The sequence below is a fragment of the Streptomyces bungoensis genome (genome assembly GCF_001514215.1).
Taxonomy (GTDB): domain Bacteria; phylum Actinomycetota; class Actinomycetes; order Streptomycetales; family Streptomycetaceae; genus Streptomyces; species Streptomyces bungoensis.
Genome location: NZ_KQ948860.1, coordinates 1 through 111839, shown reverse-complemented (window position 1 = coordinate 111839; position 111839 = coordinate 1). Strand labels below are relative to the sequence as shown.

Genomic DNA, 111839 nt, shown 5'->3' with positions numbered 1-111839 from the left:
ATCATCGACATGGGCAGGCTCCTTCGCAGGCGGGCGGCGACAGCGCCGGCGACGGGTGGAACCACCCGGAATGGGGACGTCCTGCGAAATCTTCCCGGCCTCGGGCGGGGAAGGATGTTTGGCACGTCCGCAAAGCGGGGAGCACCGCACCGTCGCGGTGGCTACTTCGCCACTGATACAGAACTGATGAAGATCAGACAGATCAGGCAAAGCGAGACGAAGTGCTCTTCCGAAACGACGAAGCGAACGTGAAGGCGGCGGCCAGCCAGTAACTGCATCAGCAGCCGGAAGAGCGAGTGGTACTACCAGGTCGACTTCGATCCATGACAGCCCCACCTCCTCCGGCCGGTCCCTCGTAAGGGAGTCTCGTCGGCGTCGGGGACGCGCTGCGACGCTCCTGCGTGCTGCCCCGAACCACCGGCTCAGCGTAGCAGCCGCCCCAGCTGTCAAGGTGCCGCTTTGCCCGCTGCTGACGAGTTCTATGCTCACCGCATGGTTGATGTTCTTCCTCTGGTCGAGGCACGGTTGAACTCCGCGCTGGGCGAACCGGACGCGCGCGCCGCGGTCACCTTCCTCGGTACGGACCGCGTCGAGGTGCTCCGTTTCCACGAGGCAGACCTGGTGCGCTACGCCACCCTCGGCATGTCCGCGCACCCCATGGCCGACCCCACGGCCGTGCTCGCCGACCCCGTCAAGGGGCCGCGCGCCGAGCTGGTCCTGTCCGTCCGCGCCGGCCTCGCCGACACCGACAAGGTGCTCCGCCCGCTCGCCGTGCTCGCCGCGTCCCCGCAGGTCGAGGGCGTGGTGGTGGCTCCCGGCGCCTCCCTGGACGTGGGGGAGCCGCTGTGGCCGGGTGCCGCCTTCAGCTCGGTCCTGGTGGGGGAGCCCGGCGGGCTCGTCGAGGACCTGGAGCTGGACGATCCGATGGACCCCGTGCGGTTCCTGCCGCTGCTGCCGATGACCCCGAACGAGGCCGCCTGGAAGCGGGTGCACGGCGCCCAGGCCCTCCAGGAGCGCTGGCTGGCGAACGGGACGGACCTGCGCGACCCCGCGCGCAGGTCCGTCCCGCTGGACTGAGCGGCCGGAGTGAGCGGCCGCAGTGAGCAACCTCACCAAGCGCCGCTCAGGGAAGGTCAGTTGGCGAAGACCGTGACCCCGTCCTCCGTGGCGTGCCGCTGCTCCAGTTCCTCCGCTTCGTGGGTGAGCGCCTTGCGCCGCACCACGACCACGACCGCGCCGAGCACCGCGGTGACCGCCGCGACCACGAACGGGACGTGGATGTCGGTCCACTCCTCGATCTTCGGCGCGAAGTAGGGCGCGGCGGCGGCCGCGAACCAGCGGACGAAGTTGTAGCCCGCGCTCGCCACCGGGCGCGGCGCGTCCGACACGCCGAGGGCCAGCTCGGTGTAGACCGTGTTGTTCACGCCGATGAAGGCGCCGGACAGGATCGTGCAGACGACGGCCGTCGTGTGGTCGCCGTAGCCGAGCACCAGGACGTCCGCCGCGAGGAGCACCAGCGAGCCGCCGAGCACCTTCAGCGAGCCGAACCGCTCCTGCAGGCGCGGGGCCACGACGACCGAGAAGACGGCGAGCAGCACACCCCAGGCGAAGAACACCGCGCCCGAGCGGTACGGCGTCATGTTCAGCACGAACGGCGTGAAGGCCAGCACCGTGAAGAACGTGTAGTTGTAGAAGAACGCCGAGCCGGCCGCCGAGGCCAGGCCGCCGTGGCCGAGCGCCTTGATCGGGTCCAGGATCGAGGTCTTGCGGGCGGGCTTCGGCTGCTCCTTCAGGAACGCCGTGATGCACAGGAAGCCGATCGCCATCAGGGTGGCGGTGCCGAAGAAGGGGTAGCGCCAGCTCAGGTTGCCCAGTACCGCGCCGAGCAGCGGGCCGCAGGCCATGCCGAGGCCGAGCGCCGACTCGTAGAGCAGGATCGCCGCCGCGCTTCCGCCGGCCGCCGCGCCGACGATGACCGCGAGGGCGGTCGAGACGAACAGGGCGTTGCCGAGGCCCCAGCCGGCCCGGAAGCCGACGAGCTGGCCGACGCTGTCCGAGGTGCCGGCGAGGCCGGCGAAGACGACCACGAAGGCGAGGCCGAGCAGCAGGGTCCGGCGGCCGCCGATCCGGCTGGAGACGAAGCCGGTCAGCAGCATCGCCACCGCGGTGATCAGGAAGTACGAGGTGAACAGCAGGGACACCTGGCTGGCGGTGGCGTGCAGGCCCCGCGCGATGGACGGCAGGATCGGGTCGACGAGGCCGATGCCCATGAAGGCGACGACGGAGGCGCCGGCCGTGGCCCAGACCGCCTTGGGCTGTCGCAGGATGCTGCCGGCTCCCGCGTCGAAGGGGTCCATGTGGTTCTCCCATCCCAGCTGATTAGTTGGCTTTTACACATACTAAGTTAGCCGGGCTAATTAATGCAAGGTGCATCTAGTTTTCCCTGGTCAGGTGTTCCCTCCGGACGGGTGATCGTCCTTGACGTGGCGCGGCAGAGCTAGGACCGTGGGGCTCTATGAGGGGCGAACCCAGTTGCCCGAAGTGTGGTGGCCGGGTCAGGGCTCCCGGACTCTTCGCCGATTCCTGGCAGTGCGATGTGCACGGGACGGTGTATCCGCTGCAGCCCGTGATCCCGCCCAGCGTCGAGGCCCTCGGTGTGGTGGTGCACCGCACCCAGGTCCCGGTGTGGATGCCGTGGCCGCTGCCGGTCGGATGGCTGTTCACGGGCGTGGGCTACGCCGGGGACGACCGCAGCGGCGGCCGGGCCACCGCGGTGGCCTGCTCCGGCCCCGGCCCGCTCGGCGGCGTCGGCGAGCTGATCCTCGTCGCCGAGGAACTCGGCGTCGGCCTCGGCGCCTGGTACGCGGGCATCGACGCCCCCGACCCGGGGCCGTACATGGACGTCGAGAAGCCGCCCCAGGCCAAGGTGCTCGCCGCCGGCCGTCCGACCCCCCTCTGGCACGTCTCGGGCAGCCCCACCGACCGCGCCGTCTTCGCCGGCGAGGCCCTGGGGCTGTGGCTGTGGGCGGTGGTCTGGCCCGAGCAGTGCAGCATGCTCATGTACGACGAGCTGGTGCTGACCGACCTGCGGGACGCGGGGGCGGAGCTGGACCTGGTGCCGTGCGGCGCGCTGTCGCCGCGGCTGCTGCACCCCTAGGGTCTCTCGTTCGGATCAGGCCGGGCTCGCGGGCCCCGGCACCGTGCCTCGCCGCGTTGCTGTCGGTTGCCATGGCTCCGCCATGGCGCCCTCCTCCGCCTTGCGATCCACGGCACCGGACCCCGCTCCCTGATCCGGCCTGATCCAAACGAAAGACCCCAGGTGCCCCACCCTGGATCGGCGTAGGGGGTGCTCCAGGGTTTCGGGTGTGACATGAGGGCGCGCGAACACCGCTATCCTTAGGTGTCCCCGTCCGTCATGTCCCCGTCTGGAGTCTCCGTGCGCATCGACCTGCACTGTCACTCCACGGCTTCCGACGGTACGGACACCCCGGCCGAACTGGTGAAGAACGCCGCCGCGGCCGGTCTCGACGTCGTCGCGCTGACCGACCACGACACCACCCGCGGGTACGCCGAGGCGATCGCCGCGCTGCCCGAGGGACTCACCCTGGTCCCCGGCGCCGAGCTGTCCTGCCGGTACGACGGCGTCTCCATGCACCTGCTGGCCTACCTCTTCGACCCCGAGGAGCCCGCCCTGCTCGCCGAGCGCGAGCTGGTCCGGGACGACCGGGTGCCGCGGGCCCAGGGCATGGTCGCCAAGCTGAACGCGCTGGGTGTGCCGGTCACCTGGGAGCAGGTCGAGCGGATCGCCGCCGGCGGCTCCGTGGGGCGCCCGCACGTCGCCACCGCGCTCGTGGAGCTGGGCGTGGTGCCCACGGTGAGCGACGCGTTCACCGAGGAGTGGCTGGCCGACGGCGGCCGGGCGTTCGTGGAGAAGCACGAGACCGACCCCTTCGAGGCGATCCGGCTGGTCAAGGGCGCGGGCGGAGTCTGCGTGTTCGCGCACCCGGCCGCCGCCAAGCGCGGCCGTACCGTGCCCGAGTCGGGCATCGCCGAGATGGCCGCCGCCGGCCTGGACGGCATCGAGGTCGACCACATGGACCACGACGCCGACGCCCGGGCCCGCCTGCGCGGCCTGGCGGGCGAGCTGGGCCTGCTGGTGACGGGGTCCTCGGACTACCACGGCAGCCGCAAGACGGTGTCCCTCGGCGCGTACACGACGGACCCCGAGGTGTACGGGGAGATCACCCGGCGGGCCACCGGGGCGTTCCCGGTGCCGGGGACCGGCGGAGCCTGAGGCCGACCGCCCTCACGAGCCCTCCGTTCCGAGCCGGACCGTCCCCAGCCGGACCGTCGCGGGCCGACCGCCCTCGCGAGCGGACCGGCCGCACCCCCTCATGCCCGTATCACTTCCTCTTCCCGCAAGGCCTGACGCACCACCATGTTCGACATCGCCGTCTTCGGCTCCCTGTTCCTGACCCTCTTCGTCATCATGGATCCCCCCGGGATCACCCCGATCTTCCTCGCGCTGACCGCCGGACGCCCCGCCAAGGTGCAGAAGCGGATGGCCTTCCAGGCCGTGTGCGTGGCGGGCGGGGTCATCGCCGTCTTCGGCGTCCTCGGCCACCAGATCCTGAACTACCTGCACGTCTCCGTCCCCGCGCTGATGATCGCGGGCGGGCTGCTGCTCCTGCTGATCGCGCTGGACCTGCTCACCGGCAAGACCGACGAGCCGAAGCAGACCAAGGACGTGAACGTCGCCCTCGTGCCGCTGGGCATGCCGCTGCTGGCGGGGCCCGGTGCCATCGTGTCGGTGATCCTGGCCGTGCAGAGGGCCGGCAGCGTGGCGACGCAGGTCTCGGTGTGGGCCGCGATCCTCGCGATCCACGTCGTGCTGTGGCTGGTGATGCGTTACTCGCTGCTGATCATCCGCGTCATCAAGGACGGCGGCGTCGTCCTCGTGACGAGGCTCGCGGGCATGATGCTCTCCGCGATCGCGGTGCAGCAGATCATCAACGGTGTCACTCAGGTGATCCGGGGGAGCTGAGGAGCGTGCCCCTGCTCCCCCGGAAAGCTCGAGTGGCGCCGGTGCGTTACGAGGCCGGGGTGTCGGCCGGGCGGATCCAGAGGCGCTGCCCTATGGCGGCGGCCTGCTGAACGATCCGGTTGACGGAGGCGGCGTCCACGACGGTGGTGTCCACGGTGGTGCCGTCGACCTCGTCGAGTCGCATGATTTCGAAGCGCATGGCTTCTCCCTTCGTCTGGTCATCCTCCTGCGGAGAACTACTGGTGTGACGTGCTGTCGTACCTAGACAACGGGCTGCGTGTTACAAACATTCCCTAAACTAAAGAAATTTTTCGAACGGCTAATTACTGACCGGTAAGCGGCGGTCGTGGGACTGACCGGGACCGGTTGTGTTCGCAGCGTGACCGCCGGGACAATGGAGGCGATGAACGACGACCTGGCGGCCCTGGCCGCCCGCATCGACCACACCAACGGGCTGCTGCAGCGCATGCTCGCCGAGGTGGCGAAGACGCCCTCCACCCACGCGATCTTCGTCGACGCGGGCTACCTCTACGCGGCCGCCGGCCGGCTCGTCGCCGGCACCGAGGACCGCCGGGCCTTCGACCTGGACGCCGAGGGCCTGATCGAGGCGCTCATCGACAAGGCCCGCACGATCTTCGCGGACAGCCGGCTGCTGCGCGTCTACTGGTACGACGGCGCCCGCCGCCGCATCCACACCGCCGAGCAGCAGTCCATCGCCGAACTGCCCGACGTCAAGGTCCGCCTCGGCAACCTCAACGCCAACAACCAGCAGAAGGGCGTCGACTCCCTCATCCGCACCGACCTGGAGTCCCTCGCCCGGCACCGCGCCATCAGCGACGCGGCCCTGCTGGGCGGCGACGAGGACCTGGTCTCGGCGGTCGAGGCGGCCCAGGGCTACGGCGCCCGCGTCCACCTGTGGGGCATCGAGGCCCCCGAGGGCCGCAACCAGGCGGAACCCCTGCTCTGGGAGGTCGACAGCCAGCGCACCCTCGACCTGGAGTTCTTCAAGCCGTACGTCTCCCGCCGCACGGCCGCCGCCTACGAGGGCACCGCCGGGACCCGGCCCACCCGCGAGGACGTGCGCTTCGTCGGCGCCCAGATCGCGGCCAAGTGGCTGTCCGCGCGGGGCCGCGAGGCCCTCGTCGAACTCCTCCCCGGCCACCCCTACCTGCCCGGACCGGTCGACCAGGACCTGCTGGTCGAGGCCGAGGCCCTGCTCCAGTACTCCCTGCGCGGCCACGCGGACCTGCGCCGCGCCCTCCGCGACGGCTTCTGGGACCACCTGCAGACGCAGTACTAGCGGGCAGTCACCAGGACGGCCGCCCGGGCCGCCTACAGGGCCAGGAGGTCGTCCCAGAAGTCGGCGATCGCACGGGCCGTGGGGAGCGGCCGGTCGGTGTTCGGCGAGTGCTCGGCGCCCTCGATGACCGTCCGCCGCGCGTTCAGCCGCAGGGCCATCTCGTCCAGCAGCGCCAGCGGCCAGGTGTCGTCCAGCGCACCCGACAGCACGTGGAACGGCAGCGGCACGGCGGCCAGCTGCGCCACCCGGTCCGGCTCGGCGCACAGCTGCCGCCCGGTGGCGAGCAGCTGCGCGGGCTTGTTGCCCAGCCAGCGGCGCCGCAGGTCGTCCCGGTTGTCCAGCCCGCCGTCGAGCCGGACGGCGTCGGTGTCCTCCGGGGCCGCCTCCATCGCCTGGATCGCGTCCCACACCTGCGCCATCGACATCACGGCGAGCGCGTCCCGCAGCAGCTGGACGCGCTGCCGCTGGGAGGCCGAGATCTGGGCGGGCCCCGAGGCCATCAGGGTGAGCGAGCGGAACGGTGAGTGGTCGATCAGCACGGCCGCGCGCGAGATCTGCCCGCCGAGCGAGTGCCCCAGCAGGTGCAGGGGCTCCGTCGCGATCGCCTCGGCCTGCGCGAGCACGTCCTTGGCCAGCTCCTCCTGCGCGTAGGCGGACTCGTCGTCCTCGGGGCCGTCCGTCTCGTGCTGGCCGCGCCCGTCCACGGCCACGGTCCGGTACCCGCGCGCGGCCAGCGGCAGGTGCAGCGGGTTGAAGTCCTCCTTGCTCCCGGTGAACCCCGGCAGCAGCAGCGCGACGCCCCTGGGCTCGACGCCGTCGGCCGCGGGCGTGTCGACGACGGCGAACTCCCCGCGCGCGGTCCGCAGGGAGTACGCGCGGGCACCGGGGGGCGGAACGAAGGTGGCAGGCCTGCTCATGGAAAAAGGCTATCGGCAGCGGCGCCCCGACCCGGTGGGGAGGGCCGGGAACGGCGACGGCCCGGCCCACGTGAGTGGACCGGGCCGTCGGCGACTAGGCGGTGTGCCGGATCAGCCTTCGGCGGCCTCGACGGCCACCGTGGCCTTGCGGGTCCGGCGGCGCGGCTTGACCTCCGGCTCCTCGGTGGCCTGCGCCGGAATCTCCGGAGCGGCCACCTCGGCCACGGCCTTCCGCGTCCGCCGCACCTTGGGCGCGGCCACCTCGGCGGCCTCGGCCGTCTCCGGGGCTGCCACGGCCTTCTTGCGGGTGCGCCGGGGCTTTGCCTCGGCCTCGGGAGCCTCGGCCGTCTCCGGGGCTGCCACGGCCTTCTTACGGGTGCGGCGCGGCTTCGCCTCGGCCTCCGGCGCCTCGGCCGTCTCCGGGGCGGTGGCGGCCGTCTTGCGCGCCCGGCGGGGCTTGGCCTCCGTGCCCTCGGCCGTGTCGACGGCGGCTTCGGCGGCCGCGGTGGCCTTGCGGGTGCGGCGCGGCTTGGCCTCGGTGGCCTCCGCCGTGTCACCGGGCTCGGTGGCGGTGGCGGCGGTCTTCCGGGTGCGGCGCGGCTTGGCCTCGGCTTCGGGGGCCTCGGCCGTCTCCGGCGCGGTGGCCGCCGTCTTGCGGGTGCGGCGCGGCTTCGCCTCGGGCTCCGTCTCCGTCACCGTCGCCTCGGGCGCGGCCACGGCCGTCTTCCGGGTGCGGCGCGGCTTGGCGGCCGGGGCCGCCTCCTCCGTGCCCTCGGCCGTCGCGACCGCCGCTTCGGCGGCCGGCTCGGCCGTCTTGCGGGTGCGGCGGCGCGGCTTGGCCTCGGTGGCCTCGGCCGTGTCGACGACGGCCTCGGCGGCCTCGGGGGTGGCCTTGCGGGCGCGGCGCGGCTTCGCCTCGGGCTCCGCTGCCCCCGCGGGCGCGGTGGCCTCGGCGGCGACGGGCCCGGGCGCCGGCGCGGCGGCCGTCGGCTCGGCCGCCACCGGCTCCGCCGACCGGCGCGTGCGGCGGCGGCGCGGCTTCTCGGCGACGGCCTGCTCGGCGACGGGCTGCGCGGCCGGACCCTCGGCGGAGTCCAGCGCAACCTCGGCGGCCTCCGCGGGTGCGGCGGTCGCGGCCGGGGCAGCGGCCGTCAGCGGCTCCGCCTGGCCTCCGCCGCGGGTGCGACGGCGGCGGCGCGGGGTGCGGGCCGCCGTTGACTCGTCGGCGGTGCCGGTCTCGGCGGCCGGCGCCGTGGTGGCCGTGGAGGCGTCCAGCGGGGTACCGCCGCGCGTGCGGCGGCGACGGCGCGGGGTGCGCTCGGAGCGCTCCCGCTCCCGCTCGCGCTCCGGGGCGCCCGCGTCGCCGCGGCCTCCCCGGCCGCCGCGACCGCGCGCACCGCGTCCACCGGTCTCGCCGAGGTCCTCCAGCACCTCCGCGTCCAGTCCGGCGCGGGTCCGCTCCGAGCGCGGCAGGGTGCCCTTGGTGCCCGCGGGGATGCCGAGGTCCGCGAACAGGTGCGGGGAGCTCGAGTACGTCTCCACCGGGTCGTTGAAGTCCAGCTCCAGCGCCTTGTTGATCAGCTGCCAGCGCGGGATGTCGTCCCAGTCGACGAACGTGATCGCCGTGCCCTTCGCACCCGCGCGGCCCGTACGGCCGACCCGGTGCAGGTACGTCTTCTCGTCCTCGGGCGACTGGTAGTTGATGACGTGGGTGACGCCCTCGACGTCGATGCCGCGCGCGGCGACGTCGGTGCAGACGAGGACGTCGACCTTGCCGTTGCGGAAGGCGCGCAGCGCCTGCTCGCGGGCGCCCTGGCCGAGGTCGCCGTGGACCGCGCCGGAGGCGAAGCCGCGGCGCTCGAGCTGCTCGGCGATGTCGGCCGCCGTGCGCTTGGTCCGGCAGAAGATCATCGCGAGCCCGCGGCCGTCGGCCTGCAGGATGCGCGCGACCATCTCCGGCTTGTCCATGTTGTGCGCGCGGTAGACGAACTGCTTGATGTTCGCGACCGTCACGCCCTCGTCGTCCGGCGCCGTGGCGCGGATGTGCGTGGGTCGGGACATGTAGCGGCGGGCGAGGCCGATGACCGCGCCCGGCATGGTCGCCGAGAACAGCATGGTCTGCCGCTTGGCCGGCAGCATGTTGATGATCTTCTCGACGTCGGGCAGGAAGCCCAGGTCGAGCATCTCGTCGGCCTCGTCGAGCACCAGGGACTTGACGTGCTTCAGGTCCAGCTTCTTCTGGCCGGCCAGGTCCAGCAGGCGGCCCGGGGTGCCGACGACCACGTCGACGCCCTTCTTCAGGGCCTCCACCTGCGGCTCGTAGGCCCGGCCGCCGTAGATCGCGAGGACGCGCACGTTGCGCACCTTGCCCGCGGTCAGCAGGTCGTTCGTGACCTGCGTGCACAGCTCGCGCGTGGGGACGACGACGAGCGCCTGCGGGGCGTCGGTGAGGGCCTCGGGGGCGGCGCGTCCGGCCTCGACGTCGGCGGGGACGGTGACGCGCTCCAGGAGCGGGAGACCGAAGCCCAGCGTCTTGCCGGTGCCGGTCTTGGCCTGGCCGATGACATCCGTGCCGGAGAGGGCGACGGGGAGCGTCATCTCCTGGATGGGGAAGGGGGTGACGATGCCGACGGCCTCCAGGGCCTCGGCCGTCTCGGGAAGGATTCCGAGTTCGCGAAACGTCGTAGTCAGGGTGCTGCCTCTTCTGTGTGGCGCGGTGCGAGGCGAGCGCGGGGGTCTTTGACGGACCGTGCCGGGGACGTCGGCTGCCTTACGGTCGGCCCAACTCGGGCAAGCCGTATGGCACGGGACCTCTGCCGACGCTCTAGCTCTCTCACCGCTGAGGGTGTCCTCCCGTCGTCGTACGCGATGTGCCGTACGGCCGGGGAGGTCTGTCGGGTCGGAGCCGATCGGGCCACCGACCGGGCATCCTCATGCGTGCGGCCTGTCGGGACACGTCGAACATCGTCGACGCACTCAGCAGGCGCATTACCACCATACCCCGGATTCGCGCACATGCGATGGCCGATTCGGTCACGTAGTCGTGGTCACACTGGTTGACCAGGGACTTGTGGGGCACGGCAAGCGGGCTATTGTGCGCCTCATGACTAGCTCTGACAAGCCTGAGAACGCGTCCGCCGCACCCGCCGAGCACACCGGCGTCGCCGCCCAGGACTGGGCGCAGGCCTCCGCCGACCCACAGTACCGGGCCGCGGTCGTGGACCTGCTCGGAGCGCTGGCGTACGGGGAGCTCGCGGCGTTCGAGCGGCTCGCGGAGGACGCCAAGCTGGCGCCGACGCTCTCGGACAAGGCGGAGCTGGCGAAGATGGCGTCGGCGGAGTTCCACCACTTCGAGCGGCTGCGGGAACGCCTCACCGAGATCGGCGGGGAGCCGACGGTGGCCATGGAGCCCTTCGTCGCGGCCCTGGACGGCTTCCACCGGCAGACGGCGCCGTCGGACTGGCTGGAGGGCCTGGTCAAGGCCTACGTCGGTGACTCGATCGCGAGCGACTTCTACCGGGAGGTCGCGGCCCGCCTCGACTCCGACACGCGCGAGCTGGTCCTGGCCGTCCTGGACGACACCGGGCACGCCGGTTTCGCGGTGGAGAAGGTGCGCGCGGCGATCGACGCCGACCCGCGCGTGGGCGGGCGGCTGGCGCTGTGGGCACGGCGGCTGATGGGGGAGGCGCTCTCGCAGTCGCAGCGGGTGGTCGCCGAACGAGACGCGCTGTCCACCATGCTGGTGGGCGGGGTCGCCGACGGGTTCGATCTCGCCGAGGTCGGCAAGATGTTCTCGCGGATCACGGAGGCGCACACCAAGCGCATGGCCGCGCTGGGCCTCGCGGCCTGAGCGGCGGCGTGCTCCGCGGTCGCCGCTGTTGAGGGCGTCCGGGGCCGGTCGCGCAGTTCCCCTCGCCCTTCGCGGCCGCGCCGCGACAGGGGCGGCCCGCCGCTCCTCCGGCTACGCCGGGATCGATCGTCGGCGCAGGCGGCCGGCCGGGCGGAGCAGCAGGGACAGGGACGCGGCGGAGACGACCGCCGCGCCGAGGAGGCTCAGCAGGGCCGAACCGGGGCCCAGGGCGCTGTGGGTGATGAAGTCGCCGAAGAGGGCCCCGATGACGCCGGTCGAGTAGACGAGCGGGCGGGTCGGCAGCCGGCGCGCGAACCGGTGGGTCGCCGCCCAGGCGAGGACCAGACCGAGCACGGCGGATCCGAGCACTTCCAGGGTCATCTCGAGGTCCCTCCCACGGCCGCACCGGGCTTGACGGTCGTAGCCCGTCATACCCCTGACCTGCGGATCGCAATCATCCCCTGTGGGCGACTTGTGCGGCATCCGTGTGCGGGCCCCACGGCAAGAGGCCCGGCGGCACAGTGCCGCCGGGCCTCTTCACCGCTTGGTCCGCGGTTCGGGCCTACAGCGTGCCGAAGCCCACCTTGCGGACGGTCGGCTCGCCGATCTCCACGTACGCCAGGCGGTCCGTCGGGACCAGGACCTTGCGGCCCTTCTCGTCCTGGAGGCTGAGCAGCTGCGTCTTGCCGGTCAGTGCCTCGCTCACCGCGCGCTCGACCTCCTCGACACTCAGACCGCTCTCCAGAACGATCTCGCGGGGCGCGTGCTGCACGCCGATCTTGACCTCCACGGCTATGTCCCTCCGACGGTCAGTGATGTGCGCGATCTTCCGCGCTGTACCCAGCACACATTAGTCCGGCGAGGGGACGTACACGCTGCGGGCCGGAACGCCGTCAGCGAACAGCACGCGGCGACGAGCGGCCGTCAGTGGTGCTCGCTGCCGTGCAGCGGGAAGCCGGCGATGCCCCGCCAGGCCAGCGAGGCCAGCAGCTGCACCGCCTGGTCGCGCGGCACACTGCGGTCGCTGTGCAGCCAGGACCGCGCCACCACCTGGGCGAGGCCGCCGAGGCCGGAGGCGAGCAGCATCGACTCCGCCCGCGAGAGGCCGGTGTCCTCGGCGATGACGTCGCAGATCGCCTCGGCGCACTCGTTGGTCACCTTGTCGACGCGCTCGCGCACCGCGGGCTCGTTCGTCAGGTCCGACTCGAAGACCAGGCGGAAGGCACCGCCGTCGTCCTCCACGTACGCGAAGTAGGCGTCCATGGTCGCCCGTACGCGCTGCTTGTTGTCGGACGTCGAGGCGAGCGCCCCGCGCACGGCCTGGATCAGCGACTCGCAGTGCTGGTCCAGCAGGGCGAGATAGAGATCGAGCTTGCCGGGGAAGTGCTGGTAGAGCACCGGCTTGCTCACTCCGGCCCGCTCGGCGATGTCGTCCATCGCCGCCGCGTGGTACCCCTGCGCGACGAAGACCTCCTGGGCGGCGCCCAGCAACTGGTTCCGCCGGGCTCGGCGCGGCAGACGGGTGCCCCGTGGGCGTGCTGCCTCAGTTTGCTCGATGGCTGTCACGCCGCCTCCCAATGTCGTCCACATGCGGTGTCGGCCGCGCGGCCATCGTACTTTTCGGTAACCGTGGTGTGCGCGGTGCGAGCGCAGAATTTCACGTACCGGACGGCGACGAAAGCCGCGAAGCCCCCCTCGTACGGCCGGCCAGGTGCCGCGAGCGCGGCCGGAGTCAGCGGTAGTCGTCCTCGTCGAGCGAGACCACGCGCGCCTGCTCCACGAGATCGGCCTCGTTCCCCTGGTCCGGGTCCACCTCCGTCAGCGGGTCGTCCTGGTCCTGGGCGAGGTCGGCGTGCTGCTCGACGGCGTCCCCCTCGGGGGCCTCGACGTCGATCTCCGGGGTCTCCTCCTGCACGAGATCCTCGGCCTTGTCGGGCTCGGTGGGGTCGAAGGCCATGGTGGGCTCCCTTCCTACGGACTTCCCTCGATGCAGCAGGGGCCACACGCGGGTGCCCGCGGTACGAGCCTAGGAGACACCTGATCCGGACGCCATGCCGTGTGCGCCCGTTCGCCGCGCGGATCCCGGCCCATCCGCCTGCGCCTCTGCCTGTGCTCGTGGCTGCCCGTGGCTGCCTGTTCGTCCGCCCCCTGTTTCCGGTACCGCGGAGTCCAACCTGTGACGGCGAACACATGAATCATGGCGTGATCGTCTCGTAACATTGCCGCATGTCTTCGACCGAGTCGCCGTCCGTGCCGGCCGCGAGTGTGCTCCCGAGGGTGGCGCCCGTCCGGGTCGGCGAGGGCGAGCGGATCAGGTCGGTGGGACTGCCGGGGGTCACCCTCTCGGTGCGGTCGCGGCCACCCGCGCGCGAGGGTCTGCCGGCCGCGCTGTTCGTCCACGGGCTCGGCGGTTCCTCGCAGAACTGGTCGTCGCTGATGGCCGAACTGGACGGGGTCGTCGACGGCGAGGCGGTCGACCTGCCCGGCTTCGGCGACTCCCCACCCCCGGACGACGGCAACTACTCCGTCACCGGGCACGCGCGCGCGGTCATCCGCTACCTGGATGCCTGCGGGCGCGGACCGGTCCACCTCTTCGGCAACTCCCTCGGCGGAGCGGTCGCCACACGCGTGGCCGCCGTGCGCCCCGACCTCGTCCGCACCCTCACGCTGATCTCCCCCGCCCTGCCGGAGCTGCGCATCCAGCGGACCGCCGTGCCGACGGGCCTGCTGGGGGTGCCCGGCATCGCCGCGCTCTTCACCCGGCTCACCAGGGAGTGGACGGCCGAACAGCGGGTCAGGGGCGTGCTCGGGCTGTGCTACGGCGACCCCGCGCAGGTGTCGCCCGAGGCGTTCCGGCACGCCGTGGACGAGCTGGAGCGGCGGCTGCAACTGCCGTACTTCTGGGACGCGATGGCCCGCTCCGCGCGCGGGATCGTCGACGCCTACACGCTGGGCGGGCAGCACGGGCTGTGGCGCCAGGCCGAACGCGTGCTCGCTCCGACCCTGCTGATCTACGGCGGCCGCGACCAGCTGGTCGGCTGCCGCATGGCCCGCAAGGCCACCCGCGCCTTCCGCGACAACCGTCTGCTGACCCTGCCGGAGGCCGGGCACGTGGCCATGATGGAGTATCCCCAGGTGGTGGCCGCGGCGTTCCGGGACCTTCTCGCGGAATCGCGCGAGCAGGAGGGCGCGCCGGACACCGGGTCCGCCGCGGACGCGGGGAGCTGAGAGCAGGAATGGGACGGCACAGCCGCCGAGGACCGGCCCCCAAGGGCGACTCCGCGGACATAACAGCACAGCGAGGGGAGCGAGGCCCGGCCTCCGCTCCGTCACCCGAGCCCCGGCAGCCCGCCCTGCCCGGCCGGCGACAGGCCCCGGCCGCCGGTCCCCGCACGCCGGGGGCACCGAACACCGGTCCCGGCGCGCCCGGGTTTCCTCCGGCAACCCCCGCCCGGGGCGTGCCCCGGCCCGGTGTGGCCGACGGCACGCCTGAGCAGGGAGTTCCGCGTCTTCCCGGCGACACTCCGGCGCAGGGTCTGCCGAGGTTCGCGGACGGCACGCCGGCGCGCGGTGTTCCGCGCGTTCCCCGTGGTCCGGGCGGGCCCGGTGGTCCGAGCGGCAGTGCCGGTGGCCCGGGTGCGCCCGGCGGACGGCGTGGGCCGGACAGAACCCCGGCACAGGGAGGCCCGCGGCTGCCCGACGGCACGCCGGCGCGCGGTGTTCCGCGCGTTCCCCGAGGCCCGGGTGGCCCGGCCGCAGACGTCCCTTCCCTCCCGGGCGGCAAGGGTGCGCCCGAGGGCCGGCGCGGGCCCGGCGGCACTCCGGCGCAGGGAGGCCCGCGGCTGCCCGACGGCACGCCTGCGCGCGGTGTTCCCCGTGTTTCCGGTGGCACCCCTTCCACGGCCCGGGGTGCGCATCCCGAGCAGCGTGAGTCGGGGGGCGGCTGGGGCGCGTTCCCGGGAGCGCCCGCCGGTGGCGCCGGGGCCGCTCCTCAGGGTCCCGCCAATTCCGGCGCACCCGGAGCTCCCGGGGCCACCGGTCCCTCCGGCTCCCAGCAGGCAGCCGGCGCGTCCGGTGCCCGGATCCCGCGGCAGCGGCGGACGGGTGCGCCGCGGCAGGAGTATCTCGACGCCTTCGACGAGGACCTCGACGTCTTCGCGCCCCGCTCCGGCGGCGGCGCGCAGGAGGAGCCCGACCGCCCCGGTGCCGGCCCGCAGGCCGCGGGGGCGGGAGAGGACGACGGCGGCGACGCCCCGCCCACCGGTGTGCCCGCGCAGCGCGGCGGCAAGGGGCGGGCCTTCACCGGCATCGCCGCCGCCGCGGTGACCACCGTGCTCGCGGTCGTCGTCGCCGGGCAGGTGGCCGACGACCGCGACGGGACGGGCGTCCTGGCGCAGTCGGCGCCCGGCCGGGCGCACGACGCCCGCACCTCCGGACGGACCGCTCCGACGGCCGCGGCGCCGCTGACGTACGAGCAGAAGATGGACCGGACGTACCCGCTCAGCGCCACCTTGAAGGGCCCGGGCAAGTTCGACGCCGTCCCCGGCTTCGACAAGGCCCCCGGCCAGGGGCGGAAGTTCACCTACCGCGTGGACGTCGAGCAGGGGCTCGGCCTGGACGGCGCGCTGTTCGCCGAGGCCGTGCAGAAGACGCTGAACGACGACCGCAGCTGGGCCCACGGCGGCGCCCGCACCTTCGAGCGGATCTCCTCCGGCAAGCCCGACTTCGTGATCACCCTCGCCAGCCCCGGCACCACCGCCAAGTGGTGCGCCAAGTCGGGCCTGGACACGACGGAGGACAACGTCTCCTGCGACTCGGCCGCCACCGAACGCGTCATGATCAACGCCTACCGGTGGGCCCAGGGCAGTAAGACGTACGGGAACGAGATCCACGCGTACCGGCAGATGCTCATCAACCACGAGATCGGTCATCGGCTCGGCCACGGGCACGTGACGTGCCAGAAGGACGGCGAGCTCGCGCCGGTCATGCAGCAGCAGACCAAGTTCCTCGACCACGACGGCATCCACTGCCTTCCCAACCCCTGGCCCTACCCCAAGGGCTGAGGGGGCTCGGCTGTTCCGGACCGGCATGAGTGGCGGGCGGTGCGGCGGGACCCGCCCCTGACGTGACGCGGTGCGCCCGGACGATCACCCGCTGATCTCCTACCGCGCCAAAACGCCGTACGCACGCGAAAGTTACGTCCGTTCACCCCTTTTGGTGGCGCGATGGACAACCGTCCGTCGCGCCACCGCCTCGTCCGCATACGTTCGTCCCGCTGTGAGCCGCCGGGACGCGGCGGCTCCCCACCATCACGGGAGATCGGGGGTGCACGCGTGCGCATCGGACTGGTTACGGAAAGTGGCTATCCGTATGTGAGCGGTGACGCCGGACTCTGGTGCGACCGGCTCGTGCGCGGGCTCCCTCAGCACGAGTTCGACCTCTACGCACTCGGCGGCGGCCGCCCGCAGGAGGACGGGGGCCGGGTCCCGCTCCCCGAGCAGGTCGGCCGCGTGCGGACGGCCCCGCTGTGGACCGCGCCGCAACGGGCGGCGGAGGACGACGGGGTCGCCTACGGCCGGCGCGCGCGCCGGCGCTTCGCCGAGCACTACGGGGAACTGGCCGGCGCGCTGTGCGCCGGGACCACGACCGGGGCCGGGGCCGCAGATGGCTCCGGAAACGCCTTCCGAGGCGCCTTCGGTGACGACCCTCGCGACGACCTCGGTGACCGCTCCGCTGCCGGCTCGTGGACCGATGCTCTGGCGGACCGTTTCGCCAGTGCGCTGTACGGCCTCGCCGAACTCGCCCGCGACGAGGGCGGGCTGACCGGCGCACTCCGCTCCGAGGCCGCCGTACGCCTCCTGGAGCGCGCCTGCCGCGCCCCCGGTGCGCCGTCCACGGCGCGCGAGGCGCGCGTGCCCGATCTGCTGACCGTCGCCGCGCACCTCGAACGCGCCCTGCGCCCCCTGTCCCTCGACTGGTACGGCGACGACGACCTGGGCGCGGCGGACCTCTGCCACGCCACCGCCGGCGGTCCCACCGCCCTGCCCGGACTCCTCGCCCGGCACTTCTGCGACGTACCGCTGCTGGTCACCGAGTACGGCGTACAGCTGCGCGCGCACTACCTGACCCTCGGCCCCGACGCCGCCGCGCCCGCCGTCCGTGCCCTGCTCGCCGCCTTCCACGGCCGGCTGGCCACCGAGGTGTACCGCCGCGCCGCCCTCCTCACGCCCGGCAACGCGCACACCCGCCGCTGGCAGGAACGGTGCGGCGCCGACCGCGACAGGATCCGCACGGTCCACCCGGGCCTGGAGGCCGCCCGCTTCGCGGAGGTCGGCGAGGCCCCGGACCGCGCCGACCCGCACACCCTGGCCTGGGTGGGGTGCGTCGAACCCGCCAAGGACCTGGTGTCGCTGCTGCACGCCTTCGCCGAGGTCCGCAAGGAGGTCCCGAAGGCGCGGCTGCGCATCGTCGGCGCGCCCACGGGCCCCGAGGGCGAGGCCTATCTCGGCCACTGCCGGGTGCTCGCCGCGCAGCTCTTCCCGGACGAGGCGGAGGGCGTGCACGCGGTCGGCGAGAACCCGGTCTCCTTCGAGCGGATCGGCGGCCCCGAAGCCCCGACCCTGCCCGAGGCGTACGCCGCCGGCGCCGTCGTCGTCCTGTCCAGCGTCGTCGAGGGCTTCCCGCTCACCCTGGTGGAGGCCATGCTCTGCGGCCGCGCCACGGTGTCCACGGACGTCGGCGCGGTGGTCGAGGTCATCGGCGGCACGGGTCTGGTCGTACCCCCGCGCAATCCGCGGGCGCTCGCCGAGGCGTGCGTGGCGCTGCTGTGCGACCCCGAGCGCCGTGAGCGCCTCGGCGCGGCCGCGCGCGCCCGGGCGCTCGAACTGTTCACCGTGGAGCAGAACATCGCGGCGTTCCACGGCATCTACCTGGAGATCGTCTCGCACTGCCCGGTCCGCCGGTTCGTCCTCGACGAGGCGGGTGCGCCCCTCCCGTTCGCCGCTCCGGCCGAGACCCATGTCCCCCTGCACTGGGCCGGCCCCGGCTCCCGCGTGCTGCCCCGGAACCCCCCCGGCCGGCCGACGGCCCACGCGGCGGCCCACCCGGCACCGCACCAGGCCTCCGAGGGGGCACGGTGAGCGGCTTCGGACAGGACGCCCCGAGAGGGGCCGGGGGAGCGGAAGGCATCCGCGACGAGGGTGCCGTGCCCCCCTCCGGAGGCCCGGACGGCCCGGGCATGCCGGCCGGCGCGGAGGCCTGGGACGCGCGGTCGGCGGAGTGGGCGGCCGGTACGGGGGAGGCCGGCGCGCCCTCGGCGCCGGCCTCACAGGCCCCGGTGGCCTCAGTGGTCACGGGAGCGCCCCGAGAGCCGGTGGCCCCGGTGTCCCCCGCCTCCGGACCGCTCGCAGTGGACCCCCAGCCCCGCAGCGGCCGCTCGGCCGGCCCCCGGCGCGGAGCCGCCGACCCGGTGAAAGCCCTGCTGCACCGGCACCGCGAGCTCTGCGAGCGAGCCGTCGATCCGCTCGAGATCGCCGCCGGTCTCGAGGCGCACGGCGTCACCGACCGGACCGCCGCCCGCTTCCGCCACCGCGACGTCTTCTCGCTCGCCGAGGAGCTCTACGCGCGCGTGCCGCGCGACGGCGCACCGGTCCCGCAGCCCCACCCCGTGTCCGCCCCGCGTCCGCGTTCCGGCTGGATCCCGCTCACCCTCCTGCCCGGCGCACTCGGTGCGGCCGTCGTGACCGGGCTGCGCCTCACCCACGGCCGGCCCCGCCAACTGGTGGTCCTCGGCGGCCTCCTCGCCGTCGCGTTCGCGGTCCGCGCCGCCCTGCGCCGCGGCCCCCTGGCCCCACGGCACGGCACGGTGCCGTGGCGGACCGCGTCCGGCACCCGCGCCGCCACTCTCTGGCTGCTCGGATACGCCGCCCTCGGCGACGGACTCGTGCGCGCCGTCGTGGCCGGTGGCCCCGATGCCCTGCCCGACGGCACACACGACGGTTCCTGGCCCGTGACCGCCGCACTTGCCCTGGCGCTGCTCCTCGCCTGCGCCCCGGCCGCCTGGTGCGCACACCTCCTTACCGCGGGCGCCCGCCGCAGACTCGCCGGCAGCCGCGGCCTGCGGGACTTCACCGCCGCCGCCCGGCCCCTGCTGCTCGGCACCGTCGCCCTGTTCCTGGCCGCCCTCACCGCCCTGCTCGCGCTGTGCGGCGCCGTCCTGCACGAGAACGCGGCCTTCCCCCAGGGCCTCACCCTGGGCGCCCTGCTCCTGCTCGCCCGCCTCCTCGCCGCGCACCAGCACCGGCACGCCCCCGCCGTCGCCCTCGGTGCCGCGGCGGCCGCCGAGGCGATGGGCCCGGCCCTGCTGCTGGCCGGCCGGCTGCCGGGCTGCGCCGTCCTGGCGAGCCCCGTCCAGGCCCTGCTGGACGCCTGGAGCCCGGCCGCCCTCCCGGCGCTCGCCTGCGGCACCGCGGCCCTGGCCCTGCTGGTCCACACCCTGCGCACGCTCACCCGGGCCTCGGCCCACGCGCCACCCGGAACACCCGAGTGAACCGGCCGCCACCGGCCCGGACCCGGCCCACCGTCACCCGCCCCGAGTGCGTGGCGGCACCCGGCCGCGCCGGAGACGCCCGGCCCACCCCCGCGAGGCAACCGCACCACCCCTGCGAAGGAGAAACCCAGATGACCACCTCCCGACACGGAGCACCCGGAGCTCCCGGAGCGTCCGGAGCCTTGGGAGCAGCCGGAACCCACACCCCGGGAGCCGCGCGATGAGGGTCCTGCTGATCGGAGCCAACGGGTACATCGGCCGCTTCGTCGCCGACCGCCTGCTCGCCGACCCGGCCGTCCAGCTCACCGCGCTCGGCCGCGGCGACGACGCCGACGTCCGCTTCGACCTCGCCACCGGCAGCCCCGGAGCGCTCACCCGCTTCCTGGACGCGGTCCACCCCGGCGTCGTCATCAACTGCGCCGGCGCCACCCGGGGCGGCGCCCGGGACCTCACCCGGCACAACACCGTCGCCGTCGCCACCGTCTGCGAGGCGCTGCGCCGCAGCGGCTGCGGCGCCCGCCTCGTGCAGATCGGCTGCGGCTCCGAGTACGGCCCCAGCCAGCCCGGCTCCTCCACCGCCGAGGACGCCGTACCGCGCCCCGGCGGTCCGTACGGGGTCAGCAAGCTCGCCGCCACCGAACTGGTCCTCGGCTCGGGCCTCGACGCCGTCGTGCTCCGGGTCTTCTCGCCCGCCGGGCCCGGCACGCCGGCCGGTTCCCCGCTCGGCCGGCTCGCCGAGGCCATGCGCCGCGCCATGCAGTCCGGCGACGGCGAACTCAAGCTCGGCGGCCTCGGCGTCCAGCGCGACTTCATCGACGTGCGCGACGTCGCCCGCGCCGTGCACGCCGCCTCGCTGTCCGCCGCCCAGGGCGTCATCAACATCGGCTCCGGCCGCGCCGTCCGCCTCCGGGACGCCGCCGCCGTGCTCGCCCGGGTCGCCGGATACGGCGGCGCCCTCCACGAACTCGACGCCCCGCCCGGGCCGCTGCGCGCCGCCATCGGCCACCCCCGCGCCGAGTCCGACCACGCGGCCCCGGTCGCGTACCCGTACCCCGACGGCTGCGGCAGCTGGCAGCAGGCCGACGTGCGCACCGCCCGCGACCGGCTCGGCTGGCGGCCGCGGATCAACCTCGAAGAATCCCTCGCCGACATCTGGATGGAGGCGGCATGCCGCATCTGACCAGCACCACAGCGGGCACCACCGGCACCGGCGTCCGCACCGCCCTCGGCATCCCGGGCTACGCCCACCCGCTGGTCGCACCGGCCCAGTGGGCCGAGCTCGCCCGCCCCGGCACCCCCCTGGACTGGGTCGTCCTGGACGTGGCCGACGGCCCCGGCACCCGGGCCGACCCGCACTGCCTGGAAGCCGCGGGCCGGCTGCGCAACGCGGGCGTGCGCGTGCTCGGCCACCTGGACCTCGCCCACGGCGCCCGCGTCCACGCCGACCTGCTCTCCGACGCGCACCGCCACCTCGACTGGTACCGCGTCGACGGCTTCCTGCTGGACCGCTGCCCCACGGAGCGCTCCGCGCTGCCCGGGGTCCGCCGGGCCGTCACCGCCCTCCGGGCGATCAGTGGCACCGCCCACATCGTGCTCGGCCACGGCCGTCACCCGCACCCCGGGTACGCGGAGAACGCCGACCAGCTGGTGACGTTCGCCGGCCCCTGGTCCGACTACCGCTTCTCGCAGGTCGCCGAGTGGACCGCGGACTACCCGCCCGACCGCTTCTGCCACTTCGTGCACGGCGTGCCCCACGGTCACCTGGAGGAGGCGCTGCGCATCGCGCGCTGGCAGGGCGCGGCCACGATCTACTTCACCGACCGCACCGATCGCGGCGGCCGCGTCGACCCCTGGGAGACCATGCCCGGCTACTGGGACGACATCGTCTCGCGGATCGGAACAGGTGTCTCGGAATGAAAAAGCGCATGGCACTGTTACAGGGAGAACAACCGTAGTGATTGACCGACCAACGGAGTCCCCGTGTCGTTGCCACCCCTGGTCGAGCCGGCTGCCGAGCTCACCGTAGACGAGGTCCGCCGGTACTCCCGCCACCTGATCATCCCCGACGTGGGCATGGACGGGCAGAAGCGGCTGAAGAACGCCAAGGTGCTGTGTGTGGGCGCCGGCGGCCTGGGCTCGCCGGCGCTGATGTACCTGGCCGCCGCGGGCGTGGGCACCCTCGGCATCGTGGAGTTCGACGAGGTCGACGAGTCGAACCTGCAGCGCCAGATCATCCACAGCCAGTCCGACATCGGCCGTTCCAAGGCGGAGTCCGCACGTGACTCGGTCCTCGGCATCAACCCGTACGTGAACGTGGTCCTGCACGAGGAGCGGCTCGAGGCCGACAACGTGATGGACATCTTCAGCCAGTACGACCTGATCGTCGACGGCACGGACAACTTCGCGACCCGCTACCTGGTCAACGACGCGTGCGTGCTGCTGAACAAGCCGTACGTCTGGGGTTCGATCTACCGGTTCGACGGCCAGGCGTCCGTCTTCTGGTCCGAGCACGGCCCCTGCTACCGCTGCCTCTACCCGGAGCCCCCGCCCCCCGGCATGGTCCCCTCCTGCGCCGAGGGCGGCGTCCTGGGCGTGCTGTGCGCGTCCATCGGCTCCATCCAGGTCAACGAGGCGATCAAGCTGCTGGCGGGCATCGGCGAGCCGCTGGTCGGCCGTCTGATGATCTACGACGCCCTGGAGATGACGTACCGCCAGGTCAAGGTCCGCAAGGACCCGAACTGCGCGGTCTGCGGCGAGAACCCGACCGTCACCGAGCTCATCGACTACGAGGCCTTCTGCGGCGTCGTCTCCGAGGAGGCCCAGGCGGCGGCCGCCGACTCCACGATCACTCCCAAGCAGCTCAAGGAGTGGATCGACGACGGCGAGAGCATCGAGATCATCGACGTCCGCGAGCCGAACGAGTACGAGATCGTCTCCATCCCGGGCGCCCGGCTGATCCCGAAGAACGAGTTCCTCATGGGCACCGCCCTGGAGGGCCTGCCCCAGGACAAGAAGATCGTCCTGCATTGCAAGACGGGTGTCCGCAGTGCGGAAGTCCTCGCCGTCCTGAAGTCCGCGGGCTTCGCCGACGCCGTCCATGTCGGCGGCGGAGTCATCGGCTGGGTCAACCAGATCGAACCGCACAAGCCGGTCTACTAGACCACCGGTCCCGCCGGCCGGCGGGACTGACGAAGCCCGCGGCTCCGACCCCGGTCGGAGCCGCGGGCTTCGTCGTACGGGATCGAGCCAGTGATCGACAACTGACGACGGCTCACGGGGCCCGCCGTCATGAGCAGACCGTCCCGTCCTTCGGTACCGTCCCGTTCAGCAGGTAGGCGTCCACCGCGGAGTCGACGCAGTCGCTGCCGTTGCCGTACGCGCCGTGGCCCTCGCCCTTCCAGGTGAGTTCGACCCCCACGCCCCTGCCCAGCTCGTCGGCCATCCTGCGGGCGCCCTCGTACGGGGTCGCCGGGTCGACCAGCAGAGCCGCAGCCGCGGCGGCCGTCCAGCGCAGAAGACGAAGCATGCGTACCCCCCTCGCAGGCCCCCCGCGTCGAGCCGCGGCGGGTGTTCACGTCATGGTAGGCGGAGCGGGGGCCGCCCGTTCCGGCCTGTGGATAACCCTCTGACCTGCGGTTCCATAGGCGTTCGGGGGCTTTACGAGCAGACCGTGCCGGTCTTCGGCACCTTCCCGTCCAGCAGGTAGCTGTTCACCGCTCCCTGCACGCACTTGTTCTTGCTGTCGTACGCCCCGTGCCCCTGGCCCTTGTACGTCAGCTCGACGGCGACGCCCTTGCCGAGCGCGTCCACCATCTTCCTCGCGCCCTCGTACGGCGTCGCCGGGTCCCCGGTGTTGCCCACGACCAGGATGGGTGCCGCACCCGGTGCGCTGACGTCGGGGTGGTCGGCTGCGCCCGGCACGGCCCAGCCGGTGCAGCTGACCATGCCCCAGGCCAGGTAGTCCCCGAACAGCGGGGAGGCGGCGCGGAACTCGGGCAGTCTCTGCTCGACGTCGGCCGTGGTGTACCGGGGTTTCTCGTCGGCGCAGTTGATGGCCACGTTCGCCGCGGTGATGTTGCTGTACTCGCCGTTCTCGCTGCGGCCGTTCATGGAGTCGGACAGCAGCATGAGGATCCTGCCGTCGCCGTCGTACGCCTGCTGGAGGCCCTCGGTGAGGTACTCCCAGAAGTCCTTGGAGTACAGGGACTGGGCGATGCCGTTGGTCGCCGCGGTCTGGGTCAGCTGCCGCGGGAGGATGCCGGGGATCGGCTTCTTCTCCAGGTCGTCCAGCAGGGTGGCGATGCGGTTCTTGACGTCCTGCGGGGTGTCGCCGATCGGGCAGTCGGTCGTCTTCGACGTGCAGTCCCGGGCGAAGTTGTCGAGGGCGAGCTGGAAGCCGCGGGCCTGCCCGAGCGCGCTCTGCTCCGGGTCCTGCGTGGGGTCGACGACCCCGTCGAACACGGCACGGCCGACGTTCTTCGGGAACAGGTGGGCGTAGACCCCGCCGAGTTCGGTGCCGTAGGAGATGCCGAAGTAGTGCAGCTTGTCGTCGCCGAGGACCTGGCGCATGAGGTCCATGTCGCGGGCCGCGTCGGTGGTGCGGACATGCGGCAGGACCGTCTCCGAGTGCTTGTCGCAGGCCGCGTTGAACTGCTTGGTGCGGTCGATCAGCTGGGTGCGCTCGGTGCTGTCGTCGGGGGTGGCGTCCTGCTGGAAGTACGCGTCCAGCTGGGCGTCGCTCTCGCACGTCACCGGCTTGCTGCGGCCGACACCGCGCGGGTCGAAGCTCACCAGGTCGTACCGGGTGCGCAGGGCGGCGTAGTCCTCGCCGAAGGCGGGCAGCGTGGTGACGCCGCTGCCGCCGGGGCCGCCGAAGTTGAACACGAGGGAGCCGATCCGCCGGCTGGGGTCCCCGCTGGCCTTGGCGCGGATCAGGGCGATGCCGATCGTGTCGCCCTTCGGCCTGCTCCAGTCCAGGGGCGCCTGCATGGTGGCGCACTGCCACGTGCCGCCGCCCGGCAGCGGGGACGGTGGGCTGCCGCCGCCCTCCGCCTGGGAGGGGGTCGGGCAGTCCTCCCAGTCCAGCTTCTGCGTCCGCAGGTCCCCGTGGCCGCCGCCGCCGCATCCGGCCAGCAGGACGGCCAGCAGCGCCCAGCTGGTGGTCAGTGCGGCGGCACGCAGCCGGGAGGGGTTCGCCATGCTCCCATCGTGCGCGCGCGCACGCCGGGGCGCGCGGGGCACGGGCCGTTGGGGGTACGTCCCGCCGCCGCCGGAGCGGCGGGACGGTTACAGGGCGTCCTTGCGGGTGAGCTGGTTGAAGACGAGCCAGCCCGGCAGGACCGGCAGCCACAGCGTCAGCAGCCGGTACAGCAGGACGGCCGGGGCGGCGACCTCCTTCGGCAGGCCGACGGCGATCAGACCGAGGGTGAGGCTGGCCTCGACCGCGCCGACACCGCCCGGCGTGGGCGCGGCGGAGCCGAGCGCGTTGCCGGCGAGGAAGACGACCGCGACGCTCGCGATGCTCAGCGAGGTCGAGCCGTCGCCGAACGCCCGGATGGAGGCGTCCAGGCACATCACGAAGCAGGCGGTCAGCAGCAGCATGCCGCCGATGCCGGTGACGAGTTTCTGCGGCCGCTGCAGCACGTCGAGCATGCGCGGCACGACACCGGCGAACAGGGACCTCACACGCGTGACGACGAACTTCCTCAGGAACGGCACCGAGGTCACCACCAGCACCAGCACCGCCACGGTCAGCAGGCCGGCGATCACCGTCCGGGACGGCGACAGGGACGGCGTCTTCTCGGTCCCGGTCAGGTAGCCGAAGGACAGCAGCATCAGGATGTGGCAGCCGAGCCCGAACAACTGAGACGCGCCGACGCTCGCCACCGCGAGCCCCGGGCGCACGCCCTGGCGCTGCAGGAAGCGCGTGTTCAGGGCGACACCGCCGACGGCCGCCGGTGCCACGATCTTCACGAAGGAGCCGGCCACCTGCGCCCCCACGGTCCTCAGGAAGGGCACCCGCTCCGGTACGAAGCCGAGCAGCGCCATAGCGGCGGCCACGTAGCTGAGGGCGGAGAACAGCACGGCGGCGATCACCCAGCCCCACTGGGCCTGCGCGAACAGCGTGCCGAACTGGATGTGGGTGAGCTGCGTCAGCAGGTAGTACGCGCCGATCGCCCCGGCGATGAAGCTGATCAGCGTGCGCGGCCGCACCCGCTCCAGACGGGCCGGTTCCACGGGGGCCTGGGGCCTGATCCGCAGCACCTGGTGCCGGATCTGGGTGAGCAGGTCCTCCTCACGGGCCTCTTCGAGGGCTTCGTCGATGGCCCTCTTCTCCGCCCGCTGCTCGGCGCGGACCGTCTTCTTGTCGGGCTTGCCGGGTACGGGTCCGGCTGTCCCGGCGGCTTCCTCCAGCCGGTCCTGCTTGGCCTGCCGCGAGCCCTCCAGCACCGCCTCGCGTTCGCGCTCGGCCCGCTCCCGGCCCAGCCGGCGCAGCGTCGCGCGCGTGGAGCGCGTCAGCGCGATGGGCTGCAGCATGGGCAGGCAGTCCGCGACCGCGTCCGGTCCCAGCACCCCGACCGCCGAGGCCACCGCCCGCTCGGCGCCGACCCGGAGACCGAGCGTCGTGACCAGCTGGGCGACATCCATCCGCAGCAGCAGGTCCCCGGCCGCGATCTCGCCGCCGCGCAGCTCGGTCAGGATCACCCTGCCGGAACGATCCACCCGGATCGCGTCGCCGGCCAGCCTGCGGTGGGCGATGCGCCGGGACTGAAGGGCCCGCACCTGCTCCCAGGTGTTGCGCAGCAGCTCGTCGGTGATCTCCTCGTCGTCCAGCGAGTCCAGCGAGCGCCCGCCGGTGTGCTCGTAGACGAGCATCACCGCGTCCGGGCCGAGTTCGGAGGTGGCGATCAGCTTGGGCGCGTTGGCGCCCGCCGCGATCGCCGCGTACGCCAGCAGCGCCTCCTGCTCCAGAGCCTGGCGCAGCGACTGCAGGCTGGAGCGGGTGGCGAAGCCGCGCAGGGTCAGGTTCCGCCAGGCGCGGTAGAAGAAGCCCTGGGCCTGCTGCTCCCGGTCGACGACCGTGACGTCCAGCGGCGGGCCGTCCTCCAGTGTGACGAAGTAGCGCCGGCCGCGGTCGCCGTTCTCCGTCTCCACGGCCTCCTCACGGGCCGCGCCGACGGGGTGGAAGCCGACGCGCCGCAGACCGGCCAGCAGGGTCCGGCCGGTGGGGCGGACGTTGGGCGAGCCGACGGCGTACAGGGTGCCGTAGGCGATGGTCCAGCCGATCAGGATGGTCAGCAGGATCGAGAACGGGGTCGTGTAGCCGGTGACCAGCATCGAGAAGGCGTCGAGCATCAGCACGATCCACAGGACCGCGCGCCAGCGGGGTCTGCGGGACATGCCGACGGCCGTCATGTACGCGATGACCGGCGCGAGGTAGCCGTGCACCGGGTCGGTCAGGGCGTGGACGTCGCCCGGTGAGGGCTGGGTGAGCGCCTCCTGGATGGAGCCGGGGGCTCCGCGGGCGACCCACAGGTCGGTGGCGAGGGTCACTCCGTGGGCGAGGACGGCCGCGAGGACGCCGTCGGCGATCCGCAGGCCGTCCCGTTTGATCAGCCGTTCGATCGCGAAGGCGACCGGCACGAGCAGGATCGCGATGCTGGAGGCCAGCCCCGCGATCTTGATCAGCAGGTCGGGGGCCTGCCCGGTGCCCTTGTTGATGTCCTGTTCGAGACCCGACGTGGTGCCGTGCGCGAACGCGGCGACGGCGAGCACCACGACGATGGCGAACACACCGACGAGCAGCCGCATGAGGTCGGAGGGGCGGTGCACGCGCGCGGGGAGCAGCGGTTCGTCACCCTCGACCTCGTCCGGGTGCGGCTCGCCCTCCTCGGCGTCCGTGCGCTCGCCGGCTCGCGGGTCACCGGGCGCGCCCAATGCGGTGTCGTGTTCGTCACCACGCGCGCGTGAGGACTCCTCGGCCGCGGCGTCGTCCATGGCGCCCACTTCGCCGTCGACGCCCTGGGCGGGGCCGTCGGGGCCGGAGCGAGGGGCGCCTGGACGTGCGGCGGCGTCAGGGGTGCCCGCCGCGCTCTCGGGGTGCACACCCTGCTGCTTCATGGTCTCTTCTTGGTCTCGTATCAACGGTCACCGCCCGCACGATGGTGGCATGCCCCGCCGACACTCGCGGGCATCAGGGTGCGGATGCGCGGGCGGACAGTCTGCCCGAAGCGCCGCCCGCAAGCGAGGGGGCGCCGTCCCCCGCCGTCCGCGCCGCGTTGTCGGTGGGGTGCGGCAGGATGGGGCGAATGAGCGAGCAGAGCCCTGCCCGGGAGGCCCACGAGGGGGACCCGGGCGCGCTGCCCGAGTACGCCGAGCGGGTCCTCGAGGTCGCCGAGCGGATCCCGCCCGGGCGCGTCATGACCTACGGCGACGTCGCCGAGTGGCTGGAGGAAGGGGGACCGCGCCAGGTGGGCCGGGTCATGTCCCTGTACGGAGGCGCCGTCCCCTGGTGGCGGGTGGTGCGCGCCGACGGGGCGCTGCTGCCCGGGCACGAGCTGCGCGCGCTCGGTCACTACCGGGCGGAGGGCACGCCGCTTAAAGAGGCGAGCAGGAGCAGCGAGGGGCATCTGCCGCGGCTCGACATGCGGCGGGCGCGCTGGGACGGCGCGAACGCGGGGGGTCACACCTGACAGCTTCCGCCATCGGACGCCGCCCGCGTCAAGCCGTGCTCCGTACGGGGGACGGCGGGGACGTCCGCGGCATGACGTACGTTCTTGAGTAGAGGTACCCGCGTGACACCCGGGCCGGGGGAGACCGGAGAGCCTGGAGAGCCCAGAGCGCCGGGAGAGCCACACGGGAAAGAGCGGAAGCTCTGCTTTCGTACGATGCGGCGGCGTAGCGTCGGCTGCACGTGTCCTCATCCCGCGGCCACCGCCTCGCACGTGTGACCGCCCGCCCACCAGCACAACCACCAGGACCGGCGAACCACGTGAGCTCCTCTTCCTCCACCAGGCGCCTGCCGCACCCCCCGGTGCGGCAGGGGAGCCGCGGCGCTTACCGACTGGTCCGTACCCCGCCGGCCGACATGGATCCCCCTCGTCTGGACGCCGCACAGCGCGCCGTGGTTGACCACCGGGCGGGACCCCTGCTCGTCCTGGCGGGTCCGGGCACCGGCAAGACGACGACCCTGGTGGAGTCCGTGGCCGCGCGGATCGCCCGCGGCGGTGACCCGGAACGCATCCTGGTGCTGACGTTCAGCCGCAAGGCCGCCGTCGAGCTGCGCGACCGCATGGCCCTGCGCATCGGCGCGGCCCGCGCGCCCCGGGCGACCACCTTCCACTCGTACTGCTACGCCTTGGTCCGCGCCCACCAGGACAGCAGTCTGTTCGCCGACCCGCTGCGCCTGCTCTCCGGCCCCGAGCAGGACGTCGCCGTCCGCGAACTGCTCGCCGGGCAGCCCGAGCTGCAGCGACTCGGCCTGCACCACGTGCGCTGGCCCGACGAACTGCGCGCCTGCCTGACGACACGGGGCTTCGCCGACGAGGTCCGCGCCGTCCTCGCCCGCAGCCGCGAGCTGGGCCTCGGCCCGGACGCGCTGGACGCCTTCGCCCGCCGCATCGGCCGCCCGGACTGGAAGGCGGCCGCCGCCTTCCTCGCCGAGTACCTCGACGTCCTCGACCTCCAGGGCGTCATCGACTACGCCGAACTGGTCCACCGCGCGGTGCTGCTCGCCCGCCGCCCCGAGGTCGCGGCCCGGCTCGCCGCCCGGTACGACGCCGTGTACGTCGACGAGTACCAGGACACCGACCCCGCCCAGGTGAGGCTCCTGCACGCCCTGGCCGGCGGCGGGCACACCCTGCTGGCTTTCGGCGACCCCGACCAGTCGATCTACACCTTCCGTGGTGCCGACGTGAACGGCATCCTGGACTTCCCGTCGGCCTTCCCGCGCGCGGACGGCCGTCCCGCCCCGGTCGCGGTGCTGCGCACCTCCCGCCGCTCCGGCGCCGCCCTGCTGGCCGCGACCCGCCTGATCACCCAGCGGATGCCGCTGCCCAGGCTGCCCGGCGAGAAGGTCCGCGCCCACCGGGAGCCGCAGGCCGTGCGGGACGGCGGCCGCGTGGAGGTCTACACGTACCCGACGCCCGGCACGGAGCTGGACAACATCGCCGACATCCTGCGCCGCGCGCACCTGGAGGACGGCGTCCCCTGGAGCGACATGGCCGTCCTGGTGCGCGCCGGCTCCCGCACCATCCCCACCGTGCGCCGCGCCCTCACCGCGGCGGGCGTCCCGCTGGACATCGACGGCGACGACCTGCCCCTGCGCCACGAGCCCGCGGTCGCCCCGCTGCTGACGGCGCTCAAAGCGGTGGCCACGGCCGAAGCGGGCCACGTCCCGAACCGGGTCCCCGCCGAGGCGGGGGCCTCCGGCGCGGGCTCCCAGCCGACCGGGGCGGGGGCTTCTGCCACGGACGCCCGCCCCACCGGGGCGGGGGTCTCCGCCATGGATGCCCGCCCCGCCGAGGCGGGGGCCTCCGGCGCGGACTCGCAGCCGCACGAGGCGGGGGTCTCCGGCGCGGACTCGCAGCCGACCGGGGCGGGGGTCTCCGCCATGGACGCCTGGTCCAGCGAGGCGGAGGCATCCGGCGCGGAATCCCAGCCGATTGAGGTGGGGACCTACGGCCCGGAGGCACGCTCCGCCGAGGCGGGGGTCTCCGGCGCGGACTCGCAGCCGACCGGGGCGGCGGCCTCCGCCAGGGACGCCCGCCCCACCGAGGCGGAGGCCTCCAGCGCCGACGCCCAGCCCCCCGAGGCGGACGGCAGCGCCGCTCCGCACGTCACTGCCTGGCTCGACGCCGAGACCGCGCTGACCCTGCTCACCTCCCCCCTCGCCGGCATGGACGCCGCCGACCTGCGCCGCCTCGGGCGCGCCCTGAGGGAGGAGGAGCGGGCCGCCGGGAACCCGGTGCCGCCGCCCTCCGACGAACTGCTCGCGCGGGCGCTCGCCGAGCCCGAGCGCCTGGTCGTCCACGACCCGGCCTACGCGCGCGGGGCGCAGCGCCTCGGCGCGCTGCTGCGCAAGGCCCGCGAGCGCCTCGCCGGCGGCGGTACGGCCGAGGAGGCCCTGTGGGACCTGTGGGAGGGCACGCCGTGGCCCTCCCGCCTGGAGCGGTCCGCCCGGCGCGGGGGCGCCGCCGGCCGCAACGCCGACCGCGACCTGGACGCGGTGTGCGCGCTGTTCGCGACCGCCGCGCGCGCGGAGGAGCGCACCGGGGGCAGGGGCGCCCTGAACTTCCTGGAGGAGATCGAGGCGGAGGACATCGCGGCCGACACCCTTACCCGCCGCGCCGTCCGCCCCGACGCCGTCCGCCTGATGACCGCCCACCGCGCCAAGGGCCTGGAGTGGCGGCTGGTCGTCGTCGCCGGCGTCCAGGAGGGCCTGTGGCCCGATCTGCGCCGCCGCGGCTCCCTCCTGGAGGCCGACCGCATCGGCCGCGACGGACTCGCCGAACCGCTGACCCCCGGCGCGCTGCTCGCCGAGGAACGCCGTCTGTTCTACGTGGCCGCCACGCGCGCGCGGGAACGTCTCGTCGTCACCGCGGTGAAGGCACCGGCCGACGACGGCGACCAGCCCTCCCGCTTCCTGACCGAACTCGGCGTCGAACCCCAGGACGTCACCGGCCGCCCGCGCCGCCCGCTGTCCGTGGCCGCGCTGGTCGCCGAGCTGCGCGCCACCACCGTCGACCCGCGCGCGTCCGCCGTCCTGCGCGAGGCCGCCGCGCGCCGCCTCGCCAGGCTCGCCGCGCTCGCCGACGAGGACGGCCGCCCGCTGGTGCCGTCCGCGCACCCCTACCGCTGGTGGGGCATGTTCGAGCCGACCGAGAGCAAGGTGCCGCTGCGCCACCGCGACCAGCCGGTCGTCCTGTCCGGAAGCGCCCTCGACCAGCTCGCCAACACCTGTTCCCTGCAGTGGTTCCTGGGCCGCGAGGTGAAGGCCGACGCACCCGCGACCACCGCCCAGGGCTTCGGCAACGTCGTCCACGTCCTCGCCGACGAGGTCGCCTCCGGCCGCACCCCCGCCGACCTCGACGTGCTGATGGAACGCCTGGAGTCGGTGTGGAACGCGCTCGCCTTCGACGCGCCCTGGAAGTCGGCGCAGGAGAAGGACAACGCGCGTGTGGCGCTCGAACGCTTCCTGAACTGGCACGTCCTGGACCGCACCGACCGCACCGCGGTGGCCAGCGAGCAGGACTTCGACGTCACCCTGGAGGCGGGCGACTACCAAGTCCGCGTCCGGGGGCAGATGGACCGCGTCGAGGCGGACGCCGAGGGCCGCGCCTACGTCGTGGACTTCAAGACCGGCAAGCAGGCCCCCAGCGCCGCCGAGGTGGCCCGCCACCCCCAGCTCGCCGTCTACCAGCTCGCCGTCCGCGAGGGCGCCGTCGACACCGCGTTCGACGGTGTGCGGCCCGAGCCCGGCGGCGCCGAGCTGGTGCACCTCAGGCAGGGCGCGGCCAAACGGGACGGCGGCGAGACGCTGCCGAAGGTGCAGGCCCAGGAGTCACTGGCGGGGGAGTGGGTCGGCGAGCTGCTGGCCACGGCCGCCGGCAAGGTCCTCGACGAGCGGTTCACACCGACCACCGGCCAGCACTGCACGCACTGCGCGTTCCGCGCGTCCTGCAGCGCCCGGCCCGAGGGCCGGCACGTGGTCGAGTGACGCACGGCACCCACGGCGCTGACCTGCGCTTTCCCGGTGCCGGGCGGCTGACCCGCACAGGACTGTCAGTGGCCGCCGCTAGCCTCTGACGACATGCCCGCCCGTATCACCGACCCCGAGCAGCTCAAAGAGCTCCTCGGCATCCCCTTCACCCCGGAGCAGACGGCCTGCATCACCGCGCCGCCCGCCCCGCAGGTGATCGTGGCCGGAGCCGGGTCGGGCAAGACCACGGTGATGGCGGCCCGCGTGGTCTGGCTGGTGGGCACCGGCCAGGTCGCCCCCGAACAGGTGCTCGGCCTGACCTTCACCAACAAGGCGGCGGGCGAGCTCGCCGAGAGGGTCCGCAAGGCGCTCGTCAGGGCCGGCGTCACCGATCCCGACGTGATCGACCCGGACAACCCGCCCGGCGAACCGGTCATCTCCACCTACCACGCCTTCGCCGGCCGCCTGCTGACCGACCACGGCCTGCGGCTCGGGCTCGAACCCACCTCCCGGCTGCTGGCCGACGCGACCCGGTTCCAGCTCGCCGCGCGCGTGCTGCGCGAGGCCCCGGGCCCCTACCCGGCGCTGACCCGCTCCTTCGCCGACCTCGTCAGCGACCTGCTCGCCCTCGACTCCGAGCTCGCCGAGCACCTCGTCGCCCCCGAGGAACTGCGCACCTGGGACGCCGCCCTGCTGCGCAGCCTGGAGGGCGCCAAGCTCACCAACGCCGACCTGCGCAAGGTCCCCGAGACCGCCGCCGCCCGCCGGGAACTCGCCGACCTCGTCGTGCGCTACCGGGCCGCCAAGCGCGAACGCGACCTGCTCGACTTCGGCGACCAGATCGCCCTGTCCGCCCGTCTCGCCGGCATCCCCGAGGTGGGCCGCCTGCTGCGCGACGAGTTCCGGGTCGTCCTCCTGGACGAGTACCAGGACACCTCCGTGGCCCAGCGCGTCCTGCTGTCCGGTCTGTTCGGCGGCGGCACCGGCCACCCGGTCACCGCCGTCGGCGACCCCTGCCAGGCCATCTACGGCTGGCGCGGCGCCTCCGTCGCCAACCTCGACGACTTCCCCGAGCACTTCCGCCATGCCGACGGCCGCCCCGCCACCCGCCAGGCGCTCAGCGAGAACCGCCGCAGCGGCGGCCGCCTCCTCGACCTCGCCAACGGCCTCGCCGAGCCGCTGCGCGCCATGCACGCGGGCGTGGAGGCCCTTCGCCCCGCCCCCGGCGCCGAACGCGACGGCACGGTGCGCTGCGCCCTGCTGCGCACCCACGCCGAGGAGATCGACTGGCTCGCCGACTCCCTCGCCCACCTCGTGCGCACCGGCACGGCACCCGGTGAGATCGCGGTGCTGTGCCGCACGGCGACCGACTTCGCCGAGATCCAGGCCGCCCTCGTCGCCCGGGACCTCCCCGTCGAGGTGGTCGGCCTCTCCGGGCTGCTGCACCTGCCCGAGATCGCCGACCTCGTCGCCGTCTGCGAAGTGCTCCAGGACCCCGGCGCCAACGCCTCCCTGGTGCGCCTGCTGACCGGCCCCCGCTGGCGCATCGGCCCCCGCGACCTCGCCCTCCTGGGCCGGCGCGCCCGCCTGCTGGTCGCCCACGCGCGCGCGGACGGCGGCGACGACCCCGACCGCAGGCTCGCCGAGGCCGTCGAAGGGGTCGACCCCTCCGAGATCACCTCGCTCGCGGACGCCCTCGACACGTTCCTGGACTCCCCCCTGAACGAGGGCGAGGGGGACGACGACGGCCTGCCGTTCTCGCCGGACGCGCGCGTGCGCTTCGCCCGCCTCGCCGCCGAGCTGCGCGACCTGCGCCGCTCCCTGTCCGACCCGCTGATGGACGTCCTGCACCGGGTCCTCGCCGTCACCGGCCTGGAGGTCGAGCTGTCGGCGTCCCCGCACGCGCTGGCCGCCCGCCGCCGCGAGACCCTGTCCAACTTCCTGGACGTCGCCGCCTCCTTCGCCGCGAGTGACGGCGCCGCCACCCTGCTGGCCTTCCTCGGCTTCCTGCGCACCGCGGCCCAGTACGAGAAGGGCCTCGACAACGCCCTGCCCGGCGGGGAGAACACCGTCAAGGTGCTCACCGCGCACAAGTCCAAGGGCCTGGAGTGGGACGTCGTCGCCGTCCCCGGACTGGTCCGGGGCACCTTCCCCAGCGCCCAGGGCCGCGAGAAGTGGACCGCACAGGCCAGGGTGCTGCCGCACGCCCTGCGCGGCGACACCGCCACCCTGCCCGACGTCGACTCCTGGGACTCCCGCGGCCTGAAGGCCTTCCACGAGGCCATGAAGGACCACCAGCACACCGAGGAACTCCGGCTCGGCTACGTCACCTTCACCCGCCCCCGCTCCCTGCTCCTCGGCTCCGGCCACTGGTGGGGCCCCAGCCAGAAGAAGCCGCGCGGTCCCTCCGACTTCCTCCAGGCCCTCCACGACCACTGCGCCGCCGGACACGGGGAGATCGAGGCCTGGGCCGACGAGCCCGCCGAGGACGAGGAGAACCCCGCCCTGCACACGGCCGCCGCCGACCAGGTGTGGCCGCTGCCGCTGGACGACGCGGCCCTCGCCCGCCGCCGCGCCGCCGCCGAGACCGTCCTGACCCACCTGGACACCCTGGCCGCCGGGCAGGACGGCCACCCGCCCGCCGGCCACGACCCCGCCGCCTTCGACGACCCGGACTGGCCCGCGCCACCGGACGACGAGGAGTTCCCCTACGACGCGGGGCTCGCTCACGGCGAGGAGTCACCGTACGACGACGAAGCCGCCCCGCCGGACGAGCCCGGCGACTGGGACTCCTGGACCGCCGAGCGCCCCACCGTCCCCCGCCAGGCCGCCGCCCCGGCCGGCCGGAGCCACCGAGGCGAACGCCCCGCCGCGCCCGCGCACTCGGCGTCCCTCACCCCGGAGGAAGCCCGCACCCTCGCCTCCTGGGACCGCGACCTCGACGCACTCGCCGGCGAGCTGCTGCGCGCCCGGCAGGCTGTCACCGACGTCCCCCTGCCCGCCACGCTGACCGCGTCGCAACTGCTGCGTCTCGCCGAGGACCCCGACGGGCTCGCGCAGGAACTCGCCCGCCCCATGCCGCGCCCCCCGCAACCCGCCGCACGCCGGGGCACCCGGTTCCACGCCTGGGTGGAGGCCCGCTTCGAGGAACTGACGCTTCCCATGCTGGAGCCCGACGAACTGCCCGGCGGCGACGCCGAGATCGCCGACGAACGCGACCTCGAAGCACTCAAGGAGGCCTTCGAACGCACCGAGTACGCCCGGCGCACTCCGTACCGGATCGAGGCACCCTTCCAGCTCACCCTCGCCGGCCGGGCCGTACGCGGCCGCATCGACGCCGTCTACCGCCACGGCGAGGGTGACGACGCGACCTACGAGATCGTCGACTGGAAGACCGGCCGCGCCCACACCGCCGACCCGCTGCAGCTCGCCGTGTACCGGCTGGCCTGGGCCGAGCAGCAGGGTGTACCGCCCGAGTCGGTCACGGCCGCCTTCCTGTACGTGCGCACCGGCGAGGTCGTACGCCCCGGGAACCTGCCGGACCGGGCGGCACTGGAGCGGCTGCTCACCGGCGACCCGCCGGACACGGAGGACGCGGCACGCGAGGGAAGCCAAGTGTGACGAACCGCCCGCCGAGGAAGCCGGTGCGGGCCGATAGGCTCGTGAGCATGAGCCAGACCCCGGACAGCGCCGTCCGTACGTACATCGAGCAGCACCGTGCCGCCTTCCTCGACGACCTCGCCGCGTGGCTGCGCATCCCGTCCGTCTCGGCGCAGCCCGAGCACGCGCCCGACGTGCGGCGCAGCGCCGACTGGCTCGCCGCGAAACTCGAGGAGACCGGCTTCCCGACGGCCGAGGTCTGGCCCACCCCCGGTGCCCCGGCGGTCTTCGCCGAGTGGCCCTCGGACGACCCCGGGGCGCCCACCGTCCTCGTCTACGGCCACCACGACGTGCAGCCCGCCGCCCGCGAGGACGGCTGGGACAGCGAACCCTTCGAGCCCGTCGTCCGGGACGACCGCCTCTACGCGCGCGGGGCCGCCGACGACAAGGGTCAGGTGTTCTTCCACACACTCGGCGTCCGCGCCCACCTCGCCGCCACCGGCCGCACCAGCCCGGCCGTCCACCTCAAGCTGCTGATCGAGGGCGAGGAGGAGTCCGGCTCCCCGCACTTCAGGGCCCTCGTCGAGGAGCGCGCCGACCGGCTCACCGCCGACGCCGTGATCGTCTCCGACACCGGCATGTGGTCGGCGGACACGCCGACCGTGTGCACCGGCATGCGCGGCCTCGCCGAGTGCGAGATCCGGCTGCACGGCCCCGACCAGGACATCCACTCGGGTTCCTTCGGCGGTGCCGTGCCCAACCCGGCCACCGCCACCGCCCGCCTGGTGGCCGCCCTGCACGACGAACACGCGCGCGTGGCGATCCCCGGCTTCTACGACGGCGTCGTGGAGCTGACCGACCGCGAGCGCGAGCTCTTCGCCGAGCTGCCCTTCGACGAGGAGCAGTGGCTGCGCACCGCCAGGTCCCACGCCACCCACGGCGAGGCGGGGCACACCACGCTCGAGCGCATCTGGGCCCGCCCGACCGCCGAGGTCAACGGCATCGGCGGCGGCTACCAGGGCGCGGGCAGCAAGACGGTCATCCCGTCCTCCGCGATGGTGAAGCTGTCCTTCCGGCTGGTCGCCGGCCAGGACCCCGACCACATCGAGAAGGCCGTCCGCGCCTGGGCCGCCGAGCAGGTGCCCGCCGGGATCCGGCAGGAGATCACCTTCAGCTCGGCCACGCGCCCGTGCCTGACCCCACTCGACCACCCCGCGCTGCAGTCCGTGGTCCGCGCCATGGGCCGCGCCTTCGGCAGCCCGGTCCGCTTCACCCGCGAGGGCGGCTCCGGGCCCGCCGCCGACCTGCAGGAGGTGCTCGGCGCCCCCGTCCTCTTCCTGGGCATCTCCGTCCCCTCCGACGGCTGGCACGCCCCGAACGAGAAGGTCGAGCTCGATCTCCTCCTCAAAGGCGTCGAGACCAGCGCCCACCTGTGGGCCGACCTCGCCGAGCACTGGCGCCCCGCACCCTGACCGGCCGGCGCCGAACGGCACGGCAGCGCGCGCGGGCACACTGGAAGCACCGCCCGCACGCCCACCCCCGCCCCGTCGGTGCCCTCACGCCCCACGTCCCGCCGAACCGCCCGCCGAACCGAACCGTTCCACTGGGGGAGTTGGAAGCACCCGTGACCACCTGGACCGACCACACAGCCGACCGACCCATCTCGCTGACCGCTCCGAGCGGCATCGACCGCGCCGCCCACCACCGGCTCGACGAGGCCTGGCTCGCGGCGGCATGGAGCCACCCCACGACCCGCTGCTTCGTGGTCTCCGGCGGCCAGGTGCTGATCGACGAGACGCCCGACGGCAGCACCGAACTCGTCATGACCCCCTCCTTCGAGGCGCCGCTCACCGAGGCGCACCGCTACTTCCTGGGCATCGACGAGGAGGGAGTCAGCTACTTCGCCCTCCAGAAGGACTCCCTGCCCGGACGCATCGACCAGTCCGCGCGCCCGGCGGGCCTGCGCGAGGCCGGACTGCTCCTGTCGGCCCGGGACGCGGGCCTCATGGTGCACGCGGTCGGCCTGGAGAACTGGCAGCGCACCCACCGCTTCTGCTCCCGATGCGGCGAGCGCACCGTCATCGCCGCCGCCGGCCACATCCGCCGCTGCCCGGCCTGCGGCGCCGAGCACTACCCGCGCACCGACCCGGCCGTGATCATGGCCGTCACCGACGAGGAGGACCGGATCCTGCTCGGCCGCCAGGTCCACTGGCCCGAGGGTCGTTTCTCCACCCTCGCGGGCTTCGTCGAGCCCGGCGAGGCCATCGAGCAGGCCGTGCGCCGCGAGGTGTTCGAGGAGGCCGGTGTCACCGTCGGCCCGGTCGAGTACGTGGCCAGCCAGCCCTGGCCGTTCCCGTCCAGCCTCATGCTCGGCTTCATGGCCCGCGCCACCTCCACCGAGATCAACGTCGACGGTGACGAGATCCACGAAGCGCGCTGGTTCTCCCGCGAGGACCTGCACGCGGCGTTCGAATCCGGCGAGGTCCTGCCGCCGTACGGCATCTCCATCGCCGCCCGGCTGATCGAGAAGTGGTACGGCAAGCCGCTGCCGACCCGCAGCTCGTTCTGACGCGGCAGGGCGGCCCCTGACGTGTCAGGGGCCGCCCTGCCGTGGTCGGCTGTGGTCAGCGCGGAAACCCGCGGAGCGTCACGCGGCGAGCTTCTGCTTCACCTGGGCCAGCGACGGGTTCGTCAGCGTGGAGCCGTCGGCGAACCGCACGGTGGGGACCGTCTGGTTTCCGCCGTTCGCCTTCTCCACGAAGGCGGCGGACTCAGGGTCCTGCTCGATGTTGATCTCGGTGTAGGCGATGCCCTCGCGGTCCAGCTGGCTCTTCAGCCGCCGGCAGTAGCCGCACCAGGTCGTGCTGTACATCGTCACCGTGCCCTGCATGTCTCTCGCGCTCCTCAGGAAACTCGGGGAAGGTCGTCCGGACGAGAGAACGCGGGGCCCCGGGCCGGCATTCCCACTCCGCGCGGGGCGGGCGGGGCGGCCGTGACGTCCGCCGCATCGGTGCGATTATCGGTGCTCGCCTGTGGACAACCGGCACAGCGGTCTCCGGCCACCTGGCAGCATGGCCATGTGACAGCAGCAACGCATTCCACCCTCTTCCCGCAGGTACCGGACTCGGCCGACGCGGTGCTCGAAGGGCTCGACCCCGAGCAGCGCGAGGTCGCCACCGCCCTGCACGGTCCGGTGTGCGTCCTGGCCGGAGCGGGCACGGGCAAGACCCGGGCGATCACCCACCGCATCGCGTACGGGGTGCGTGCGGGCATACTCCAGCCGTCCAGCGTGCTCGCCGTCACCTTCACCAACCGTGCCGCCGGGGAGATGCGCGGCCGCCTCCGCCAGCTCGGCGCCCACGGCGTCCAGGCCCGGACCTTCCACTCCGCGGCGCTCCGGCAGCTCCAGTACTTCTGGCCGAAAGCGATCGGCGGCTCCGTGCCCCGGCTCGTCGACCGCAAGATCCAGCTCGTCGCCGACGCGGCAGCCGCCTGCCGCCTGCGCCTCGACCGGGGCGAGCTGCGGGACGTCACCGCCGAGATCGAGTGGTCCAAGGTCACCCAGACCGTCCCGGCCGACTACCCGTACGCGGCTGCTAAGGCCGGCCGCGAGGCCCCGCGCGACCCGGCCGAGATCGCCCACGTCTACGCCGCCTACGAGGACCTCAAGCGCGACCGCGCGGTCATCGACTTCGAGGACGTCCTGCTGCTGACCGTCGCGATCCTCCAGGACCGGCACGATGTCGCCGAACAGATCCGCGCCCAGTACCAGCACTTCGTCGTGGACGAGTACCAGGACGTCAGCCCCCTGCAGCAGCGGCTGCTGGAGCTGTGGCTCGGCGACCGCGACAGCCTGTGCGTCGTCGGAGACGCCAGCCAGACGATCTACTCGTTCACGGGAGCAACGCCCGACCACCTCCTCGACTTCCGGGGCCGCCACCCCGGGGCCACCGTCGTCAAGCTGGTGCGCGACTACCGCTCCACCCCCCAGGTGGTCCATCTCGCCAACGGCCTGCTCGCCCAGGCCCGTGGCCGCGCCGCCGACCACCGGCTGGAACTGGTCTCCCAGCGTCCCCCGGGCCCCGAGCCCGTCTACAGCGAGTACACCGACGAGCCCGCCGAGGCCGAAGGCGCCGCCCGCCGCATCCGCGAGCTGATCGACGCCGGAGTCCCGGCGGCCGAGATCGCCGTGCTGTTCCGTACGAACGCCCAGTCGGAGACCTACGAACAGGCCCTCGCCGACGCCGGGGTCCCCTACCAGCTGCGCGGCGCCGAACGCTTCTTCGACCGGCCGGAGGTCCGCAAGGCGGGCATCGCCCTGCGCGGCGCGGCCCGCTTCGGCGGCAACGACTCCCTCCTGGACGACGCCGTGGACCTGCCCTCGCAGGTGCGTGCCGTGCTCTCCGGCGAGGGCTGGACCGACCGGCCCCCGGCCGGCTCGGGCGCCGTCAGAGAGCGCTGGGAGTCACTGGCCGCCCTGGCCAACCTCGCCCACGACTTCGCCGCCGCCCGCCCGGGAGCCACGCTCGCCGACTTCGTGGCCGAACTCGACGAGCGCGCGGGCGCCCAGCACGCCCCGACCGTCCAGGGCGTCACCCTCGCCTCCCTGCACGCGGCCAAGGGCCTGGAGTGGGACGTCGTCTTCCTCGTCGGCATCGCCGAGGGCATGGTGCCGATCACCTACGCGAAGACGGACGAGCAGATCGAGGAGGAGCGCCGCCTGCTGTACGTCGGCGTCACCCGCGCGCGCGAGCGGCTGCACCTTTCCTGGGCGTTGTCGCGCGCACCCGGCGGCCGACCCAGCCGCAGGCCCAGCCGCTTCCTCGACGGTCTGCGCCCCGGTTCCGCCGCCGTCGCGGGCCGTACCGGCGCGGGTGCCGCCGGAGGCATCGAACGCGGCAGCACCGCCGGGGCCCGACCGGCCGTCCCCCGGCGTGCCCAGCGCTCCCCGGCCCGCTGCCGTGTCTGCGGCCGCACGCTCACCGACGCCGGCGAGATGAAGCTGATGCGCTGCGAGGACTGCCCGTCCGACATGGACGAGGGCCTCTACGAGCGGCTGCGGGAGTGGCGGGCGGTCCAGGCCGCGCGCAGCGGCCAGCCGGACTTCTGCGTCTTCACCGACCGCACCCTGATGGCCATCGCCGAGGCGCAGCCCGCGAGCCCGGCCGAACTGTCCCGCATCCCCGGCGTCCTGAACCGCAAGCTGCAGCGCTACGGCGCCGATGTTCTGGCCATCTGTGCGGGCCTGGAGGCCGGGGAAGACGGGGGTCGGGACTGATGCCAACTCGTCGAAAAAATAGTTTGCGCATGCCCCGGCAATCCCCATAGGTTCTAGGCACGGAAGCGGCGGCCTTCTCCAAGGCCCTGACTCCGTGTTGTACTTGCATATCCGAAGGGGCCGGTTCACACCGGTCCATGAGACGCCGAGAGGAGGCGAGTCCAGTGATCAGCATCAACAGCAGCAGCATCAGCGCGGCCAAACTGACCGATCGCTCGACCGTCTCCACGTGCATGCTCGGCGCCTCGATCCAGGGCACCGGTCTGTCCGGCATCCGTGCCGTCCGTCCGGCGTCCTCCCCTGCTCTCGCGGTCCTTCCCGTCCGTGAGCGCAATGAGCGACCGACCAAGGCACTGGAAGCGGTAGCGGCACAGGCACATGCCTATGCCTTTGCGGCGGCCGGTGCCGGATTCCGGAAGCAGACGACGCAGCACCACCTGATGTGGGCCTTCCGTGGGCCAGAACCCTGGAGTGATCCAGCCTGACAGCCGTTCAGGCCGGCGCCTTCAGGGCCGCGGAACCCCACCCGGGATCCGCGGCCCTTCTGTTTTCCCCGAACGGGGAGGACGGAGCGAAGGGGCTTCGGGACAAAAAAGAACCCGGTACCAGCCGACACCCGGTCAACCGGCCGGAACGACCAGACGAGGAAGACCAATCGTGCAACTCGAAGCGCACGCCCCGTCCGTACCGCCTTCACGCTCGATCCCCCCGCCCGGCCTCACGGAGGACCCCACCTTGATCCCCCTCACCGCGCTCACCGCGCTCGACGACGCCATCGAGAACCTCGGCGTACCCGTCCCCTGCCGCTCCTACGACCCGGAGGTCTTCTTCGCCGAGTCGCCGGCCGACGTCGAGTACGCCAAGTCCCTCTGCCGCACCTGCCCGCTGATCGAGGCCTGCCTCGCCGGCGCCAAGGAGCGGCGTGAGCCCTGGGGCGTCTGGGGTGGCGAGCTGTTCGTCCAGGGCGTCGTCGTCGCCCGGAAGCGGCCGCGTGGCCGCCCGCGGAAGAACCCGGTCACGGCATGAACACCCTCGGAACGATCGACCGTCCCCTCACGCACGACCCCAAGAAGCAGGCCCCGATGAAGCCGTCCACCAGCGAGCCCGCCGGCTCCGCGATCCCAGACTTCACCACGACCGGCGCGACCGAGTCGCGTCAGAACAGGACCCGAGAGATGCAACTCATGCAAGAAGCACTGGCTCGTGCGCATATGCACGAGCGCATGCACGAGGCGGAGCGGGAACGCCGGGCCGTGCGCCTGGCGACCGCCCGCCGGATGCAGCGCCGGGCCGAGCGCGCCTCGATGCGCGCCCGCCGCGCGCTGGCCATGGCCGTCATGCAGTAGCTCACCCGAACAGCCCACCCGAAGCGGTGGCCTCCCGGACCCGGGAGGCGAAGCCTTCCCGCGGGGGCCGGTCCGACTCGAACGGACCGGCCCCCGCGGCGCGTCGTGCCCGGGCGGTGGGCCGGTCCCGGACGGCTCACGCCTCCGCTGCCGGGTCCTCCCCCAAGAGGTCCTCTTCCGACAGGTCCTCCTCCAGCACGTCCTCCTCGATGACGAAGCCGGGGAGCCACTCCTGGAGTTCGTCGCGCAGCCGTACCGTGGCGCCCAGCTGGCACAGGACACCGATCGTGCTCAGGGTGACCCGGTGTATCAGCAGGTAGGCCGGCGGCAGGTTGAGCTGCTTGCCCAGCTGGTACGCGGGGGAGCGGGGGTCGGCGATGCGCGCGGCCTGGCTCCGTATCCAGGAGCGGGTGAAGGTGAACGCGTCGGCCCGGGCCGGCTCGATGATCGGCAGGAGGTAGTCGAGGACCGCGTCGGGGTCCAGCTCGATGGACTCCTTGACGAACCCTTCCGCGCACAGCAGCTCGTAGACCGTCTCGGCGTCACCGTCCAGGGTCATCCGCAGGGAGACACCGATCGGTGTCGGCAGGCCACCGGGGAGCCGGTCGACCGTGCCGAAGTCCAGGACTCCCAGGCGCCAGTCGCCCTCGCCGTCCGGGCCGCCGGGCAGCAGGCGGAAATTGCCCGGATGGGGGTCCGCGTGCAGCAGGCCGGTGCGGGCCGGTCCCGAGAAGAGGAAGCGGGCCAGGAGCTGGCCGGCGCGGTCGCGCTGGTCCGGGGTGCCGTCCGCGATGACCTCCGACAGCGGGACCCCGTCGATCCACTCCGTGACCAGGACCTGCTCGCACTGGTGCACCACCGCCGGAACCACCACGTCCGGGTCGTCCGCGAACACGTCCGCGTGCGCCTGCTGGGCCTGGGCCTCGAGCGCGTAGTCCAGCTCCTCGGAGACGCGGTCCCGCATCTCGGCGATCAGCGGCTTGATGTCCATCCCCGGGATGAGCGGACCCAGCAGGCGGGCGAAACGGCTCAATTGGGTCAGGTCGGACAGCAGGGCCTCGCCGGCTCCCGGGTACTGCACCTTGACCGCGACCTCACGGCCGTCGTGCCACACCGCCCGGTGGACCTGCCCGATGGAGGCCGCGGCCGCCGGCTTGTCCTCGAACTCCAGGAACAACTCGCGCCAGTCCACCCCGAGCCGCTCGTCGAGCACCGCGTGCACCGTACGGGTCGGCATCGGCGGCGCCGCGTCCTGGAGCTTGGTCAGCGCCGCGCGATAGGGCCCGGCCACCTCCTCGGGCAGCGCGGACTCGAAGACGGACAGTGCCTGCCCGAACTTCATCGCCCCGCCCTTCAGTTCCCCGAGGACCTTGAAGAGCTGCTCGGCCGTGCGCTGCTGCAGCTCTCTGCCGACGATCTCCGCGGACTCGCCCACGATGCGCTTGCCCAGCCCCCAGGTCGCCCGGCCGGCGAAGCCGAGCGGGAGCGCGGCGAGCTTGGCGGTACGGGTGACCGCCTTCCGGGGAAGATCAGACATGCGCCCTCCAGGTCCCAGTCGGCCGCGCCGCCCCTGCCTTGCGTCGTCGCTCCGGCGACGGCCGTTGCACCGCCATTGTCGCGCGTCGCTCGCCGTTGCTTGAGGAGTGCTCCCCCTTACCTCTCTCCGCCGAACGGCAGCCACATGCGGGATGCGGCCACACCGGCCGGGAATGCCAGGTCAGGCCGGGCAGGGCCGCCTCCCATCGGACTCCCGCACTGGACGGCGCCTCCCCGTCGAGGAAGGCCAGGGCGTGGGCGGCGGCCAGTCCCGCGACGGCCGTGGCGAGAGCGAGATCACACGCTGCCACGCGGCGGGCCCGGCCGGAGCGCCACTGGGCGACCAGGCGGGGCCATGCCGGGTCCCGGTCCGCGCGGTCCCGGTGCAGGCAGCCGGCGCAGCCCGTCTCCCCGGGCAGCACCAGCGGGCCGACGACACCCGTTCCCTCCACCACCCCCGCGTACAGGTGAGGGGTCCCGGAGGCAATGAGCGGCTCGGCGCCGAAGGGGTCCGGCGCGTGCACGGCGACGTCGTCCCGGGGGGTGAGGACCACCAGGGAGAGCCCGGGCTCCTCGGTCCCGCAGCGGGCGGAGCGGGTGCGGCGCGGCCGGCTGTCCGGGGCCGCGCGGCGGACGGCCGCCCGGGCCGCCTCGTCCCGGCGCTCGCGGACCGACTCGGCGGGCAGTCCGCCCGGGGCCACGTCCCACGGCTCCACCCGCCCCCCGTCCCGCACGTCGACCTCGCCGACGCCCGCCCCGGACAGCACCGAGGCCAGCACGGCTCCCACCCGCCCCGCGCCGCGCACCTGCACCCGCAGCGAGCGGCGGGCCGCGAGCCGGCCGAGCGCGCCGCCCGGCTCGGGAGTGGTCAGGGACAGCGAGGCCAGATCGGCGCGGAGCCGCTCCAGGGCCTGGGTCCGCTCCCGCAGCGCGTCGGCGGCCGGCCCGCCGCCGCGGGTGTCGTCCAGCAGGCCGGCGCGGGCCAGCCGCTCCAGCAGTGCGTCGACACGGCCCTCCGGCAGGTTCATCCGGCGCCCCTCCTCACGCAGCAGAGGCAGCCCCCGGGAGCCGTTGAGCAGTTCCAGGAAGCTGCCCGTCGCCCGGTCCACCGGCCCGAGGGTCATGGCGTGCGCCGGGGTCATCCCGAACTGCACCGTGTCGAGGTCGCGCCAGCCGCGCCGCAGCGCGGGCTTCACCGTCGGATGCATGACAGGCCCCCGTATCCGCCGAAAGTGCCCGAAGGGTGTGATCATGCGGCGGAACCGGTCACGTTCCGCCGACGCCTGCCAGCATGCCCGGCCCGGCCGGCGTGTGCCGAAAGTTGTCCACAGGCTGGGGGTGTTGTTCGTACTAACCTTCCGGCTGATCGTCCGGCCGGTCGACGCCCGATCCTCCAGCCGATTCCTCCGGGCCAGTCGGGCATATCGGTCGTACTAATCAAGCGCATGGTGGGGCACCGGCATCCGAGCGTCCCGCAGCCGGGACTTCGGCCCTGCCCAGCGGGTAACGTCGGGGCGTGCCCGCCGAACCCCTGCACCGCGCCGCAAAGCCACAGCGCAGCACGACGAGCCAGCCGCCGAGCGGCTCGGGGGCGAGCGCGATCGAGGTCCGCAGGAGTACCCGGCGCCGCCGGACGGTCTCCGCGTACCGCGAGGGCGATCGCACCGTCGTGCTGATCCCCGCCCGGATGTCCGCGGCGGAGGAGCAGCGCTGGGTGACCGTCATGCTCGACAAACTCGCCGCCCAGGAAAGCAAACGGGTGCTGGGTGACGCCCAGCTGACCGAGCGCGCCGAGCGGCTGTCCGCCCAGTACTTCGGCGGGCGGGCGCGCCCCCTCTCCGTGCGCTGGGTCACCAACCAGAACACCCGCTGGGGTTCGTGCACCCCGGCCGAGGGCAGCATCCGCCTGTCGCACCGGCTGCAGGGGATGCCGGAGTACGTCGTCGACTACGTGCTCTGCCACGAGCTGGCCCATCTCCTGGTGCCCGGGCACGGGCCGGACTTCTGGCGGCTGCTGGAGTCCTATCCGCGCACCGAGCGGGCCCGCGGCTATCTCGAAGGGGTCGTGGCCGCCGAGCGGCTGCCCCACGGGCCGGATGCGCGCGGGGACTGAGGGCTCCGTGCGAGCAGCGGTGCGCGGTTGTGTACCGGGTCTGTACCGACTGGGACCGGCTGCGTGCGTTGTCGGTATTTGCCGTTAGCCTGACGCGACGCACTCACATTCGGGATGGGGGACGGTCGTAACGCATGGCCAGGGAATTCCAACGCGGCCACAAGGCCAGGATCAGTGACCTCACGGCGGGCACGGATCTGTACGTAGGCGTGCAGATCTCCGCTCCCGGACTGACCTTCGACATCAGCTGCTTCGGTCTGGACGCCGACGAGCGCCTCTCGGACGACCGGTACTTCATCTTCTTCAACCAGCCGAAGTCCCCCGAGGAGTCCATCCAGCTGCTGGGGGCCCAGGCGGGTGACACCGAGTCGTTCCGGGTCACGCTGGACCGGATCCCGTCGGGCATCCGCAAGCTGTCGTTCACGGCGACCATCGACGGCGCCGGACAGATGTCGCAGGTCAACCCCGGATACCTGCGCATCGTGGCCGGTGGCGAGGAGGTCGCGCGGTACTCCTTCAGCGGCGCGGAGTTCTCCACCGAGCGCGCCGTCATGCTCGGTGACCTGTACTTCAAGGACGTGTGGCGGTTCGCCGCGGTCGGACAGGGCTTCGACGGCGGCCTGGAGGCGCTGCTGAAGAACTTCGGCGGCGAGGTGCTCGAAGAGGAGGCGCCCGCCGCCCCCCAGCAGCAGCCGCAGACCGGCGCCGCGCCCGGCTTCGCCCCGCCCGCCTTCGCCGCCCCGGCCGCCCCCGTTCCGGCACCCGCGCCCGCTCCGGCGCCCATGCCCGCGCCGCAGGGCTTCGCGCCGCCCCCCGGCGTCACCCCTCCCGGCACCACCCCGCCGCCCGCACCGAACGTGCACGCCGCGCCCACCGTCATCGCCCCCCTGGCCCCGCCCACCGGCGGCACCGTGCCGCCGCCCGCCCCGGCGCCGGCGCCCTACGGCCAGCCGCCGCAGCCTCCGTACGGCGGGCAGCCGAGCGCACCCATGCCGCCCGGCTACGGCCAGCAGCCCTCCTACGGCGGCGGACCGGGCGCGCCCATGCCGCCGGGCTACGGGCAGGTCCCCGGCCAGCACGCCGCTCCGTACGGAGCGCCCCAGGGTGCCCCGCAGGGCGGCGCCGGGGTGACGGCCGCGCTCCAGATGTTCAAGGAGACGCCGACCGGTCAGCGCTGGACGCAGCAGAACGGCAAACTCGTCCGCGTCGACCTCGGCATCGGCGGCCAGCCCGTGCTGGCCCGGCAGGGCAGCATGGTGCTCTACCAGGGCAAGGTCGACTTCGGCTACAAGGGCGCCGGGTTCGCCGGGCGGCTCGTCGGCAACGCCACCGGCCAGGAGATGCAGCTGATGCGCTGCACCGGGCAGGGGCAGGTCTTCCTCGCCGAGAACTCCACCCACCTGCACCCCGTCGAACTGCAGGGCGACGCGATCTGCGTCTCCGCGGAGAACGTCCTCGCGTTCGACGAGAGCCTGCAGTACGAGGTCCGACGCATCGAAGGCCACGGCATCCCGGGCGGCGCGCTGTTCACCATGCAGTTCCAGGGCACCGGCACCATCGTCGTCAAGACGCACGGCACGCCCGTGGTGCTGCCGGTGACGCCGACGACGTTCGTCGACTCCAACGCCGTGGTCGCCTGGTCGGCCGCCGCGCAGGTGATCGTCTCCAGCCAGGTGCGGATGCGCCGCAACGCCTACCCGGGTCACACCGGAGAGGGCGTCAACCTGCAGTTCCGGGCCGCGCCCGGCAACTTCGTCGTCGTCCAGCCCTACGAGGTCTAGAGGGAGCCCGTCATGAACCAGCCGCTCGCGGGCTACGCCCCCGCACCCGTCACCGCCCGCATGGAGAACCACGGCGGCCACATGCTGAAGGTCGCCATGCAGACCGGCAACGACCTCCTCGCGCGCGTGGGCTCGATGGTCGCCTACGAAGGCTTCATCCAGTACGAGCCCAACCCGCCGGCCGTCCGCCAGATCGCCCGCGACTGGATCACCGGCGAGGGCGCGCCCCTCATGAAGTGCTCCGGGGACGGCCTGCTCTACCTCGCCGACTACGGCGCCGACGTCGTCGTGATCAATCTCAACGGCGACGGCATCTCCGTCAACGCCACCAACCTGCTCGCCTTCGACGCGCACCTGACCTGGGGTGTGGAGCGCGTGAAGGGGCTCGCCAAGTTCGCCGGGCAGGGCCTGTGGAACACGAAGATCTCCGGTCAGGGCTGGGTGGCCCTCACCTCCCGGGGCACGCCCATCGTCGTGGACTGCGGCGGCGGCGAGGACGAGACCTACGTCGATCCCGACGCGCTCGTCGCCTGGTCGCCGAACCTGAAGGTGAAGGGCAAGCGCAGCTTCAAGGCGCAGTCACTGATCGGCCGGGGCAGCGGCGAGGCCTACCAGATGGCCTTCTCGGGTCAGGGAATCGTCGTCGTCCAGCCCAGCGAGGACAGCACCGACCGACTCCGGTTCCGGGGCTGAGGGGGAGTCAGAACACCATGCAGAGCCCGCTTTTCGCGCACAACGACTCCCAGACGCAGGAGCGCTGGAGCCTGCAGAACAAGCAGATGCTCCGCGTCACCCTGGAGGGCCACGACGACATCCTCGCCCGCAAGGGCACGATGGTCGCCTACCAGGGACTCGTCGAGTTCGACGCCGAGTACCGCAGCAACGGACAGGCACGCGCGCGTGCCCGCACCGGGGAGGGCCTGGACCTGATGCGCTGCCACGGGCAGGGCACGGTCTTCCTCGCCAACCTCGCCCAGTACGTGCACGTCATGGACGTCGAGCAGGACGGGCTGACGGTCGACAGCTCCTACGTCCTCGCCATGGACTCCTCGCTGCACCACGAGGTCATCGCCGTCGACAGCCTCTACGGCATCTCCGGCTCCGGGAAGTACCAGCTGAACATCACCGGGCGCGGCAAGGTCGCCCTGATGACCTCGGGCGCGCCGCTGCTGATGCAGGTCACGCCCGACAAGTACGTCAACTGCGACGCCGACGCGATCGTCGCCTGGTCCACCGGGCTGCGGGTGCAGATGCAGGCCCAGACGCACTCCTCCGGGGTGTGGCGGCGGCGCGGCAACACCGGCGAGGGCTGGGAGCTGAGCTTCATGGGCAGCGGGTTCGCGCTCGTGCAGCCCAGCGAGCTGCTGCCGCCGCAGAACGCCCAGATCGGCCAGGGGCTCGCCGCCCAGTTCGGCGTGGGGCAGCACGGGGCGCACGCGCAGAACCAGGGCAACGTCTGGAGCTGAGGCCCCGGGAGAGGGGGCGACCGCCGCGGCGGTCACCCCCTCATCCGTTCAGAGCCGGGCGCGCGTCGCCGCCAGCAGGCGTACGACCGACTCGTCCGCCACGTCCGCCACCTCGTCGTAGCCGAACCAGCGCACGTCCAGCGACTCGTCGCTGATCGCGTGCTCGGCGCCTCGTGGGGCCAGCACCGCGTACTGGACGTCGAAGTGGCAGTGGCACGGCGCCGGGATCGGATGCCGGTCCAGCCGCACCGGGCCCCCGGGCACCAGCGCCAGCCCGGTGATGCCGGACTCCTCGGTCGCCTCCCGCAGGGCGGCGGCCTCCAGGGTGGGATCGCCCGGCTCGCAGTGACCGCCCATCTGCAGCCACATCCGCAGCTTCCGGTGCAGGGTGAGCAGCACCCGGCCGTTCTCCGGGTCGATCACCAGGGCGCTCGCCGTGACGTGCCCGGCCGTGCAGGCCTTCCACATGCCGTCCGGGTGCGTCTGCAGGTGGTCCAGGTAGGCCTGGCGCAGCTCCTCCTGGCCCTCGTACTCCTTCAGCACGAGGACCGCGTCGTCGTGGAGGCTCACTCGGTGTCGTCGCCCTCCGCCTCGCCGTCGTCCTTCTTGCGCAGGTCGGGCTTGTCCGCGGCCTCGCCGAGCATCTTGTCCAGCTCGGAGAAGTCCAGCTGCTCGCGGTGCACGAACCCGTCCGGGTCGTCCAGGTCGGTGGCCGTCGGCAGCATGTCCGGGTGGTGCCACAGGGCGTCCCGGCCGTCGACCCCGCGCGCGTCCGTGAGCGAGGCCCACAGGCGGGAGGCGTCGCGCAGCCGGCGCGGGCGCAGCTCCAGGCCGATCAGCGTGGCGAACGTCTGCTCCGCGGGACCGCCGGTGGCGCGGCGCCGCCGCAGGGTCTCCCGCAGGGCGTCGGCGGACGACAGGCGCGGCTTCGCGGCCGCGTGGACCACTGCGTCCACCCAGCCCTCGACGAGCGCCAGAGCGGTCTCCAGGCGAGCCAGGGCGGCCTTCTGCTCGGGCGTGTCCTCGGGCTGGAACATGCCCTGCTGGAGCGCGTCCTGCAGCTGCTCGGGGTTCTGCGGGTCGAACTGGCCGACCACGTCCTCCAGCTTGGCGGTGTCGACCTTGATGCCGCGCGCGTAGCCGTCGACCGCGCCGAACAGGTGCGAGCGCAGCCACGGCACGTGCGCGAACAGGCGCTGGTGGGCCGCCTCGCGCAGGGCCAGGTAGAGCCGGACCTCGTCCTTGGGCACGCCGAGGTCCTTGCCGAACGCCTCGACGTTGGCCGGGAGCAGCGCGGCCTTGCCGGCCGGGCCGAGCGGCAGGCCGATGTCGGTGGAGCCGACGACCTCGCCCGCGAGCACGCCGACGGCCTGCCCGATCTGCGTGCCGAACATGGCACCGCCCATCGAGCGCATCATGCCGATCAGCGGGCCCGCCATGGCCTGCATCTCCTCCGGCAGGACGTCGCCCATCGCCGCGCCGACCCGCTCGGCGACCGGGTCGACCAGCTCCTGCCAGGCGGGCAGGGTCGCCTCGACCCACTCCGCGCGCGACCAGGCCACGGCCGTGCCGGAGCCGGACGGCAGGGACGTCGCGTCGTCCAGCCACAGGTCGGCCAGGCGGACGGCCTCCTGGACAGCGGAGCGCTCGACCGGGCCGACGCTGGTGTCCTTGACCCCGTCCGGGGTGCCCTGCGCGACCGTCTGGCGGGCGATCTGCTTGGCCATGTCCCAGTTCACCGGGCCGCCCTCGTAGGAGAGCATCTGGCCCAGCTGCTGGAAGGCGGCGCCCAGGTCGGTGGGGTTGAGCGAACCGAACATGGCTGCGAGCGGGTTGTCGGCGCCGGGGCCGCCAAAGCCTCCGGCTCCGGGCAGACCGCCGAAACCGAACGGGTTGGCCGGTCCCTGCCCACCGCCGCTCTGCTGGTCCTTCTTCTTGCCCTCGTCGCCGTCTTCCGGCTCCTCCGGCGGAAGGCCGAAACCGAATGGGGTGTCACTCACGGGATTCCTCGGCTGGTAAGGCCACCGGTTGTCTCCGGCGGCGCGGCTGCTGCCCGACGTCACCACCCAGCGTAGACACCCGGACCCGATCGGGGCTCGGTGCTTCGCCCACGGACGGGCTGCGGCAGGATGGACGCACCTGGTGCGGACGCGTCCGTCGCGCCCGTACTGAAGACAACCTCTGGAGACGCCCGGTGAGTTCCCCAGATCCACAGGTTCGCGCAGCGCGAAACCCGTCAACCCCTCCCGCCGTGCGCGGGCCCGTCGTCGCGGTCACCGGTGCCGCCACCGGGGTGGGCGCCCTGCTCACCGAGCGGCTGGCCGCCTCCGACGAGATCAAGCAGGTCATCGCCATCGACGAGCGGCGCGGGGAGTGCACGGCCGCGCAGTGGCACATCCTCGACGTGCGCGACCCCGCCATCGCGGACAAGCTGCGCGGCGCGGACGTGGTCGTGCACCTGGCGCTCGACCTGGACCTCGGCAGCGACGCGGCCGCCCGGACGGCCTACAACGTCCGGGGGACCCAGACCGTGCTCACCGCCGCCGCGGCGGCCGGGGTGCACCGGGTCGTGCTGTGCACGTCCGCGATGGTGTACGGGGCGCTGCCCGACAACGAGCTGCCCCTGTCGGAGGACGCCGAGCTGCGCGCCACCGCGGAGGCCACCGGGGTCGGGGACCTGCTGGAGATCGAGCGGCTGGGCCGGCGCGCCCCGCGCGCGCACCCGGGGCTGAACGTGACCGTGGTGCGGCCCGCCGTGCTGGTGGGCGGCACCGACACCGCGCTGACCCGGTACTTCGAGTCGCCCCGGCTGCTGGTGGTGGCCGGGTCGCGGCCGGCCTGGCAGTTCTGCCACGTCGAGGACCTGTGCGGGGCGCTGGAGTACGCCGTGCTGGAGAAGGTCGACGGGGAACTGGCCGTCGGCTGCGACGGGTGGCTGGAGCAGGAGGAGGTCGAGGAGCTCAGCGGGATCCGGCGGATGGAGCTGCCGTCGGCGGTCGCGCTGGGCGCGGCGGCCCGCCTGCACCGGATCGGCCTCACCCCGTCCCCGGCGGGGGACCTGGCGTACACGATGTACCCGTGGGTGGTCAGCGGGAGCCGGCTGCACGACGCCGGGTGGCGGCCCCGGTGGACCAACGAGGAGGTGCTCGCGGAGCTGCTGGAGGAGGTCGCGGGACGGCACACGGTGGCCGGGCGCCGGCTCGGGCGCAAGGACGCCACGGCGGCCGGTGCGGCGGGCGCGACGGTGGCCCTGCTGGGCGCAGCCGCCGTCGTACGGCGGGCCCGCAAGGCCCGCCGGCGCCTGTGACTGTAGGAGACTCCAAACGCCCCCGCGCGCGTGCCTGGTGAACGTCGTATTACGGAGCACCCGGCCCGTGCGGCACGATGGAGGCATGGCACCCACGAACGATCACCCCGATCACCCCGGTGAGCAGGCCGCGCAGGATCCCGTCAAGCTGATCGGCATCCGGGACACCCCGCTCTCCGTGGACGAGGTCCTCCGGGCCGTCGGGGACGACGCCGCGGGCGGGATCGCGCTGTTCGCCGGCACCGTGCGGAACCACGACGGGGGCGCCGACGTCGACGCGCTCGGCTACTCGTGCCACCCCAGCGCCGAGGCCGAGATGCGGCGGATCGCGGAGAAGGTCGTCGCCGAGTACCCGGTGCGGGCGCTGGCCGCCGTCCACCGGGTGGGTGACCTGGCAGTCGGGGACCTCGCCGTCGTCGTCGGCGTCTCCTGCCCGCACCGGGGCGAGGCCTTCGAGGCCTGCCGGAAGCTGATCGACGACATCAAGCACGTGGTGCCGATCTGGAAGCACCAGAAGTTCTCCGACGGCACGGACGAGTGGGTCGGCGCGTAGCGCCGTCGTCGAGGGGCGGCGGTCGGGCGACGGGAGGGCGGGTCGGAGCCTGCTGAGACACGGTTCTGATGGCCCCGGCGTGTCCGGTTGCGTAACCGCCACCCTCGCGTGAGCGTTGTCCGTGCGGATGATTAATCTGCTGATCAGTCATTCTCGGATGCTCATGGGGTTGGGAGGTCGGCATGGGGGCGCTCGTCTGGTTGCTGATTCCGCTGGTGGCTGCGGTCGGTGCCGGTCTGTGGGGCAGCTGGGCCAACAGGACGCGGAAGGTACGCAGCGACGGCCCCGAACTGGACGGCTACGCACGGTTCCGCGAGGCGATGGAGAAGTCCCACTCGGGTGCGCGCGGCGCCTGACGGAGGCGGCCGGACGGGGGTGCCCTGACGGTGCGCCGACAGAGGCGTCCCGTACTGTCGTGACATGCCACGCCGCACCGCGACGATGCTCGCCTCCACCCTGATGCTGATCGCGCTCCTGTGCGCGGGAGTGCTCATTCCCGTGCCGTACGCGGAGATGTCCCCCGGGCCGACCGTGAACACGCTCGGGGAGCACGGCGGCGAGCCGGTGCTGCAGGTCGCGGGCCACAGGACCTATCCCACGGACGGGCACCTGAACATGACCACCGTCCGGGTCACCAGCGCCGACTTCCGGATGAACCTGGTGGAGGCGGTCTACGGCTGGCTGGCGCACGACAGCAAGATCGTGCCCCACGACACCCTCTACCCGGACGGCAAGACCGAGGAGCAGTCCAGTCAGGAGAACGCGGAGGAGTTCAGCCAGTCCCAGGAGAGCGCCAAGGTCGCCGCCCTGAAGGAGCTGGGCATCCCGGTGAAGTCCTGGGTGATCGTCTCCACCGTCATCAAGGGCTCCCCGGCCGAGGGCCGGCTGCACGCCGGTGACGTGATCAAGGCCGTCGACGGCACGGCGGTCAGGCAGCCGTCCGACGTCGCCAAGCTGGTGACGAAGCACACGCCGGGCCAGAAGGTCGTCTTCACCGTGGTCCCGGCCAAAGAGCAGGCCGCCGCCGAGAAGGAGAACCGGACCGCGAGCCGGACGCGGGACGTCACGATGACGACGGCGACCTCGCAGGACTCCGGCCCCCGGCGGGCCGTCGTCGGCATCTCCGCCGGGACCGACCACACCTTCCCGTTCAGCATCGACATCAAGCTGGCCGACGTCGGCGGGCCCAGTGCCGGACTGATGTTCGCGCTCGGCATCTACGACAAGCTCACCCCGGGCAGCCTGACCGGGGGCAAGTTCGTCGCGGGCACGGGCACCATCGACGACAACGGCACGGTCGGGCCGATCGGCGGCATCGAGATGAAGACCGTCGGCGCGCGCGACAAGGGCGCGCAGTACTTCCTCACGCCCGCCGAGAACTGCGCGGCCGCCGCCAAGGACACCCCCGGCGGACTCACGCTCGTCAAGGTCAAGACCATGGACGACGCCCTGGCCGCGCTCAAGGACATCAGTGGCGGGAACACCGCGGCCCTGCCGAAGTGCACTTCCAAGGGCTGACCGGGCCGGTACGGCGAAGGGGAGCCCCCGCGCCCCCTCGCCGCACCCGCGGGGATCAGTCCGCGAAGGTCGCCGCCAGGGCGTCCGCCAGGCCGGGTACGAGATCGGGGCCGGTCAGGACCTCCGTCGCGGAGTCCTTCTCGCGCAGGCGCAGCGCCGACTCGCGGTTGCCGTCGCGCAGCACCGCGACCGTCATCCGGACCTCCTGGCGCTCGGGGTGCTCCGCCACCCACTTGGCCAGCCTGGCCTCGCTGAGGTCCTGCGGGACCTGGGCCTCGGCCGACGGGGGCAGCATCAGGCGCTCCACCGTGAGCGCGCAGCCGGCCACCGCGTCGGGCCAGGCGATGGTGGCGAGGAACTCGTCGAGCGGCTTGTCCGTTGAGATCTCGTCCTGCTCGATCGGGGTGAGACCGGTGGTCTCGGGCTCGTCCTCCAGGCCGAGCTGGGCGGCGAGCGAGGGTTCCTGAGCCCGCAGCCGTGCGGTGTCTACGAGGGCGAAGAGGCGGGCGGGCTGGTCCCAGCCGAGGCCGGAGGCGTACTCGTCGATCTCGAGTACGGCCCGGGTGAGCGGGCTCGCTGCCATGGGAGTGTTGGACATGGTCACAATCCTGCCTCGTTCCCGGCCGGAACCGGGAACCGAGTAAACCGTGAGTAAGTTGCATAAGCGTGGGCCCGCGAACACGGGGGGCCACTCAGGGCCCGCGAACACGGGGGCCTGACGGATCGACAGCGAACTTCGAGGTGCGCACCTTGGCTTTCCAGATGCCGGACCGCGGCGGAGGCCCGACAGGGCCGCGGATCAGAGCGGGCCGCCCGTCGCGGCGCGCCCGGACCCTGCTCACGACGCTGGGCGTGCTGGCCGTCCTCGGCATGGTGTTCACCATGTTCGCGGGGTTCTGGACGGACTGGCTGTGGTACCGGTCGGTGCACTACTCGTCCGTGTTCAGCACCATGCTGTGGACCAAGATCGGGCTGTTCTTCGTCTTCGGCGTGCTGATGGCGGTCGCGGTGGGCGTCAACATCTGGCTCGCGCACCGGCTGCGGCCCCCGCTGAGCGCCATGTCCATGGAGCAGCAGAGCCTGGACCGCTACCGGATGGGCATCGCGCCCTACAAGGCGTGGCTGCTGATCGCCGTCACCTCCCTGGTCGGCCTGATCGCCGGCGCCTCGGCGGCCGGCCAGTGGCGCACCTGGCTGATGTGGGTCAACGGCGTGCCCTTCCACCAGAAGGACCCGCAGTTCCACCTCGACGTCTCCTTCTACGCCTTCGACCTGCCCTGGTACCGGTTCCTGCTGGGCTTCGGCTTCGCCGCCACGATCCTGTGCCTGATCGCGGCCGCGCTCACCCACTACCTGTACGGCGGGCTGCGGATCACCAGCCCGGGCGCGCGGGCCACCGCCGCCGCGACCAGCCATCTGTCGGTGCTGCTCGGCGTCTTCGTGGCCCTGAAGGCGGTCGCGTACTGGCTCGACCGGTACGGCCTCGCCGTGAAGTCCAGCGACTTCAAGGCGACCGACAACTGGACCGGGCTGCGCTACGTCGACGCCAACGCCTACCTGCCGGCCAAGACGATCCTGTTCTGCATCGCCGTCATCTGCGCGCTGCTGTTCTTCGCCGCCCTGTGGCGGCGCACCTGGCAGCTGCCGGTCATCGGCTTCGGCCTGATGGTGCTGTCGGCGATCCTGATCGGCGGCCTGTACCCGGCCATCGTCCAGAAGTTCCAGGTCCAGCCCAACGAGCAGGCCAAGGAAGCCCCGTACGTCCAGAAGAACCTCACGGCGACCCGTGAGGCGTACGGCATCGACGACACCAAGGTCACCGAGTACTCCGGCAGGTCCGCGACCACGGACAAGACGAAGCTGCGCGACCAGGTCGCCGACACCGCCGGCATCCGCATCATGGACCCGAACATCGTCTCGCCGACGTTCCAGCAGCTCCAGCAGATCCGCAACTACTACGGGTTCCCGACCAACCTCGACGTCGACCGGTACACCGGCAGGGACGGCAAGGACCAGGACACCGTCATCGGTCTGCGCGAGCTGAACCTCGACGGCATCCCGAAGAACAACTGGATCAACGACCACTTCCGCTACACGCACGGCTACGGCGCGGTCGCCGCCAAGGGCACCGAGGCAGTCGACGGCCAGCCGGTGTTCACCGAGAAGAACCTGCCGTCCAAGGGCGACCTGCCCCGGTACCAGCAGCAGATCTACTACGGCGAGAAGACCACCACCTACTCGATCGTCGGCGGCCCCCAGAAAGAGGTCGACTACTCGGACGACGCGGGCGAGAAGACCACCAGCTACCGGGGCAGGAGCGGGGTCGATCTCGACAACCCGCTCAACCGGGCGGCGTACGCGGTGGCGTTCAACGAGCCGCAGATCCTCTACTCCGGCGCGATCGGCAAGGGCTCGCGGATCCTGTACAACCGCACGCCCAAGGACCGCGTCGAGGCGGTGGCCCCCTGGCTGACCATCGACGGCGACGCCTACCCGGCGGTGGTGAACGGCCGCATCCAGTGGATAGTCGACGCCTACACGACGTCGAACGGGTACCCCTACGCCTCCCGCACGACCCTCGGTGACACGACGGCCGACTCACTGACCGCCACCAACAACTCGCGCGCGGTGGTGGCCCAGCAGAACCAGGTCAACTACATCCGCAACTCGGTGAAGGCGACCGTCGACGCGTACACCGGCGAGGTCAAGCTCTACCAGTGGGACACCAAGGACCCGGTGCTGAAGACCTGGATGAAGGCCTTCCCCGGCACGGTGCAGCCCCGCAGCGCGGTCTCCCCGTCCCTGCTGGCCCATCTGCGCTACCCGCAGGACCTGTTCAAGGTCCAGCGCGAACTGCTCACCCGCTACCACGTGACGGACGCGCAGACCTTCCTCAGCGGCAGCGAGGTGTGGGAGGTGCCGCACGACCCGACCAACGACTCGGGCAGCGCGGTGCCGCCGTACTACCTGAGCATGAAGATGCCGGACCAGAGTGCGCAGGCGTTCTCGCTGACGACGACGTTCACGCCCAACGGGCGGGACAACCTCAGCGCGTTCATGGCGGTCGACTCCGACCCGCGTGCCGCGGACTACGGCAGGATCAGGATCCTGAAGCTGCCGACGAGCACGACGGTCGACGGACCCAAGCAGGTTCAGAGCCAGTTCAACTCCGAGTCGGCCATCGCCGAGACCATCAGCCTGCTCAGCCGCGGGCATTCGAAGGTCGAGTACGGCAACCTGCTGACCGTGCCGCTCGACGGGGGACTGCTGTACGTCGAGCCGGTCTACGTCCGCGGCGGCTCGCTGAAGTTCCCGTTGCTGCGGAAGGTCCTGGTCACCTACGAGGGCAAGACCGCGTTCAAGGACACCCTGGGCGAGGCCCTCGACGAGGTGTTCGGGGTGCAGGGCTCGACCACCCCGCCGGACACGGGCACCACCCCGCCGAGCGCCGGCAATCCCACGGTCAGGCAGGCCCTGGAGGACGCCCAGAAGGCCGTCGACGCCGGCAAGGACGCCCTCAAGCAGCCCGGCGGCCCTGACTGGGACGCGTACGCCAAGGCCCAGAAGGACCTGGAGGCCGCGCTGAAGCGGGCCGCTCAGGCGCAGGCCGAGGCCGACAAGGCCGGTGGGGGCAGCAAGACCGCAGGGGGCGGCAAGAGTTGATCAAGGCCACCGCGCGCCGTGGTAGGGTTTGTACAGCAACGGCGCGGGGTGGAGCAGCTCGGTAGCTCGCTGGGCTCATAACCCAGAGGTCGCAGGTTCAAATCCTGTCCCCGCTACTGCGGTCGAAGGCCCGGATCCACACAGGATCCGGGCCTTCGTGGTGTGTGCGAACTCATGTACAGGCCGACGGTACGGCCGCGCCGCCGTGGGTAGTTGGGGGGTCTGTGTTTGACTTGTCTCTCTGTGGGCATGTCGACAAAACGCTGAAGTGACCTCACGGGGTGCGGTATACCGGGTGTACCCAGGTTGCAGGTGGTGCGACGATGGACGTTATGGGGGACAAGGCAACTCTGTACGGGACAGGGCGATTTGTGCGGCCTTCGGATGAGGGGCCGGCCCGGGACGAACTGGGCGACATGGGGGAAGCCGCCGAGGAGGTGCGCCTGCGGCTCGCCGCCGAGAGCGGCGACACCGAGGCGATGAGCGTCCTCGGGGCCATGCTGCTGCGCCGCGGCGAGCTCGACGGCGCCGAACCGCACCTGCGTGCCGCCACCGCCGCGGGGGACCGGGCCGCGGCCAACAACCTGGGTGTCCTGCTGCACCAGCGCGGCTACGCGGACGAGGCCGCCGGCTGGTGGCGGATCGCCGCCGTCGCCGGTTCGGCCGCCGCCGCGCACGCGCTGGGCCGCCACCACCGCGAGCGCGGGGACGAGCCGGCCGCCGAGTACTGGCTGCGCCAGTCCGCCGAGCAGGGCCACGCCCTAGGCGCCTACGCGCTCGCCGACCTGCTGGAGCACCGCGGGGACGCCGCCGCCGGGCACTGGATGCGGGCCGCCGCCGAGCGGGGCCACCGGGAGGCCGCCTACCGGCTGGCGCGCGCGCTCGACCGCAGGACCGCCGGCGAGGAGGAGTCCGCAACCGACGCCGCCGCCGTCGGGGAGATCGAGCAGTGGTACCGGCAGGCCGCCGCACGCGGCCACCGGCGGGCCGCACTGCACCTCGGCGCGATCCTGGAGAAGCGCGGTGAGCTGAAGGAGGCCGGCCGCTGGTACCTGACCAGCGCCAAGGACGGCGAGCCCCGCGCGGCCTGCGCGCTCGGGTTCCTGCTGCGCGACGCAGGTGACACCGAGAGCGCGGCCGTGTGGTGGCTGCGCGCCGCCCAGGACGGGGACGGGAACGCGGCCAACGCGCTGGGCGCCCTGCACGCCGAGCGCGGCGAGACCCAGACCGCCGAGCGCTGGTACCGGGCGGCGCTGGACGCCGGGGACGACAACGGGGCGTACAACCTCGGGCTGCTCTGCGCCGAACAGGGCCGGACCGCGCAGGCCGAGCAGTGGTACCGGCGCGCCGCCTACGCCGGGCACCGGGAGGCCGCGAACGCGCTGGCCATCCTGCTGCTGCAGGGCGGCGACACCACCGGGGCCGAGCCGTGGTTCTCCAAGGCGGCCGAGGCCGGCAGCGTGGACGCCGCGTTCAACCTCGGCATCCTGCACGCCGGCCGCGGCGAGGAGGTGGCCGCGCTGCGCTGGTACGAGCGGGCGGCCGCCGCCGGGCACACCGAGGCCGCGCTGCAGGTCGGCATCGCGCGGCTGCGCGAGGGGGACGAGCAGGAGGCCGAGCGGCACCTGCGGTGCGCGGCCGGCGGAGGCAGCCCCGAGGGGGCGTACCGGCTGGCCACCCTGCTGGACTCGCGGCGGCCGCCGGAGCCCGAGCACGAGCTCGGCGAGACCGTGCACGAGAAGACCGAGTGCGAGGAGTGGTACGAGCGCGCGGCCACCCAGGGGCACCGCCGGGCCCAGGTGCGGGTGGGCATGCTGGCCGCCGCGCGGGGCGACGTCGTCGAGGCCGCGCGGTGGTACCGGACGGCCGCGGAGGCCGGGTCGCGCAACGGCGCCTTCAACCTCGGGCTGCTGCTGGCGCGGGAGGGCAGCGAGCCGGAGGCGGCGGTGTGGTGGACCCGGGCCGCCGACGCGGGGCACGGGCGGGCGGCTCTCCGGCTGGCCCTCGTCTACGCGCGTCGCGGGGAGCTGGCGGAGGGCCAGCGGTGGGCCGACCGGGCGGTCGCGCTGGGCCCGGCGGAGGTCGCGGAGCGGGCCGGGCGGCTGCGGGACGCGCTGCGGCAGGAGCTGACGGCGTGACGCCGGCCACGCGCCCCCGCAATGGATTTGCCTCGCGGCGCCCGCCTCACGTAGTGTCTTATTCATCGACGCGGGGTGGAGCAGCTCGGTAGCTCGCTGGGCTCATAACCCAGAGGTCGCAGGTTCAAATCCTGTCCCCGCTACTGAAGGCCGAGGGCCGGAATCCAGAGATGGATTCCGGCCCTCGGTCGTTCTCGCGGTCGCTCTGCCGACTGTTCTCCCGGCCGTGGTGCGCATACGAGAAGAGGGGGCTCGCGCCCCCTCCATCCACACCTTCTCCGGTCAGGCCTTCGCGCAGTCCGGGCACAGCCCCCGGTACGTGACCTCGACGTCCGACACCGTGAACCCGAAGCGCTCCGTGTCGGGGAGGTCCGCGAGCGGGTTGCCCGTGGGGTGCACGTCCCGGATCGCACCGCACCCGGCGCAGACCAGGTGGTGGTGCGGCTGGTGCGCGTTCGGGTCGTACCGCTTGGCGCGCCGGTCCGTGGTGACCTCGAGGACCTCGCCGAGGGAGACCAGCTCTCCCAGCGTGTTGTAGACCGTCGCCCGGGAGATCTCCGGCAGCTTGGCGACAGCCCGCGCGTGGACCTCGTCGGCCGTCAGATGGACGTGCTCACCGTCGAGAACCTCGGCCACGACGCGACGCTGCGAGGTCATCCGCCATCCGCGGCCGCGCAGCCGTTCCAGAAGGTCGCTCATGGAGCCCAGCGTAACAGCAGGCTGACCAGGTTCCGAACAGGTGTGACTTTGGATCGCCCATCGACTTGGACGAAGTCCAAGACTGGCGGAGGGCCGCCCGGACCGCTCAGGACACCAGGGCGGGGACCCAGCAGCGGATGATGTCACGCACCGAGACGATGCCGGCCGGCTCGCCGTGGTCGAGGACGATCAGGTGCCGGAAGCCGCCGTGCGCCATGGCGCGGGCCGCCTCCTCCAGGGTCCAGGTCGGTGCGGCGAAGACGACGTTGTTGGTGGTGTGGGCGTGGGTGCGCTCGGTGTCGGGGTCCTGGCCGAGCCCGACGGAGTTGAGGATGTCGCGTTCGGTCAGGATGCCGACGCCGCCGGCGTCCGGGTCGTGGACCACCGCGGCGCCCACGCGGCGGGCGGACATCAGCGCGGCTGCCTGGCGGAGGGTGTGGGCGGGGCCGATGGTGAGGACCACCGTACTCATGGCGTCTCGGACGAGCATGGAAAGGGCCACCTCCTTGGTCCCCCCGGGGAACGGCAGGCCCGGCGCCGGAGGCGCCCGTAACGGCACTGCACAAGTTCACAAGTGGGGGGTGACCTCAGAGTGCCAGGTAAAGCAGGGGTCAACAAGAGGGCGCGCGCGGCCAGTTGAGGGCGTGCGCGGGCGTCCCACGAAGCTCAGTAGCGCTGGTTGAGATACCCCAGCAACTCGTCGTGCAGCAGGCCGTTGGAGGCGGCCGCGTTGCCGCTGTGCGGGCCCGGGCGGCCGTCGAGGCCGGTGAAGGTGCCGCCCGCCTCGGTGACGATGATCGCGTTGGCGGCCATGTCCCACAGGGACAGCTCGGGCTCCGCGCACAGGTCCACCGATCCCTCGGCGACCATCATGTACGGCCAGAAGTCGCCGTACGCGCGCGTGCGCCACACCTCGCGGGTGAGGTCGAGGAAGCCGTTCAGGCGGCCCTGCTCCTCCCAGCCGGAGAGGGAGGAGTAGGCGAAGGAGGCGTCCGCCAGTTCGGCGACGCGGGAGACGTGGATCCGGGTGGCGGTGGTCAGGCCGCGGCCGGTGAAGGCGCCGTGCCCCTTCGCCGCCCACCAGCGGCGGCCCAGCGCCGGCGCGGAGACGACGCCGACGACCGGCTGGTAGCCGCCCTCTCCCGCCTCCATCAGGGAGATGAGGGTGGCCCAGACGGGGACGCCGCGGACGTAGTTCTTGGTGCCGTCGATCGGGTCGATCACCCAGCGGCGGGGACCGGTGCCCTCGACGCCGTACTCCTCGCCGAGGACCGCGTCCCTGGGGCGGGCGCGCTGGAGCTGGCCGCGGATGATCTCCTCGGCGGCCTTGTCCGCCTCGCTCACCGGGGTCATGTCCGGCTTCGTCTCGACCTTGAGGTCGAGGGCCTTGAAGCGGGCCGTCGTGGCGGCGTCGGCCGCGTCCGCGAGGACGTGGGCGAGGCGGAGGTCGTCGAGGTAGTCCGGCATGTGGGGAACGGTATCCGCCGCGGTCGCCGCGGGGCCACCGGGGTCCGGGCGCGACGGGCCCGTCCGCGGACCCTTGACAGGGCATCAAAGCGCGTCAAACCTGGGCGCAGAGCCGCTCGCCCCAGGGAGGCGATGATGCCCGCAGCCCGCGAATCGCTCCTGGACGCCGCCTGGACGGCGCTCGCCCGCCGGCCGTGGCCGGCGGTCCGGATGGTCGACGTGGCCGCGTCCGCCGGGGTGTCCCGGCAGACGCTGTACAACGAGTTCGGCAGCAAGGAAGGGCTGGCCAGGGCGCTGGTGCGGCGGGAGGCCGACGCGTATCTCGCCGGGGTCGAGCGGGCGCTCGCCGCGTCCGCCGACCCGTGCGACCGGCTCACCGCCACCGCCGAGTGGACGGCGGCGGCCGCCCGGGACAACGCGCTGGTGCGCGCCCTGCTCACCGGCTGCTGGAGCGAGCGGCTGCCCGCGCCGGCGCTGTCCGCCGCGCCGTCCTCCTCCACCGTGCCCGCGCAGCGCCGGGCGGACGGGCCGCTGCCCACGCCGGGCGACCTCGTGCGGCTCGTGCGGGACCGGGCGGCGACGGTGCTGGGCGGCCCCGCGGCCGGGCAGGACGACGGCTCCGCGCTCACGCGTTCCTGCGAGCTGGTGGTGCGGCTGGCGCTGTCCTGCGTGACCGCGCCACCGGACGAGGGCGGCATCGCCGAGCTGGTGCGCGACGCGCTGCACCGGCAGCCGGCCTGAGACCGGCACCGGCCGGTCCGGGGCGCGCCCTCAGTGCGCCGAGCCCGACAGCTGCAGGCCGATCACGCCGACGATCACGAAACTGATCGAGACGATCTTCAGGGTGGAGACCAGGTCCCCGAGGAAGACCATGCCGTAGATCGCGGTCCCCGCCGCGCCGATGCCCGTCCACACCGCGTACGCCGGACCCACGTCGAGCTTCTTCAGGGACAGGGTCAGCAGGCCGAAGCTCCCCAGGGCGAAGGAGGCGAAGGCGATCGTCGGCCAGAGGCGGGTGAACCCGTGGGAGAGCTTCAGGCACACGGCGAAACCGGTCTCCAGCATCCCGGCCACTATGACGAGCAGCCACGCCATGTGCGGTCCTCCCATAGGTCCGGATCTCCGGCTCGGTGCGATTATGCACTTACCGGGCTCGGACCCCCGCAAACAACGCGGTGCTCAGTCGCCCTCCGTGCGCTCCCGCGTGGCCAGCAGCCGGCGCAGCGAGTACAGCCGGGCCGGGTCGGCGTGCCCCTCCTCGACCCACGCGTCCAGCCCGCAGTCCGGCTCGTCGTGACTGCACGCGCGCGGGCAGTTCTCCGTGCCGCGTTCGAGGTCCGGGAAGGCGTGGATCACCCGGGACGGGTCGACGTGCGCGAGACCGAAGGAGCGCACGCCCGGGGTGTCGACGACCCAGCCGCCCGCCGCGCCGGCGAGGGGCAGCGCCAGCGCCGAGGTGGTGGTGTGCCGGCCGCGGCCCGTCACCGCGTTCACGTGCCCGGTCAGCCGGCGCCGCTCCACCGGCACCAGCGCGTTGACCAGGGTCGTCTTGCCGACGCCCGAGTGACCCACGAACGCGGTGATCCTGCCGTCCAGGTGCTCGCGCACCCGGTCCGCGGCGCCGCCGTCCTCCAGCTCGTCGCGGCTGGTGACGACGTAGGGGATGTCGAGGGCGCCGTACAGCTCGAGCAGCTTGTCCGGCGGGGCCAGGTCCGACTTGGTCATCACCAGCAGCGGCTCCAGGCCGCCGTCGTAGGCCGCGACCAGGCAGCGGTCGATCAGGCGCGGACGCGGCTCGGGGTCGGCCAGCGCCGTGACGATCGCGAGCTGGTCCGCGTTGGCGACGACCACCCGCTCGTAGGGGTCGTCGTCGTCGGCGGTGCGGCGCAGCACCGAGGAGCGCTCCTCGATGCGCACGATCCGCGCGAGGGTGTCCTTGCGGCCCGACAGGTCGCCGACGAGGGCGACCCGGTCGCCCACCACCGCCGCCTTGCGGCCCAGTTCCCGGGCCTTCATCGCCAGCACGGTCCGGTCCTCGACCAGGCAGGTCAGCCGGCCCCGGTCGACCGTGAGGACCATGCCCCCGGCCGCGTCCTCGTGCTTGGGCCGGATGTGCGTCCGCGGCCGGTTGCCCTTGCGGTTGGGCCGGCTGCGGATGTTGTCCTCGTCGGTGTGCTTGCCGTAGTGGCGCATGGCGTACGTCCCTACTGCCCGAGCATCCCGGTCCACAGCTCGGGGAAGTCGGGGAGCGTCTTCGCCGTCGTCGCCACGTTCTCGATCCGCACCCCCTCGACCGCCAGGCCGATGACCGCTCCGGCGGTGGCCATGCGGTGGTCCTCGTAGGTGTGGAAGGTCCCGCCGTGCAGCGGGCGCGGGCGGATGTGCAGGCCGTCGGCCGTCTCGGTGACGTCGCCGCCGAGCTCGTTGATCTCCTTGGTGAGCGCGGCCAGCCGGTCCGTCTCGTGCAGCCGCAGGTGGGCCACGCCCCGCAGGGTGGAGGGGGAGTCGGCGAGCGCGGCGACCGCCGCGATGCCCGGGGTCAGCTCGCCCACGTCGCCCAGGTCCACGTCGACGCCGTGAACGGCGCCCGAGCCGGTGAACACCAGCCCGAACTCGGTCAGCTCGCAGGAGCCGCCCATTTCGGTGAAGATCTCCCGCAGCCGGTCACCCGGCTGGGTGGTGCGGGCCGGCCAGTCCGGGATCAGCACCTTGCCACCGGTGATCAGGGCCGCCGCCAGGAAGGGCTGCGCGTTGGACAGGTCCGGCTCGATCGTCAGGTCACGGCCGAGCAGCGCGCCCGGCGTCACCCGCCACACGTTCGGCTCGCCGCCCGACTCGGGGGTGTCCACCTGGGCGCCGACCGCGCGCAGCATGTCCACCGTCATCCGGATGTGCGGCAGGGAGGGCAGCGTCGCGCCGGTGTGGCGGACCTCGACGCCCTGGTTGAAGCGCGGGCCGGACAGCAGCAGCGCCGAGACGAACTGCGACGACGAGGAGGCGTCGATCGACACCGGGCCGCCGTCCAGCGCCCCGCCGCCGTGCACGGTCAGCGGCAGCGCGCCGCGGCCGTCGTCGTCGATCCGGGCGCCGAGCACCCGCAGCGCGTCGATCACGCCGTTCAGGGGGCGCTCGTAGGACCGGGGGTCCCCGTCGAACCGGATCGGACCGTCGGCCAGCGCGGCCACCGGCGGCAGGAAGCGCATCACCGTGCCGGCGTTGCCGACGTCCACGGTGGCCGGGCCGTGCAGGCCGGTCGGCAGCACCCGCCAGGCCTCACCGGAGCCGTCCGGTCCCACCCCCTCCTCGATCTCCACGCCCATCGCGCGCAGCGCGCCGGCCATCAGCAGCGTGTCGCGGGAGCGCAGCGGGCGGCGCAGCCAGCCCGGCTCGGAGGCCAGCGCGGCCAGCACCAGGGCACGGTTGGTGACCGACTTGGACCCGGGCACGTGGACCGTCGCGTCGACGGCTCCGCTCGCGTGCGGGGCGGGCCAGAGGGCGGTGGGGGCGGTGTTCGGGGCCATGGGCTCCACTTTATAGACCCTCGAGCAGCCAGCGGCCCCCGCCGATCAGCGAGCACAGCGAGACCGCGTGGAAGAGGAACAGCCACAGACCGGCCGGCACGTGCGTCAGCCGGGACAGCTGGTCCGCGTCCGAGTCCCCGGCGCCTCCCCGCGACCGCTTGGCCTGCAGTTCGAAGGGCGGCCGCACCCCGCCGAACAGCAGGAACCAGACCACCGCGTACGCGAAGGCGGCCTGCACCTGCGGCTGCGCCAGCCACGACACCAGCAGGAAGGCCCCGCCGGCCAGGAGCACGGTCAGCACGCCGTACGCGTTGCGGATCATCACCAGCATGGCCACCAGCAGGGCGGTCGCCACCCACAGCAGCAGGGTGATGCGGCCCGCGGCGAGCAGGGCGGCGCCGCCGAGGCCCAGCAGCGAGGGGGCCGTGTAGCCGGCCGCCGCGGTCAGGATCATGCCGAGGCCGTACGGCTTGCCGCGGCTGACGGTGAGGCCGCTGGTGTCGGAGTGCAGGCGTATGCCCGTCAGCTGCCGCCCGGTGAGCAGGGCCACCAGGCCGTGACCGCCCTCGTGGGCGATGGTGATGGCGTTGCGGGCCAGCCGCCACACGGTGTGCGGGACGACGACGGCGAGCGCGGCGACCAGGGTGGCGAGCACCACCCACAGGCCGGGGTCGGGCTGGGTGCCGGTGAGCCGGTCCCAGAGGCCGGGCAGCGCGGTGACGGCGGGGCTGTCCATGTTCTCTCGGTGGCTCCCTCTTCTTCCCGTGGAGTCTGGCAGTGTGGCACGTATGTGCGGACGGTATGCATCCAGTCGTGGGCCCGAGGATCTCGCGGGCGTCTTCGAGATCGAGAAGTGGGAGCCCGAGGAGACCCTGGAGCCGGACTACAACGTGGCTCCGACCAAGGAGGTCCACGCCGTTCTCGACCGCCCCCTGAAAGACGCGGACTCCCCGCGTCCGGTTCGCCAGCTGCGCAGGCTGAAGTGGGGACTGGTGCCCTCCTGGGCCAAGACGCCCGAGGGCGGCGCCCGGATGATCAACGCGCGCGCGGAGACCGTGCACGAGAAGCCCGCCTACCGTCGCGCCTTCGCCACCCGGCGCTGCGTCCTGCCCGCCGACGGCTACTACGAGTGGGTCACCGGCGAGCAGGAGCGCGAACTGGAGGTCGAGGGCCGCAGGAAGCGGCCGCGCAAGCAGCCGTACTTCGTGCTGCCCGCCGACGGCTCGGTGTTCGCGATGGCCGGGCTGTACGAGTTCTGGCGCGACCGGACCCTGCCCGACGACCACCCGCGGGCCTGGTGGGCCACCTGCACGGTGCTCACCACGGAGGCGGAGCACACGCCGCTGGCCGTCGCCCCCGCCGAGGGCCCGCGCTCCCTCGCCGAGATCCACCCCCGGATGCCGCTGATGCTCACCCCGGACCGCTGGGACGCCTGGCTGGACCCGGGCCGCACCGACCCGGACGAGCTGCGCGAGCTGCTCGCACCGCCGTCGGCCGGCCTGATGCGCGCCTACCCCGTCTCCACAGCCGTCAGCAACGTCCGCAACAACGGCCCGGAGCTGCTGAAGGAGCTGGCGGCACCGGAGGAGGGCACACTCTTCTGACGTGATGACCGAGACAGACGTGACCACCCGGACCGTAGGCACGGACGCCGGGGACGCCCGGATCACCTGGCATCCGGCCAGGCGGGCGCGGCTGGTGCTGGCCGTCGGCCACGGCGCCGGCGGCGGCATCGAGGCCCGCGATCTCCGGGCGCTCGCCCGCACGCTCCCCGCGCACGGCGTGAGCGTCGCCCTCGTCGAGCAGCCCTGGCGGGTCGCCGGAAAGAAGGTCGCGCCCGCGCCGAAGACCCTGGACACCGGATGGCGCGGGGTGTGGCCGGCGCTCGCGGAGCCCGGCCTGCCGGTGGTCTCCGGCGGCCGCAGCGCGGGCGCCCGGGTCGCCTGCCGCACGGCGGCCGAGCTGGGCGCGCACGCCGTGCTCGCCCTGAGCTTCCCGCTGCACCCGCCGGGCAGGCCGGAGAAGTCCCGGGCGGACGAGCTGCTGGGCGCCGGCGTGCCCACGCTGGTCGTGCAGGGCGGCAACGACCCCTTCGGCAGGCCGGCCGAGTTCCCCGACGGCGACTTCCGGCTCGTCGAGGTACCGCACGCCGACCACGGTCTCGCCGTGCCGAAGCGTGCGGAGACGACCCAGGAGCGGGCGCTGGAGATCGTCACGGGCACCGTCGGGGAGTGGGTCGCCTCACTCGGGTGACCGGGGAATGTTGCGCGGCGGCCCGCTGTTGTGGGCGACAGAAGTGCTGAAAGACCTCGGCACCGACGTCTACGAGAGGAAGCCGCCGCATGGGTTCGACCATCTGCCCGAGCCGCAGCAGCCGCGCCGAGCTGGACTGGACGGTGCTGCACGCGGCGAGGACCGCTCCTTTTCGAGCGGCGGCAGGCACGGGTGGTGTTCTATCCTCCGAAACGAGTGGGACCGGTCCGGGTCCTGCCCGGGATCTTGAGGAGGTGGGTCCGGTCACCGGTACCGACGCAGGGACCGACAACGGCCACGCGGAGCAGCCCGAGGGTGAGGGCGTGAGCGCGCAGACGGGTGCCGCGGCGAGCCCGGAGTCGACCACGGAGCGCAGCGCGCGCTTCGAGCGGGACGCGCTCGAGTTCCTCGACCAGATGTACTCGGCCGCGCTGCGCATGACGCGCAACCCGGCCGACGCCGAGGACCTGGTGCAGGAGACCTACGCCAAGGCGTACGCGTCCTTCCACCAGTTCCGCGAGGGCACCAACCTCAAGGCGTGGCTGTACCGGATCCTCACCAACACCTTCATCAACTCCTACCGCAAGAAGCAGCGTGAGCCGCAGCGCTCCGCCGCGGAGGAGATCGAGGACTGGCAGCTCGCCCGCGCCGAGTCGCACATGTCGACGGGTCTGCGCTCCGCCGAGTCGCAGGCGCTCGACCACCTGCCCGACTCGGACGTGAAGGAAGCCCTGCAGGCGATCCCCGAGGAGTTCCGCATCGCCGTCTACCTCGCGGACGTAGAAGGCTTTGCCTACAAGGAGATCGCGGACATCATGGGGACACCCATCGGTACGGTGATGTCCCGGCTGCACCGGGGCCGTCGCCAGCTGCGCGGCATGCTGGAGGACTACGCCCGTGAGCGCGGACTGGTCCCGGCCGGCGCCGGGGAGTCGGACGAAGCGAAAGGCTCGGGCTCATGAGCTGCGGAGAGCCGCACGAGACGGACTGCAGTGAGGTCCTGGACCACCTGTACGAGTTCCTCGACAGCGAGATGCCGGACGTCGACCGCGACAAGTTCCAGCACCACTTCGAGGAATGCTCGCCGTGCCTGGAGAAGTACGGCCTGGAGCAGGCCGTGAAGAAGCTGGTCAAGCGGTGCTGCGGCCATGACGACGTACCCGCCGACCTGCGCGCCAAGGTGATGGGGCGGATCGAGCTGATCCGCGGCGGCCAGACCGTCCCCGAGCACGACGTGACCGCCACGGCCCAGGAGAGCTGACCGCGACACCCTCCCCGGTGGTTCGTCACCCGAACGTGCTAATCCTCGGGCCATGAGCCCGCGCACCCCCCGACACCCGGCCTAGGCTCCGAGCCTGGACCGGCGAGGTCGGGGAAGGGGCGCGATGGAGGCGGTTCCGGCGCGAGCACGAGGCTGTGTGGCCTCGGTCGCCCTGCTCGCCGTGCTCTGTGTCCTGCCGTTGCGGGCCGCGCACCCGTCCTGGTCCGAGCTCGGCCTGCTCGCCGCGCTGTACGCGCTCTGCCAGCACACGGTGCGCCGCCGGCTGGGCGGAACGTTCTACCCCGTCCTGCTGGCCGGCGCCTTCCTGCTCCCCCCGGCGGCCGCCGCGCTGGTCCCGGTGCCCGCCGCCCTGCTGCTGAGCGTCCAGGAGCGGCCCGTGCTGCTGCGGCGCGTGTGGCGGGCCGCGCGGCCCTCGCTCGCCGTGTGGGGCGCCGCCCAGGTCCACGTGGCGCTCGGCGGCCGGGACGCCGTCGGCCCCCCCGACTTCCCCTACGCCCTGGCGCCCGCCGGGGCCGCCGTCCTCGCCTTCTGCCTGGTGCTCACCGTGCTCGACGGCGGCATCCTCGCCGCCGCCGAGCACGTGCCGCCGCGCCGGGCCTGGCGCGGGCTGCTGTCCCGCTCGCTCGCGCCGGTCGCGGTGCACGGACTCGCCGGGCTGATGATGGCCGTGCTGTGGCGCAGCCCGTACGGGCCCGTCGCCGCGCTGCTGGTGCTGCTGCCCATGGGCGTGTCCTGGTGGGTCTTCGCCCAGTACCACCGGGAACGCGCCGCCCACCAGGCCACCATCCGCGCCCTCGTCCAGGCCGTCGACATCAAGGACGGGTACACCCGCGGCCACAGCGAGCGGGTCGGCCACGCCTCCGTGCTGATCGCCCGCGAGCTCGGCATGGACGACGACCGCGTGGAGGTCCTGCGCTTCGCCGGCATCCTGCACGACGTCGGCAAGCTGGGCGTGCCGACCCGGCTGCTGCGCAAGGACGGCCCGCTCACCCCCGAGGAGCGGCGGATCATCGAGCTGCATCCCGAGTACGGCCACGAGATGGTCCGCGGGATCTCCTTCCTCGGCGAGGCCCGCGCGGCGATCCTGCACCACCACGAACGCCTCGACGGCAGCGGCTACCCCTACGGGCTGGCGGGCGACCGGATCCCCGAGTGCGCCCGCGTGGTGGCCGTCGCGGACGCCTTCGACGCGATGACCTCCACCCGCTCCTACAGCAGGGCCCGCCCCGTCGAGGCGGCGGTCGCCGAGCTGGAGCGGTGCGCCGGCACCCACTTCGACCCCCGCATGGTCACGGCACTCGCCCGCGCCCTGCGCCGGGGCGGCTGGCACCCGGCGGTCACCGCCGACGAGACGCCGCACGGCGTCCCGGCCCAGCAGCCCGGCACCGGCAGCCGCAGCGGGGCAGCCCGGTGACGGCCCTCAGACCCATCCACGCCTGTGCCGCCCTCACCGCCGCCGCCTGCCTGGCGGTCACCCTGTGGACCGGCCTGCGCGACGCGCGGGTCGCGCTGGCCTTCGGGGTGCTCATCGCCGTCGGCGAGCTGACGCGGTGGAGCGGGCCCCGGGTGCGCCAGGCCGCGCCGCTGGGCACCGCCGGATCGCTGTCGTACGCCCTGCTCGGGGCCGACGCCGGGCGGCCGGCCGGGCACGGCGCCGCGCAGGTCGTCACGGTCGTGCTCGCCGCCTCCCTGCTCGGCGGCGTCCCGCACATCTGGTGCGGCCGCACCCCCACCCTCGACCACCTGGCCCGCCGCGTCCTCACCGTCGGCTTCGCCGCCGTCTGCTTCCAGCCCCTGCGCCACCAGCACGCCTTCGCCGACGGCAGCGGCCCGGCCCACGCGCTGCTGCTCGTCGTCCTGCTCCTGCTCACCGCCCTGTGCGACGCCCTGCTCGCCGCCGCCCTCGGCCACGCCCGCACCGGCTGGCCCTTCGGCGCGCTGCTCCGCGACGAGCTGCGCGGCCTGCGCGGCATCGGCTCCGCCGTGTGCGCGACCGGCGCGGTGATGGCGCTCGGGGTCGCCGTGGCCGGACTGTGGGCGCTGCCGGTGTTCTGCCTGCCCCTGCTGCTCGCCCAGCTCTCCGTCCGCCGCTACGCCGCCGTCCGCGCCACCTACCGGCAGACCATCGCCTCCCTCGCCCGCGCCACCGAGATCGCCGGGTACACCCCCGCCGGACACGCCCGCCGGGTCGCCGCCCTCAGCCTCGCCGTCGGCCGGGACCTGGGCCTGACCCGGCCCGAGCTGGCCGTGCTGGAGTACGCGGCCCTCATGCACGACATCGGCCAGCTCAGCCTTCTCGACCCGGTACCGGCCGGCGCCACCGCCGCCCTGCCCGTGCCGGAACAGCGGCGCATCGCACTGCTCGGCGGGGCCGTCGTGCGGCAGACCGGCGTGGCCGCGGCGGTCGCCGTGGTCGTCGAGCGGCAGGCCGACCCGTGCGCGGAGCAGCCGCTCGCCGCCCGGATCGTCCGCGCCGTCAACGCCTTCGAGGAGAAGTCCCGCGACGCCGGGCCCGACGGGCCGCTGCGCGCGCTGGAGGAGCTGCGCCTGGCCACCGCCGGCGACTACGCTCCGGAAGTCGTGGAGTCGCTGGCCCGGGTTCTCGCCCGGGGCAGTCTGACCCTGCCCACAGCTGGGTAACCCATGGGTAATGAGCGCCCGTCCCCGCGTACATGGTTGGATGCGAGGAAGAGGGTGTCCGGGGGCACAAGCCAGCCCACTGAGCGGAACTGGAACTGGCAGGCGGGAATCGTGAGGATCTTCGGCAAGGGACGGCACCGGCCCTCCGCCTCCTGGCGGCAGGCCACCGACCGGGCGTTCACGCTCATCGGCGACGGCCGGTACGAGGACGCGGGCGAGCTGCTGACGCGGGCCGCCGACCTGGAACCGTGGCTGTCGGAGTCCTGGTTCAACCTCGCGCTGCTGCACAAGTTCCGGCACGACTGGGAGCAGGCGCGCGCCGCCGGGCTGCGCGCCGTGGCGCTGCTGGACCGGGAGTCCGGGGCCCCGGACTGGTGGAACGTCGGCATCGCCGCGACCGCCCTGCAGGACTGGCCGCTGGCCCGCCGTGCCTGGCAGGCCTACGGGCTGAAGGTGCCCGGCGGCGCCACCGCGGCCGGCGAGCCGCTCGGCATGGAGCTGGGCAGCGCGGCCGTGCGGCTGTCCCCGGAGGGCGAGGCCGAGGTGGTGTGGGGCCGCCGGCTGGACCCCGCGCGGATGGAGGTGCTGTCCATCCCGCTGCCCTCCTCCGGGCGGCGCTGGGGTGAGGTCGTGCTGCACGACGGCGTCCCGCACGGCGAGCGCACGACGTCCGACGGGCACAGCTTCCCGGTCTTCGACGAGATCGAGCTGTGGGCTCCCTCACCGGTCCCCACCTGGGTGGTCCTCCTGGAGGCGGCCACGGAGGCCGACCGGGACGCGCTGGAGCAGCTCGCGGCCGACGCCGGGTTCGCCGCGGAGGACTGGTCGTCGTCGGTGCGGCTGCTGTGCCGGATGTGCAGCGAGTCCCGGATGCCCTCCGACGAGGGCGACGGGGTGCACCTGGACCCGCACGACCACAGCGAGCCCGGGCACCCCGGACCGCTGGGCCACCGGACGGACGGGCAGCTGTGGGTGCCCGAGCGGGAGTGCGGCGTGGCGGCGCCGGCCTCACTGGTCCGCGGGCTGCTGGACGGGTGGGTCGCGGACAGCCCGGACTCCCGGGACTGGCGGGATCTGGAAGAGGTTTGCTGAGCCACCGGTGACCGGCCGCCTTTAGGCTGTACTCGCAGAAAACTCCAGGCTTGCAGGAAGGCGTACGTCGGTCATGGCGCAGCAGGACACCGATCAGCAGCACGCGGGCGTGCTCCCCGTCGACGACGAGGGCTGGGTCGTCGACACGGAGGACTGCGAGGAGCGCGAGACCGCCTGGCGCGAGCGCGGGACCTCGCGGCCCATCACGGTCGTCGGCAATCCGGTGCTGCACAAGGAGTGCAGGGACGTCACCGAGTTCGGCGAGGAGCTCCAGGGGCTCGTCGCCGACATGTTCGCCAGCCAGCGCACCGCCGAGGGCGTGGGCCTGGCGGCCAACCAGATCGGCGTCGACCTGAAGGTCTTCGTCTACGACTGCCCGGACGACGAGGGCGTCCGGCACGTGGGCGTGGTCTGCAACCCGAAGCTGGTCGAGCTGCCCGCCGACCGGCGCCGGCTGGACGACAGCAACGAGGGCTGCCTGTCGGTGCCCACGGCGTACGCGCCGCTCGCCCGGCCCGACTACGCCGAGGTGACCGGCCAGGACGAGAAGGGCAACCCGATCAAGGTCCGCGGCACCGGCTACTTCGCACGCTGTTTGCAGCACGAGACCGACCACCTGTACGGGTACCTGTACATCGACCGGCTGTCCAAGCGGGACCGCAAGGACGCGCTGCGGCAGATGGCCGAGAACGAGCCACGCTACCCCGTGGTCGCCAACGACTGAGCTGTCAGGACATCCTCGACGACGCCCGGCCGGGATCTCTCCCGGCCGGGCGTCGTTCGTCTGTTCGTTTGTTCGTCTGCTCGTCGCAAGTTTCGGCATCTTGGGGGCGTGAATGAAGCAAATCCGTTCCCACGGCGCTCAGTTGTGGTGCTGAATGGAAGTGCGGGGATACGCAACGGCGCACGCCCGGCACGGCATGGAGGGGTGTGCGCTCCTGTGCGGCTGAGAGGGGACCGTTCGTGCACGCTTTCTCACACGGCACCACATCGTCGACCGCGGTGGCAGTGCCACCGGCTCTCGCCCTCCCGGTGATCGAGGACGCCTTTCCCCGGCAACTCCACCCGTATTGGCCGAAGCTACAGGAGAACACCCGGGACTGGCTGCTGGAAAAACGGCTCATGCCCGCGGACAAGGTGCGGGAATATGCCGACGGACTGTGCTACACCGACCTCATGGCGGGGTACTACCTGGGTGCCCCCGACGACGTCCTGCAGGCCATAGCGGACTACAGCGCCTGGTTCTTCGTCTGGGACGACCGCCACGACCGCGACATCGTCCACGGCCGGCCGGCCGACTGGCGGCTCCTCAGGAACCGCCTGCACGCGGCTCTGGACGCACCCCTGCACCACCTGCACCACCCGGACCCCCTGGTGGAGGGATTCGCGGACAGCGTGTCGCGGCTGTACTCGTTCCTGCCGCGTACCTGGAACCGGCGGTTCGCCCGGCACTTCCACGCGGTGATCGAGGCCTACGACCGCGAGTTCCGCAACCGCACCGAGGGCTACGTCCCGAAGGTCGAGGAATACCTCGCCCTGCGGCGGCTCACCTTCGCCCACCGGATATGGACGGACCTGCTCGAGCCGAGCGCCGGATGCGAACTCCCCGACTCCGTGCGCGGGCACCCCGCCTATCGCCGTGCCGCGCTGCTGAGCCAGGAATTCGCCGCCTGGTACAACGACCTCTGTTCCCTTCCCAAGGAAATAGCGGGCGACGAGGTGCACAATCTCGGAATCAGTCTCGTCACCCATGAAGGACTGACTCTCGAAGAAGCGGTGGACGAGGTGAGGCGGCGCATCGAGGAATGCATCGCGGAATTCCTCGAAGCCGAGCGCGGCGCCCTGGCCCTCGCCGCCGAGATGACCGGGGAAACCGCCCACGGAGAGGAGTTGGGCCCCGCCGTGCGCGCCTGTGTCGGCAACATGCGGAACTGGTTCAGCTCCGTCTACTGGTTCCACCACGAGTCCGGCCGGTACATGGTCGACAGCTGGGACGACCGGTCCACGCCCCCGTACGTCAACAACGAAGCGGCAGGTGAGAAATGACCGTCGAGTCCGTACGGCCCGTGACCCACGGGACGGAGGAACCGCGCGAGGCGCCCCTCGCCGGCGGCGCCGTCCCGGTCCTCGGCCACGGCCTGAAACTGGTCCGGGACCCGCTCGCCTTCATGTCCGGGCTGCGTGCGCACGGCGACGTCGTGCGCCTGAGGCTCGGCCCCAAGACGGTGTACGCCGTCACCACGCCCGAGCTCACCGGCGCGCTCGCGCTCAGCCCCGGCTACCGGATCGACGGGCCGCTGTGGGAGTCCCTCGAGGGCCTGCTCGGCAAGGAGGGCGTGGCCACCGCCAACGGCCCCCGGCACCGCCGCCAGCGGCGCACCATCCAGCCCGCGTTCCGGCTCGACGCGATCCCCGCGTACGGTCCCGTGATGGAGGAGGAGGCGCACGCGCTCACCGGGCGCTGGCGGCCCGGCGAGACCGTCGACTGCACCTCGGAGTCCTTCCGGGTCGCCGTCCGCATCGCCGCCCGCTGCCTGCTGCGCGGCGACTACATGGACGAGCGCGCGGAACGGCTGAGCGTGGACCTCGCCACCGTCTTCCGCGGGATGTACCGCCGGATGGTCGTCCCGCTCGGGCCGCTGTACCGGCTGCCGTTTCCGGCCAACCGCGAATTCAACCGGGCGCTGGCCGATTTGCATCTCCTCGTCGACGAGATCGTCGCCGAACGCCGGACGTCTGGTCAAAAGCCGGACGATTTGCTGACGGCATTGCTGGAGGCGACGGACGACAATGGCGAGCCCATCGGGGAACAGGAGATCCACGACCAGGTGGTCGCGATCCTCACCCCCGGCAGCGAAACAGTGGCCTCCACGATCATGTGGCTGCTGCAGGTCCTCGCGGAACACCCGGAACACGCCGAGAAGGTGCGCGCGGAGGTCGAATCCGTGACCGGCGGCCGGCCGGTCGGATTCGCCGACGTCCGGGCACTGCGGCACACCAACAATGTCGTCGTCGAGGCGATGCGCCTGCGCCCCGCCGTATGGATATTGACCCGGCGCGCGGTGAACGAGACCGTGCTCGGCGGCTATCGCATTCCGGCGGGCGCCGACATCGTCTACAGCCCGTACGCCGTCCAGCGCGACGCCCTCTCCTACGACCGCCACCTCGACTTCGACCCCGACCGCTGGCTGCCGGAGCGGGCCAAGGAGGTGCCGAAGCACGCGATGAGCCCGTTCAGCGTCGGCAACCGCAAGTGCCCCAGCGACCACTTCTCCATGGCGCAGCTGACCCTGATCACCGCGGCCGTGTCGGCGAAGTACCGCTTCGAGCAGGCGGACGGATCCGACGACACCACCCGGGTGGGCATCACGCTCCGCCCGCAGCGGCTGCTGCTGAAGCCGGTGCCCTGGTAGGGCGCGGGCGGCCGGCGCGCGCTCAGGCGGCCGCGGGGCCCCGGAACGCGCGCCGGTAGGCGTGCGGGGTCGTGCCGAGGGCGCGGAGGAACTGGTGGCGCAGCGCGGCCGCCGTACCGAATCCGGCGCGTGCGGCGATCGCGTCCACCGTCTCGTCCGTGCCCTCCAGCAACTCCTGTGCCAGCAGCACCCGCTGGCGCAGGATCCAGCGGTACGGGGTGGTCCCGGTCTCCTGCTGGAAGCGGCGGGCGAAGGTGCGCGGCGCCATGTGGGCGCGGGCGGCGAGCTGCTCGACGGTCACCTCGCGGTCGAGGTGCTCCTCCATCCACACCAGGACCTCGCCGACCGTGTCGCACGGGGCCTTGGGAAGCGGCCGCTCGATGTACTGGGCCTGCCCGCCGTCCCGGTGCGGCGGCACCACCATCCGGCGGGCGATCTTGTTGGCGACCTCGGGGCCCTGCTCCTTGCGCACCAGGTGCAGACAGGCGTCGATCCCGGCGGCGGTGCCGGCGGAGGTGATCACCGGGTCCTCGTCGACGTAGAGGACGTCCGGCTCGACCGTGAGGCGGGGGTAGCGCCGGGCGAGCCGATCGGCGTGGTGCCAGTGCACCGCGCACCGCCGCCCGTCCAGCAGCCCCGCGGCCGCCAGCACGAACACCCCGGAGCACACACTGAGCACGCGGGCACCCCGGTCGACGGCCCGGCGCAGCGCGTCCAGCAGCTCGGGCGGATACTCCCGCTCGGCGTAGGTCTCACCCGCGGGCACCGCGATCAGGTCGGCCTCCTCCAGCCGGTCCAGGCCGTACGGCGTCGACACCGTGAACCCGCAGTGGGTGCCGAGGGTGGGGCCCTCGGCGGAGACCACGGCGAAGTCGTACACCGGCAGTCCGTCGTCGCTGCGGTCGATCCCGAAGACCTCGCAGACCACCCCCAGCTCGAAGGGGTGCACCCCGTCCAGCAGCACGGCCGCCACGTTGCTCAGCATGCTGCCAGTGTGCCTGAGAGGTGGCAGTAATTCGAGCGTGTACGGCAGTCCTGCCACTGCCGGTAAGGAGCGTCCGGCGCGACAGTAGTGGCATGACCGGAAACCAGATCCAAGGCCTGATCGGAATGCTCGCCACCCTCGGCATCCTGGTCCTCCTGATCCTCCCGTCCGTGCTCGGCGTCCTGCGCGACAGGCGCGTCGACCGGCAGCTCCGGGAGGCCCAGGAGGACCAGCGGGCCGGGGCCCACGGGGAGACTCCCCCGCGGAAGGAGGCTCAGAAGTCCTCGTCCAGGTCCACCGTGCCCTCCACCGCGACCTGGTACGCCGACGGGCGCCGCTCGAAGAAGTTCGTCAGCTCCTGAACGCCCTGCAGCTCCATGAAGGAGAAGGGGTTCTCCGAGCCGTACACCGGAGGGAAGCCGAGCCGGCCCAGGCGCTGGTCGGCGACGCACTCCAGGTACTGCCGCATCGAGTCGGTGTTCATGCCCGGGAGGCCGTCCCCGCACAGGTCGCGCGCGAACTGCAGCTCGGCCTCGACGGCCTCCCGCAGCATGTCGGTGACCTGCCGGCCGAGCTCGTCGTCGAACAGGTCCGGCTCCTCCTTGCGGACGGTGTCGACCACGTCGAAGGCGAACGACATGTGCATCGTCTCGTCGCGGAACACCCAGTTGGTGCCGGTGGCCAGGCCGTGCAGCAGACCCCGGCTGCGGAACCAGTAGACGTACGCGAAGGCGCCGTAGAAGAACAGGCCCTCGATGCACGCGGCGAAGCAGATGAGGTTCAGCAGGAAGCGGCGGCGGTCGGCCCGGGACTCCAGCCGGTCCAGCTTCTCGACCGAGTCCATCCACCGGAAGCAGAACTCCGCCTTCTCCCGGATGGACGGGATGTTCTCCACGGCCGCGAAGGCGGCGGAGCGGTCGTCCGGGTCGGGCAGGTAGGTGTCCAGCAGGGTCAGGTAGAACTGGACGTGCACGGCCTCCTCGAACAGCTGGCGCGACAGGTACAGGCGCGCCTCCGGGGAGTTGATGTGCTTGTACAGCGTCAGCACCAGGTTGTTCGCCACGATCGAGTCGCCCGTCGCGAAGAAGGCGACCAGCCGGCCGATGAGGTGGTGCTCCTCGGGCGTCAGCTTCGCGAGGTCGGCCACGTCCGAGTGGAGGTCGACCTCCTCCACGGTCCAGGTGTTCTTGATGGCGTCCCGGTAGCGCTCGTAGAAGTCCGGGTAGCGCATGGGGCGCAGGGTCAGCTCGAAGCCCGGGTCGAGGAGACGGGCGTCACGGTTCGTCATCACTGGCAGGCCTCGCAGGACTCGGGGTTTTCCAGGGAGCAGGCGACGGCGTCCTCCGCGGCCGTCTGCTGGGCGGGCACGGCGGCCCGGGCCGCCCGGGCGATCCGGGTCGCCGGGCGGGAGCGCAGGTAGTACGTCGTCTTCAGGCCCGACTTCCAGGCGTACGCGTACATCGAGGAGAGCTTGCCGATGGTCGGCGTCTCCAGGAACAGGTTCAGGGACTGGGCCTGGTCCAGGAACGGGGTGCGGGCCGCGGCCATGTCGATCAGGCCGCGCTGCGGGATCTCCCACGCCGTGCGGTACAGCGCGCGCACCTCCTCGGGGATCCAGGCGAACCCCTGCACCGAGCCGCCCGAGTCGCGCAGCGCCTCCCGGGTCCGCGCGTCCCACACGCCCAGTTCCTTCAGGTCCCGCACCAGGTAGGAGTTGACCTGCAGGAACTCGCCGGACAGCGTCTCGCGCTTGAACAGGTTGGACACCTGCGGCTCGATGCACTCGTACACGCCCGCGATGGAGGCGATCGTGGCGGTCGGGGCGATCGCCAGGAGCAGCGAGTTGCGCATGCCGACGGAGGCGATCCGCTCGCGCAGGGCGGCCCAGCGCTCCGGCCAGGTCGGTTCGACGTCGTAGTGGTCGGGGTGCAGCACGCCCCGGGCGGTGCGGGTCTGCTCCCAGGCCGGCAGCGGGCCGCTGCGCTCGGCGAGGTCGGCGGAGGCCTCGTAGGCGGCGAGCATGATGCGCTCGGCGATCCTGGTGGACAGCTCCTTGGCCCCGGGCGAGTCGAAGGGCAGCCGCAGCTTGAAGAAGACGTCCTGCAGACCCATCGCGCCGAGGCCGACCGGGCGCCACTTGGCGTTGGAGCGGCCGGCCTGCTCGGTCGGGTAGAAGTTGATGTCCACGACGCGGTCGAGGAAGGTGACGGCGGTGCGGACGGTCTCGTCCAGCCGCTCCCAGTCGATGCCGCCGTCCGCCACGAAGGCGCCGAGGTTGACCGAGCCCAGGTTGCAGACCGCCGTCTCGCCGTCGTCCGTGACCTCCAGGATCTCCGTGCACAGGTTGGAGGAGTGGATGACCCGGCCGGGCAGCGCCGTCTGGTTGGCGGTGCGGTTGGCGGCGTCCTTGAAGGTCATCCAGCCGTTGCCGGTCTGCGCGAGGGTGCGCATCATGCGGCCGTACAGCTCGCGGGCCGGCAGGGTCTTGCGTGCCAGGCCCGCCTGCTCGGCCCTGCGGTAGGCGGCGTCGAACTCCTCGCCCCACAGGTCCACCAGCTCCGGCACGTCCGACGGCGAGAACAGCGACCACGTTCCGTCGGCGTTCACCCGGCGCATGAACTCGTCCGGGATCCAGTGCGCGAGGTTCAGGTTGTGGGTGCGGCGGGCGTCCTCGCCGGTGTTGTCCCGCAGCTCCAGGAACTCCTCGATGTCGGAGTGCCAGGTCTCCAGGTAGACGGCGGCGGCGCCCTTGCGCCGGCCGCCCTGGTTCACGGCGGCCACCGACGCGTCCAGCGTCTTCAGGAACGGCACGATGCCGTTGGAGTGCCCGTTGGTGCCGCGGATCAGCGAACCGCGGCCGCGGACGCGGGAGTACGACAGCCCGATCCCGCCGGCGTGCTTGGAGAGCCGGGCGACCTGGTGGTAGCGGTCGTAGAGGGAGTCCAGCTCGTCCTTGGGGGAGTCCAGCAGGTAGCAGGACGACATCTGCGGGTGCCGGGTGCCGGAGTTGAACAGGGTGGGGGAGGAGGGCAGGTAGTCGAGGCGGCTCATCAGGCCGTACAGCGCGGCGACTTCGTCCACCGACCGGGCCGTGTCGTCCTCGGCGAGCCCGCTCGCCACCCGCAGCAGGAAGTGCTGGGGCGTCTCGATCACCTTGCGGGTCAGCGGGTGGCGCAGCAGGTAGCGGCTGTGCAGGGTGCGCAGCCCGAAGTAGCCGAAGCGGTCGTCGGCGCCCGGGTCGACGAGGCCGTCGAGCCGCTCGGCGTGCCGCCGCACGAACGCGGCGGTCCGGTCGGCGATCAGCCCCTCGCGGTGGCCCACCGCGACCGACCCGGTGAAGGACCCGACGCCCTGCGAGGCGGCCTCCGCCCGGATGGCGAGGGTCAGCAGCCGCGCCGCCAGCCGGGAGTAGGCGGGGTCCTCGGAGATGAGGCCGGCGGCCGCCTCCGTGGCCAGCTCCCGCAGCTCCGCCTCGTCCGCGTGCGCGGACCTGCCGCGCAGGGCGGCCGCGGCGACCCGGCCGGGGTCTGCGTCGGGGAGGTCGGCGGTCAGCTCGGTCAGGGTCCGCAGCAGCGCGGCGCCGGGACCGTCGGTCTCCAGGCCGCTGACCGAAGCCGGATCGGCTGGCGCGATGGTCACGTGGGGCTCTCCCTCGCTCGGCACGGGGGCCTGGCGGAGGGAGGCGGGCAGCACGAGCGCGCACGGCGTCGCGTCCACCGGCCCACTCCACGAGGCCCGGACGTATCAGGGCACCCGGACCGGACGGCCGGGTGCGCTGCCGGCAGGTCCTCGGACTGGACGGGCGTGCGGACGCACGCCGGTACACCGTTGCGGGACAGTTCCGGATTCGCACCGGATTCCCCTGCGGCGACAGCGAGCATGAGCATACATCTGGTGCCGGGCTGCCGTGTCACCCCCAGATGTTGTGTTGCCGGGCAGGAGCGGACACGGCGACGGGCCGCCGGATTCCTCCGGCGGCCCGTCGTCCGTGCGTGGCTTCTAGTGACCGGCGCCCGCGGTCGCCGGCGGCAGTTCCACCTGCACGCCCGGGTCGCCCGCGTCCGCGCTGTAGTCGGCCGGGCTGGTCTCGTCCACGCCCTCGGGGGCCTTGGCGGCCCGCAGGACGAGGGTGAGGACCACCGTCACGGCCAGGTTCAGCACGAACGCCGTGAGGCCGATGTAGCCGATCTCGCCGAGGCCCGGGATCTCCTTGGCGGAGCCGCCGAAGTGCGCCTGCGTCGGCGAGGCCACCCCGTACGCGGCGACCGTGCCGTACACCATGCCGACCGCCCAGCCGCCCAGCAGCGCCCACCGGTGGAACCAGCGGGTGAACAGGCCGCCCACCAGCGCCGGGAAGGTCTGCAGGATCCAGATGCCGCCCAGCAGCTGGAAGTTGATGGCGACCGTCTTGTCCATCGTCAGGACGAAGACCAGCGCGCCCACCTTCACCAGCAGCGACACGATCTTGGAGACCTGCGCCTCCTGCTTCGGCGTGGCGTCCGGCTTGATGAAGTCCTTGTAGATGTTGCGGGTGAACAGGTTCGCGGCCGCGATCGACATGATCGCCGCCGGCACCAGGGCGCCGATGCCGATCGCCGCGAAGGCCACGCCGGCGAACCAGTCCGGGAACATGTCCTCGAACAGCTGCGGGATCGCCAGCTGCCCGTTGGTGACCTTCACCCCGGCCGCGATCGCCATGAAGCCCAGCAGGGCCAGCAGGCCGAGCATCAGGGAGTACAGCGGCAGGATCGTGGTGTTGCGCCGGATCACCTCACGGCTGCGCGAGGACAGGGTCGCGGTGATCGAGTGCGGGTACATGAACAGGGCCAGGGCCGAGCCCAGGGCCAGGGTCGCGTACGTCCACTGGCCCGCCTCCGGCGGGACGAGCGCACCGCGCGGCTTGCCCGTCGCCGGGTTGGTCTGGGCGAAGGCGTGGCCCGCCTTGGCGAAGACGTCGTCGAAGCCGCCCAGCTTGATCGGGATGTAGATGATCGCCACCGCGATGACGATGTAGATCAGCGCGTCCTTCACGAACGCGATCAGCGCGGGCGCGCGCAGACCCGACGAGTACGTGTACGCCGCCAGCACGCCGAAGGCGATCAGCAGCGGCAGGTCCTTCACGAACCAGTTGGTGTTGTCCCCGCCGCCGACGCCCATCACGTCCAGCACCGCCTGGATGCCGACGAGCTGGAGCGCGATGTACGGCATCGTCGCGAGGATGCCGGTGAGCGCCACGGCCAGCGACAGCCCCTTGGAGCCGAAGCGTCCGCGGACGAAGTCGGAGGTCGTCACGTAGCCGTGCCGGTGCGAGACCGACCACAGGCGGGGCAGGAAGGTGAAGATCAGCGGGTAGACCAGGATCGTGTACGGCACCGCGAAGAAGCCGGCCGCGCCCGCCGCGTAGATCGCCGCCGGCACGGCGACGAAGGTGTACGCCGTGTACAGGTCGCCGCCGAGCAGGAACCAGGTGACCCAGGTGCCGAACGACCGGCCGCCCAGACCCCATTCGTCCAGGGAGTGCTCGTTGTCGGCCTTGCGCCAGCGTGCGGCGAGGAAGCCCATGACCGTGACGGCCAGGAAGAAGAAGACGAAGACGCCGAGCGCGACGCCGTTCACACCGTCCTTCACTTCGCCGCACCCCCCTGCCGTGCCCGTGCGCGCTGGTCGCGCTGCCACAGCTGGTACGCGGTGACGGTGAGCGCGGTGGAGATCAGCACCCACAGCATCTGGTACCAGTAGAAGAACGGGATCCCGATGAAGGCGGGGTCCGTCTTGGCGTACGAGCCGACCCACAGCATCGCCACGAACGGGGCGACGAGACACAGGCCGATGATCACGCGGACCGGTGTCACCACCGGTGGTCTCACTTCAGGCGTATCGGACATGGCGTGGCTCCGTCCCCTAGCTGATCACCTGTGTAATGCGCAGGCAATCTAGGTGACGGTGTCGCGGGAGCGGAAGACCCCGCCGCTACATCGGTATGTCGATTTCGTGGGTGAGGCGTGCGCGGAGCGTGAAGGAACGGACTCGGCTACTCCTGCGGCCGCTTGAGCCTGGCCACGAACTTGTACCGGTCGCCCCGGTACACCGACCGCACCCACTCCACCGGCAGGCCCTCGTGGTCCAGGGAGTGGCGGGAGAGCATCAGCATCGGCAGGCCCACGTCGGTGCCGAGCAGCCCCGCCTCGCGCGGGGTGGCCAGCGAGGTCTCGATGGTCTCCTCGGCCTCGGCGAGGTGCACGTCGTAGACCTCGGCGAGGGCGGTGTACAGGGACGTGTACTTCACGAGCGACCGGCGCAGCGCCGGGAAGCGCTTGGCCGACAGGTGCGTCGTCTCGATCGCCATCGGCTCGCCGTTGGCCATGCGCAGCCGCTCGATGCGCAGCACCCGGCCGCCGGCGGTGATGTCGAGCAGTTCGGCGAGCCGGTCGTCGGCGGTGATGTAGCCGATGTCCAGCAGCTGCGAGGTGGGCTCCAGGCCCTGGGCGCGCATGTCCTCCGTGTAGGAGGTGAGCTGCAGGGCCTGGGAGACCTTCGGTTTGGCGACGAAGGTGCCCTTGCCCTGGATCCGCTCCAGCCGGCCCTCGACCACCAGTTCCTGCAGCGCCTGGCGGACGGTGGTGCGGGAGGTGTCGAACTCCGCGGCCAGCGTGCGCTCGGGCGGCACCGGTGTCCCGGGCGCCTGCGTCTCCGTCATGTCGAGCAGGTGCTTCTTCAAGCGGTAGTACTTGGGCACGCGCGCGGTACGGACGGTCGTCCCTGCCTCGTTCTCCGCACTGCCGACGTCGGTGCTCATGCTCTGCCTTCCCGGCTCCTGATGCCGAAAGCGACCGACATCCCATCGGCCACGGCTCACATCGTGGCACGGCTTCATGTGTCACGGGGTCCACCCGGACGCTCCGTGATCTCCTCTATATACCCGTGGACCCGGGGTTGGTCTAGTCCATAGCCCGAGGCTAGACGCCCTGCCAGTCCGGCTTGTTCGCGTAGGTGTGGCGGAAGTAGTCGGCCAGCTTCAGCTTGGACGCGGCGGCCTCGTCGACGACCACGGTGGCGTGCGGGTGCAGCTGGAGCGCGGAGGCCGGGCAGACGGCCGCGACCGGTCCCTCGACGGTCGCCGCGACCGCGTCCGCCTTGCCCTCGCCGGTCGCGAGCAGCACCAGGTGCCGGGCCTCCAGGATGGTGCCGATGCCCTGGGTGATCACGTGGTGCGGCACCTGCTCGATGTCGCCGCCGAAGAAGCGGGCGTTGTCGATCCGGGTCTGCTCGGTCAGCGTCTTGATCCGGGTGCGGGAGGCGAGCGAGGAGCACGGCTCGTTGAAACCGATGTGCCCGTCCGTCCCGATGCCGAGCAGCTGCAGGTCCACGCCGCCGGCCCCGGCGAGCGCGCGGTCGTACGCCTCGCACGCGGCCTGGACGTCCGCCGCCGTGCCGTCCGGGCCCATGAAGGCGTCCATGCCGATCCCGAGCGGCTCCAGCACCTCCCGGCGCAGCACCGAGCGGTAGGACTCCGGGTGTTCGGCGGGCAGGCCCACGTACTCGTCGAGCTGGGCTATGCGGGCCCGGGAGGTGTCCACGGCACCGGAGCGCACCCTGGCGGCCAGTGCCTGGTAGACGGGCAGCGGAGTGGAACCCGTGGCCACCCCGAGCAGTGCGTCGGGCTTGCGCCGCAGCAGCCGGGTCATGGCATCGGCGATCAGCTCGCCGCCCGCCGCGGCATCCTGAACGATGACAACTTCCACGCTGGGCCTGCCGTTCTGACGTCGCTATGTGGTTTAGACCAATCTAACAGAGCCGGGCCCGGAAGCGCGGGGGAGTGAGCGCCTTCACGGCGCCGCCGCAGGGGTCGCGGCGCACGGAACCGGGGGCGCCCGCGGAAATTGCCCCGTCCATCCGGCCCCACGGCCGAGCCGGGCGGGCTAGGCTGCGTGGCATCGCGTGCCATCCACTGTCGGCGCCCCTGCCGTCGCACCCATGGACACGTCTTCGTGGTCTAGTCCACAATCAACTGAACAAGCCTCCGCCTTCCCCGCACAGGAAGGCGGACGAGGAACCGGAGCTCTCTGCCCTGACTGCCCCGGCTCCTCGACCTTCGGCCGACCGGGACCGCACACCCCACGGCCGATGAGCTCCGGGCTGCGGTGCCGGGAGGGTTGAGGGTCCCTTCCAGGCGCCGCGGCCCGCGGGTGTTTTTCGGCCACCCGCGAGGCCCCGGGTACGCTCGCACACGTGCCCTCCATGAACGAACTCGTACGCCAGCACACCGCCCTCGACGACTCCGACCTCGAGTGGCTGCACCTGCTGGTGTCGGAGTGGCAGCTGCTCTCCGACCTCTCCTTCGCCGACCTGGTCCTGTGGGTCCCCACCCGGGACGGCACCCGGTACGTCTCGGTCGCCCAGATGCGGCCCAACACCGGTCCGACCTCGTACCAGGACGACATGGTCGGCCACCTGGTCCCGCGCGGCCGGCGGCCCATGCTGGACGCGGCGCTGGACGAGGGCCGGATCGTGCGCGAGGGCGATCCGGAGTGGCGCGAGGAGGTCCCGGTCCGGGTCGAGTCGATCCCGGTACGGCGGGAGGGCCGCGTCCTCGGTGTCATCGCCCGCAACACCAACCTGCTGACCGTGCGCACCCCGAGCCGTCTGGAGCTCACCTACCTCCAGAGCGCCTCGGACCTGGCGCAGATGATCGCGGCCGGTTCCTTCCCCTTCCCGAACCAGCAGGTCGACATGGACGCCTCGCCGCGCGTCGGCGACGGCCTGATCCGGCTGGACGCCGACGGCACCGTCCAGTACGCCTCCCCGAACGCCCTGTCCGCCTACCACCGCCTCGGGCTCGCCGCCGACCTGGTCGGCCACCACCTGGGCCGGACCACCGCCGAACTGGCCCCGACCCGTGGCCCGGTGGACGAGGCACTGGCCAAGGTGGCGAGCGGCTGGGCGCCGCGCGAGTTCGAGATCGAGGCGCACGACGGGGTCATCCAGTTCCGGGCCATCCCGCTCAAACCCAAGGGCACGCGCATCGGTTCGCTGGTGCTGTGCCGGGACGTCACCGAACTGCGGCGCCGCGAACGCGAGTTGATCACCAAGGACGCGACCATCCGGGAGATCCACCACCGGGTGAAGAACAACCTGCAGACGGTCGCGGCCCTCTTGCGGCTGCAGGCCCGGCGCATCGACTCCGAGCGCGGCCGGGAGGCACTGGAGGAGGCCGTCCGGCGGGTCGGCTCGATCGCCATCGTGCACGAGACGCTGTCCCAGAACCTGGACGAGCGCGTGGAGTTCGACGACATCGCCGACCGGGTGCTGGCGATGGTCGCCGAGATCTCGCCGGGCAAGGTGACCGGCCGGCGCACCGGCCGGTTCGGGATACTCGACGCCGAGGTGGCCACCCCGCTGTCGATGGTCCTCACCGAGATCCTGCAGAACGCCCTGGAACACGGCTTCCGCGAGGGGGACACGGGCACGGTCGAGGTCACCGCGGTCCGCGGCGGCACCGCCAAGGAGGCCCGCCTCCTCGTCACCGTCCAGGACGACGGCGTCGGCCTGCCCGAGGGCTTCGACCCGCACCGCTCGGGCAACCTGGGGCTGCAGATCGTGCGGACGCTGGTGGAGGGGGAGTTGGGCGGCACCTTCGACATGGTCCCGGCGCCGGAGCGGGGGACGCGGGTGATCCTGGACCTCCCGGTCCGGGCGCAGAAGTGAACCGGCGCCCCTCCGCCGGCACCCGGCAGCATGGAGCCCGGAGCAACTCTGAGCCCGGACAGCATTGAGCCCCGGACCACGGGGTGGTCCGGGGCTTCAGCTCGAAGCTATGCGCATCGGGGGTACTGCGCGCTGCGGCTCGGGGGCGGGAGATGCGTACTCGCTGCACGCGCCGCCAAGCTCAGGCTGTCAGCAGGGGTGGGAGTGTCAGGCGGAGGCCTGACGAGCCCGGTTGCGGGCGGCGCGGCGCTTCATCGCGCGGCGCTCGTCCTCGCTGAGACCACCCCAGACGCCGGAGTCCTGGCCGGACTCGAGCGCCCACTGCAGACACTGCTCGATCACCGGGCAGCGACGGCAGACGGCCTTGGCTTCCTCGATCTGCAGCAGCGCAGGACCGGTGTTGCCGATGGGGAAGAAGAGCTCGGGGTCTTCCTCGCGGCAAACGGCGTTGTGACGCCAGTCCATGGCTGCTACCTCTCCTTGGTATTACGTGCAAGTTGCTTGTGAATGTGAACGCTTTCACGAATCCCTCAACAAGTGAAGGGCCGATCGCCGAGTCTTCCCCGGCGTGGTCCTTGGTTTGTAGAGGGGTTCCGGTGATCAGTGGAGGCCGGTCTTGCGGGCCGTCCCGATCGCCACGTAGAGACTCGCAAACCTCAGCGGCGGATACAACCCCTTCCGGAAAGTTTTTTTTGATTCCTCGGTGTCGACTGGGTCACAGCCGTACTTCCATGGGGTGGATCCTGGCCTAAACGTTCGAGTGAAAGGACTTTGGCCCGTTCCGCTCACACAATCACACGCAGTGCGCGGCGTACGCCTGTGAACGTCACGCTCGTACGCAGCCCCAGGTGGTCACCGTCCATCTGCAGGGGCAGAGGCGCCTTCGAATGCAAGGTGAACCGGTCCAGATCGTGCAGGGAGACCGCATGCCTGCCATGGGGTCCGCGCTCGGGGGACGAAGTGAGCAACTGCGTGCCATACCGGGCAACCGCGGCCGAGGACAGGCGGCTGAGACCGAGCACGTCGATACCGGTATCGAACGAGGCCTTAGGTGACGTGTACATCGGGCGATTGCCGAGATACGTCCAAGGGGACGTGTTCGAGACTATGGCGACGACGAGGTCGGTGACGGGATCGGCACCGGGCCGCTCCAGGGTGATCGCGCCGTGCCGGCGGTTCTGCTCGCCGAGGAACTGCCGTATGACCTGGCGCACGTACAGCGCGTGCGTCGACTTCCTGCCCCGCTCGCGCTGCTGCTCGACCCGGCCGACGACGCCCGCGTCGAACCCCAGCCCGGCGTTGAAGGTGAACCAGCGCGCCGGCACCGCCTCGTCCTCGGTGCCGGGCGTGCCCGAGGCCAGGCCCAGGCCGACCACCCGCTCGCCGCCCTCGCGCAGGGCGTCCAGCAGGGCACCGGTGGCCTCCACCGGATCGTTGGGCAGACCCAGGGCGCGGGCGAAGACGTTGGTGGAGCCGCCGGGGACCACGGCCAGGCCGGGCAGGCGGTCCGGGTCGGGGCCGGCGTGCAGCAGGCCGTTGACCACCTCGTTGACGGTGCCGTCTCCGCCGAGGGCCACGACGAGGTCGATGTCGTCGCTCTGCGCCGCCTGCCGGCCGAGGTCGCGCGCGTGGCCGCGGTACTCGGTGGTGACCGCCTCCAGCTTCATCTCGCTCGCCAGCGCGTGGATCAGCACATCGCGCCTGCGCGCGCTCGTGGTGGTTGCCGCCGGATTGACCACGAGAAGTGCACGCATGAGGGGCAGCGTACCTACTGGGGGGTATCGGGCCCATACCGAGGTAGGGATCCGGTAAGAGGGGAGGGCGTGAGTCTGGACACCCGGGCGCCGCGGGGCGTGGGCCGGCCGGCGGCTACCCTGCTGGTGTGAGCAGTGACCAGAAGCCCGCGCCCGAGACCTCCGAAGCCGCCGTGGCGGCGGGTCCGCGCCCCCGCCGGCTGACGTACGCCGCCGCCCTGACCGGGCTGGAGGGCGTCGCGCTGGTCGCGGGGGGCCTGTGGGTGTGCGTCCGGGCGCTCACCGGCTCTCCCGACAGCCGGCAGCAGGCCGTCGCCCTGGGGATCACCCTGGTCGTGCTCGCGCTGCTGCCGCTGCTCGCCGCGCGCGGACTGCTGCTGCGGCGCGGCTGGAGCCGGGGGCCCGCCGTCATCACGCAGATCATGGCGCTGTTCTGCGCCTACTACCTGCTGCAGGCCGACAGCCTGGCCATCCCGGCCGGTATCGTCACCGCGGTCGTCTCCCTGGCCGCGCTGGTCCTGCTGGTGAGTCCGGCCACGGCCCAGGCCCTCGGGATCAAGGGACCGGGCCGGGGCGAGTAGCGCTCACTCCTCGACGAGGAGCTTCTCCCGCAGCTGGGCCAGGGTCCGGGCCAGCAGCCGGGAGACGTGCATCTGGGAGATGCCGACCTCCTGCGCGATCTGCGACTGGGTCATGTTCCCGAAGAAGCGCAGCAGCAGGATCCGCTTCTCGCGCGGCGGCAGGTCCTCCAGCAGGGGCTTGAGGGACTCCCGGTACTCCACGCCCTCCAGCGCCTCGTCCTCGGCGCCGAGGGTGTCGGCCACCGCGGGCGACTCGTCGTCGGTGTCGGGCACGTCCAGGGACAGCGTGGAGTAGGCGTTGGCGGACTCCAGGCCCTCCAGCACCTCCTCCTCGGAGATGGCCAGCTTCTCGGCCAGCTCGTGCACCGTGGGGGAGCGGCCGTGCAGCTGGGACAGCTCGGCCGTCGCCGTCGTCAGCGCCAGCCGCAGTTCCTGCAGCCGGCGCGGCACGCGGACCGCCCAGCCCTTGTCGCGGAAGTGCCGCTTGATCTCGCCGACGACGGTCGGGGTGGCGTACGTGGAGAACTCCACGCCGCGCTCCGGGTCGAACCGGTCGACGGACTTGATCAGGCCGATGGTGGCGACCTGGGTGAGGTCGTCCAGCGGCTCGCCGCGGTTGCGGAAGCGGCGGGCCAGGTGCTCCACGAGCGGCAGGTGCATCCGGACCAGCTGGTTGCGCAGCTCCGCGTACTGCGCGCTGCTCGCGTCCAGCTTGCGCAGCTCGACGAACATCGCCCGCGCCCCGCTGCGGTCGTGGGGCTCGTGCGGGGTTCCCTGCACGGCCTCCGCGCCCAGCGCGTCGTCCCCGGCGTATCGCTCGTGCTCGCTCATCGTCCCGCCCGTAGCCCTTCCCCGAGCCGCCGCCTCCGCGTGCGCGGCGGACCCGGCCCCGCCGCGCCCCCGCGCAGGGGGGCTCTGCACGGCACCGTCCCCGCCGGCCGCGGCGGAGGTGTCCTCCGGATGCGGCCTGGCCTGCTCGGGGATGCCGTCGATGCCGTCCGCCATGCGTCGGGAACCGTCCGCGGGGTTCGTGCCCCCCGTCGGCAGCTCCCGTGTGCCGCGCTCTTCGTCCCGCACCGGACCGTCCCCGTTCCTCACGCCGGGCCGGGGCCCGCGCCGCGCTGTTTGTAGAGGCTGATCGACACGGTCCTGTCCTCGTCGACGGCGGACGAGACCTTGCCCGCGAGGGCGGAGAGCACCGTCCACGCGAACGTGTCACGCGAGGGGGCGTGACCGTCGGTGGTCGGCGCCGACACCGTGACCTCCAGCGAGTCGTCGACGAGGCGGAAGACACAGCTCAGCACCGAGCCGGGCACGGCCTGCTGCAGCAGGATCGCGCAGGCCTCGTCCACGGCGATGCGCAGGTCCTCGATCTCGTCCAGGGTGAAGTCCAAGCGGGCGGCGAGACCGGCCGTGGCCGTCCGCAGCACCGACAGGTAGGCACCCGCAGCCGGCAGCCGGACTTCCACGAAGTCCTGGGTCGCGGGCTCGCCTGCGATCTGGGACACCCTCACCTCCATGGTGGTACAAGCTTCAGCGGGGCCGAGGGTCGCCCCCCGGGGTAACGCGTACGTGGTTCCGCGGTGACGCTATCGCGCTCCGAACGTTTCTGTCCCCGGGACCCCAACCCCCTGGCGTCACTCACAGTAAAGCTGTGGATACGCTCCGTGTCTAGGGGGTGAGCGAATCCAAAAGGGGAAGAGCGCGCGCCGGATTGACGTACCCCGGCGTCAGACGCCCGAACCGTCGGCGGCAGCCGCCCCTTGCAGTGTCACACGAGAACGCCGTCGCACGGGAACACCGATGGCGAGAACGTGCCCAGGAGCGCCTGCGGGACGAAACGCGGTCAGACCAGCACGTGGTCGACGAAGCACCACCGCCAGTCCTCACCCGGCTCGAAGGTCCGCATCACCGGATGGCCGGTCCGCGCGTGGTGCTCGGTCGCGTGCCGGCCCTGCGAGGAGTCGCAGCAGCCGACGTGCCCGCAGGTGAGGCACAACCGCAGCTGCACCGGGTGCGTCCCGTCCCGCAGGCACTCCGGGCAGGTCTTGTCGAGCGGTTCGGGTTCGGGGTGCGGCAGCGCGGCGGCGTGCGTGCACTGTTTCATGATTGCCAGATTACGACGGTTGTGCGGGTGGCCGCGCGGAAAAAGAGGGTGGGCGAGGATCATGGACGTGATGCCGCTGCTGTTGCTGGTGGCGGGCAGCGCCGCGGTCGCCGGCGCGGCCCGGCGGGGCCCGGTGCCGGCACCCCTGCTGCTGGTCGCGGTGGGCCTGGCGATCTCCTACGTGCCCGGCGTGCCGGACTACACTCTGGACCCCGAGGTCGTGCTGCCGCTGCTGCTGCCCCCGCTGCTGTACACCTCGGCCGTCGACAGCTCCTACCTCGACCTGCGGGCGCAACTGCGGCCCGTGGCGCTGCTGTCGGTGGGCTACGTCCTGTTCGCGACCGTCGTCGTCGGCTACGCCGCCCACCTGATCGTCCCCGGACTGCCGCTGACCGCCGCGCTGGTGCTGGGCGCGGTGGTGGCGCCGCCGGACGCAGTGGCCGCCACGGCGGTCGCGCGCCGGGTCGGCCTGCCGTCCAGGATCACCACGATCCTGCAGGGCGAGTCCCTGCTGAACGACGCGACCGCGATCACCGCGTACAAGGTGGCCCTGGCCGCCGCCATCGGCGAGGGCGCGACCTGGGCGGGCGGCATCCGCGAGTTCCTGCTCGCCGCCGTCGGCGGCGTCGGCGTCGGCCTGGTGCTGATGGCGCCGCTGCACTGGCTGCGCACCCACCTCAGGGAACCGCTGCTGCAGAACACCCTGTCCCTGCTGATCCCGTTCGTCGCCTACAGCGTCGCCGAGCAGGTGCACGCCTCCGGTGTCCTCGCGGTCGTGGTCGTCGCCCTCTACCTCGGCCACCGCGCGTGGGAGGTCGACTTCGCCACCCGGCTCCAGGAGGAGGCGGTGTGGAAGATGGTCGCCTTCATCCTGGAGTCGGCGGTGTTCGCCCTGATCGGCCTGCAGCTCCCGGTCGTGCTCAAGGGCCTCGGGATGTACGAGGGCGCCGCGGCCGCCTGGTACGCGGTCGCCCTGTTCCTCGTGGTCGTCGCGGCCCGCTTCGTGTGGGTGTACCCGGGGACCTTCCTGCCCCGCCTGTCGGCCCGCGTGCGCGAACGCGAGGAGAACCCCACCTGGCGCGGGGCGATGGTCACCGGCTGGGCCGGCATGCGGGGCGTGGTCTCCCTCGCCATCGCCTTCTCCATCCCGCTGACCGTGCACGGCGGACACCCCTTCCCGCAGCGCAACCTGATCCTGTTCCTGACCTTCACCACCGTCATCGGCACGCTGGTCGTCCAGGGCCTGACCCTGCCCCCGCTGATCCGGCTGCTGAAGTTCCCCGGCCGCGACCGGCAGGCCGAGACGCTCGCCGAGGCCAACGCCCAGGCACAGGCCTCCCGGACCGCCGAGAACCGCCTGGACGAACTCCTCGCCGACGAGCGCAACGCCCTGCCGCCGCCGCTCGCCGACCGCCTGCGCGCGGTCCTGGAGCGCCGCCGCAACGCCGTCTGGGAGCGGCTCGGGCAGGTCAACCCGGTCTCCGGCGAGTCCGTCGACGACACCTACCGCCGGCTGTCCCGCGAGATGATCAGCGCGGAACGCGAGGTCTTCGTCAAGCTGCGCGACCACCGCTACATCGACGACGAGATGCTGCGCGCCCTGCTGCGCCGGCTGGACCTGGAGGAGGCGGCCGCCTACCGCGAGGCCGGTTAGGCCTCGGGGAGCGGCGGCCCGGCGGGCTCGGGGAAGGGCCGGCCGGTGACGACCGCCGCGATCGTCGTCCCGCGCGCGAAGGCGCCCTCCCCGGCCAGGGTGACGAGCCCGAGGAGCAACTTGGCGACATACAGCCGCTCCACGGGCACTGCGTGCCGCTGCTCGAAGTCCTCGGCGAAGGCCTCGAGTTCCGGGGTCGTACGGGCGTAGCCGCCGCAGTGGAAGCGGTCGTCGAGGGACCAGGTGCCGGTGCGCGCGCCGAAGGCCCGCTCCTGCAGGCGCTGGACGTCGGCGGCCAGGAAGCCGCCCCGCAGGACGGGTATGCCGAGGGCCCGCTGGCCGTCGGCCAGCCCGGCGGCGAGTCCGGCTAGGGTGCCGCCGGTGCCGCAGGCCACCGCGACGGTGCCGGCCCGGCCGCGCAGTTCCTCGCCGAGGGCCACGCAGCCGCGTACCGCCTCGGTGTTGCTCCCGCCCTCGGGCACCACGTACGCGTCCTCGGCGCCGCACGCGCGCAGGAGGGCGGCCAGCGTCGCCGGCTCGGCCTTGCGCCGGTACGTCGCCCGGTCCACGAAGTGCAGCCGCATGCCGTCGGCCGCGCACCGGGCCAGGGACGGGTTGAGCGGGCGGTCCGCCAGCTCCTGGCCGCGGACCACGCCGACCGTGGGCAGCCCGAGGAGGCGCCCCGCGGCGGCGGTGGCCCGCAGGTGGTTGGAGTAGGCCCCGCCGAAGGTGACCAGTTCCCGGCCGCGCGCCGCCGCGAGGTTCGGCACCAGCTTGCGCCACTTGTTGCCGATCAGTTCGGGGTGGATCAGGTCGTCCCGCTTGAGCAGCAGCCGCAGCCCGCGGCGGGCGAACCGGCCGTCCCGCACCTCCTGGAGGGGCGAGGGAAGCCGCGGGGCGAGCGGGCCGGTGCTGGTCACGCCCCCATTGTCGCCCGGGCCCGACGACACGGCTCAGGACTTCAGGCGCTCCCCGATCCGCTCGCGCAGCCAGGCCATCGAGAAGCCGCGGGGGTCCACCTTGCCCGGCTGCCACTCCAGGTGGCCGATGACCGACCGCTGCGTCCAGCCGTGGTGCCGGCACACGGCCGCGGCGACCCGCCCGACCGCGTCCAGCTGGGCCTCGGGCCAGGGGTCCTCGCCGTCGCCCAGGTTCTCGCACTCGAAGCCGTAGAAGTGCCGGTTGCCGTCGGTGTTCGCCTGATTGTCCGGCGGCAGCCCCTTCTCGGCGATGACCGCGCGCAGCACGTCGTCGTCGCCGAGGCCCGCGTGGTTGGCGCGGCCGTGGCCGACCAGGTGGACGGTGCCGTCCTTGGTGATCACGCCGTGGCACAGCGGGCCCGGGAGGTCCGGGTGGCCGTCGCGGCACAGCTCGACGGTGCGGGCGGCGCCGCCGGTCGCCGAGTGGTGGATCATCACGCCGTGCACGGGGCCCCACGGCCCCTTGTGGTTGCGGTTGTGGTGCCGCCAGTCGCCGACCTCGACGACCCGCACGCCCTCGGCCCGCAGCGCGGCCAGAAACCCGCTCGCGGACATGGGTGGGGCCATGACCGACTCCTTCGTGCTGAGCCCGGTGGCCGCCGGTCGCGGCCCTTGCGTACCGGAGCTTCTACCGAAACCGGACGTCGCGGACCGCATCGTTCGGACGCCGTGCGAGCAGATCCGGACAGGTCGCTCATCACGGGCGATGCCGGACGAGATCCCTCTTTCTGCCCTGTAGTGCGATGATCCATTCCCGCTCTTTCGGGTAATGGCGCGGCCACTGACCGTGATGCGAACCTCGATCGCGAGAACCGGTGTGCGATGCGGCACCGGGCATACAGGAGAGGGCACTTCCATATGTCGGTAGGCGAAGAGGTCCGCACGGATCAGGGCAAGCCGCAGCAGTCTCTCGGCACGGCGGCAGCGCGGAACCTGGCCACCACCACCAAGTCCGTCCCCCAGATGCAGGAGATCAGCTCCCGCTGGCTGCTGCGCACACTGCCGTGGGTCGACCTGCAGGGCGGCACGTACCGGGTGAACCGGCGGCTGACCTACACCGTCGGCGACGGGCGCATCACCTTCGTCAAGACCGGGGACCAGGTCGAGGTGATCCCCGCCGAACTCGGCGAGCTGCCGGCGCTGCGCTCCTACGAGGACGACGAGGTGCTCGCCGAACTGGCCCGGCGCTGCCGCCAGCGGGACTTCGCGCCCGGTGAGGTCATCACCTCCTTCGGCAGCCGCACCGAAGGGGTCTACCTGCTGGCCCACGGCAGGGTGGAGAAGGTCGGCACGGGCCCCTACGGCGACGACGCGGTCCTCGGGGTCCTCGCCGACGGCGCCTACTTCGGCGAGGACGCCCTGCTGGACCCGGAGGCCATCTGGGAGTACACCGCCCGCGCGGACACCGCGGCCACCGTGCTGATCCTCAGCCGCCAGGACTTCGAGCAGGTCGCGGGGCGCTCCGACTCGCTGCGCGCCCACCTGGAGCGGCTGCGCTCGATCCCCGCGCAGCGGACCAACAAGTACGGCGAGAAGGAGGTCGAGCTGGCGGCCGGCCACTCCGGCGAGCCGGACATCCCGCACACCTTCGTCGACTACGAGCCCCGGCCGCGCGAGTACGAGCTGAGCATCGCCCAGACCGTGCTGCGCATCCACTCGCGCGTGGCCGACCTGTACAACCAGCCGATGAACCAGACCGAGCAGCAGCTGCGGCTCACCGTCGAGGCGTTGAAGGAGCGCCAGGAGCACGAGCTGGTCAACAACCGGGAGTTCGGGCTGCTGCACAACTGCGAGTACGACCAGCGGCTCCAGCCCCACGACGGCGTGCCCGGTCCGGACGACATGGACGAGCTGCTCAGCCGCCGGCGCGGCACCAAGCTGTTCCTCGCCCACCCGCGCGCGATCGCCGCGTTCGGGCGCGAGCTGAACAAGCGCGGACTGGTCCCGGAGACCATCGACATCGCCGGCAACCGCATCCCCACCTGGCGGGGCGTGCCCATCTACCCGTGCAACAAGATCCCGGTCAGTGAGGCCCGGACGACCTCGATCATCGCCATGCGCACCGGCGAGGCCGAGCAGGGCGTCGTCGGCCTCAGGCAGTCCGGCATCCCGGACGAGATCGAGCCGAGCCTGTCCGTCCGCTTCATGGGCATCAACGAACAGGCCGTCATCAAGTACCTGGTGACGGCGTACTACTCGGCCGCCGTCCTGGTGCCCGACGCGCTCGGCGTGCTGGAGAACGTCGAGATCGGCCGGTGGAGGTGACGCCCGCGCCCCGCGCGGCCGTGTCCCCGCCCCGCGGAGCGGGTAGGCCCTCGGGGTGTGCGTCCGGCAGTGGCGGGGACGCCACCGTCCACGGACTGTGCGAGGGGGAGCCATGACCGAGTTCATGACGGGCACAGCACGGCGTGCGCCCGGGGCGGCACCGCCCGGCGGGGCGGCGGAGAAGCCCGCGGTCCCCGGACCGCGTGATCGCCGGAGCCCGGCCACCGGCACCGGGGACGGCCCGCCCGACGGACAGGAGGCGGCGGCGCTGCTGGAGCGCACCCGGGCCCTCGTCGACCCCCGGCTGCGCGCCGCCGTCGAGTCGCTGCCCGGGCCGATGCGGCGGATCGCGCTCTACCACTTCGGCTGGCAGAGCGCGGACGGCACACCGGCGGCCGGCAACGCGGGCAAGGCGATAAGGCCCGCGCTCGTCCTCGCGGCCGCGTCGGCGCTCGGCGGACCGGCGGCCGCGGCGTCGGCCGTGCGGGCGGCCGCCGCGGTCGAACTGGTCCACAACTTCACGCTGTTGCACGACGACGTGATGGACCGCGACACCACCCGCCGACACCGGCCCACGGCCTGGACCGTCTTCGGTGACGCCGACGCGATCCTCGCCGGGGACGCCCTCCAGGCGCTGGCCCTGCGGCTGCTCGCCGAGGACGAGCACCCGGCCTCCGGTCCGGCCGCGGCCCGGCTCGCCGACTGCGTCGTCGAGCTGTGCGCCGGGCAGCACGCCGACACGGCCCTGGAACGGCGCGCCCCCGACGAGGTCACCCTCGACGAGGTGCTCGCCATGGCCGAGGCGAAGACCGGCGCCCTGCTGGGCTGCGCCTGCGCCCTCGGCGCGCTGTACGCGGGCGCCGGGGAGGAGGACGTGGCCGCGCTGGACGGCTTCGGCCGACAGGCCGGGCTCGCCTTCCAGCTGATCGACGACGTGATCGGCATATGGGGCGACCCGCAGCGCACCGGCAAGCCGGCCGGCGCCGATCTCGCGGCGCGCAAGAAGTCCCTGCCGGTGGTGGCGGCTCTCGCCTCCGGCACCCCGGCGGCCACGGAGCTGGCCGAGCTGTACGGCAAGCCGTACGTCGCCGGGGACACCGAGGGCATCGCGCGCACGGCCCTGGCCGTCGAGCGGGCCGGCGGCCGGGAATGGGCGCAGGCCGAGGCGGCGGACCGGATGGCCCGGGCGATGCAGGAACTGGCCCGTGCCGTGCCCGCGCCGGAGGCGGCCGGAGACCTGCTGGCACTGGCCGAGTTCGTGACCCGGCGCCGCAGCTGAGACGGGCCGCGGCGGGAGAGACCCCGGAGCCACCGGGGCCGGGCGGTCCCTGACCCCGCTCGGCCACCGGCGGCTCCGGCCAGGGCGGGCCCCGCACATCCCCACGGCGTGCGGGGCCCGCCGCCACGGATCAGGCGGACGTACGGACAGCGCGGAACCCGTGGCCGCCCTACGCTGGAGGACATGGACAGCGAGGACCACGTCTGTCCCGTCTGCGGACAGCGCGTCGACACGGTGGTCGGGCGGCACAAGACGCTGGGGGCATGGGTGCCGACGTGGGGCGCCGGCCCGTGCCGCAACCCGGATTGCCCGGCCCGGGCGGAGCAGGCCGGCCCCGTGACCCCCGCCGCTGGCGGCGAGCGGCCGAGACGCTCCGGCGGATCCGCCACCGAGCACTCCTGAGCCCGGCGCACCGGGGGTGCGGGCGGTCGCGCCGAGGCCGTAGCGTCGCCGCATGCCGAAGCTTCCGCGCATCCTGCACATCACCGAACGCTCCCTCTGGGAGGCCGCGCGCGTGTCCGGCACCTACGAGGTGTCCACCCGCGGCCGCACCCTCCAGGAGGAGGGCTTCATCCACTTCTCCACCCGGGAGCAGCTCCCGCGTATCGCGGCCCTGCTGTACGGCGACTACGACGGACCCGACGAACTGGTCGTGCTCGTCGTGGACCCGGTCCGGCTCGGGGTACCGGTGAGGTGGGAGGGCATGCCGCCCGACGGCGAGGAGTTCCCGCACGTCTACGGGCCCGTGCCGGTCGGCGCCGTGGTGGAGGTCGAACCCTGGGGGTGACAGCCCCGGGACCTCACCTCCGGGCGGCCGGCAGACCGCCCGTCTCCGGGTCCCGGCTGGTCAGGCAGTACGTGCCGCCGGCCGGGTCGCGCATCACCGTCCAGTGCGTGCCCCGCCGGACGAAGACCGCGCCCAGCCGCTCGTGCCGGGCACGGGCCGCCTCGACGTCCGCGCAGGCCAGGTCCAGGTGGGCGGAGGCCGGGCCCTCGGCGCCGAGCCGCTGGAGCAGCACCCGCACCGGCTGACCGGCCGGCGGCCTGAGCACGCGGAACTCCGGCAGGGACCCGGACAGCAGGTCCCAGCCGGTCAGCGCGGCCCAGAAGGCGGTCTCCGCGTCGTACACCGAGGGCGGGACGTCCAGACACACCTGGTCCGGACGGCAGCCGTCGACCACGGGCGGGCGCACGGCCTCGCCCTGCCAGGCCCCGACGCAGAACGCCTGTCCACCGGGCGAGCGCAGCACGGCCCACGCCCGGTGGTCGGCCGCCAGCCCGGCGCCGAGGCCGCGGGCCGTCCGCACGAACGCCGCCACCTCCTCGACGTGGAAGTCGAGATGGGCGCCGCCGGACCCGTCGAGGACCCCCTGCATCTTCACGCACGGGTCCGCCCCGGCCGGCAGCAGCGTCGCGAACTCCCGCCGCTCGCCGCGCGCCGGGGACGGCGCCGTACCCGTGACGGCCGTCCAGAAGGCCTGGGCCTCGGCCAGGCGGGCGGCGGGGCGGTCGACGAAGGCGTAGGTCCAGCGGATCGGTGTCACGACGTGGATCGTAGGCGGCGCGGGCGCGCGAGGCCCGCGGAATCATCGGTCCCGGGGCCGCTCCATGAACCGCAGCATGTTCCCGGCCGGGTCCCGGAAGGCGCAGTCGCGCACGCCGTACGGCTGGTCCGTGGGCTCCTGGAGCACGTCGCCGCCGGCCTCCCGCACCCGCTCGTACAGCGCGTCGCAGTCGTCGGTGGTGAAGTTGACCCCGCGCAGCATGCCCTTGGCGAGCAGCTCGGCGAGCGCCTGCCGGTCGGCGGGGGAGGCGTCCGGGTTCGCGCCGGGCGGCTCCAGCACGATCTCCACGTCCGGCTGCCGCGGCGAACCCACGGTGACCCACCGCATGCCCTCGAACCCCACGTCGTTGCGGATCTCGAGACCGAGCACGTCGCAGTAGAAGGCCAGCGCCTTGTCGTGGTCGTCCACGGCGATGAAGCACTGCTTGAGTTGCACGTCCATGGGGTCACGCTAGGCCGCCGGGCGCCGCCGCGCACGGGTGGCGCTCACCAGGGCCGGCGGCGCGGCCGGGTGAAGGTGCGGACCACGCAGGACGGGATCACCGCACTCGCCTCGTGCGAGCGGGCGCGGTAGGCGCTCGGCGTCTCCCCGACCAGTTCGGTGAAACGGGAGCTGAAGGAGCCGAGGGAGGTGCAGCCGACGGCGAGGCACACCTCGGTCACCGTGAGATCGCCCCGGCGCAGCAGGGCCTTGGCCCGCTCCACGCGCCGGGTCATCAGATAGCTGTAGGGGGTCTCCCCGAACGCCTTGCGGAAGCTGCGCTGGAAGTGCCCGGGCGACATGTGCGCGCCCCGGGCCAGCTCGGCCATGTCGAGCGGCTCGGCGTACTCGCGGTCCATGCGGTCGCGCACCCGCCGCAGCCGTCTGAGGTCCTCCAGGGTCACGCCCCCAGCTTGGCACGCGCCGCGGACAACGGGGGCGGCCGCCGGAAACCCGGTGGAGACAGGCCCGCCGCGCTGTCTAGGGTCGCGCCATGAGTACGCGTACCTTCCGTGTCACCGTGCGCGGTGTCTTCGACGGTCTCGACGCAGGGCAGCGGGCCGAGTTGCTGGCCCGCGCCGCGGACCACGACGTGCTGCGCGCGGCGTTCACCCCCGAGGGGCACCTCAGCTACGACCTCGCCGCCCGGTCCGCCTTCACCTTCCGCTTCCTGGACTCCGGGGAGGCCGAGGAGGACATCCTCGAGGCCACCGGACGGGCGGAGGAGGCGGCGAAGGCGTGGCTGGACGGGCACGGCTACGGCTACAAGAACCTCAGGTCGCAGGCCGAGGACCTCTCCCAGGCACCCCTGGGCAAGCGGCAGCGCCGCGAAGCGGCCCGGAAGGCGACCTGACCGGCCCGCGCCCCGGCCGGTGCCGTCACACGGCACCGCACCCGGTCCCTCGGGGCGCCGTGGGCGGCGGCCCGGGAAACCGGGTGCGGAAGGGAGACGCTGCGATCAGGAAGATCACAGGTCGAAGGGCGCAGTGGTCCCAGGGGGATCAGGCCTTCTTGGTCTCCCAGAAGATCTTGTCGATCTGGGCGATGTGGTCCAGCGCCTTCTGGCCCGTCGCCGGGTCGGTGGACGCCTTGGCGGCCGACAGGGCCTTCAGGGTGTCGTTCACCAGCTGGTGCAGCTCCGGGTACTTCTCGAAGTGCGGGGGCTTGAAGTAGTCGCTCCAGAGCACGGAGACGTGGTGCTTGGCGAGCTCCGCGCGCTGCTCCTTGATGACGGTGGCACGCGCCTGGTAGTGGGGGTCGTCGTTGCCGGCCATCTTCTCCTGGATGGCCTTGACCGACTCCGCCTCGATGCGGGCCTGGGCCGGGTCGTACACGCCGCAGGGCAGGTCGCAGTGGGCGCTGACCTTGACCTTGGGGGCAAACAGGCGGGAAAGCATGGAGCATTCCTTCCTCGTGATCGTCTTCTCAGGTGCGACATTACTCCCTGAGAGAGGCGATTTCTCGAGTGCCCCCTAGGGCTTAGGACAAAAGTCCAGGGTGAGACTGAGACTGGTGGAGGAACGGACCGGGGAGGTGCCGGGGATGCCGGAGCTGTCGCAGGACACCGAGCGGGGGAGGGCCGCGGCGCCTTTCGGGCTGGCGGAGGTGACGGGGCCGTCGATGGTTCCCACCCTGCACCACGGGGACCGGCTGCTGGTGCGGTACGGGGGTGTCGTCCGGCCCGGTGACGTCGTCGTCCTGCGCCACCCCTTCCAGCAGGACCTGCTGGTCGTCAAGCGGGCCGCGGAGCGGCGCGAGGGCGGCTGGTGGGTGCTCGGGGACAACGCGTACGCGGGCGGCGACAGCACCGACTACGGGGTCGTGCCCGACGAGCTGATCCTCGGCAGGGCGCTGGCGCGGTACCGGCCGCTCAAGGCCGGTCAGCGTTCGCCGCTGGCGCTCGCGCGCTGGGCGTTCTCCGCCGCCAGGCCGCTGCTCACCGACCGGTCGGCCTCCAGGCGCTTGCGGGCCCGGTAGGCGGCCACGTTGGCGCGGGTGGCGCAGCGGTCGGAGCAGTAGCGCCGGGAGCGGTTGGTGGAGGTGTCCAGGTAGGCGTTGCGGCAGGGGGCCGCCTGGCACAGGCCGAGGCGGTCGACGCCGTACTCGGTGAGGTGGAAGGCCAGGCCCATCGCCGCGATGGCCGCGTAGCCCGCGGTGGCGTTGGACGGGTGGTCGGCCAGGTGCATGTGCCACAGGGGGCGGCCGTCCTCGTCGCGGAAGTCGTGCCCGGAGATCTGCGGGCTGACCGGGAACTCCAGCAGGAGCGAGTTCAGCAGGTCGACGGCCAGGGTCTCGTCGCCCAGGTCGGCCGCCTCGAAGACCGCGCGCAGCCGGGCCCGGACCGAGCGGAAGCGCGTGACGTCGGCGTCGGTGGCGCGGCGGGCCGCCGACGCGTTGGCGCCGAAGAGGTCGCGGACGGCCTCGACCGAGGTCAGGTTGTCCTTGCCCCGGGCCGGCTCCTCGCTGTTGACGAGACGGACGGCGTAATCCGAGTAATAGGCCAGTTCCACTTGTAGTCCTTACCGAGGCGCTCTATGGTCGTGTCTGCGGTCGGGTAACAGCCGGTCGTGCTTCCAGGGTATTACGCGGGCGAGGGGAGACGGGGTTTCCATGACCACCGGTACCGGAACCGACTGGGCTGCCTGGCAGGAGAGCTGGGACCGGCAGCAGGAGTGGTACATGCCGGACCGCGAGGAGCGGTTCCGGATCATGCTCGACATGGTCGAGGCGTTCGCCGGCCCGGCACCGCGCGTGCTCGACCTCGCCTGCGGCACCGGCAGCATCACGGCCCGGCTGCTGCGGCGGTTCCCCGGGGCCACCAGCACCGGCGTCGACCTCGACCCGGCCCTGCTCGCCATCGCCGGCGGCACCTTCGCGGGCGACGACCGCGTCACCCTCGTCACCGCCGACCTCCGGGACCCGGACTGGCCGGCGGCGCTGCCGTACGACTCCTACGACGCGGTCCTGACCGCCACGGCCCTGCACTGGCTGCACAGCGAACCCCTCGCGGCCCTCTACGGTCGGATCGCGGAGCTGGTCCGCGACGGCGGCGTCTTCCTGAACGCGGACCACATGATCGACGACAGCACGCCCCGGATCAACGCGGCCGAGCGGGCCCAGCGGCACGCGCGCATGGATCAGGCCGGCCGGGACGGCGCCCCGGACTGGTCCGCCTGGTGGCAGCTGGCGGCACAGGACCCCGCCCTCGCCGGGCCCACCGCCCGCCGCTTCGAGATCTACGGCGAGCACGCCGACGGCGACATGCCCTCCCCGGCGTGGCACGCGGCCACCCTGCGCGCGCACGGGTTCGGGGAGGCGCGGCCCGTGTGGTGCTCGCCGTCGGACACCCTGCTGCTCGCCGTGAAGTGAGCCGGCCGGCACGCGAAGGGGCGGCACGGGCACTCCCGTACCGCCCCTCGGCGTGTCAGAGGTCCTGCCGGACCCGTCAGAGGACCTTCGACAGGAACGACTGCGTCCGCTCGTGCTGCGGGTTCGTCAGGACGTCGCGCGGATGGCCGGATTCGACCACGACACCGCCGTCCATGAACACCAGGCTGTCGCCCACCTCGCGGGCGAAGCCCATCTCGTGGGTGACCACCACCATCGTCATGCCCGACTCGGCGAGGTCGCGCATGACGTCGAGGACGTCACCCACCAGCTCCGGGTCGAGGGCCGAGGTCGGCTCGTCGAACAGCATCAGCTTCGGGTCCATGGCCAGGGCCCGGGCGATCGCCACGCGCTGCTGCTGGCCGCCGGAGAGCTGGGAGGGGTAGTTCCCGGCCTTGTCGGCGAGGCCCACCCGCTCCAGCAGCTGCATCGCCCGCTCCCGGGCCTGGCTCTTGCCGACGCCCTTGACCTGGACCGGCGCCTCGATGACGTTCTCCGCGGCCGTCATGTGCGGGAACAGGTTGAAGCGCTGGAAGACCATGCCGATGTCCCGGCGCTTCAGGGCGACCTCGCTGTCCTTCAGCTCGTACAGCTTCTCGCCCTTCTGGCGGTAGCCGACCAGCTCGCCGTCGACGTACAGCCGCCCGGCGTTGATCTTCTCGAGGTGGTTGATGCACCGCAGGAAGGTCGACTTGCCGGAGCCGGAGGGGCCGATGAGGCAGAACACCTCGCCCGGCTTCACCTCCAGGTCGATGCCCTTGAGGACCTGCACGTGACCGAAGGACTTGTGGACGCCCTCGGCCTTGACCATCGGGACGTTCCCCGTCGGCATGGAGTCCTGCACCTTGCTCGGCTTGTCCGTCATGCCATGCCTCCCTTCGGCCGGCCCAGGGAGAGCATGTTGGCCCTGACCTTCTGCCAGGGGGTGGCCGGCAGCTGACGGCTGGAGCCGCGGGCGTAGTACCGCTCGATGTAGAACTGGCCCACGCTCAGCACCGAGGTCATGATCAGGTACCAGGCCGCGGCGAGGAAGTACATCTCCACCGGGGCACCGGAGTTCTGGCCGATGTCCTGGGCGAAGCGGAACAGCTCGGGATACTGGACGGCCGCCACGAGCGAGGTCGTCTTCAGCATGTTGATCACTTCGTTGCCCGTCGGCGGCACGATGACGCGCATCGCCTGCGGGATGACGATCCGGCGCAGGGTCTTGCCGTGGCTCATGCCCAGGGCGTGCGCGGCCTCGGTCTGGCCCTCGTCCACCGCGAGCAGGCCGGCGCGGCAGATCTCGGCCATGTACGCGGCCTCGTTCAGGCCCAGGCCGAGCAGCGCAGTCAGCAGCGGCGTCATGAAGTCGGACCAGTAGTTCTTGTAGATCGGGCCGAGGTTGATGTACTCGAAGACCAGGCCCAGGTTGAACCACAGGAACAGCTGCACCAGCACCGGGGTGCCGCGGAAGAACCAGATGTAGAACCACGCGATCGACGAGGTCACCGGGTTCTTCGACAGGCGCATCACCGCGAGGACGATGCCGCCGACGATGCCGATCACCATCGACAGGACCGTCAGCAGCAGCGTCTTGCCGACGCCCTGCATGATCCGGTGGTCGAAGAAGTAGTCCGGGATCGCGTGCCAGTTGATCTTGCCCTGGCCGAACGCGTAGATGATCGCGAACAGGATCGCGATGGCGATGACGGCGGAGACGTAGCGTCCGTAGTGCCGGACCGGGATGGCCCTGAGGCCCTCCGGGCCGGCCGCCGGAGTGCCCTGCGCCCCGGCCGCCGTCTTGTCGATGTCTGTCACGGGTGTTGCCTCTCAGTGCCCGCTCGGGTCCGCGGTCACTTGCCGCCGTTGATCACGGACTCCTTGACGGCGCCGTCCTGGGCGCCCCACTTCTGCAGGATCTTCTGGTACTCGCCGTTCTTGATGATCGCGTTCATGGCGGCCTGCAGGGCGTCCCGCAGCTGGGTGGCGCTCTTGGCCACGGCGATCCCGTACGGCGCCGCCTCCACCTGGTCGCCGACGATCTGGAAGTCCTTGCCGCCGCCGGAGGTCTTCACCGCGTACGCGGCGACCGGGAAGTCGGAGGAGGCCGCGTCCACGCCGCCCGAGCGCAGGCGGGTCTGGGACTGCTGGTCGTCGTCGAACGGCTCGATGGACAGCTTCTTGCCGGCCGGGCACTTCTTGGCCTCCTGCTTGGCCAGGTCCTCCGACACGGTGCCGCGCTCGACGGCGATCTTCTTGCCGCACAGGTCCGACCAGGAGGTGATGCCCTTGGTGTCGCCGTTGCGGGTGTAGATGGAGACGCCGGCGGTCAGGTAGTCGACGAAGTCGACGCCCTCGCCGACCTTCTTGCCGGTGTCCGGGTCGACACCCTCCTGGCGGTTCTTGTTGTCGGTCATCGCCGACATCGCGATGTCGTAGCGGCCCGAGCGCAGACCCGTGAGCAGCGCGTCGAAGGTGCCGTTCTCGAACTCGAGCTTCACACCGAGCTGCTTGCCCATGGCGGCGGCGAGGTCCGGGTCCAGGCCGGCGACCTTGCCGGAGGAGTCCTTGAACTCCACCGGGGCGTACGCGATGTCCGATCCGACCCGGATGACACCCTTGCTGCGGATGTCCTTGGGAAGCTTGTCGGCCAGCGGGGCGTTGCCGACGGACGCGCTGCCGGAGTCCTTGTTCTTGGTCTGGTCACCGCAGCCGGTGAGCAGCAGGGCGCCTGCGACCGCGATCGCACCGACCGCCGCCAGGCGGGTGTGCGCGGTGGTACGACGGGTGGAGCTTGCGGTCATCGTGGTTCCTCCGGCGGGAGAGTTGCCGATGGGTCGACGGAAACACACACCTTCGGGTGTCGCGACCTCGTGGGTTTACGGCATCTTGCCATTCGGGCTACGCCATTCAGGGGCGTGCCAATGTCAAAATCGGATAACGGGATGACGCCGACCGCGTCAGGACCCGCCGGGTCGGGACATCGGGGCCGCACCATCTGCGGAGAACCGGCATTCCCGCCGGAAAATCTTCCGGACGTCTCAGGATGTGATCAAGGCTTGCGGGTGGACACACCACCAGGTCCGGCCGCCGTCGAGTCACACCCGTGTCGCTCTCGTGTCAGCCCCGTGTCATTCACGTGTGGCGTTCTGGTCCTCAGATGTGACCTTGCACCTAATGGACTCGTCGTGAGCGCCGTCCGTCCGGTAAGAAGGTTCTTTACACCCCTCATCCGGGGCTCAGGGCGCGTGTGCGGCGCGCCCGTCGCGCAGCTGCCCGTACGTATCAGCAACCGGGCCTGCGCGGTGCCCGCCCACCCCTCACCAGGAGTGGTCGACCCTCAAACCATGCATACCTAAGGGGTAAGACAAAGTGGCAGCGGAGATCGTCAATCCTCGCAGCGACAGCAGCACGGATCAGGAGGGGGCCGAGCCCCTCGATTCCTTCGATCCGGCGTTCGCGCTCCACCGCGGCGGAAAGATGGCCGTGCAGGCCACCGTTCCGATCCGCGACAAGGAAGACCTTTCCCTCGCGTACACGCCCGGCGTCGCGCGCGTGTGCACCGCGATCGCGGAGCAGCCGGAGCTGGTCAACGACTACACATGGAAGTCCTCTGTGGTCGCCGTCGTCACCGACGGCACGGCCGTGCTCGGACTCGGGGACATCGGTCCCCAGGCCTCCCTCCCCGTGATGGAGGGCAAGGCGATCCTGTTCAAGCAGTTCGGCGGCGTCGACGCGGTGCCCATCGCGCTCGACTGCACGGACGTCGACGACATCGTCGAGACCGTCGTCCGGCTCGCTCCCTCGTTCGGCGGAGTGAACCTGGAGGACATCTCGGCGCCCCGGTGCTTCGAGATCGAGCGCCGGCTCCAGGAGCGGCTGGACATCCCGGTCTTCCACGACGACCAGCACGGCACGGCCGTCGTGACGCTCGCGGCGCTGCGCAACGCGGCGCGGCTGAGCGGGCGGGAGATCGGGCAGTTGCGGGCCGTCATCTCGGGCGCCGGCGCGGCCGGTGTCGCCATCGCCAGGATGCTGGTCGAGGCCGGCATCGGGGACGTGGCCGTGGCGGACCGCAAGGGTGTCGTCTCGGGCGACCGCCAGGACCTGACGCCGGTCAAGCGGGAGGTCGCCTCCTTCACCAACAAGGCGGGCATCAGCGGTTCGCTGGAGGACGCCCTCGCGGGTGCGGACGTGTTCATCGGCGTCTCCGGCGGCACCGTCTCCGAGTCCGCGGTCGCCTCCATGGCGGAGGGCGCCTTCGTCTTCGCGATGGCCAACCCGAACCCCGAGGTGCACCCGGAGGTGGCGCACAAGTACGCCGCCGTCGTCGCCACCGGCCGTTCGGACTTCCCGAACCAGATCAACAACGTGCTGGCCTTCCCCGGGATCTTCGCGGGAGCGCTGCAGGTGCGGGCCACACGGATCACCGAGGGCATGAAGATCGCCGCCGCCGAGGCCCTGGCCGCGGTGGTCGGTGACGATCTCGCCGCCGACTACGTCATCCCCTCCCCGTTCGACGAGCGGGTCGCTCCGGCCGTGACCGCGGCGGTGGCCGCCGCCGCCCGGGCCGAGGGCGTCGCCCGTCGCTGAGGTCGCGTGGAACGGCCCCGCCCGCCCGGGCGGGGCCGTTCCCGTGCCGCCCCCTCCGCGCGCCCGGCGGGTGCGCGGGCACCGGCCCGGTGCGTGGGCGCGGTGCCGCGCCGGCTGCGCCGCACGGGTGCCGTCACGCAAGAGGGCATGTGTCACAGGGCTTCCTGGTTCCGTCCGCTGCACGGCGCACCTATCGTCGAGGCCATGTTCGCTGCCTACGCCGCCCGAATCGACCGCGACCAGCCGCTGACCGGCCTGGAGTTGGGGGAGCGTCCGGCTCCCGAGGCCCGGCCCGGCTGGAGCACCGTCACCGTGCGGGCCGCCTCCCTCAACCATCACGACCTCTGGTCCCTGCGCGGCGTGGGCCTCGCGGAGGACAAGCTGCCGATGATCCTCGGCTGCGACGCCGCCGGGATCGACGAGGACGGCAACGAGGTCGTCCTGCACTCCGTCATCGGCCAGACCGGGCACGGCGTCGGCCCCCGGGAGCCCCGCTCCATCCTCACCGAGCGCTACCAGGGCACCTTCGCCGAGCAGGTCGCCGTCCCGACCTGGAACATCCTGCCCAAGCCGAAGGAGCTGTCCTTCGCCGAGGCCGCCTGCCTGCCGACGGCCTGGCTGACGGCGTACCGGATGCTGTTCACCAACGCCGGTGTACGGCCCGGCGACTCGGTGCTCGTCCAGGGCGCGGGTGGCGGTGTCGCCACGGCCGCGATCGTGCTGGGCCGGGCGGCGGGCCTGAGGGTCTTCGCCACCAGCCGGGACGAGGCGAAGCGCAAGCGCGCGCTGGAACTCGGCGCGGTCGAGGCGGTGGAGCCGGGGGCCCGGCTGCCGCAGCGGATGGACGCCGTCATCGAGACCGTGGGCGCCGCCACCTGGTCGCACTCGGTGAAGTCCCTGCGTCCCGGCGGCACCCTCGTCATCTCCGGCGCCACCAGCGGAGACCGGCCCTCGCACGCCGAGCTGACCCGGATCTTCTTCCTCGAGCTGAAGATCGTCGGCTCCACGATGGGCACCAAGGACGAGCTGGAGGACCTGCTCTCCTTCTGCGCCGCCACGGGCGTGCGCCCCGTGATCGACGAGGTGCTGCCCCTGGACCGGGCCCGCGAGGGCTTCGAGCGGCTGGCGTCCGGCGAGCAGTTCGGCAAGATCGTGCTCACGAACTCCTGACCCCCGGCGCGGCCGGACGCCGGGGCGGCCCCGGGGAGCCGGGCCCGCCCGGGCGCTTGCGCCCGTCCTCAGACTCTGGGGCGGCGGAGTATCGCCCCGACGCGGGCCGCCGCCGTCGACAGGTGGCGGCGGGTCTCGCGGAGCTGGTCGTCGGTGACGCCGTGGTCGCGGGCCGCGTCGCGGATGTCGTCCCGGAAGCGGTCGAGCAGGCGGTCCAGGTCACGGGACGGATCTCCGGTGCCGGCCTCGTGGGCCCAGGACGGCTCGTACTCCGCGGGGAAGTCCTCCGGGGTGGTCGAGAGGTCCGGACCCGCCGAGGGGGCGGACGGGCGGTGGCCCGGCTCCTCGCCGGCGCGGCCGAAGCCCCAGTCCTTGCCGAACTCCTTGCCGTAGTCCCTGCCGAACTCCCCGAACTCCTTGGCGAGTTCGGTCAGGCCGTCGCGGACACCGGTCGGCCAGTCGCCCCGCGCGAAGTGGTCCTGGACGCGCTCCTGGACCCGGCGGGCGATGCGCTGCATCTCCTCCTGGGCCTGGGCGCGCGCTCGCGCCTGGGCCTCCTGCGCCTGGTTGCGGGCCCGCTGGGCCTCCTCGCGGGCCCGGCGGCTCTCGTCCTTGGCGCGGCGGGCCTGCTCCTTCCACTCCTGCTTGACCCGGCGCATCTCCTCCTTGGCGGCCCGCCAGGCCTCCTTGTCGTCCAGGTCGACGGACTCCCCGGAGGCCCCCGCCCGGGCGCCGGCCGTCCGGGAACCCTGGCGGGCCTCGGAGGCGGCCGCGCGCATCTCACGCCGCAGATCGCCGGCCGCGCCCCGCACGTCGGCCCTTATCTCGGCGGCGAGTTCCGCGACGGACTCGCGGATCTCCAGTTCCAGGTCCTCCAGTTCACCGCTGCGGTCGGCCAGTTCGGCGCGGCCGGCGTCCGTGATGGCGTACACCTTGCGGCCGCCCTCGGTGGTGTGGGTGACCAGGCCCTCGGCCTCCAGCTTGGCCAGGCGCGGATAGACCGTGCCCGCGGAGGGGGCGTACAGGCCCTGGAAGCGCTCCTCCAGGAGCCTGATCACTTCGTAGCCGTGGCGCGGGGCCTCGTCGAGCAGTTTGAGCAGGTAGAGGCGGAGACGGCCGTGGGCGAAGACGGGAGGCATGTCAGAGCACCTTCTTGTCGGTCGTGCCGTCGGCCGGGGCGCCGGGGGCGTCGCCCCGGTCGGAGACGGAATTGTCCCCCGGAGTGGTCCCGGACCCGGCCGCGGGGCCGGCCGGGTCGCCGGGGCCGCCGTGGGGCCGGGTCTCCTGAGGGATGTCGTCCTCGTCCTCGCCCGGCGGGCGGCGCAGCAGGGCGATCGAGCCGGAGACGGTGGTGGCCCGCAGGCGGCCCGTCCCGGCGCCCAGGCGGCCGGTGATCTTGTGGGCGCCCCACTGGCCGTGCACCCGCAGGTCGTCGAAGGCGTTGGAGATGGTGCCGCTCGCGGTGTTCGCCTCCACCTCCGCGTCCGCCGGGTGGGGCAGCCGTATGGCGATCTCCCCGGAGACGCTGGTCAGCCGGACGTCGGTCGGGCCGTCCGGGTCCAGGTCGACGATCATGGAGCCGCTGACGGAGTCGGCGCGCACGGAGGGGCCGGAGCCCTCCACCACGGTCAGGTCGCCCGAGACCGAGTTGAAGCGCAGGTCTCCCGTGACGGCCTGGGCCTCCAGGTTCCCGGAGACGGTGTCGGCGCGGACCGGGCCGGAAAGGCCGACGAGGGTGGTGTCGCCGGTGACGCCCTTGACCACCGTGGGGCCGCTGATGCCGGAGACGACCGCGCCCGCGCCCACCACCCCCACCTCCACGCGCGTGTCGGCGGGCACGGCGAGGGAGACGACGGCGCTGCGCCGCCAGCCCTTGCGGTCGAGCCACTTGAGGAAGCCCTTCCAGGGCAGGTCCTCGTAGGCCACCGTGAGGGTGCCGTGGTGATGCGTGACGATCAGGGGCGGGCCCTCGATCTCCGTGACCTCCAGCCGGGCGGAACCTTCGTCGGTGCCCACCACGTTCACCGTTCCGTTGACGATGCGTACCTGGAGGTCTCTGACCGGGGTGTCGAAGGTCAGCTTCTGGGGCTCGGCGACGGACCACTCGGACATGGGGACCTCCTCGGCCGGACGGGTGACGCGGCGCAGGCACGGATGCGACACGCCATATCGCGTCTTTCTGAGAACACGATATATCGCGGTGGGGTGAAGTCAAGACACTCTTTCGTGTCAGCGCGGAGGGCGCGTACCGGGACCGAGGTGGGCGAATCGCCTCCGCCCGGGCGCGGGGCCGGGTGCGGACATGCGTCGGCCCCCGGCTTCCGGGC

General features: G+C 72.7%; 103 protein-coding genes, 2 tRNA genes, 1 pseudogene and 1 riboswitch (1 of these 107 running past the window's edge). Of the genes and pseudogenes, 57 read left to right on the top strand and 49 right to left on the bottom strand.

What is annotated here, in order from left to right; genetic code table 11:
* Positions 1 to 11, bottom strand: partial view of a magnesium and cobalt transport protein CorA gene (locus tag AQJ66_RS20850; protein WP_061924334.1) — the 5' end (the start) only. Its footprint begins 1111 nt before the window's first position; 11 of the gene's 1122 nt are visible here — the first part of the coding sequence; its start codon is at positions 9 to 11; its stop codon lies off the left edge, out of view.
* A gap of 481 nt (positions 12 to 492) precedes the next feature.
* Here AQJ66_RS20850 and AQJ66_RS20845 point away from each other — a divergent pair, with 481 nt between their 5' ends.
* Complete coding sequence (locus AQJ66_RS20845; RefSeq protein ID WP_061924331.1) at positions 493 to 1077, top strand: suppressor of fused domain protein; 585 nt, start codon at positions 493 to 495, stop codon at positions 1075 to 1077.
* A 56-nt stretch (positions 1078 to 1133) separates the two neighbouring features.
* On the opposite strand, the gene AQJ66_RS20840 is transcribed toward AQJ66_RS20845, so the two are convergent.
* Positions 1134 to 2357, bottom strand: a complete 1224-nt coding sequence (locus tag AQJ66_RS20840; RefSeq protein ID WP_061924327.1) for an MFS transporter — start codon at positions 2355 to 2357, stop codon at positions 1134 to 1136.
* Between the two features lie 158 nt (positions 2358 to 2515).
* On the opposite strand from AQJ66_RS20840, the gene AQJ66_RS20835 reads away from it, so the two are divergent.
* The 3 genes from AQJ66_RS20835 (at position 2516) to AQJ66_RS20825 (ending at position 5044) form a co-directional block, all read left to right on the top strand.
* A complete protein-coding gene (locus tag AQJ66_RS20835) occupies positions 2516 to 3157 on the top strand; it encodes a DUF6758 family protein (RefSeq protein ID WP_061924322.1) in 642 nt (213 codons plus the stop codon).
* 279 nt (positions 3158 to 3436) lie between these two features.
* On the top strand, positions 3437 to 4294 hold the full coding sequence (locus AQJ66_RS20830; protein ID WP_061924319.1) for a PHP domain-containing protein: 858 nt from the start codon (positions 3437 to 3439) through the stop codon (positions 4292 to 4294).
* Between the two features lie 144 nt (positions 4295 to 4438).
* Entirely contained in the window at positions 4439 to 5044 is a 606-nt protein-coding gene (locus AQJ66_RS20825; protein ID WP_061924317.1) for a MarC family protein, read from the top strand.
* Between the two features lie 46 nt (positions 5045 to 5090).
* On the opposite strand, the gene AQJ66_RS38350 is transcribed toward AQJ66_RS20825, so the two are convergent.
* Positions 5091 to 5243, bottom strand: coding sequence for a hypothetical protein (locus AQJ66_RS38350; RefSeq protein WP_019980331.1), 153 nt, complete (start codon positions 5241 to 5243; stop codon positions 5091 to 5093).
* A gap of 195 nt (positions 5244 to 5438) precedes the next feature.
* Between AQJ66_RS38350 and AQJ66_RS20820 the strand changes: the two genes are divergently transcribed.
* A complete protein-coding gene (locus tag AQJ66_RS20820) occupies positions 5439 to 6344 on the top strand; it encodes an NYN domain-containing protein (protein ID WP_107118991.1) in 906 nt (301 codons plus the stop codon).
* A 32-nt stretch (positions 6345 to 6376) separates the two neighbouring features.
* Here AQJ66_RS20820 and AQJ66_RS20815 read toward each other — a convergent pair whose 3' ends face one another.
* Together AQJ66_RS20815 and AQJ66_RS20810 are read right to left on the bottom strand one after the other, a co-directional pair.
* Positions 6377 to 7261 (bottom strand): alpha/beta fold hydrolase, encoded by an 885-nt coding sequence (locus AQJ66_RS20815; protein WP_079060313.1) that lies wholly within the window; start codon positions 7259 to 7261, stop codon positions 6377 to 6379.
* Between the two features lie 111 nt (positions 7262 to 7372).
* Positions 7373 to 9859: a DEAD/DEAH box helicase gene (locus AQJ66_RS20810; protein ID WP_061924314.1), complete on the bottom strand. Its 2487-nt coding sequence runs from the start codon at positions 9857 to 9859 to the stop codon at positions 7373 to 7375.
* A 505-nt stretch (positions 9860 to 10364) separates the two neighbouring features.
* Between AQJ66_RS20810 and AQJ66_RS20805 the strand changes: the two genes are divergently transcribed.
* Positions 10365 to 11111, top strand: coding sequence for a ferritin-like fold-containing protein (locus tag AQJ66_RS20805; protein ID WP_061924311.1), 747 nt, complete (start codon positions 10365 to 10367; stop codon positions 11109 to 11111).
* A 111-nt stretch (positions 11112 to 11222) separates the two neighbouring features.
* Here the strand turns inward: AQJ66_RS20805 and AQJ66_RS20800 are convergent, their stop codons facing one another.
* The 4 genes from AQJ66_RS20800 to AQJ66_RS20785 form a co-directional block, all read right to left on the bottom strand.
* The gene (locus AQJ66_RS20800) at positions 11223 to 11492 is read right to left on the bottom strand and encodes a hypothetical protein (protein ID WP_061924308.1); all 270 of its coding nucleotides are present in this window, start codon (positions 11490 to 11492) and stop codon (positions 11223 to 11225) included.
* A gap of 181 nt (positions 11493 to 11673) precedes the next feature.
* On the bottom strand, positions 11674 to 11901 hold the full coding sequence (locus tag AQJ66_RS20795; protein ID WP_061924306.1) for a DUF3107 domain-containing protein: 228 nt from the start codon (positions 11899 to 11901) through the stop codon (positions 11674 to 11676).
* 134 nt (positions 11902 to 12035) lie between these two features.
* A complete protein-coding gene (locus tag AQJ66_RS20790) occupies positions 12036 to 12677 on the bottom strand; it encodes a TetR/AcrR family transcriptional regulator (protein ID WP_061924304.1) in 642 nt (213 codons plus the stop codon).
* Between the two features lie 166 nt (positions 12678 to 12843).
* The gene (locus tag AQJ66_RS20785) at positions 12844 to 13068 is read right to left on the bottom strand and encodes a hypothetical protein (protein ID WP_061924301.1); all 225 of its coding nucleotides are present in this window, start codon (positions 13066 to 13068) and stop codon (positions 12844 to 12846) included.
* 269 nt (positions 13069 to 13337) lie between these two features.
* Here AQJ66_RS20785 and AQJ66_RS20780 point away from each other — a divergent pair, with 269 nt between their 5' ends.
* The 7 genes from AQJ66_RS20780 to moeZ all read left to right on the top strand — a co-directional run bounded on the left by AQJ66_RS20780 (position 13338) and on the right by moeZ (position 22818).
* Positions 13338 to 14339 (top strand): alpha/beta fold hydrolase, encoded by a 1002-nt coding sequence (locus AQJ66_RS20780; RefSeq protein WP_061924298.1) that lies wholly within the window; start codon positions 13338 to 13340, stop codon positions 14337 to 14339.
* Positions 14340 to 14647: 308 nt separating this feature from the next.
* Positions 14648 to 16174 (top strand): DUF3152 domain-containing protein, encoded by a 1527-nt coding sequence (locus AQJ66_RS20775; protein WP_425264296.1) that lies wholly within the window; start codon positions 14648 to 14650, stop codon positions 16172 to 16174.
* A 309-nt stretch (positions 16175 to 16483) separates the two neighbouring features.
* Entirely contained in the window at positions 16484 to 18250 is a 1767-nt protein-coding gene (locus tag AQJ66_RS20770; protein ID WP_061924295.1) for a glycosyltransferase, read from the top strand.
* A gap of 65 nt (positions 18251 to 18315) precedes the next feature.
* Positions 18316 to 19659, top strand: a complete 1344-nt coding sequence (locus AQJ66_RS20765; RefSeq protein ID WP_244162876.1) for a hypothetical protein — start codon at positions 18316 to 18318, stop codon at positions 19657 to 19659.
* A gap of 220 nt (positions 19660 to 19879) precedes the next feature.
* Positions 19880 to 20839, top strand: a complete 960-nt coding sequence (locus tag AQJ66_RS20760) for an NAD-dependent epimerase/dehydratase family protein (protein WP_061924292.1) — start codon at positions 19880 to 19882, stop codon at positions 20837 to 20839.
* Positions 20827 to 21576, top strand: coding sequence for a spherulation-specific family 4 protein (locus tag AQJ66_RS20755; protein WP_061924289.1), 750 nt, complete (start codon positions 20827 to 20829; stop codon positions 21574 to 21576). The genes AQJ66_RS20760 and AQJ66_RS20755 overlap by 13 nt, the downstream gene beginning before the upstream one ends.
* A 63-nt stretch (positions 21577 to 21639) precedes the next feature.
* Positions 21640 to 22818, top strand: coding sequence for an adenylyltransferase/sulfurtransferase MoeZ (gene moeZ, locus AQJ66_RS20750; protein WP_061924286.1), 1179 nt, complete (start codon positions 21640 to 21642; stop codon positions 22816 to 22818).
* A 127-nt stretch (positions 22819 to 22945) separates the two neighbouring features.
* Here the strand turns inward: moeZ and AQJ66_RS20745 are convergent.
* The 3 genes and pseudogenes from AQJ66_RS20745 to AQJ66_RS20735 all read right to left on the bottom strand — a co-directional run.
* Positions 22946 to 23164 (bottom strand): annotated as a pseudogene (locus AQJ66_RS20745) (alpha/beta hydrolase); the annotation flags it as partial.
* Between the two features lie 152 nt (positions 23165 to 23316).
* The gene (locus AQJ66_RS20740; protein WP_061924279.1) at positions 23317 to 24858 is read right to left on the bottom strand and encodes an alpha/beta hydrolase; all 1542 of its coding nucleotides are present in this window, start codon (positions 24856 to 24858) and stop codon (positions 23317 to 23319) included.
* A gap of 87 nt (positions 24859 to 24945) precedes the next feature.
* Positions 24946 to 27780, bottom strand: coding sequence for a lysylphosphatidylglycerol synthase transmembrane domain-containing protein (locus tag AQJ66_RS20735; RefSeq protein WP_061924276.1), 2835 nt, complete (start codon positions 27778 to 27780; stop codon positions 24946 to 24948).
* 188 nt (positions 27781 to 27968) lie between these two features.
* Here AQJ66_RS20735 and AQJ66_RS20730 point away from each other — a divergent pair, with 188 nt between their 5' ends.
* The 5 genes from AQJ66_RS20730 (at position 27969) to nudC (ending at position 38528) form a co-directional block, all read left to right on the top strand.
* Positions 27969 to 28352: an MGMT family protein gene (locus AQJ66_RS20730; RefSeq protein WP_061924272.1), complete on the top strand. Its 384-nt coding sequence runs from the start codon at positions 27969 to 27971 to the stop codon at positions 28350 to 28352.
* 299 nt (positions 28353 to 28651) lie between these two features.
* Entirely contained in the window at positions 28652 to 32377 is a 3726-nt protein-coding gene (locus tag AQJ66_RS20725; protein WP_107118989.1) for a UvrD-helicase domain-containing protein, read from the top strand.
* Positions 32378 to 32470: 93 nt separating this feature from the next.
* A complete protein-coding gene (locus tag AQJ66_RS20720; RefSeq protein WP_061924265.1) occupies positions 32471 to 35980 on the top strand; it encodes an ATP-dependent DNA helicase in 3510 nt (1169 codons plus the stop codon).
* Between the two features lie 47 nt (positions 35981 to 36027).
* The gene (locus AQJ66_RS20715) at positions 36028 to 37431 is read left to right on the top strand and encodes a dipeptidase (protein ID WP_061924262.1); all 1404 of its coding nucleotides are present in this window, start codon (positions 36028 to 36030) and stop codon (positions 37429 to 37431) included.
* A gap of 152 nt (positions 37432 to 37583) precedes the next feature.
* Positions 37584 to 38528 carry an NAD(+) diphosphatase gene (nudC, locus tag AQJ66_RS20710; protein WP_061924259.1) on the top strand — a complete coding sequence of 315 codons (945 nt, stop codon included), beginning with the start codon at positions 37584 to 37586 and terminating at the stop codon, positions 38526 to 38528.
* 78 nt (positions 38529 to 38606) lie between these two features.
* Here nudC and AQJ66_RS20705 read toward each other — a convergent pair whose 3' ends face one another.
* Positions 38607 to 38849, bottom strand: a complete 243-nt coding sequence (locus AQJ66_RS20705) for a mycoredoxin (RefSeq protein WP_061924256.1) — start codon at positions 38847 to 38849, stop codon at positions 38607 to 38609.
* A 189-nt stretch (positions 38850 to 39038) separates the two neighbouring features.
* Between AQJ66_RS20705 and AQJ66_RS20700 the strand changes: the two genes are divergently transcribed.
* The 4 genes from AQJ66_RS20700 (at position 39039) to AQJ66_RS20690 (ending at position 42583) form a co-directional block, all read left to right on the top strand.
* Entirely contained in the window at positions 39039 to 41237 is a 2199-nt protein-coding gene (locus tag AQJ66_RS20700; RefSeq protein ID WP_208611408.1) for an ATP-dependent DNA helicase UvrD2, read from the top strand.
* A 164-nt stretch (positions 41238 to 41401) separates the two neighbouring features.
* A complete protein-coding gene (locus AQJ66_RS37405; RefSeq protein ID WP_079060308.1) occupies positions 41402 to 41722 on the top strand; it encodes a hypothetical protein in 321 nt (106 codons plus the stop codon).
* Positions 41723 to 41894: 172 nt separating this feature from the next.
* Positions 41895 to 42263, top strand: a complete 369-nt coding sequence (locus AQJ66_RS20695; RefSeq protein ID WP_061924250.1) for a WhiB family transcriptional regulator — start codon at positions 41895 to 41897, stop codon at positions 42261 to 42263.
* On the top strand, positions 42260 to 42583 hold the full coding sequence (locus tag AQJ66_RS20690; protein ID WP_061924247.1) for a hypothetical protein: 324 nt from the start codon (positions 42260 to 42262) through the stop codon (positions 42581 to 42583). The genes AQJ66_RS20695 and AQJ66_RS20690 overlap by 4 nt, the downstream gene beginning before the upstream one ends.
* Before the next feature lie 136 nt (positions 42584 to 42719).
* Here the strand turns inward: AQJ66_RS20690 and AQJ66_RS20685 are convergent, their stop codons facing one another.
* Together AQJ66_RS20685 and AQJ66_RS20680 are read right to left on the bottom strand one after the other, a co-directional pair.
* Positions 42720 to 44120 (bottom strand): ABC1 kinase family protein, encoded by a 1401-nt coding sequence (locus tag AQJ66_RS20685; protein ID WP_061924244.1) that lies wholly within the window; start codon positions 44118 to 44120, stop codon positions 42720 to 42722.
* Complete coding sequence (locus tag AQJ66_RS20680) at positions 44113 to 45327, bottom strand: TOMM precursor leader peptide-binding protein (RefSeq protein WP_061924241.1); 1215 nt, start codon at positions 45325 to 45327, stop codon at positions 44113 to 44115. The genes AQJ66_RS20685 and AQJ66_RS20680 overlap by 8 nt, the downstream gene beginning before the upstream one ends.
* 308 nt (positions 45328 to 45635) lie before the next feature.
* Here AQJ66_RS20680 and AQJ66_RS20675 point away from each other — a divergent pair, with 308 nt between their 5' ends.
* From AQJ66_RS20675 to AQJ66_RS20660, 4 genes are all read left to right on the top strand, one after another.
* The gene (locus tag AQJ66_RS20675) at positions 45636 to 46232 is read left to right on the top strand and encodes a M48 metallopeptidase family protein (protein WP_061924238.1); all 597 of its coding nucleotides are present in this window, start codon (positions 45636 to 45638) and stop codon (positions 46230 to 46232) included.
* Between the two features lie 134 nt (positions 46233 to 46366).
* Positions 46367 to 48013: a TerD family protein gene (locus AQJ66_RS20670; RefSeq protein WP_061924235.1), complete on the top strand. Its 1647-nt coding sequence runs from the start codon at positions 46367 to 46369 to the stop codon at positions 48011 to 48013.
* 12 nt (positions 48014 to 48025) lie between these two features.
* The gene (locus AQJ66_RS20665; RefSeq protein WP_061924232.1) at positions 48026 to 48706 is read left to right on the top strand and encodes an AIM24 family protein; all 681 of its coding nucleotides are present in this window, start codon (positions 48026 to 48028) and stop codon (positions 48704 to 48706) included.
* Positions 48707 to 48723: 17 nt separating this feature from the next.
* The gene (locus tag AQJ66_RS20660; protein WP_061924229.1) at positions 48724 to 49479 is read left to right on the top strand and encodes an AIM24 family protein; all 756 of its coding nucleotides are present in this window, start codon (positions 48724 to 48726) and stop codon (positions 49477 to 49479) included.
* A gap of 48 nt (positions 49480 to 49527) precedes the next feature.
* Here the strand turns inward: AQJ66_RS20660 and AQJ66_RS20655 are convergent, their stop codons facing one another.
* Together AQJ66_RS20655 and AQJ66_RS20650 are read right to left on the bottom strand one after the other, a co-directional pair.
* A complete protein-coding gene (locus AQJ66_RS20655; RefSeq protein WP_061924227.1) occupies positions 49528 to 50049 on the bottom strand; it encodes an NUDIX hydrolase in 522 nt (173 codons plus the stop codon).
* Positions 50046 to 51479 (bottom strand): zinc-dependent metalloprotease, encoded by a 1434-nt coding sequence (locus AQJ66_RS20650; protein ID WP_061924224.1) that lies wholly within the window; start codon positions 51477 to 51479, stop codon positions 50046 to 50048. The genes AQJ66_RS20655 and AQJ66_RS20650 overlap by 4 nt, the downstream gene beginning before the upstream one ends.
* A 194-nt stretch (positions 51480 to 51673) precedes the next feature.
* On the opposite strand from AQJ66_RS20650, the gene AQJ66_RS20645 reads away from it, so the two are divergent.
* The 4 genes from AQJ66_RS20645 (at position 51674) to AQJ66_RS20635 (ending at position 54857) form a co-directional block, all read left to right on the top strand.
* The gene (locus tag AQJ66_RS20645) at positions 51674 to 52786 is read left to right on the top strand and encodes an SDR family oxidoreductase (RefSeq protein WP_061924221.1); all 1113 of its coding nucleotides are present in this window, start codon (positions 51674 to 51676) and stop codon (positions 52784 to 52786) included.
* A gap of 85 nt (positions 52787 to 52871) precedes the next feature.
* Positions 52872 to 53339 (top strand): molybdenum cofactor biosynthesis protein MoaE, encoded by a 468-nt coding sequence (locus tag AQJ66_RS20640; RefSeq protein ID WP_061924218.1) that lies wholly within the window; start codon positions 52872 to 52874, stop codon positions 53337 to 53339.
* A 182-nt stretch (positions 53340 to 53521) separates the two neighbouring features.
* Positions 53522 to 53695 (top strand): hypothetical protein, encoded by a 174-nt coding sequence (locus tag AQJ66_RS39415; RefSeq protein ID WP_167359173.1) that lies wholly within the window; start codon positions 53522 to 53524, stop codon positions 53693 to 53695.
* 64 nt (positions 53696 to 53759) lie between these two features.
* On the top strand, positions 53760 to 54857 hold the full coding sequence (locus tag AQJ66_RS20635) for a YlbL family protein (protein ID WP_061924215.1): 1098 nt from the start codon (positions 53760 to 53762) through the stop codon (positions 54855 to 54857).
* A gap of 55 nt (positions 54858 to 54912) precedes the next feature.
* Here AQJ66_RS20635 and AQJ66_RS20630 read toward each other — a convergent pair whose 3' ends face one another.
* Entirely contained in the window at positions 54913 to 55455 is a 543-nt protein-coding gene (locus AQJ66_RS20630; RefSeq protein ID WP_061924212.1) for a PPA1309 family protein, read from the bottom strand.
* Positions 55456 to 55619: 164 nt separating this feature from the next.
* Between AQJ66_RS20630 and AQJ66_RS20625 the strand changes: the two genes are divergently transcribed.
* From AQJ66_RS20625 to AQJ66_RS20610, 4 genes are all read left to right on the top strand, one after another.
* Positions 55620 to 58520, top strand: coding sequence for a UPF0182 family membrane protein (locus AQJ66_RS20625; protein WP_079060307.1), 2901 nt, complete (start codon positions 55620 to 55622; stop codon positions 58518 to 58520).
* A gap of 42 nt (positions 58521 to 58562) precedes the next feature.
* A tRNA-Met gene (locus tag AQJ66_RS20620) sits at positions 58563 to 58636 on the top strand.
* Positions 58637 to 58843: 207 nt separating this feature from the next.
* Positions 58844 to 60658 carry a tetratricopeptide repeat protein gene (locus AQJ66_RS20615; RefSeq protein WP_208611406.1) on the top strand — a complete coding sequence of 605 codons (1815 nt, stop codon included), beginning with the start codon at positions 58844 to 58846 and terminating at the stop codon, positions 60656 to 60658.
* A 69-nt stretch (positions 60659 to 60727) separates the two neighbouring features.
* Positions 60728 to 60801 (top strand) — tRNA-Met (locus AQJ66_RS20610).
* Positions 60802 to 60940: 139 nt separating this feature from the next.
* Here AQJ66_RS20610 and AQJ66_RS20605 read toward each other — a convergent pair.
* The 3 genes from AQJ66_RS20605 to hisN all read right to left on the bottom strand — a co-directional run bounded on the left by AQJ66_RS20605 (position 60941) and on the right by hisN (position 62824).
* Complete coding sequence (locus AQJ66_RS20605) at positions 60941 to 61357, bottom strand: Fur family transcriptional regulator (protein ID WP_061924206.1); 417 nt, start codon at positions 61355 to 61357, stop codon at positions 60941 to 60943.
* A 106-nt stretch (positions 61358 to 61463) separates the two neighbouring features.
* Entirely contained in the window at positions 61464 to 61847 is a 384-nt protein-coding gene (locus AQJ66_RS20600; RefSeq protein WP_061924202.1) for a CBS domain-containing protein, read from the bottom strand.
* Positions 61848 to 62023: 176 nt separating this feature from the next.
* Positions 62024 to 62824, bottom strand: a complete 801-nt coding sequence (gene hisN / locus AQJ66_RS20595) for a histidinol-phosphatase (protein WP_061924198.1) — start codon at positions 62822 to 62824, stop codon at positions 62024 to 62026.
* Positions 62825 to 62956: 132 nt separating this feature from the next.
* Here hisN and AQJ66_RS20590 point away from each other — a divergent pair, with 132 nt between their 5' ends.
* Positions 62957 to 63565 carry a TetR/AcrR family transcriptional regulator gene (locus AQJ66_RS20590; protein ID WP_208611405.1) on the top strand — a complete coding sequence of 203 codons (609 nt, stop codon included), beginning with the start codon at positions 62957 to 62959 and terminating at the stop codon, positions 63563 to 63565.
* Positions 63566 to 63595: 30 nt separating this feature from the next.
* Here AQJ66_RS20590 and AQJ66_RS20585 read toward each other — a convergent pair whose 3' ends face one another.
* The 4 genes from AQJ66_RS20585 to AQJ66_RS20570 form a co-directional block, all read right to left on the bottom strand.
* Positions 63596 to 63919, bottom strand: a complete 324-nt coding sequence (locus AQJ66_RS20585; protein ID WP_061924192.1) for a DMT family transporter — start codon at positions 63917 to 63919, stop codon at positions 63596 to 63598.
* Positions 63920 to 64003: 84 nt separating this feature from the next.
* Entirely contained in the window at positions 64004 to 65017 is a 1014-nt protein-coding gene (rsgA, locus tag AQJ66_RS20580) for a ribosome small subunit-dependent GTPase A (RefSeq protein ID WP_061924189.1), read from the bottom strand.
* Between the two features lie 11 nt (positions 65018 to 65028).
* Positions 65029 to 66345, bottom strand: coding sequence for a 3-phosphoshikimate 1-carboxyvinyltransferase (gene aroA / locus AQJ66_RS20575; protein WP_061924186.1), 1317 nt, complete (start codon positions 66343 to 66345; stop codon positions 65029 to 65031).
* 10 nt (positions 66346 to 66355) lie between these two features.
* On the bottom strand, positions 66356 to 67081 hold the full coding sequence (locus AQJ66_RS20570; RefSeq protein ID WP_061924183.1) for a M50 family metallopeptidase: 726 nt from the start codon (positions 67079 to 67081) through the stop codon (positions 66356 to 66358).
* 52 nt (positions 67082 to 67133) lie between these two features.
* Here AQJ66_RS20570 and AQJ66_RS20565 point away from each other — a divergent pair, with 52 nt between their 5' ends.
* From AQJ66_RS20565 to AQJ66_RS20520, 10 genes are all read left to right on the top strand, one after another.
* Positions 67134 to 67949, top strand: a complete 816-nt coding sequence (locus AQJ66_RS20565; RefSeq protein WP_061924180.1) for an SOS response-associated peptidase — start codon at positions 67134 to 67136, stop codon at positions 67947 to 67949.
* 4 nt (positions 67950 to 67953) lie between these two features.
* Positions 67954 to 68598 carry an alpha/beta hydrolase family protein gene (locus AQJ66_RS20560; RefSeq protein WP_061924705.1) on the top strand — a complete coding sequence of 215 codons (645 nt, stop codon included), beginning with the start codon at positions 67954 to 67956 and terminating at the stop codon, positions 68596 to 68598.
* A gap of 254 nt (positions 68599 to 68852) precedes the next feature.
* Positions 68853 to 69560 (top strand): sigma-70 family RNA polymerase sigma factor, encoded by a 708-nt coding sequence (locus AQJ66_RS20555; RefSeq protein WP_061924177.1) that lies wholly within the window; start codon positions 68853 to 68855, stop codon positions 69558 to 69560.
* Positions 69557 to 69859: a mycothiol system anti-sigma-R factor gene (gene rsrA / locus AQJ66_RS20550; RefSeq protein WP_061924174.1), complete on the top strand. Its 303-nt coding sequence runs from the start codon at positions 69557 to 69559 to the stop codon at positions 69857 to 69859. Before AQJ66_RS20555 ends, rsrA begins: the two co-directional genes overlap by 4 nt.
* A 124-nt stretch (positions 69860 to 69983) precedes the next feature.
* A complete protein-coding gene (locus tag AQJ66_RS20545; protein WP_061924171.1) occupies positions 69984 to 71294 on the top strand; it encodes an HD-GYP domain-containing protein in 1311 nt (436 codons plus the stop codon).
* Positions 71291 to 72520: an HD-GYP domain-containing protein gene (locus AQJ66_RS20540; RefSeq protein WP_061924168.1), complete on the top strand. Its 1230-nt coding sequence runs from the start codon at positions 71291 to 71293 to the stop codon at positions 72518 to 72520. The genes AQJ66_RS20545 and AQJ66_RS20540 overlap by 4 nt, the downstream gene beginning before the upstream one ends.
* A gap of 111 nt (positions 72521 to 72631) precedes the next feature.
* Positions 72632 to 73612, top strand: coding sequence for a hypothetical protein (locus AQJ66_RS20535; protein ID WP_061924166.1), 981 nt, complete (start codon positions 72632 to 72634; stop codon positions 73610 to 73612).
* Positions 73613 to 73685: 73 nt separating this feature from the next.
* Positions 73686 to 74336: a peptide deformylase gene (gene def, locus AQJ66_RS20530; RefSeq protein ID WP_061924161.1), complete on the top strand. Its 651-nt coding sequence runs from the start codon at positions 73686 to 73688 to the stop codon at positions 74334 to 74336.
* Between the two features lie 239 nt (positions 74337 to 74575).
* Positions 74576 to 75658: an epi-isozizaene synthase gene (gene cyc1, locus AQJ66_RS20525; protein WP_107118987.1), complete on the top strand. Its 1083-nt coding sequence runs from the start codon at positions 74576 to 74578 to the stop codon at positions 75656 to 75658.
* Positions 75655 to 77025: a bifunctional albaflavenone monooxygenase/terpene synthase gene (locus AQJ66_RS20520; protein ID WP_061924155.1), complete on the top strand. Its 1371-nt coding sequence runs from the start codon at positions 75655 to 75657 to the stop codon at positions 77023 to 77025. Before cyc1 ends, AQJ66_RS20520 begins: the two co-directional genes overlap by 4 nt.
* 22 nt (positions 77026 to 77047) lie before the next feature.
* Here the strand turns inward: AQJ66_RS20520 and AQJ66_RS20515 are convergent, their stop codons facing one another.
* Complete coding sequence (locus AQJ66_RS20515) at positions 77048 to 78010, bottom strand: GlxA family transcriptional regulator (RefSeq protein ID WP_061924152.1); 963 nt, start codon at positions 78008 to 78010, stop codon at positions 77048 to 77050.
* Positions 78011 to 78102: 92 nt separating this feature from the next.
* Here AQJ66_RS20515 and AQJ66_RS20510 point away from each other — a divergent pair, with 92 nt between their 5' ends.
* A complete protein-coding gene (locus AQJ66_RS20510) occupies positions 78103 to 78372 on the top strand; it encodes a hypothetical protein (protein ID WP_061924148.1) in 270 nt (89 codons plus the stop codon).
* Here AQJ66_RS20510 and AQJ66_RS20505 read toward each other — a convergent pair.
* The 6 genes from AQJ66_RS20505 to nagB all read right to left on the bottom strand — a co-directional run bounded on the left by AQJ66_RS20505 (position 78285) and on the right by nagB (position 85752).
* On the bottom strand, positions 78285 to 79298 hold the full coding sequence (locus AQJ66_RS20505) for a ribonucleotide-diphosphate reductase subunit beta (RefSeq protein WP_061924144.1): 1014 nt from the start codon (positions 79296 to 79298) through the stop codon (positions 78285 to 78287). The two genes, AQJ66_RS20510 and AQJ66_RS20505, sit on opposite strands and share 88 nt — an antisense overlap.
* A complete protein-coding gene (locus tag AQJ66_RS20500) occupies positions 79298 to 81649 on the bottom strand; it encodes a ribonucleoside-diphosphate reductase subunit alpha (RefSeq protein WP_061924701.1) in 2352 nt (783 codons plus the stop codon). The genes AQJ66_RS20505 and AQJ66_RS20500 overlap by 1 nt, the downstream gene beginning before the upstream one ends.
* Positions 81650 to 81773: 124 nt before the next feature.
* Positions 81774 to 81897, bottom strand: a riboswitch (cobalamin riboswitch).
* Between the two features lie 112 nt (positions 81898 to 82009).
* The gene (gene mctP / locus AQJ66_RS20495) at positions 82010 to 83638 is read right to left on the bottom strand and encodes a monocarboxylate uptake permease MctP (protein ID WP_061924141.1); all 1629 of its coding nucleotides are present in this window, start codon (positions 83636 to 83638) and stop codon (positions 82010 to 82012) included.
* The gene (locus AQJ66_RS20490) at positions 83635 to 83895 is read right to left on the bottom strand and encodes a DUF3311 domain-containing protein (protein ID WP_079060305.1); all 261 of its coding nucleotides are present in this window, start codon (positions 83893 to 83895) and stop codon (positions 83635 to 83637) included. The genes mctP and AQJ66_RS20490 overlap by 4 nt, the downstream gene beginning before the upstream one ends.
* Positions 83896 to 84041: 146 nt before the next feature.
* Positions 84042 to 84806: a GntR family transcriptional regulator gene (locus AQJ66_RS20485; protein ID WP_061924136.1), complete on the bottom strand. Its 765-nt coding sequence runs from the start codon at positions 84804 to 84806 to the stop codon at positions 84042 to 84044.
* Positions 84807 to 84966: 160 nt separating this feature from the next.
* Positions 84967 to 85752 carry a glucosamine-6-phosphate deaminase gene (gene nagB, locus AQJ66_RS20480; protein ID WP_061924133.1) on the bottom strand — a complete coding sequence of 262 codons (786 nt, stop codon included), beginning with the start codon at positions 85750 to 85752 and terminating at the stop codon, positions 84967 to 84969.
* A gap of 487 nt (positions 85753 to 86239) precedes the next feature.
* Here nagB and AQJ66_RS20475 point away from each other — a divergent pair, with 487 nt between their 5' ends.
* Complete coding sequence (locus AQJ66_RS20475; protein ID WP_079060304.1) at positions 86240 to 87715, top strand: sensor histidine kinase; 1476 nt, start codon at positions 86240 to 86242, stop codon at positions 87713 to 87715.
* Between the two features lie 207 nt (positions 87716 to 87922).
* On the opposite strand, the gene AQJ66_RS20470 is transcribed toward AQJ66_RS20475, so the two are convergent.
* Together AQJ66_RS20470 and AQJ66_RS20465 are read right to left on the bottom strand one after the other, a co-directional pair.
* The gene (locus tag AQJ66_RS20470; RefSeq protein WP_003992873.1) at positions 87923 to 88180 is read right to left on the bottom strand and encodes a WhiB family transcriptional regulator; all 258 of its coding nucleotides are present in this window, start codon (positions 88178 to 88180) and stop codon (positions 87923 to 87925) included.
* A 320-nt stretch (positions 88181 to 88500) separates the two neighbouring features.
* Complete coding sequence (locus AQJ66_RS20465) at positions 88501 to 89469, bottom strand: diacylglycerol/lipid kinase family protein (RefSeq protein ID WP_061924128.1); 969 nt, start codon at positions 89467 to 89469, stop codon at positions 88501 to 88503.
* Positions 89470 to 89597: 128 nt separating this feature from the next.
* Between AQJ66_RS20465 and AQJ66_RS20460 the strand changes: the two genes are divergently transcribed.
* The gene (locus AQJ66_RS20460) at positions 89598 to 90050 is read left to right on the top strand and encodes a hypothetical protein (RefSeq protein WP_061924125.1); all 453 of its coding nucleotides are present in this window, start codon (positions 89598 to 89600) and stop codon (positions 90048 to 90050) included.
* A gap of 3 nt (positions 90051 to 90053) precedes the next feature.
* Here AQJ66_RS20460 and AQJ66_RS20455 read toward each other — a convergent pair whose 3' ends face one another.
* The 3 genes from AQJ66_RS20455 to AQJ66_RS20445 form a co-directional block, all read right to left on the bottom strand.
* Positions 90054 to 91127 (bottom strand): RNA polymerase sigma factor SigF, encoded by a 1074-nt coding sequence (locus AQJ66_RS20455; protein ID WP_208611404.1) that lies wholly within the window; start codon positions 91125 to 91127, stop codon positions 90054 to 90056.
* A 17-nt stretch (positions 91128 to 91144) separates the two neighbouring features.
* On the bottom strand, positions 91145 to 91558 hold the full coding sequence (locus AQJ66_RS20450) for an ATP-binding protein (RefSeq protein WP_006136266.1): 414 nt from the start codon (positions 91556 to 91558) through the stop codon (positions 91145 to 91147).
* A gap of 338 nt (positions 91559 to 91896) precedes the next feature.
* Positions 91897 to 92157 (bottom strand): UBP-type zinc finger domain-containing protein, encoded by a 261-nt coding sequence (locus tag AQJ66_RS20445; protein ID WP_061924122.1) that lies wholly within the window; start codon positions 92155 to 92157, stop codon positions 91897 to 91899.
* A 61-nt stretch (positions 92158 to 92218) separates the two neighbouring features.
* On the opposite strand from AQJ66_RS20445, the gene AQJ66_RS20440 reads away from it, so the two are divergent.
* Positions 92219 to 93811 carry a Na+/H+ antiporter gene (locus AQJ66_RS20440; protein WP_061924121.1) on the top strand — a complete coding sequence of 531 codons (1593 nt, stop codon included), beginning with the start codon at positions 92219 to 92221 and terminating at the stop codon, positions 93809 to 93811.
* Here AQJ66_RS20440 and AQJ66_RS20435 read toward each other — a convergent pair.
* Both AQJ66_RS20435 and AQJ66_RS20430 read right to left on the bottom strand, forming a co-directional pair.
* Complete coding sequence (locus AQJ66_RS20435) at positions 93808 to 94731, bottom strand: 1-aminocyclopropane-1-carboxylate deaminase/D-cysteine desulfhydrase (protein WP_061924118.1); 924 nt, start codon at positions 94729 to 94731, stop codon at positions 93808 to 93810. The genes AQJ66_RS20440 and AQJ66_RS20435 overlap by 4 nt on opposite strands.
* A gap of 33 nt (positions 94732 to 94764) precedes the next feature.
* Positions 94765 to 95358: an N-acetylmuramoyl-L-alanine amidase gene (locus tag AQJ66_RS20430; RefSeq protein WP_061924115.1), complete on the bottom strand. Its 594-nt coding sequence runs from the start codon at positions 95356 to 95358 to the stop codon at positions 94765 to 94767.
* A 291-nt stretch (positions 95359 to 95649) separates the two neighbouring features.
* Here AQJ66_RS20430 and AQJ66_RS20425 point away from each other — a divergent pair, with 291 nt between their 5' ends.
* The 3 genes from AQJ66_RS20425 (at position 95650) to AQJ66_RS20410 (ending at position 99122) form a co-directional block, all read left to right on the top strand.
* The gene (locus AQJ66_RS20425; protein ID WP_061924112.1) at positions 95650 to 97056 is read left to right on the top strand and encodes a family 2B encapsulin nanocompartment shell protein; all 1407 of its coding nucleotides are present in this window, start codon (positions 95650 to 95652) and stop codon (positions 97054 to 97056) included.
* 112 nt (positions 97057 to 97168) lie between these two features.
* On the top strand, positions 97169 to 98335 hold the full coding sequence (locus AQJ66_RS20420) for a family 2 encapsulin nanocompartment cargo protein polyprenyl transferase (protein ID WP_061924110.1): 1167 nt from the start codon (positions 97169 to 97171) through the stop codon (positions 98333 to 98335).
* A 454-nt stretch (positions 98336 to 98789) separates the two neighbouring features.
* Positions 98790 to 99122, top strand: a complete 333-nt coding sequence (locus tag AQJ66_RS20410; RefSeq protein ID WP_061924105.1) for a DUF952 domain-containing protein — start codon at positions 98790 to 98792, stop codon at positions 99120 to 99122.
* Positions 99123 to 99135: 13 nt separating this feature from the next.
* On the opposite strand, the gene AQJ66_RS20405 is transcribed toward AQJ66_RS20410, so the two are convergent.
* From AQJ66_RS20405 to AQJ66_RS20395, 3 genes are read right to left on the bottom strand one after another with little or no spacing between them, the layout of a single operon-like run.
* Positions 99136 to 99879, bottom strand: a complete 744-nt coding sequence (locus tag AQJ66_RS20405; protein ID WP_061924102.1) for a VOC family protein — start codon at positions 99877 to 99879, stop codon at positions 99136 to 99138.
* Between the two features lie 42 nt (positions 99880 to 99921).
* Positions 99922 to 100341 (bottom strand): VOC family protein, encoded by a 420-nt coding sequence (locus AQJ66_RS20400; protein WP_061924100.1) that lies wholly within the window; start codon positions 100339 to 100341, stop codon positions 99922 to 99924.
* Between the two features lie 44 nt (positions 100342 to 100385).
* Positions 100386 to 100784: a helix-turn-helix transcriptional regulator gene (locus AQJ66_RS20395; RefSeq protein WP_107118985.1), complete on the bottom strand. Its 399-nt coding sequence runs from the start codon at positions 100782 to 100784 to the stop codon at positions 100386 to 100388.
* 89 nt (positions 100785 to 100873) lie between these two features.
* On the opposite strand from AQJ66_RS20395, the gene AQJ66_RS20390 reads away from it, so the two are divergent.
* Positions 100874 to 101233 (top strand): DUF6204 family protein, encoded by a 360-nt coding sequence (locus tag AQJ66_RS20390; RefSeq protein WP_061924097.1) that lies wholly within the window; start codon positions 100874 to 100876, stop codon positions 101231 to 101233.
* Positions 101234 to 101381: 148 nt separating this feature from the next.
* Here the strand turns inward: AQJ66_RS20390 and sodN are convergent, their stop codons facing one another.
* The gene (gene sodN / locus AQJ66_RS20385) at positions 101382 to 101777 is read right to left on the bottom strand and encodes a superoxide dismutase, Ni (RefSeq protein ID WP_061924093.1); all 396 of its coding nucleotides are present in this window, start codon (positions 101775 to 101777) and stop codon (positions 101382 to 101384) included.
* Positions 101778 to 101922: 145 nt separating this feature from the next.
* On the opposite strand from sodN, the gene sodX reads away from it, so the two are divergent.
* Positions 101923 to 102357: a nickel-type superoxide dismutase maturation protease gene (sodX, locus tag AQJ66_RS20380; protein ID WP_061924693.1), complete on the top strand. Its 435-nt coding sequence runs from the start codon at positions 101923 to 101925 to the stop codon at positions 102355 to 102357.
* Here sodX and AQJ66_RS20375 read toward each other — a convergent pair.
* Positions 102261 to 102890 carry a CGNR zinc finger domain-containing protein gene (locus AQJ66_RS20375; RefSeq protein ID WP_061924090.1) on the bottom strand — a complete coding sequence of 210 codons (630 nt, stop codon included), beginning with the start codon at positions 102888 to 102890 and terminating at the stop codon, positions 102261 to 102263. The two genes, sodX and AQJ66_RS20375, sit on opposite strands and share 97 nt — an antisense overlap.
* 100 nt (positions 102891 to 102990) lie before the next feature.
* Between AQJ66_RS20375 and AQJ66_RS20370 the strand changes: the two genes are divergently transcribed.
* Positions 102991 to 103749: a class I SAM-dependent methyltransferase gene (locus AQJ66_RS20370; RefSeq protein WP_061924087.1), complete on the top strand. Its 759-nt coding sequence runs from the start codon at positions 102991 to 102993 to the stop codon at positions 103747 to 103749.
* 76 nt (positions 103750 to 103825) lie between these two features.
* On the opposite strand, the gene AQJ66_RS20365 is transcribed toward AQJ66_RS20370, so the two are convergent.
* The 3 genes from AQJ66_RS20365 to AQJ66_RS20355 are packed head-to-tail and all read right to left on the bottom strand — an operon-like array spanning position 103826 to position 106553.
* Positions 103826 to 104578 (bottom strand): amino acid ABC transporter ATP-binding protein, encoded by a 753-nt coding sequence (locus AQJ66_RS20365; RefSeq protein ID WP_061924690.1) that lies wholly within the window; start codon positions 104576 to 104578, stop codon positions 103826 to 103828.
* A gap of 50 nt (positions 104579 to 104628) precedes the next feature.
* Positions 104629 to 105567 carry an amino acid ABC transporter permease gene (locus AQJ66_RS20360; protein ID WP_061924084.1) on the bottom strand — a complete coding sequence of 313 codons (939 nt, stop codon included), beginning with the start codon at positions 105565 to 105567 and terminating at the stop codon, positions 104629 to 104631.
* A 35-nt stretch (positions 105568 to 105602) separates the two neighbouring features.
* Positions 105603 to 106553 (bottom strand): ABC transporter substrate-binding protein, encoded by a 951-nt coding sequence (locus AQJ66_RS20355; protein ID WP_061924082.1) that lies wholly within the window; start codon positions 106551 to 106553, stop codon positions 105603 to 105605.
* A gap of 568 nt (positions 106554 to 107121) precedes the next feature.
* Between AQJ66_RS20355 and AQJ66_RS20350 the strand changes: the two genes are divergently transcribed.
* Together AQJ66_RS20350 and AQJ66_RS20345 are read left to right on the top strand one after the other, a co-directional pair.
* Entirely contained in the window at positions 107122 to 108342 is a 1221-nt protein-coding gene (locus tag AQJ66_RS20350) for an NAD(P)-dependent malic enzyme (protein ID WP_061924079.1), read from the top strand.
* 204 nt (positions 108343 to 108546) lie between these two features.
* On the top strand, positions 108547 to 109512 hold the full coding sequence (locus AQJ66_RS20345) for a zinc-binding dehydrogenase (RefSeq protein WP_061924076.1): 966 nt from the start codon (positions 108547 to 108549) through the stop codon (positions 109510 to 109512).
* Positions 109513 to 109580: 68 nt separating this feature from the next.
* Here AQJ66_RS20345 and AQJ66_RS20340 read toward each other — a convergent pair whose 3' ends face one another.
* Positions 109581 to 110651, bottom strand: a complete 1071-nt coding sequence (locus AQJ66_RS20340; protein WP_061924073.1) for a PadR family transcriptional regulator — start codon at positions 110649 to 110651, stop codon at positions 109581 to 109583.
* A gap of 1 nt (position 110652) precedes the next feature.
* Positions 110653 to 111624, bottom strand: coding sequence for a DUF4097 family beta strand repeat-containing protein (locus tag AQJ66_RS20335; protein ID WP_061924070.1), 972 nt, complete (start codon positions 111622 to 111624; stop codon positions 110653 to 110655).
* Between the last annotated feature and the right edge of the window lie 215 nt (positions 111625 to 111839).

Excerpts from the sequence above, each read along its gene's own strand:
- AQJ66_RS20845 (WP_061924331.1), top strand. The coding sequence starts at position 493 with ATGGTTGATGTTCTTCCTCTGGTCGAGGCACGGTTGAACTCCGCGCTG.
- AQJ66_RS20840 (WP_061924327.1), bottom strand. The coding sequence starts at position 2,357 with ATGGACCCCTTCGACGCGGGAGCCGGCAGCATCCTGCGACAGCCCAAG.
- AQJ66_RS20835 (WP_061924322.1), top strand. The coding sequence starts at position 2,516 with ATGAGGGGCGAACCCAGTTGCCCGAAGTGTGGTGGCCGGGTCAGGGCT.
- AQJ66_RS20825 (WP_061924317.1), top strand. The coding sequence starts at position 4,439 with ATGTTCGACATCGCCGTCTTCGGCTCCCTGTTCCTGACCCTCTTCGTC.
- AQJ66_RS38350 (WP_019980331.1), bottom strand. The coding sequence starts at position 5,243 with ATGCGCTTCGAAATCATGCGACTCGACGAGGTCGACGGCACCACCGTG.
- AQJ66_RS20820 (WP_107118991.1), top strand. The coding sequence starts at position 5,439 with ATGGAGGCGATGAACGACGACCTGGCGGCCCTGGCCGCCCGCATCGAC.
- AQJ66_RS20815 (WP_079060313.1), bottom strand. The coding sequence starts at position 7,261 with ATGAGCAGGCCTGCCACCTTCGTTCCGCCCCCCGGTGCCCGCGCGTAC.
- AQJ66_RS20810 (WP_061924314.1), bottom strand. The coding sequence starts at position 9,859 with ATGACGCTCCCCGTCGCCCTCTCCGGCACGGATGTCATCGGCCAGGCC.
- AQJ66_RS20805 (WP_061924311.1), top strand. The coding sequence starts at position 10,365 with ATGACTAGCTCTGACAAGCCTGAGAACGCGTCCGCCGCACCCGCCGAG.
- AQJ66_RS20800 (WP_061924308.1), bottom strand. The coding sequence starts at position 11,492 with ATGACCCTGGAAGTGCTCGGATCCGCCGTGCTCGGTCTGGTCCTCGCC.
- AQJ66_RS20785 (WP_061924301.1), bottom strand. The coding sequence starts at position 13,068 with ATGGCCTTCGACCCCACCGAGCCCGACAAGGCCGAGGATCTCGTGCAG.
- AQJ66_RS20780 (WP_061924298.1), top strand. The coding sequence starts at position 13,338 with ATGTCTTCGACCGAGTCGCCGTCCGTGCCGGCCGCGAGTGTGCTCCCG.
- AQJ66_RS20760 (WP_061924292.1), top strand. The coding sequence starts at position 19,880 with ATGAGGGTCCTGCTGATCGGAGCCAACGGGTACATCGGCCGCTTCGTC.
- AQJ66_RS20755 (WP_061924289.1), top strand. The coding sequence starts at position 20,827 with ATGCCGCATCTGACCAGCACCACAGCGGGCACCACCGGCACCGGCGTC.
- AQJ66_RS20740 (WP_061924279.1), bottom strand. The coding sequence starts at position 24,858 with ATGGCGAACCCCTCCCGGCTGCGTGCCGCCGCACTGACCACCAGCTGG.
- AQJ66_RS20735 (WP_061924276.1), bottom strand. The coding sequence starts at position 27,780 with ATGAAGCAGCAGGGTGTGCACCCCGAGAGCGCGGCGGGCACCCCTGAC.
- AQJ66_RS20730 (WP_061924272.1), top strand. The coding sequence starts at position 27,969 with ATGAGCGAGCAGAGCCCTGCCCGGGAGGCCCACGAGGGGGACCCGGGC.
- AQJ66_RS20720 (WP_061924265.1), top strand. The coding sequence starts at position 32,471 with ATGCCCGCCCGTATCACCGACCCCGAGCAGCTCAAAGAGCTCCTCGGC.
- AQJ66_RS20715 (WP_061924262.1), top strand. The coding sequence starts at position 36,028 with ATGAGCCAGACCCCGGACAGCGCCGTCCGTACGTACATCGAGCAGCAC.
- AQJ66_RS20705 (WP_061924256.1), bottom strand. The coding sequence starts at position 38,849 with ATGCAGGGCACGGTGACGATGTACAGCACGACCTGGTGCGGCTACTGC.
- AQJ66_RS20690 (WP_061924247.1), top strand. The coding sequence starts at position 42,260 with ATGAACACCCTCGGAACGATCGACCGTCCCCTCACGCACGACCCCAAG.
- AQJ66_RS20685 (WP_061924244.1), bottom strand. The coding sequence starts at position 44,120 with ATGTCTGATCTTCCCCGGAAGGCGGTCACCCGTACCGCCAAGCTCGCC.
- AQJ66_RS20680 (WP_061924241.1), bottom strand. The coding sequence starts at position 45,327 with ATGCATCCGACGGTGAAGCCCGCGCTGCGGCGCGGCTGGCGCGACCTC.
- AQJ66_RS20670 (WP_061924235.1), top strand. The coding sequence starts at position 46,367 with ATGGCCAGGGAATTCCAACGCGGCCACAAGGCCAGGATCAGTGACCTC.
- AQJ66_RS20665 (WP_061924232.1), top strand. The coding sequence starts at position 48,026 with ATGAACCAGCCGCTCGCGGGCTACGCCCCCGCACCCGTCACCGCCCGC.
- AQJ66_RS20660 (WP_061924229.1), top strand. The coding sequence starts at position 48,724 with ATGCAGAGCCCGCTTTTCGCGCACAACGACTCCCAGACGCAGGAGCGC.
- AQJ66_RS20640 (WP_061924218.1), top strand. The coding sequence starts at position 52,872 with ATGGCACCCACGAACGATCACCCCGATCACCCCGGTGAGCAGGCCGCG.
- AQJ66_RS39415 (WP_167359173.1), top strand. The coding sequence starts at position 53,522 with ATGGGGGCGCTCGTCTGGTTGCTGATTCCGCTGGTGGCTGCGGTCGGT.
- AQJ66_RS20635 (WP_061924215.1), top strand. The coding sequence starts at position 53,760 with ATGCCACGCCGCACCGCGACGATGCTCGCCTCCACCCTGATGCTGATC.
- AQJ66_RS20630 (WP_061924212.1), bottom strand. The coding sequence starts at position 55,455 with ATGTCCAACACTCCCATGGCAGCGAGCCCGCTCACCCGGGCCGTACTC.
- AQJ66_RS20625 (WP_079060307.1), top strand. The coding sequence starts at position 55,620 with ATGCCGGACCGCGGCGGAGGCCCGACAGGGCCGCGGATCAGAGCGGGC.
- AQJ66_RS20615 (WP_208611406.1), top strand. The coding sequence starts at position 58,844 with ATGGACGTTATGGGGGACAAGGCAACTCTGTACGGGACAGGGCGATTT.
- AQJ66_RS20605 (WP_061924206.1), bottom strand. The coding sequence starts at position 61,357 with ATGAGCGACCTTCTGGAACGGCTGCGCGGCCGCGGATGGCGGATGACC.
- AQJ66_RS20600 (WP_061924202.1), bottom strand. The coding sequence starts at position 61,847 with ATGCTCGTCCGAGACGCCATGAGTACGGTGGTCCTCACCATCGGCCCC.
- hisN (WP_061924198.1), bottom strand. The coding sequence starts at position 62,824 with ATGCCGGACTACCTCGACGACCTCCGCCTCGCCCACGTCCTCGCGGAC.
- AQJ66_RS20590 (WP_208611405.1), top strand. The coding sequence starts at position 62,957 with ATGATGCCCGCAGCCCGCGAATCGCTCCTGGACGCCGCCTGGACGGCG.
- AQJ66_RS20585 (WP_061924192.1), bottom strand. The coding sequence starts at position 63,919 with ATGGCGTGGCTGCTCGTCATAGTGGCCGGGATGCTGGAGACCGGTTTC.
- rsgA (WP_061924189.1), bottom strand. The coding sequence starts at position 65,017 with ATGCGCCACTACGGCAAGCACACCGACGAGGACAACATCCGCAGCCGG.
- aroA (WP_061924186.1), bottom strand. The coding sequence starts at position 66,345 with ATGGCCCCGAACACCGCCCCCACCGCCCTCTGGCCCGCCCCGCACGCG.
- AQJ66_RS20570 (WP_061924183.1), bottom strand. The coding sequence starts at position 67,081 with ATGGACAGCCCCGCCGTCACCGCGCTGCCCGGCCTCTGGGACCGGCTC.
- AQJ66_RS20565 (WP_061924180.1), top strand. The coding sequence starts at position 67,134 with ATGTGCGGACGGTATGCATCCAGTCGTGGGCCCGAGGATCTCGCGGGC.
- AQJ66_RS20560 (WP_061924705.1), top strand. The coding sequence starts at position 67,954 with ATGACCGAGACAGACGTGACCACCCGGACCGTAGGCACGGACGCCGGG.
- rsrA (WP_061924174.1), top strand. The coding sequence starts at position 69,557 with ATGAGCTGCGGAGAGCCGCACGAGACGGACTGCAGTGAGGTCCTGGAC.
- AQJ66_RS20545 (WP_061924171.1), top strand. The coding sequence starts at position 69,984 with ATGGAGGCGGTTCCGGCGCGAGCACGAGGCTGTGTGGCCTCGGTCGCC.
- def (WP_061924161.1), top strand. The coding sequence starts at position 73,686 with ATGGCGCAGCAGGACACCGATCAGCAGCACGCGGGCGTGCTCCCCGTC.
- AQJ66_RS20520 (WP_061924155.1), top strand. The coding sequence starts at position 75,655 with ATGACCGTCGAGTCCGTACGGCCCGTGACCCACGGGACGGAGGAACCG.
- AQJ66_RS20515 (WP_061924152.1), bottom strand. The coding sequence starts at position 78,010 with ATGCTGAGCAACGTGGCGGCCGTGCTGCTGGACGGGGTGCACCCCTTC.
- AQJ66_RS20510 (WP_061924148.1), top strand. The coding sequence starts at position 78,103 with ATGACCGGAAACCAGATCCAAGGCCTGATCGGAATGCTCGCCACCCTC.
- AQJ66_RS20505 (WP_061924144.1), bottom strand. The coding sequence starts at position 79,298 with ATGACGAACCGTGACGCCCGTCTCCTCGACCCGGGCTTCGAGCTGACC.
- AQJ66_RS20490 (WP_079060305.1), bottom strand. The coding sequence starts at position 83,895 with ATGTCCGATACGCCTGAAGTGAGACCACCGGTGGTGACACCGGTCCGC.
- AQJ66_RS20485 (WP_061924136.1), bottom strand. The coding sequence starts at position 84,806 with ATGAGCACCGACGTCGGCAGTGCGGAGAACGAGGCAGGGACGACCGTC.
- AQJ66_RS20470 (WP_003992873.1), bottom strand. The coding sequence starts at position 88,180 with ATGGACTGGCGTCACAACGCCGTTTGCCGCGAGGAAGACCCCGAGCTC.
- AQJ66_RS20465 (WP_061924128.1), bottom strand. The coding sequence starts at position 89,469 with ATGCGTGCACTTCTCGTGGTCAATCCGGCGGCAACCACCACGAGCGCG.
- AQJ66_RS20445 (WP_061924122.1), bottom strand. The coding sequence starts at position 92,157 with ATGAAACAGTGCACGCACGCCGCCGCGCTGCCGCACCCCGAACCCGAA.
- AQJ66_RS20440 (WP_061924121.1), top strand. The coding sequence starts at position 92,219 with ATGGACGTGATGCCGCTGCTGTTGCTGGTGGCGGGCAGCGCCGCGGTC.
- AQJ66_RS20430 (WP_061924115.1), bottom strand. The coding sequence starts at position 95,358 with ATGGCCCCACCCATGTCCGCGAGCGGGTTTCTGGCCGCGCTGCGGGCC.
- AQJ66_RS20425 (WP_061924112.1), top strand. The coding sequence starts at position 95,650 with ATGTCGGTAGGCGAAGAGGTCCGCACGGATCAGGGCAAGCCGCAGCAG.
- AQJ66_RS20420 (WP_061924110.1), top strand. The coding sequence starts at position 97,169 with ATGACCGAGTTCATGACGGGCACAGCACGGCGTGCGCCCGGGGCGGCA.
- AQJ66_RS20410 (WP_061924105.1), top strand. The coding sequence starts at position 98,790 with ATGCCGAAGCTTCCGCGCATCCTGCACATCACCGAACGCTCCCTCTGG.
- AQJ66_RS20400 (WP_061924100.1), bottom strand. The coding sequence starts at position 100,341 with ATGGACGTGCAACTCAAGCAGTGCTTCATCGCCGTGGACGACCACGAC.
- AQJ66_RS20390 (WP_061924097.1), top strand. The coding sequence starts at position 100,874 with ATGAGTACGCGTACCTTCCGTGTCACCGTGCGCGGTGTCTTCGACGGT.
- sodN (WP_061924093.1), bottom strand. The coding sequence starts at position 101,777 with ATGCTTTCCCGCCTGTTTGCCCCCAAGGTCAAGGTCAGCGCCCACTGC.
- sodX (WP_061924693.1), top strand. The coding sequence starts at position 101,923 with ATGCCGGAGCTGTCGCAGGACACCGAGCGGGGGAGGGCCGCGGCGCCT.
- AQJ66_RS20370 (WP_061924087.1), top strand. The coding sequence starts at position 102,991 with ATGACCACCGGTACCGGAACCGACTGGGCTGCCTGGCAGGAGAGCTGG.
- AQJ66_RS20365 (WP_061924690.1), bottom strand. The coding sequence starts at position 104,578 with ATGGTCAAGGCCGAGGGCGTCCACAAGTCCTTCGGTCACGTGCAGGTC.
- AQJ66_RS20355 (WP_061924082.1), bottom strand. The coding sequence starts at position 106,553 with ATGACCGCAAGCTCCACCCGTCGTACCACCGCGCACACCCGCCTGGCG.
- AQJ66_RS20345 (WP_061924076.1), top strand. The coding sequence starts at position 108,547 with ATGTTCGCTGCCTACGCCGCCCGAATCGACCGCGACCAGCCGCTGACC.
- AQJ66_RS20340 (WP_061924073.1), bottom strand. The coding sequence starts at position 110,651 with ATGCCTCCCGTCTTCGCCCACGGCCGTCTCCGCCTCTACCTGCTCAAA.
- AQJ66_RS20335 (WP_061924070.1), bottom strand. The coding sequence starts at position 111,624 with ATGTCCGAGTGGTCCGTCGCCGAGCCCCAGAAGCTGACCTTCGACACC.